107 protein-coding genes and 1 pseudogene (2 of these 108 running past the window's edge) are annotated in these 113767 nt (G+C 73.6%); 60 read left to right on the top strand and 48 right to left on the bottom strand.

Annotated elements, in window-relative coordinates; genetic code table 11:
- Both J421_RS22415 and J421_RS22410 read left to right on the top strand, forming a co-directional pair.
- On the top strand, positions 1 to 1290 hold the 3' portion of the coding sequence (locus J421_RS22415; protein ID WP_025413419.1) for a serine/threonine-protein kinase. 726 nt of this gene lie to the left of the window's left edge; 1290 of the gene's 2016 nt are visible here — the last part of the coding sequence; its start codon lies beyond the left edge, outside the window; the stop codon is at positions 1288 to 1290.
- Positions 1291 to 1381: 91 nt separating this feature from the next.
- Positions 1382 to 3694 carry a serine/threonine-protein kinase gene (locus J421_RS22410; RefSeq protein WP_158508876.1) on the top strand — a complete coding sequence of 771 codons (2313 nt, stop codon included), beginning with the start codon at positions 1382 to 1384 and terminating at the stop codon, positions 3692 to 3694.
- Between the two features lie 8 nt (positions 3695 to 3702).
- On the opposite strand, the gene J421_RS22405 is transcribed toward J421_RS22410, so the two are convergent.
- The 3 genes from J421_RS22405 to J421_RS33000 all read right to left on the bottom strand — a co-directional run bounded on the left by J421_RS22405 (position 3703) and on the right by J421_RS33000 (position 5489).
- A complete protein-coding gene (locus tag J421_RS22405) occupies positions 3703 to 4017 on the bottom strand; it encodes a tetratricopeptide repeat protein (RefSeq protein ID WP_025413417.1) in 315 nt (104 codons plus the stop codon).
- On the bottom strand, positions 4014 to 4838 hold the full coding sequence (locus tag J421_RS22400; RefSeq protein ID WP_025413416.1) for an alpha/beta fold hydrolase: 825 nt from the start codon (positions 4836 to 4838) through the stop codon (positions 4014 to 4016). The genes J421_RS22405 and J421_RS22400 overlap by 4 nt, the downstream gene beginning before the upstream one ends.
- A 150-nt stretch (positions 4839 to 4988) precedes the next feature.
- On the bottom strand, positions 4989 to 5489 hold the full coding sequence (locus tag J421_RS33000) for a Spy/CpxP family protein refolding chaperone (RefSeq protein ID WP_025413415.1): 501 nt from the start codon (positions 5487 to 5489) through the stop codon (positions 4989 to 4991).
- 300 nt (positions 5490 to 5789) lie between these two features.
- On the opposite strand from J421_RS33000, the gene J421_RS32995 reads away from it, so the two are divergent.
- From J421_RS32995 to J421_RS22380, 4 genes are all read left to right on the top strand, one after another.
- Positions 5790 to 6842, top strand: a complete 1053-nt coding sequence (locus J421_RS32995) for a hypothetical protein (protein WP_025413414.1) — start codon at positions 5790 to 5792, stop codon at positions 6840 to 6842.
- Positions 6839 to 7783: an alpha/beta fold hydrolase gene (locus J421_RS22390; RefSeq protein ID WP_158508875.1), complete on the top strand. Its 945-nt coding sequence runs from the start codon at positions 6839 to 6841 to the stop codon at positions 7781 to 7783. The genes J421_RS32995 and J421_RS22390 overlap by 4 nt, the downstream gene beginning before the upstream one ends.
- A gap of 185 nt (positions 7784 to 7968) precedes the next feature.
- Entirely contained in the window at positions 7969 to 9132 is a 1164-nt protein-coding gene (locus tag J421_RS22385) for a DEAD/DEAH box helicase (RefSeq protein WP_025413412.1), read from the top strand.
- Between the two features lie 7 nt (positions 9133 to 9139).
- Positions 9140 to 9973, top strand: a complete 834-nt coding sequence (locus J421_RS22380; RefSeq protein WP_025413411.1) for a YdcF family protein — start codon at positions 9140 to 9142, stop codon at positions 9971 to 9973.
- 57 nt (positions 9974 to 10030) lie between these two features.
- On the opposite strand, the gene aroF is transcribed toward J421_RS22380, so the two are convergent.
- The 4 genes from aroF to J421_RS22360 form a co-directional block, all read right to left on the bottom strand.
- Complete coding sequence (aroF, locus tag J421_RS22375; RefSeq protein ID WP_025413410.1) at positions 10031 to 11095, bottom strand: 3-deoxy-7-phosphoheptulonate synthase; 1065 nt, start codon at positions 11093 to 11095, stop codon at positions 10031 to 10033.
- Positions 11096 to 11328: 233 nt separating this feature from the next.
- Positions 11329 to 13443, bottom strand: coding sequence for a serine/threonine-protein kinase (locus tag J421_RS22370; RefSeq protein WP_025413409.1), 2115 nt, complete (start codon positions 13441 to 13443; stop codon positions 11329 to 11331).
- Positions 13444 to 13447: 4 nt separating this feature from the next.
- Positions 13448 to 14140, bottom strand: a complete 693-nt coding sequence (locus tag J421_RS22365) for a hypothetical protein (protein WP_025413408.1) — start codon at positions 14138 to 14140, stop codon at positions 13448 to 13450.
- 143 nt (positions 14141 to 14283) lie between these two features.
- The gene (locus J421_RS22360; protein ID WP_148306471.1) at positions 14284 to 14724 is read right to left on the bottom strand and encodes a hypothetical protein; all 441 of its coding nucleotides are present in this window, start codon (positions 14722 to 14724) and stop codon (positions 14284 to 14286) included.
- Between the two features lie 158 nt (positions 14725 to 14882).
- On the opposite strand from J421_RS22360, the gene J421_RS22355 reads away from it, so the two are divergent.
- The 4 genes from J421_RS22355 (at position 14883) to J421_RS22340 (ending at position 23819) form a co-directional block, all read left to right on the top strand.
- A complete protein-coding gene (locus J421_RS22355; RefSeq protein ID WP_025413406.1) occupies positions 14883 to 17873 on the top strand; it encodes a M14 family zinc carboxypeptidase in 2991 nt (996 codons plus the stop codon).
- A 120-nt stretch (positions 17874 to 17993) separates the two neighbouring features.
- A complete protein-coding gene (locus tag J421_RS22350; RefSeq protein ID WP_025413405.1) occupies positions 17994 to 19073 on the top strand; it encodes a 6-phosphofructokinase in 1080 nt (359 codons plus the stop codon).
- 444 nt (positions 19074 to 19517) lie between these two features.
- Positions 19518 to 20846, top strand: a complete 1329-nt coding sequence (locus tag J421_RS22345; RefSeq protein WP_025413404.1) for a hypothetical protein — start codon at positions 19518 to 19520, stop codon at positions 20844 to 20846.
- Between the two features lie 207 nt (positions 20847 to 21053).
- Positions 21054 to 23819, top strand: a complete 2766-nt coding sequence (locus J421_RS22340; RefSeq protein ID WP_025413403.1) for a DEAD/DEAH box helicase — start codon at positions 21054 to 21056, stop codon at positions 23817 to 23819.
- Positions 23820 to 23830: 11 nt separating this feature from the next.
- On the opposite strand, the gene J421_RS22335 is transcribed toward J421_RS22340, so the two are convergent.
- Genes J421_RS22335 through J421_RS32990 form a run of 3 tightly spaced genes read right to left on the bottom strand, consistent with a single transcriptional unit; the run spans position 23831 to position 26462 of the window.
- On the bottom strand, positions 23831 to 25147 hold the full coding sequence (locus tag J421_RS22335) for a phospholipase D-like domain-containing protein (protein WP_025413402.1): 1317 nt from the start codon (positions 25145 to 25147) through the stop codon (positions 23831 to 23833).
- A gap of 48 nt (positions 25148 to 25195) precedes the next feature.
- Complete coding sequence (locus J421_RS22330) at positions 25196 to 25741, bottom strand: GNAT family N-acetyltransferase (RefSeq protein WP_025413401.1); 546 nt, start codon at positions 25739 to 25741, stop codon at positions 25196 to 25198.
- Between the two features lie 10 nt (positions 25742 to 25751).
- Positions 25752 to 26462 carry a CGNR zinc finger domain-containing protein gene (locus J421_RS32990; protein WP_025413400.1) on the bottom strand — a complete coding sequence of 237 codons (711 nt, stop codon included), beginning with the start codon at positions 26460 to 26462 and terminating at the stop codon, positions 25752 to 25754.
- Positions 26463 to 26573: 111 nt separating this feature from the next.
- On the opposite strand from J421_RS32990, the gene J421_RS32985 reads away from it, so the two are divergent.
- The 11 genes from J421_RS32985 to J421_RS22275 all read left to right on the top strand — a co-directional run bounded on the left by J421_RS32985 (position 26574) and on the right by J421_RS22275 (position 37448).
- Entirely contained in the window at positions 26574 to 27026 is a 453-nt protein-coding gene (locus tag J421_RS32985) for an acyl-CoA thioesterase (RefSeq protein ID WP_158508874.1), read from the top strand.
- Between the two features lie 41 nt (positions 27027 to 27067).
- Entirely contained in the window at positions 27068 to 28276 is a 1209-nt protein-coding gene (locus J421_RS22320) for a 4-hydroxy-3-methylbut-2-enyl diphosphate reductase (protein ID WP_025413398.1), read from the top strand.
- 9 nt (positions 28277 to 28285) lie between these two features.
- Positions 28286 to 29290 carry an aldose epimerase family protein gene (locus J421_RS22315; protein ID WP_025413397.1) on the top strand — a complete coding sequence of 335 codons (1005 nt, stop codon included), beginning with the start codon at positions 28286 to 28288 and terminating at the stop codon, positions 29288 to 29290.
- A gap of 184 nt (positions 29291 to 29474) precedes the next feature.
- Positions 29475 to 30137 carry a DUF4864 domain-containing protein gene (locus J421_RS22310; protein WP_025413396.1) on the top strand — a complete coding sequence of 221 codons (663 nt, stop codon included), beginning with the start codon at positions 29475 to 29477 and terminating at the stop codon, positions 30135 to 30137.
- 80 nt (positions 30138 to 30217) lie between these two features.
- Entirely contained in the window at positions 30218 to 31465 is a 1248-nt protein-coding gene (locus J421_RS22305) for a serpin family protein (RefSeq protein WP_025413395.1), read from the top strand.
- Between the two features lie 118 nt (positions 31466 to 31583).
- The gene (locus J421_RS32980) at positions 31584 to 33275 is read left to right on the top strand and encodes a CPBP family glutamic-type intramembrane protease (protein WP_025413394.1); all 1692 of its coding nucleotides are present in this window, start codon (positions 31584 to 31586) and stop codon (positions 33273 to 33275) included.
- Positions 33276 to 33619: 344 nt separating this feature from the next.
- On the top strand, positions 33620 to 34174 hold the full coding sequence (locus J421_RS22295; RefSeq protein ID WP_025413393.1) for a hypothetical protein: 555 nt from the start codon (positions 33620 to 33622) through the stop codon (positions 34172 to 34174).
- 102 nt (positions 34175 to 34276) lie between these two features.
- A complete protein-coding gene (locus J421_RS32230; RefSeq protein ID WP_025413392.1) occupies positions 34277 to 35710 on the top strand; it encodes a glycogen-binding domain-containing protein in 1434 nt (477 codons plus the stop codon).
- 49 nt (positions 35711 to 35759) lie between these two features.
- On the top strand, positions 35760 to 36299 hold the full coding sequence (locus tag J421_RS22285) for an RNA polymerase sigma factor (protein ID WP_025413391.1): 540 nt from the start codon (positions 35760 to 35762) through the stop codon (positions 36297 to 36299).
- On the top strand, positions 36289 to 36846 hold the full coding sequence (locus J421_RS33725; RefSeq protein ID WP_025413390.1) for an isoamylase early set domain-containing protein: 558 nt from the start codon (positions 36289 to 36291) through the stop codon (positions 36844 to 36846). Before J421_RS22285 ends, J421_RS33725 begins: the two co-directional genes overlap by 11 nt.
- Positions 36843 to 37448, top strand: coding sequence for a hypothetical protein (locus J421_RS22275; protein ID WP_025413389.1), 606 nt, complete (start codon positions 36843 to 36845; stop codon positions 37446 to 37448). The genes J421_RS33725 and J421_RS22275 overlap by 4 nt, the downstream gene beginning before the upstream one ends.
- A gap of 10 nt (positions 37449 to 37458) precedes the next feature.
- Here the strand turns inward: J421_RS22275 and J421_RS22270 are convergent, their stop codons facing one another.
- Together J421_RS22270 and J421_RS22265 are read right to left on the bottom strand one after the other, a co-directional pair.
- The gene (locus tag J421_RS22270; protein ID WP_025413388.1) at positions 37459 to 38631 is read right to left on the bottom strand and encodes a thiolase family protein; all 1173 of its coding nucleotides are present in this window, start codon (positions 38629 to 38631) and stop codon (positions 37459 to 37461) included.
- 98 nt (positions 38632 to 38729) lie between these two features.
- Positions 38730 to 41141 (bottom strand): 3-hydroxyacyl-CoA dehydrogenase/enoyl-CoA hydratase family protein, encoded by a 2412-nt coding sequence (locus tag J421_RS22265; protein WP_025413387.1) that lies wholly within the window; start codon positions 41139 to 41141, stop codon positions 38730 to 38732.
- Positions 41142 to 41336: 195 nt separating this feature from the next.
- On the opposite strand from J421_RS22265, the gene J421_RS22260 reads away from it, so the two are divergent.
- A complete protein-coding gene (locus J421_RS22260) occupies positions 41337 to 41594 on the top strand; it encodes a GlsB/YeaQ/YmgE family stress response membrane protein (RefSeq protein WP_025413386.1) in 258 nt (85 codons plus the stop codon).
- 329 nt (positions 41595 to 41923) lie between these two features.
- On the opposite strand, the gene J421_RS22255 is transcribed toward J421_RS22260, so the two are convergent.
- The 4 genes from J421_RS22255 to J421_RS22240 are packed head-to-tail and all read right to left on the bottom strand — an operon-like array spanning position 41924 to position 43866.
- Positions 41924 to 42571 (bottom strand): phosphoribosylanthranilate isomerase, encoded by a 648-nt coding sequence (locus J421_RS22255; RefSeq protein ID WP_025413385.1) that lies wholly within the window; start codon positions 42569 to 42571, stop codon positions 41924 to 41926.
- A 5-nt stretch (positions 42572 to 42576) separates the two neighbouring features.
- Positions 42577 to 43125 (bottom strand): DinB family protein, encoded by a 549-nt coding sequence (locus J421_RS22250; RefSeq protein ID WP_025413384.1) that lies wholly within the window; start codon positions 43123 to 43125, stop codon positions 42577 to 42579.
- Between the two features lie 28 nt (positions 43126 to 43153).
- On the bottom strand, positions 43154 to 43399 hold the full coding sequence (locus tag J421_RS22245; RefSeq protein ID WP_025413383.1) for a hypothetical protein: 246 nt from the start codon (positions 43397 to 43399) through the stop codon (positions 43154 to 43156).
- A complete protein-coding gene (locus J421_RS22240; protein WP_025413382.1) occupies positions 43396 to 43866 on the bottom strand; it encodes a MaoC family dehydratase in 471 nt (156 codons plus the stop codon). Before J421_RS22240 ends, J421_RS22245 begins: the two co-directional genes overlap by 4 nt.
- A gap of 169 nt (positions 43867 to 44035) precedes the next feature.
- Here J421_RS22240 and J421_RS22235 point away from each other — a divergent pair, with 169 nt between their 5' ends.
- From J421_RS22235 to J421_RS22185, 12 genes are all read left to right on the top strand, one after another.
- On the top strand, positions 44036 to 44428 hold the full coding sequence (locus J421_RS22235; protein ID WP_104022949.1) for a GspH/FimT family pseudopilin: 393 nt from the start codon (positions 44036 to 44038) through the stop codon (positions 44426 to 44428).
- Positions 44429 to 44434: 6 nt separating this feature from the next.
- Positions 44435 to 44773, top strand: a complete 339-nt coding sequence (locus J421_RS33720; RefSeq protein WP_025413380.1) for a type IV pilus modification PilV family protein — start codon at positions 44435 to 44437, stop codon at positions 44771 to 44773.
- A complete protein-coding gene (locus tag J421_RS22230; protein WP_025413379.1) occupies positions 44770 to 45345 on the top strand; it encodes a prepilin-type N-terminal cleavage/methylation domain-containing protein in 576 nt (191 codons plus the stop codon). The genes J421_RS33720 and J421_RS22230 overlap by 4 nt, the downstream gene beginning before the upstream one ends.
- Complete coding sequence (locus tag J421_RS22225) at positions 45342 to 46148, top strand: PilX N-terminal domain-containing pilus assembly protein (protein ID WP_025413378.1); 807 nt, start codon at positions 45342 to 45344, stop codon at positions 46146 to 46148. The genes J421_RS22230 and J421_RS22225 overlap by 4 nt, the downstream gene beginning before the upstream one ends.
- A complete protein-coding gene (locus J421_RS22220; RefSeq protein ID WP_025413377.1) occupies positions 46145 to 47338 on the top strand; it encodes a PilN domain-containing protein in 1194 nt (397 codons plus the stop codon). The genes J421_RS22225 and J421_RS22220 overlap by 4 nt, the downstream gene beginning before the upstream one ends.
- Complete coding sequence (gene gspM, locus J421_RS22215; protein WP_025413376.1) at positions 47335 to 47919, top strand: type II secretion system protein GspM; 585 nt, start codon at positions 47335 to 47337, stop codon at positions 47917 to 47919. Before J421_RS22220 ends, gspM begins: the two co-directional genes overlap by 4 nt.
- On the top strand, positions 47919 to 48464 hold the full coding sequence (locus tag J421_RS32975) for a hypothetical protein (RefSeq protein ID WP_025413375.1): 546 nt from the start codon (positions 47919 to 47921) through the stop codon (positions 48462 to 48464). The genes gspM and J421_RS32975 overlap by 1 nt, the downstream gene beginning before the upstream one ends.
- 26 nt (positions 48465 to 48490) lie before the next feature.
- Entirely contained in the window at positions 48491 to 50305 is a 1815-nt protein-coding gene (locus J421_RS22205) for a secretin N-terminal domain-containing protein (RefSeq protein WP_025413374.1), read from the top strand.
- Positions 50306 to 50307: 2 nt separating this feature from the next.
- Positions 50308 to 51939, top strand: coding sequence for a GspE/PulE family protein (locus tag J421_RS22200; protein ID WP_104022947.1), 1632 nt, complete (start codon positions 50308 to 50310; stop codon positions 51937 to 51939).
- Positions 51936 to 53138 (top strand): type II secretion system F family protein, encoded by a 1203-nt coding sequence (locus J421_RS22195; RefSeq protein WP_025413372.1) that lies wholly within the window; start codon positions 51936 to 51938, stop codon positions 53136 to 53138. The genes J421_RS22200 and J421_RS22195 overlap by 4 nt, the downstream gene beginning before the upstream one ends.
- Positions 53139 to 53282: 144 nt before the next feature.
- A complete protein-coding gene (locus tag J421_RS22190) occupies positions 53283 to 54833 on the top strand; it encodes a DUF1800 domain-containing protein (protein ID WP_025413371.1) in 1551 nt (516 codons plus the stop codon).
- Between the two features lie 13 nt (positions 54834 to 54846).
- The gene (locus J421_RS22185; RefSeq protein WP_025413370.1) at positions 54847 to 56139 is read left to right on the top strand and encodes a DUF1501 domain-containing protein; all 1293 of its coding nucleotides are present in this window, start codon (positions 54847 to 54849) and stop codon (positions 56137 to 56139) included.
- A gap of 116 nt (positions 56140 to 56255) precedes the next feature.
- Here J421_RS22185 and J421_RS22180 read toward each other — a convergent pair whose 3' ends face one another.
- Positions 56256 to 56609, bottom strand: a complete 354-nt coding sequence (locus tag J421_RS22180) for a cupredoxin domain-containing protein (RefSeq protein ID WP_025413369.1) — start codon at positions 56607 to 56609, stop codon at positions 56256 to 56258.
- 123 nt (positions 56610 to 56732) lie between these two features.
- On the opposite strand from J421_RS22180, the gene J421_RS22175 reads away from it, so the two are divergent.
- Entirely contained in the window at positions 56733 to 57107 is a 375-nt protein-coding gene (locus tag J421_RS22175) for a hypothetical protein (RefSeq protein WP_025413368.1), read from the top strand.
- Position 57108: 1 nt separating this feature from the next.
- On the top strand, positions 57109 to 58077 hold the full coding sequence (locus J421_RS22170) for an MBL fold metallo-hydrolase (protein ID WP_025413367.1): 969 nt from the start codon (positions 57109 to 57111) through the stop codon (positions 58075 to 58077).
- A gap of 78 nt (positions 58078 to 58155) precedes the next feature.
- Here J421_RS22170 and J421_RS22165 read toward each other — a convergent pair whose 3' ends face one another.
- Positions 58156 to 58956, bottom strand: coding sequence for an FRG domain-containing protein (locus tag J421_RS22165; RefSeq protein WP_025413366.1), 801 nt, complete (start codon positions 58954 to 58956; stop codon positions 58156 to 58158).
- Between the two features lie 13 nt (positions 58957 to 58969).
- Positions 58970 to 59401 carry a VOC family protein gene (locus J421_RS22160; protein WP_201773065.1) on the bottom strand — a complete coding sequence of 144 codons (432 nt, stop codon included), beginning with the start codon at positions 59399 to 59401 and terminating at the stop codon, positions 58970 to 58972.
- Between the two features lie 113 nt (positions 59402 to 59514).
- Between J421_RS22160 and J421_RS22155 the strand changes: the two genes are divergently transcribed.
- A complete protein-coding gene (locus J421_RS22155) occupies positions 59515 to 59925 on the top strand; it encodes a hypothetical protein (RefSeq protein WP_148306467.1) in 411 nt (136 codons plus the stop codon).
- A gap of 43 nt (positions 59926 to 59968) precedes the next feature.
- Complete coding sequence (gene hrpB / locus J421_RS22150; RefSeq protein WP_025413363.1) at positions 59969 to 62506, top strand: ATP-dependent helicase HrpB; 2538 nt, start codon at positions 59969 to 59971, stop codon at positions 62504 to 62506.
- Positions 62507 to 62726: 220 nt separating this feature from the next.
- Here the strand turns inward: hrpB and J421_RS22145 are convergent, their stop codons facing one another.
- The 8 genes from J421_RS22145 to J421_RS22105 form a co-directional block, all read right to left on the bottom strand.
- Positions 62727 to 63026: a hypothetical protein gene (locus J421_RS22145; RefSeq protein ID WP_025413362.1), complete on the bottom strand. Its 300-nt coding sequence runs from the start codon at positions 63024 to 63026 to the stop codon at positions 62727 to 62729.
- A gap of 125 nt (positions 63027 to 63151) precedes the next feature.
- Entirely contained in the window at positions 63152 to 63949 is a 798-nt protein-coding gene (locus tag J421_RS32225; RefSeq protein WP_158508873.1) for a L,D-transpeptidase, read from the bottom strand.
- Positions 63950 to 64105: 156 nt separating this feature from the next.
- Complete coding sequence (locus tag J421_RS22135) at positions 64106 to 64978, bottom strand: porin family protein (protein WP_025413360.1); 873 nt, start codon at positions 64976 to 64978, stop codon at positions 64106 to 64108.
- 423 nt (positions 64979 to 65401) lie between these two features.
- Positions 65402 to 66310, bottom strand: a complete 909-nt coding sequence (locus J421_RS22125) for a hypothetical protein (protein ID WP_148306464.1) — start codon at positions 66308 to 66310, stop codon at positions 65402 to 65404.
- Positions 66311 to 66704: 394 nt separating this feature from the next.
- Entirely contained in the window at positions 66705 to 67172 is a 468-nt protein-coding gene (locus J421_RS22120) for a DUF411 domain-containing protein (protein WP_025413358.1), read from the bottom strand.
- 28 nt (positions 67173 to 67200) lie between these two features.
- Positions 67201 to 67524, bottom strand: a complete 324-nt coding sequence (locus tag J421_RS22115) for a hypothetical protein (RefSeq protein ID WP_025413357.1) — start codon at positions 67522 to 67524, stop codon at positions 67201 to 67203.
- 118 nt (positions 67525 to 67642) lie between these two features.
- Positions 67643 to 69382 (bottom strand): M28 family peptidase, encoded by a 1740-nt coding sequence (locus J421_RS22110; protein WP_025413356.1) that lies wholly within the window; start codon positions 69380 to 69382, stop codon positions 67643 to 67645.
- A 226-nt stretch (positions 69383 to 69608) separates the two neighbouring features.
- Positions 69609 to 70877 carry an MFS transporter gene (locus J421_RS22105; RefSeq protein ID WP_025413355.1) on the bottom strand — a complete coding sequence of 423 codons (1269 nt, stop codon included), beginning with the start codon at positions 70875 to 70877 and terminating at the stop codon, positions 69609 to 69611.
- Between the two features lie 155 nt (positions 70878 to 71032).
- On the opposite strand from J421_RS22105, the gene J421_RS22100 reads away from it, so the two are divergent.
- Positions 71033 to 71893: a CbbQ/NirQ/NorQ/GpvN family protein gene (locus tag J421_RS22100; protein ID WP_025413354.1), complete on the top strand. Its 861-nt coding sequence runs from the start codon at positions 71033 to 71035 to the stop codon at positions 71891 to 71893.
- A 3-nt stretch (positions 71894 to 71896) separates the two neighbouring features.
- The gene (locus J421_RS22095; protein WP_025413353.1) at positions 71897 to 73780 is read left to right on the top strand and encodes a nitric oxide reductase activation protein NorD; all 1884 of its coding nucleotides are present in this window, start codon (positions 71897 to 71899) and stop codon (positions 73778 to 73780) included.
- Positions 73781 to 73871: 91 nt separating this feature from the next.
- On the opposite strand, the gene J421_RS22090 is transcribed toward J421_RS22095, so the two are convergent.
- Positions 73872 to 74750, bottom strand: a complete 879-nt coding sequence (locus J421_RS22090) for a PEP-CTERM sorting domain-containing protein (protein ID WP_025413352.1) — start codon at positions 74748 to 74750, stop codon at positions 73872 to 73874.
- 176 nt (positions 74751 to 74926) lie between these two features.
- On the opposite strand from J421_RS22090, the gene J421_RS22085 reads away from it, so the two are divergent.
- Positions 74927 to 75220: a 4a-hydroxytetrahydrobiopterin dehydratase gene (locus J421_RS22085; RefSeq protein WP_025413351.1), complete on the top strand. Its 294-nt coding sequence runs from the start codon at positions 74927 to 74929 to the stop codon at positions 75218 to 75220.
- 117 nt (positions 75221 to 75337) lie between these two features.
- Here J421_RS22085 and J421_RS22080 read toward each other — a convergent pair whose 3' ends face one another.
- The 7 genes from J421_RS22080 to J421_RS22050 all read right to left on the bottom strand — a co-directional run bounded on the left by J421_RS22080 (position 75338) and on the right by J421_RS22050 (position 83599).
- Positions 75338 to 76027: a Bax inhibitor-1/YccA family protein gene (locus tag J421_RS22080; RefSeq protein WP_104022944.1), complete on the bottom strand. Its 690-nt coding sequence runs from the start codon at positions 76025 to 76027 to the stop codon at positions 75338 to 75340.
- Between the two features lie 121 nt (positions 76028 to 76148).
- Positions 76149 to 76928 carry a DUF4097 family beta strand repeat-containing protein gene (locus tag J421_RS22075; RefSeq protein WP_025413349.1) on the bottom strand — a complete coding sequence of 260 codons (780 nt, stop codon included), beginning with the start codon at positions 76926 to 76928 and terminating at the stop codon, positions 76149 to 76151.
- A gap of 44 nt (positions 76929 to 76972) precedes the next feature.
- A complete protein-coding gene (locus tag J421_RS22070; RefSeq protein ID WP_025413348.1) occupies positions 76973 to 77779 on the bottom strand; it encodes a DUF4097 family beta strand repeat-containing protein in 807 nt (268 codons plus the stop codon).
- Positions 77780 to 77809: 30 nt separating this feature from the next.
- The gene (locus J421_RS22065; RefSeq protein WP_025413347.1) at positions 77810 to 78739 is read right to left on the bottom strand and encodes a DUF4097 family beta strand repeat-containing protein; all 930 of its coding nucleotides are present in this window, start codon (positions 78737 to 78739) and stop codon (positions 77810 to 77812) included.
- A 37-nt stretch (positions 78740 to 78776) separates the two neighbouring features.
- Positions 78777 to 79724 (bottom strand): zf-HC2 domain-containing protein, encoded by a 948-nt coding sequence (locus J421_RS22060; protein ID WP_025413346.1) that lies wholly within the window; start codon positions 79722 to 79724, stop codon positions 78777 to 78779.
- Entirely contained in the window at positions 79721 to 80299 is a 579-nt protein-coding gene (locus J421_RS22055) for an RNA polymerase sigma factor (protein WP_025413345.1), read from the bottom strand. Before J421_RS22055 ends, J421_RS22060 begins: the two co-directional genes overlap by 4 nt.
- An 87-nt stretch (positions 80300 to 80386) precedes the next feature.
- Positions 80387 to 83599 (bottom strand): Eco57I restriction-modification methylase domain-containing protein, encoded by a 3213-nt coding sequence (locus J421_RS22050; RefSeq protein WP_148306463.1) that lies wholly within the window; start codon positions 83597 to 83599, stop codon positions 80387 to 80389.
- A 144-nt stretch (positions 83600 to 83743) separates the two neighbouring features.
- On the opposite strand from J421_RS22050, the gene J421_RS32220 reads away from it, so the two are divergent.
- Complete coding sequence (locus tag J421_RS32220) at positions 83744 to 84196, top strand: hypothetical protein (protein ID WP_148306462.1); 453 nt, start codon at positions 83744 to 83746, stop codon at positions 84194 to 84196.
- Here J421_RS32220 and J421_RS34795 read toward each other — a convergent pair.
- From J421_RS34795 to J421_RS22035, 4 genes and pseudogenes are all read right to left on the bottom strand, one after another.
- Positions 84184 to 84537 (bottom strand): annotated as a pseudogene (locus J421_RS34795) (hypothetical protein); the annotation flags it as partial. The gene J421_RS32220 and the pseudogene J421_RS34795 sit on opposite strands and share 13 nt — an antisense overlap.
- Before the next feature lie 58 nt (positions 84538 to 84595).
- Positions 84596 to 85057 (bottom strand): MarR family winged helix-turn-helix transcriptional regulator, encoded by a 462-nt coding sequence (locus tag J421_RS22045; RefSeq protein WP_025413342.1) that lies wholly within the window; start codon positions 85055 to 85057, stop codon positions 84596 to 84598.
- Between the two features lie 366 nt (positions 85058 to 85423).
- Positions 85424 to 86572: a glycosyltransferase family 2 protein gene (locus J421_RS22040; RefSeq protein ID WP_025413341.1), complete on the bottom strand. Its 1149-nt coding sequence runs from the start codon at positions 86570 to 86572 to the stop codon at positions 85424 to 85426.
- 97 nt (positions 86573 to 86669) lie between these two features.
- The gene (locus J421_RS22035; RefSeq protein ID WP_148306461.1) at positions 86670 to 87014 is read right to left on the bottom strand and encodes a hypothetical protein; all 345 of its coding nucleotides are present in this window, start codon (positions 87012 to 87014) and stop codon (positions 86670 to 86672) included.
- Positions 87015 to 87188: 174 nt separating this feature from the next.
- Here J421_RS22035 and J421_RS22030 point away from each other — a divergent pair, with 174 nt between their 5' ends.
- From J421_RS22030 to J421_RS21990, 9 genes are all read left to right on the top strand, one after another.
- Positions 87189 to 88115: a S66 peptidase family protein gene (locus J421_RS22030; RefSeq protein WP_025413339.1), complete on the top strand. Its 927-nt coding sequence runs from the start codon at positions 87189 to 87191 to the stop codon at positions 88113 to 88115.
- Positions 88116 to 88136: 21 nt separating this feature from the next.
- Positions 88137 to 88493, top strand: coding sequence for a rhodanese-like domain-containing protein (locus J421_RS22025; RefSeq protein ID WP_025413338.1), 357 nt, complete (start codon positions 88137 to 88139; stop codon positions 88491 to 88493).
- Positions 88490 to 89089, top strand: coding sequence for an NUDIX hydrolase (locus J421_RS22020; RefSeq protein ID WP_025413337.1), 600 nt, complete (start codon positions 88490 to 88492; stop codon positions 89087 to 89089). The genes J421_RS22025 and J421_RS22020 overlap by 4 nt, the downstream gene beginning before the upstream one ends.
- A 151-nt stretch (positions 89090 to 89240) precedes the next feature.
- The gene (locus tag J421_RS22015; protein WP_025413336.1) at positions 89241 to 92915 is read left to right on the top strand and encodes a TonB-dependent receptor; all 3675 of its coding nucleotides are present in this window, start codon (positions 89241 to 89243) and stop codon (positions 92913 to 92915) included.
- Complete coding sequence (locus tag J421_RS22010; protein WP_025413335.1) at positions 92912 to 94399, top strand: hypothetical protein; 1488 nt, start codon at positions 92912 to 92914, stop codon at positions 94397 to 94399. Before J421_RS22015 ends, J421_RS22010 begins: the two co-directional genes overlap by 4 nt.
- Before the next feature lie 74 nt (positions 94400 to 94473).
- A complete protein-coding gene (locus J421_RS22005) occupies positions 94474 to 95874 on the top strand; it encodes an Nramp family divalent metal transporter (RefSeq protein ID WP_025413334.1) in 1401 nt (466 codons plus the stop codon).
- A 5-nt stretch (positions 95875 to 95879) separates the two neighbouring features.
- The gene (locus tag J421_RS22000; protein WP_025413333.1) at positions 95880 to 96206 is read left to right on the top strand and encodes a hypothetical protein; all 327 of its coding nucleotides are present in this window, start codon (positions 95880 to 95882) and stop codon (positions 96204 to 96206) included.
- A 7-nt stretch (positions 96207 to 96213) separates the two neighbouring features.
- Complete coding sequence (locus J421_RS21995) at positions 96214 to 96666, top strand: universal stress protein (RefSeq protein ID WP_025413332.1); 453 nt, start codon at positions 96214 to 96216, stop codon at positions 96664 to 96666.
- Complete coding sequence (locus tag J421_RS21990; RefSeq protein ID WP_025413331.1) at positions 96659 to 97333, top strand: metal-dependent transcriptional regulator; 675 nt, start codon at positions 96659 to 96661, stop codon at positions 97331 to 97333. Before J421_RS21995 ends, J421_RS21990 begins: the two co-directional genes overlap by 8 nt.
- Before the next feature lie 40 nt (positions 97334 to 97373).
- On the opposite strand, the gene J421_RS21985 is transcribed toward J421_RS21990, so the two are convergent.
- Positions 97374 to 98318 (bottom strand): bifunctional helix-turn-helix transcriptional regulator/GNAT family N-acetyltransferase, encoded by a 945-nt coding sequence (locus tag J421_RS21985; RefSeq protein WP_025413330.1) that lies wholly within the window; start codon positions 98316 to 98318, stop codon positions 97374 to 97376.
- Positions 98319 to 98480: 162 nt separating this feature from the next.
- Between J421_RS21985 and J421_RS21980 the strand changes: the two genes are divergently transcribed.
- The 5 genes from J421_RS21980 (at position 98481) to J421_RS21960 (ending at position 103488) form a co-directional block, all read left to right on the top strand.
- A complete protein-coding gene (locus tag J421_RS21980; protein WP_025413329.1) occupies positions 98481 to 98897 on the top strand; it encodes a phage holin family protein in 417 nt (138 codons plus the stop codon).
- 94 nt (positions 98898 to 98991) lie between these two features.
- Positions 98992 to 99804 carry an ABC transporter permease gene (locus tag J421_RS21975; RefSeq protein ID WP_148306460.1) on the top strand — a complete coding sequence of 271 codons (813 nt, stop codon included), beginning with the start codon at positions 98992 to 98994 and terminating at the stop codon, positions 99802 to 99804.
- Between the two features lie 192 nt (positions 99805 to 99996).
- Entirely contained in the window at positions 99997 to 101208 is a 1212-nt protein-coding gene (locus J421_RS21970) for an ABC transporter permease (protein WP_025413327.1), read from the top strand.
- 13 nt (positions 101209 to 101221) lie between these two features.
- On the top strand, positions 101222 to 101983 hold the full coding sequence (locus J421_RS21965) for an ABC transporter ATP-binding protein (protein ID WP_025413326.1): 762 nt from the start codon (positions 101222 to 101224) through the stop codon (positions 101981 to 101983).
- Entirely contained in the window at positions 101980 to 103488 is a 1509-nt protein-coding gene (locus J421_RS21960; protein ID WP_025413325.1) for an ABC transporter permease, read from the top strand. Before J421_RS21965 ends, J421_RS21960 begins: the two co-directional genes overlap by 4 nt.
- 99 nt (positions 103489 to 103587) lie before the next feature.
- Here the strand turns inward: J421_RS21960 and J421_RS21955 are convergent, their stop codons facing one another.
- Together J421_RS21955 and J421_RS21950 are read right to left on the bottom strand one after the other, a co-directional pair.
- Complete coding sequence (locus J421_RS21955) at positions 103588 to 104736, bottom strand: glycine zipper 2TM domain-containing protein (RefSeq protein ID WP_025413324.1); 1149 nt, start codon at positions 104734 to 104736, stop codon at positions 103588 to 103590.
- Between the two features lie 11 nt (positions 104737 to 104747).
- Positions 104748 to 105506: a hypothetical protein gene (locus J421_RS21950; protein ID WP_025413323.1), complete on the bottom strand. Its 759-nt coding sequence runs from the start codon at positions 105504 to 105506 to the stop codon at positions 104748 to 104750.
- A gap of 108 nt (positions 105507 to 105614) precedes the next feature.
- Here J421_RS21950 and J421_RS21945 point away from each other — a divergent pair, with 108 nt between their 5' ends.
- Positions 105615 to 106442 (top strand): DUF72 domain-containing protein, encoded by an 828-nt coding sequence (locus tag J421_RS21945; RefSeq protein WP_025413322.1) that lies wholly within the window; start codon positions 105615 to 105617, stop codon positions 106440 to 106442.
- Between the two features lie 43 nt (positions 106443 to 106485).
- On the top strand, positions 106486 to 107799 hold the full coding sequence (locus J421_RS21940; RefSeq protein WP_025413321.1) for an APC family permease: 1314 nt from the start codon (positions 106486 to 106488) through the stop codon (positions 107797 to 107799).
- 27 nt (positions 107800 to 107826) lie between these two features.
- Here the strand turns inward: J421_RS21940 and J421_RS21935 are convergent, their stop codons facing one another.
- Positions 107827 to 108156 (bottom strand): hypothetical protein, encoded by a 330-nt coding sequence (locus J421_RS21935; RefSeq protein ID WP_025413320.1) that lies wholly within the window; start codon positions 108154 to 108156, stop codon positions 107827 to 107829.
- A gap of 25 nt (positions 108157 to 108181) precedes the next feature.
- On the opposite strand from J421_RS21935, the gene J421_RS21930 reads away from it, so the two are divergent.
- Positions 108182 to 108883 carry an SURF1 family protein gene (locus tag J421_RS21930; RefSeq protein WP_104022937.1) on the top strand — a complete coding sequence of 234 codons (702 nt, stop codon included), beginning with the start codon at positions 108182 to 108184 and terminating at the stop codon, positions 108881 to 108883.
- A 12-nt stretch (positions 108884 to 108895) separates the two neighbouring features.
- On the opposite strand, the gene J421_RS21925 is transcribed toward J421_RS21930, so the two are convergent.
- From J421_RS21925 to J421_RS21905, 5 genes are all read right to left on the bottom strand, one after another.
- A complete protein-coding gene (locus tag J421_RS21925) occupies positions 108896 to 109678 on the bottom strand; it encodes a hypothetical protein (protein ID WP_025413318.1) in 783 nt (260 codons plus the stop codon).
- Between the two features lie 91 nt (positions 109679 to 109769).
- On the bottom strand, positions 109770 to 110657 hold the full coding sequence (locus J421_RS21920; protein WP_025413317.1) for a DMT family transporter: 888 nt from the start codon (positions 110655 to 110657) through the stop codon (positions 109770 to 109772).
- Complete coding sequence (mgtE, locus tag J421_RS21915) at positions 110654 to 111970, bottom strand: magnesium transporter (protein ID WP_425485844.1); 1317 nt, start codon at positions 111968 to 111970, stop codon at positions 110654 to 110656. Before mgtE ends, J421_RS21920 begins: the two co-directional genes overlap by 4 nt.
- A 348-nt stretch (positions 111971 to 112318) precedes the next feature.
- A complete protein-coding gene (locus J421_RS21910; protein ID WP_158508872.1) occupies positions 112319 to 112543 on the bottom strand; it encodes a PEP-CTERM sorting domain-containing protein in 225 nt (74 codons plus the stop codon).
- 255 nt (positions 112544 to 112798) lie between these two features.
- Entirely contained in the window at positions 112799 to 113389 is a 591-nt protein-coding gene (locus J421_RS21905) for a TetR/AcrR family transcriptional regulator (protein WP_025413314.1), read from the bottom strand.
- A gap of 78 nt (positions 113390 to 113467) precedes the next feature.
- On the opposite strand from J421_RS21905, the gene J421_RS21900 reads away from it, so the two are divergent.
- Positions 113468 to 113767, top strand: partial view of a dihydrofolate reductase family protein gene (locus J421_RS21900; protein ID WP_025413313.1) — the 5' portion only. The gene runs 225 nt beyond the window's last position; the window shows 300 of its 525 coding nt (coding positions 1-300); it begins with the start codon at positions 113468 to 113470; the stop codon falls past the right edge of the window.

Raw genomic sequence — 113767 nt, 5'->3', positions numbered from 1 at the left:
TCGGAGCGCCCGTTGCCGATCGAGCAGCGGCGCCCGGACGTGCCGCCGGACCTGTCCGCGATCGTCATGCGGCTGCTGGAGAAGGACCCCGCGAACCGCTTCTCCGGCGCGGAGGAGCTGGAGGGCATGCTCCGCGGCACCATCGCGCCGCCGCCCCCGACGTACTCCGTGCGCTCCGCCGAGCCGAATCGGCAGGGCGTCACCTCGGACCTCGGCTTCCCGGGCTACGCCGCCGGCCCGTCGGCGCCGACGCGACCGCTCGGCGGCGCTCAGGCAGGGATGCCGCCGGCCGCCGCCGGCTATCCGATGCGCGCCGAGTCCTCCGCGTTCGGCATGGACGTCGCCGTCGGCGGCCAGGATCCACGGTGGGACGCCAAGCCCGTCGTCGCGTTCCGGAAGAAGCTCGGCACCTACGTCATCGTCAACGCCGCCATCCTCATCCTGTCGCTCGTCACGAACGTCGAGCTGACGTGGATCACGGCGTTCTGGACGATCTTCATGGCGTTCAAGTACGCCCAGCTCTGGTCGGACAACTACGACTGGCGCGACGTCCTGAAGCAGCCGCGCGACCGGCTGTTCGTCGACGTCGTGGCCGAGCAGGCCGACTCGGTGGGCGCGCTGTTCGACAAGGAGAAGCGCGCCAACCTCCGGGAGAAGGTCCGCCGCGAGCGCGTCACCCGGGAGTGGCAGCAGCCCGCCGCGTCGCTCCCGCCGACGGAGCCGCTGCCGTCGCCCGCGCGCCCCCGCCTACCGGTGGATGGCGCCTATGGGTCGCACCACGAGATCGTCCGCGGCGCGATGGCCGACCGCGACGAGATCGCGCGCCTGCTCGCCACCATGCCGAAGGGCGACCGCGATCGCATCCCCGACGTCCTCCCGTCCGCCGAGAAGCTCGCGCTGAAGGTGCAGGCGCTGGCTGCCACGGTGGCGGAGCTGGACCGCAACAACAGCGTCGGCGCCGTGGAGCCGCTTGAGCGCGAGATCACGCGTCTGGAAGCGGAGGCGAATCCGCTCGACCGCGTGGCGAGCGAGGAGCGGGTGAAGCGCCTCGCCTACCTGAAGCGCCAGCGCCGCGCGCTCCGCGACATGTCCCGTCGACGCGACGAGGCCGCGTCGAACCTCGAGCAGTGCCGCCTGCTGCTCCAGAACATGCGCCTGGACCTCGTCCGGCTCCGGACCGGCGCCGGCGGCTCCTACGTGCAGATGACGACCGTCGCCGACCGGGCGATGGCGCTCGCGCGCGAGGTGGACGCGGTGGTGCAGGCGGCCGACGAAGTGCGCCGAATCTAGCGCCCAGCGTCGAGCGTAGAGCGGAGCACGTGGAGAAACATCCTCTCTCCACGTCCCGCCCCCGCTCCGCGCCCCCATGGCTTTGCCCCAGATGCCTGATCTCCTCCAGGATCGCGTCGTCGCCGCCATCGGCGACCGGTACGACGTCGAGGGGGAGCTCGGGCGGGGCGGGATGGCGGTGGTCTATCGGGCGCGCGACGTCCGCCTCCGCCGGCCGGTCGCGCTGAAGGTGCTACCGCCGGACCTCGCGTTCCGCGAGGGAGTCCGGGCCCGCTTCCTCCGCGAGGCGGAGACCGCCGCCCAGCTCTCGCACCCGCACGTCGTCCCCATCTACGCGGCGGACGAGACCAACGGCGTCGCCTGGCTGGCGATGGCGCTCGTGGAAGGGGAGACGCTCGGCGCGCGCATGACGCGGGCTCCGCGGCTGCCGGTCGAGGAGACGCGGCGCATCCTCGCCGAGGTGGCCGGCGCGCTCGCCTACGCGCACGCCCGCGGGGTGGTCCACCGCGACATCAAGCCGGACAACATCCTGCTCGACCGCGACTCGGGGCATGCGCTCGTCACCGACTTCGGGATCGCGCGCGCCGCCGAGGCGGATACGCGGCTCACGCTCACCGGGATCGCCGTCGGCACGCCGACCTACATGAGCCCGGAGCAGGCGCTCGGCGAGCGCGAGCTCGACGGGCGGAGCGACCTCTACTCGCTCGCCGTCGTCGGCTACCAGATGCTCGCCGGCGCCCCGCCGTTCACCGCCACGAGCGCGGCGGCGCTGCTGATGAAGCACGTCGGCGAGCGCCCCGTCCCGATCGCGCATCTCCGCCCCGACGTGCCGCTCGGCCTCGCCGCCGCGATCGACCGCGCGCTGGCGAAGAAGCCGGAGGACCGATGGGCCGACGCCGCCGAGTTCCAGCGCGCGCTGCTCGCCGCGGCGCCGATGGCCGCCGTGCCGGCGGTCCCGTCCCGCGCCGTCGCTCCCCCCCAGAGTGTGCCGCGGCCGCCGCGGCCGGCGGCTCCCGAGCCGACCGCGCCGCTCGAGTGGCGCGCGCACCGCGACGCGGCGCAGGAGCAGATCGACAACGCCCGCGAGCAGATCGAGCGTGCGCGCGACCAGCTCCGCGAGCAGCGGCGCGCGTGGCGCGAGCGGCACCGCGACCAGCGGGACGCCGTGCGCGACGCGGTGAAGGGGTACGCGAACGCCAACTGGAGCGTCGCCCGGTCGGCGATGCCCATGCAGCCGCTCCCGCTCCCGGAATCGGCGCTCGCCCAGCCGTGGCAGGGCGGGGTGGAGCGCGGCTATCCGCCCGTGGCGCTGGATCAGCGCGCCGAGTGGTTCCGCCGAAAGGTCATCCGCTCCGTCGCGCTGCTCGCGTTCCTCACGTGCGTGAACCTCGTGACGATCGCCGCGTCGCAGGTGCCGTTTCCGTGGGTGATGTTCCCGGCGATCGGGATCATTCGAGGGCTGCGGCGCCGCTGGCGTCCGCTCGCGCGCGAGGGACTGTCGTTCTCCGAGGTCATGTTCGGCGGCGGCGAGCAGGCGGTCGCCGCATCGGCGCGCGCGCACGACACGGGGCGCGCGGAGCGGCTCGTGCGGCGGCTGCAGCGGCGCGTGACGACGTTCATCATCGGCGTCGTCGGCGCCGTCGTGTCGTTCATCATCGGCGCGTCGCTCCACGCGGAGCCGATGCTCGTGCCGTTCGCCGGCTTCATGATACTGGCCGGGCTGAGCGCGCTGTCGTTCGGCGTGACCGCGATCCGCGTGCGACGCACCGGCATCAGCGTGCGCGACGCGCTCGGGAGCAGCTGGCGCGACGCGCTGGCGGCCGCGGACCGGCGGCCGCGCGAGGTGATCCTCTCCGAGCAGGTCGCGAGGCTCGCGAGCGCCGAGGTGCTTGGCGGACCGTATGCGCGTGCGGTGCGCGGCGCCGTCGACGACCGCCTAACGGTTCGCGAGACGCTCGCGAAGCTCTCGCCGGCCGACCGCGCGCTGCTCCCCGACGTGATGCCGACGATCGACGCGCTCGTGCAGCGCGTCGCCGAGCTCGCGCAGTCGCTGCACCGCCTCGACGGCGACATCTCGCCGTCGCAGCTGCCGCAGATCGAGGCGCGGCTGCGCGCGGTGGAGGCCGAGCCGGCGACCGCTCCCGACCGCGAGCGCAAGCTGCAGCTCCTGCGTCGTCAGCGCGCGTCGATCGTCGAGCTGTCGTCCAAGCGCGAGACGCTGGCCGCGCAGATGGAGAGCGCGCAGCTCGTGCTGCAGAACCTCAAGCTCGACCTCATCAAGCTCCGCTCCAAGGGCGTCGGCGCGGCGATCGGCGAGGTGTCGACGGCGACGCAGGAGGCCCGTGTGCTGTCGCGCGACATCGCGCACGCCCTGGAGGCCGCCGCGGAAGTGCGAGGACTGTGAGCGCTGCGTCAGAGCTCCTCGAGCCGCGCCTCGAACTCGGCCGCCATGCTCGGGTGGCCGAAACGGTGGCTCGACTCGATGCCCTTCCGAAACGCGTCGCGCGCCCCGTCGGTGTCGCCTAACGCGAGCAGCGCGTCGGCGAGGCGTCCCCACCCGTTGCCCTCGTCGTCGTAGCGCGCGAGGTACGCGCGCAGGTGCTCCGCCGCCTCGGCGTGCAGGCCGAGCTTCTGCGCCTCGTTCGCGAGGCCGAAGTGCGCGAGGTGGTTCTCGGGGTTCTTCCGCACCATCTCGCGGAAGGCATCGATGCGCGACGGCGGCGTCATTCGCGGGCCAGGAGCTTCGAGATCACGTCGGAGACCGCTTCCGGCGACTCCTCCGGCAGGAAGTGGCGACTGTCCGGCAGCACGTCGAGCGTCGCCTCCGGAATGTCCTGCTTCAGTCGCTCGGCCACCGGCAGCGCGATGAATGGATCGTGCGCGCCGGCGACGATCGCGCACGGCATCACGAGGTCCTTCAGCCGCGGCGCGAGCGCCGCGGTCTCCGCCGGGTCGAGCGCGAGCAGGTGCGCGACGAGCGCGTCGCGACCTTCCGCGGTGCCGAACGGCTTCACGTACCGCTCGATGGAGTGCGTGCCCAGCTCGCGGTCGGTGTAGCCCGAGAGCATCTCCTTGCGGAGGAAGCCGAGCAGCCACGTCGGCGGCAGATGCCGCGTGAGCGGGAGCATGGCGCGGATCAGCCGCAGCTCGCGTGCGGGCCAGCAGTCGTACGCCACGGACGACACGAGGCAGAGGCGCGACACGCGCTGCGGCCAGCGCACGGCCATCACCTGCGCCACGCCGCCGCCGATGTCGTGGCCGACGACGCACGCGTAGTTGATCCCGAGCACGTCGAGGAGCTCGACGATGCGCTCCGCGTGGGCGCGCACGCCGAGTGGGCGATCGCCCGGGCGGTCGCTCCGGCCGTAGCCGAGCAGGTCGACGACGACCACGCGATGGCCGGCCGGGAGGAGCGGAACGAGCTTGCTCCAGAGGTGCGACGAGGTCGGGAAGCCGTGCAGGAGCACGAGCGGCTCGCCCGCGCCGCGTGTGCCGGCCGCGTAGTAGTACAGCCGCGCGCCGCCGACGTCGACGAACTCGCCGCGCACGCGGCTAGGCGGAGACTGAGGAGGTCGGCCTCGGGATCACGCGCGGAAGATCGTCGGGCGACCGATGAGGGACAAGCCGGGCCCGAACGGCAATGGGGTCAGAGTCGATCGGTTCGATCGGCTCTGACCCATTGCCTCCCCCTGTGCCGATCAAGCGCCGCGACGCACGCCCTTGCCGCGATGCGCCTTCGCGCGGTCGCGGAACGACGCCACGTTCGCGTCGAACGTCTTCTGCTGCTCCGACGTCAGCACGCCACGCACCTCGGCGAGCTGCTTCTCCCTCAGCGACCGCACCTGCGTCTGGAACGCCGCCCGCTGCGCGCTGTCCGGACGAACGCGCTGGCCGGCGGTGGCGCCAGCCGGACGGAGCTGCTCGGCGAGCGTGCGACGCTCACCGGCGTACTTCTGCTGAATCGCCTTCACCTGCTGCTTCTGCGCGTCCGTCAGGCTGACACCGCGCAGGAGCGCGCGGCCGAACCCGCGCCGCGCGTGCTGTCGCGCCGCGCCCACCGCGCCGTCGCGATGGCGCACGCGCGTAGTGTCGTTCGCGGGCGCGCGGTCCGTGCCGCGCATCGGACGCTGCGCCGTCGCCGTCGCGGACACGCCGAACAGGATCGCGGCACCGAGGGCCGCAAGCCGAAGTGCCTTCATCTGCTGAGTCTCCTCTATCCGTCTGGCCGCGCACCACGCGCGACCCGTCGGCACATGAGACGTCCGGGTCGCCGCGCCGTTAAGGTCGGGCACAAACATCTGCCAGGCTGCGACGGCTTCGGGTTTGCACGCGCTAGCGCGGCACGGAAAAGACAGTAAGTTCTGCCCGCCGTCGGGGTCGCCTACCCGGCATGCGCCGCGGCGCGATCCGCCGAGTGCTTCCCGCGCGCCCGATCGCTCGTGACCGTTCCTCTCTCGCCGACAATCCCTCTGGCCGTCGAGCCGCCCACAGCGGTACGCGTGCCGCTCGCGTGGCTCCTGGAGCACGGCAGCCTGCCGGTGCAGGTCCGCGCGCTCACCGAGCTCGTCGGGCCAGCCGACGACACGCGCGCCGCGCTCGGCGGCGCCTATGCGCACCCGCCGGCGGTGCGGCTCGCCCTCCAGCAGAGGCGGGACGGCACGTGGGGCGGGCAGATGCTCTCCGTGGCGCGCGCCGGTGACGCGTCGTTCGAGGGGATCGGCACCATACCCGCCGTCCGCCGACTGCTGGAGTACGGCTGGGAGCAGGACGCCCCGACGTTCCACGCCGCCCGGAAGGTCCTCTTCCGGCTGCTGGCCGAGGACCTCGACCCGTACTACCTGTACGAGCTGCGGGCCGACGCGGGGACGGACGAGTACCTCATCCGCCGCGGTCGCGCGCTGCTGCGCGAGGCCGCCGCCGCGACGCTCGCCCAGCTCGGCTGCGAGGCCGACCCGCGCCTCCGCGGGGCCGCCGTCCGGCTGCTCGACCGCGTGATGGCGTTCGTGCGCGCGACGGCGTCGGCAGCCGGGGCGGAGACCGCGCCGCCACTGCCGGCGAACGCGGCGCCCCCGACGCCGCACTTCCTCGTCATGCTCGCCTACATGCCGCGCTTCCGGAGCGAGCATCAGGACGAGATGACGCGCCTGCTGGCGTTCCTCTCGGCCCCTGCGGCCGGCGACAAGCCGCGCGGCGGCGCCGCGCGCCGGGACCTCGGGCAGCCGCAGGTCGTGCTCGGCGACCCGCTCGCCGGCGTGTCGGAGACGACGGGGCTGCCGTCGATGCTCGCGTGGCTGGAGGTGATGGCGCGACTCGGCTTCCTGCGCCGGAATCCGGCGTGGAGCGCGCTGCTCGATCGCCTGCTGAACGAGCGCGACGCCAAGGGCGTCTGGCAGGGGCGCACGACGGCGCTCGCCCCGCCGGAGCGTGCATGGGACTGGCCGACGTTCCCGCTGGGCGACCCAGCGGCCGCGCGCGAGAGCCTGGTGGCCGACATGACGTTCCGGCTCGCCATGATCGCCCGACTCGCCGGACGTACGCTCGAGCCGGCGTGACGCGGACGCTGGGCGGGCGGCTGCCGCCCGCGGAGATGTTCCCGGCGGGGCGGGCCGGACACGAGGTTCGCTGGCTGACCTTGCCGAGTGGGCTCCGGCTGCGCGCCGTGGCGTGCGAGCCAGAGCCCGGGACGGAGCTGCCGGACGCCCCCCCAGTGGTATTCGTCCACGGGTGGGCGTGCTCCATCTACACGTGGCGCCGCAACCTGCGCGCGGTCGCCGACGCCGGGGCGCGCGTGTTCGCGTTCGATCTCACCGGGCACGGGCTCAGCGACAAGCCGCTCGACTACCGGTGGTACTCGGTGCCCGCGCAGGCGCAGCAGCTTCGCGAGGTGCTGGACGGGCTGGGGCTCGATCGCGTGCTGCTCGTGGGGCACTCGATGGGCGCCGCGATCTCGCTGCGGCTGGCGATCGACACGCCGGAGCGCGTGGCGGGACTCGTGCTCGCCGCGCCGGTCGGCTTCGGCGCGATCAGCCTGATGCGGTACCTCGCGGCGATCACGCCGCCGCCGGTCGAGGCGATCCTGCCGTACATCGCGCAGCGCTGGTGGTTTCGGGTCGGGCTCTGGCGGGCGTACGGGCGGCTCGGCCACGCCTCCGCGCGCGACGTGGACGAGTACTACGCGCCGACGCAGTTCCCGGCGTTCCTGCGCATCCTCTGCCGCCTGTCGCGCGCGTTCACGTGGACGGCCGGCGATCCCGCGGAGCTCGGCCGCGTCCGCTGTCCGACGACGGTGCTGTTCGCGGGGCGCGACCACCTCGTGAAGCACGACTCGTGTCGGCCGTTCGTGCGCTGCCTGCCGCACGCCGAAGTGAAGGTCGAGCCGCAGGCCGGGCACACGCTGGCCGAGGAGGCGCCGGGGCTCGTGAACGAGGCCGTGCTCCGGACCCTCCGCGAGCTCGCGTCGAGTTCGGTAGCGCCAAGCGTGGCAATGGGTTAGGTTCATTCGAGGAGCGCGGCCGGCCCCCTCTGGGCCGGGTGTCCGACGGACACGTCCCGCCGCTCTGATCGCCGCGACGTGCGCGGCGTCCCCTCCTCGATCGCGCCCTCCTGGCGCGTCGACCCGTCTACGCGCCGGCCCGGGCGTCTGCCCGGCACGCAGCCCCGGCGCTCTCAGAGCCATTCATGGAATCGATAGAGAACCCGGCGACGCCCACGTTCGCCGAGCTCGGTCTTGCCGCGCCGATCCTCGCCACGGTCGAGGCGGCCGGGTACGACACCCCCACGCCGATCCAGGCGCAGGCCATCCCGCTTGTGCTGAAGGGGCGCGACGTCATGGGGCTGGCGCAGACGGGCACCGGCAAGACGGCGGCGTTCGCCCTGCCGATCCTCCACCGCCTGCTCGACGGCCCGCGCCGCACGCGCGTGCTCGTGCTCACGCCGACGCGCGAGCTGTGCATGCAGGTGGAGGAGAACTTCCGGCGCTACGCCGCGGTCGCCGGCCTCGACGTCGTCGCGGTGTTCGGCGGCGTGCCGTACGAGCCGCAGGAGGCGGCGCTTCGCGCGGGAGTGGACGTCGTCGTGGCGACGCCAGGACGGCTGCTCGACCATCTCGAGAAGGGGAACGCGGACGTCGAGCTGCTGGAGGCGCTCGTGCTCGACGAGGCGGACCGGATGCTCGACATGGGCTTCGCGCCGCAGATCAATCGCATCGTCGAGCAGATCTGCACGTATCGCCAGACGCTCCTGTTCAGCGCGACGATGCCGCCCGAGGTGGAAGCGCTCGCGCGGAAGTACCTGCGCCGTCCGGTCGTCGTGCAGGTGGGGCGCCGCAACGAGAACACGTCCACGGTGACGCACGCGGTCTACCCGGTGCCGCGCGACCGCAAGAGCTCCCTGCTCGCCGAGCTGCTGCGCAAGCCGGAGATGGACACGGTGCTGGTGTTCACGCGCACGAAGCCGGGCGCCGATCGCGTCGTGAGGCACCTCGAGCGCGAGGGGATCACGGCGGTCGCGATGCACGGCGACAAGACGCAGGCACAGCGCATGGACGCGCTCGAGCAGTTCCGCAGCGGCGCCGTGCGGGTGCTCGTGGCGACCGACATCGCGCAGCGCGGGCTCGACATCAGCGGCATCACGCACGTCATCAACTACGACGTGCCGGAGCAGGCCGAGGACTACGTGCACCGCATCGGGCGCACGGGGCGTGCGGCGGCCACCGGCGACGCGTACACGTTCATGGCGCCCGACGAGATCGCGATGGTGCGGCTCATCGAGCGCGTGACGGGGCAGGAGATCCCGCGCATCTCGGTGCCGGGGTACGACTTCGGGACGCTGGCCGCCGACTGACGACGCCGTGCCGCCGCGACTCGCGCGAGGTCGCGTCGCGTCGGGCGCCGCGCTCGAGGGCGCCGTGCTCGCGGCGCTCGCCTACCTGGCGCTGGAGCTGGTGGGGCTGTGGCACCTCGGCGACCTGTCGTTTGCCCGGTGGCTCGCGCCCGCGGCGCTCCTCGGCGCGGTGCTCGGTGCGTTAGGCGGGCGGATGGGGCGGCGAGTGCTGTGGGGGCTCGCCGGCGGCGCCGTGGCGCTCGTGCTGCTCGTCACGGCGACGCCGATGATGGCGCCGCTCGCGCGCGGGCTCGTGCGGCGCGACCTCGCGGCGAACGCGCCGCTGCCGCCGGACGTCGACGCGGTGGTCGTGCTGTCGGGCGGGCAGCTCGGGAACGGTCTCGTGATCAAGCAGGGTCTCGACCGGCTGCTCGACGGCCTGCGCCTCGCCGGCGCGGCGGGGAAGCCGGTCGTCGTCACGGTGATCCATCCGCGCGGCCGCCCCGACGCGTCGAGCCTTCCCGACCAGCGCGCGCTCGCCACGCTCGCCGGCGTCGCGACGCTGTTCTCCGTGGACAGCGTGCACTCGACGCACGACGAGGCGTTAGGCGTCGCGCGGCTCGTCGCCCGCCAGCGGTGGCGCCGCGTCGCGCTCGTGACGTCGCCGCTCCACTCGCGCCGTGCGTGCGCGACGTTCGAGCATGCGGGCGTGCGCGTCGTCTGCACGCCCGCGCAGCCGCGCGACATGGTGCTCGACGGACCGGATGCGCTGCCCGGCGGCGAGGAGCGCGCGCACGCGTTCGGCGACTGGCTCTACGAGCGCATCGGCGCGTGGACGTACCGGGCGCGGGGGTGGATCTAGCGAGCGTGGAGCGTGGAGCGACATCGGCGCTCCACGCTCCACGCTCCACGCTCACCGTCAGGCGGCCGCCGCGACGGCGCGCGGCGCCGCGAGCGTGCGGCCGGCGGCGGCGACGAACGGGGCGAGACGCGCCATGAGCGACGCGAACGCGTCGGGCGGAAGCGACTGATCCCCGTCGGAGAGCGCGCACGCCGGGTCGGGGTGCACCTCGACGATCAGACCGTCGGCGCCCGCGGCGATCGCGGCGAACGACAGCGGCGCGACGAGATCCTGCGTGCCGCCGGCGTGGCTCGGGTCGACGATCACGGGGAGGTGCGTCTCGCGCTTCAGCACCGGGATCGCGGACACGTCCAGCGTGTTGCGCGTCGCGCGCTCGTAGGTGCGGATGCCGCGCTCGCACAGCACGACGTCGCGGTTGCCGTTCGCCATCACGTACTCGGCGGCCATCAGCAGCTCCTCGACCGTCGCCGACAGGCCGCGCTTCAGCAGCACGGGACGCTTCACGCGTCCGAGCTCGGCGAGCAGCGCGAAGTTCTGCATGTTGCGCGCGCCGACCTGCATCATGTCCGCGTGCTCGGCGATCATGTCGATGTGCCGCACGTCGAGCACCTCGGTGACGACCGGGAGGCCCACCTCGGCGCGCACGTCGGCGAGGATCTCCAGTCCCTCGCGGCCGAGCCCCTGGAAGCTGTACGGCGAGGTGCGCGGCTTGAACGCGCCCCCGCGCAGCGCCACGGCGCCCGACGCGCGCACGATGCGCGCGGTGTCGCGCGTCATCGCCGCGTTCTCCACCGAGCACGGGCCGGCGATCACCGACACGGCCTGGTCGCCGAAGCTCGCCACGACGTCGGCGCCGAGCTGGCCGCCGACGCGCACCACCGTCCGGTCCACCGAGAACTCGCGCGACGCGAGCTTGTACGGCTTCAGCACCGGCGTGACCGATTCGACGCCAGGAAGCGACCGCAGGGGCACCTCCTCGAGCAGGCGCTCGTCGCCGATGCAGCCGATGATCGTGCGAACCTCGCCACGCGAGAGATGCGTGCGCAGTCCCGCGGCCTCCACGCGCTCGCGGATGTGGTCGAGCTCGGAGTCGGTGATGTTTGGGCGAGTCACGATGATCATGGTTGGGACACCGGGGAGGGGAGCGGCGGGGACACCGGGTGAAAAAAAACCGGCCCGCGGCGGGAGCCGCGGGCCGGTGCGTCGTCGTTCGCTTCGCTGTGCGATTCTGCTCGCCTAGTCGCGCGTACGCTTCCGCTCACGGCCCGCGGGGCGGGTCGTAAACCAATAGCGGAAGCCGTAAAAGCGGCGGCGAAGCGTCATGGAGCCACGGTAGCACCGGCCGGGACGACCTGTCAACCCTGGGCCTCCCCGCGCACGGCCCGCGCGAGCAGCTCGTGCAGTGCCGCCGCGCTCGAGAGGCGTTGCGTCGGGTCGCGCGCGAGCGCCCGCGCGATCGCGTCGGAGAGCGGCGCCGGAACCGACGGAAGGATCTCGATCGGCGCGGTGGCGTCGCCGGTGAGGATGCGGCCGATGAGCGCCGCCGGCGTCCCCGCGTCGTACGGCAGCCGGCCCGTGACGGCTTCGTACAGCACCACGCCGACCGACCAGACGTCCGCGCGCGCGTCGACGTGCTCGTCGAGCAGCTGCTCGGGGGCCATGTAGGCGGGGGTGCCGACGACGAGCCCCGTCTGCGTGAGCCCGGACACACGCTCGGCCAGGCGCGCGACGCCGAAGTCGAGCACCTTCAGCGCGCCGTCGGGCTGCACGACGAGATTCGGCGGCTTCACGTCGCGGTGGATGATGCCCTGGCCGTGCGCGGCGGCGAGTGCGCCGCACAGCTGCTTGCCCAACGCGACGACGACGGGCGCCGGGAGCGGGCCGAGTCGGCGCAGCAGCTCCTGCAACGACAGCCCGGGCACGTACTCCATCGTCACGAAGTACGCCCCGTCGGCCTCGCCGAGGTCGTGGATGCGCACCACGCCGGCGTGCGTGATGCGGCGCGCGAGGCGGATCTCCTCCTTCAGCCGGGCGAGCGCGAGCTCGCCACCGACGACGGCCTCCTGTCGCAGCGTCTTGATCGCGACCGTCTCGCCGAGCTCCGAGTCCGACGCGCGGTACACGACGCCGTTTCCGCCGACGCCGAGCACCTTGTCGATGACGTAGCGGCGGGCGAGCACGGTGCCCGGCGCCAGGATGCCGTCGACGGCGCCGCCGCCGCTGCCTAACGTCTCCGGATGCGGCACGGCGCGCGCGCGCTCCACCACCTCGGCGAGCGCGTGTCGATCCTGCACCTGATCGAGCACCGAGCGCACGGCGTCGGCGAGCTCCGCGACCTCGCCGGTGGACCCGACGCCGACGGCGGAGGCCGAGAGGTCGCCCGCGGCCACGCGGCGTGCGGCGTCGCGCAGCGCGAGGATGGGTCGCGTGATCTGCCGCGCCACGAGATACGCGACGCCGAACGTCAGCAGCAGCCCCGCGAGTCCGGCGAGCAGCACGCGGCGTCGCAGCGCGAGGAACGGCGCGAGCTCACGATCGCGCGAGCGCAGCGTGATGACGCCTCCCTCGACGCTGCCGCCGGCCGAGCGCAGCGGCGTCTCCTGCCCGACGAACGTCGTGCCGCCGAGGTGCAGCGCGAGGCCCGAGACCGAGTCGTGCGCGGCGCGGCGCTCCGACACGCGCTGCAGCACGGCGGTGCGCTGCGCGTCCGGGAGCGACGATGCCGAGACGCGGGGACGTCCGGCGCCGTCGAGGTGGTAGATCAGCACCTCGCCATCGGTCGCGTCGTGCAGCTCGCGCACGACGGCGCTGTCGAGCGCGCGCGCCGCGACGAGCACGCCGACGATGCGCCGCGCGCTGTCCGGTCCGACGCTCACCGGCACCGCGACGCCCTCGATGGCGACCGAGTCGCCGGCGACGCCCGCGCCGGTCGTGCTCTGTCCGTCGAGCGCACCGCCGACGAGCGCCGTCGCGCCCAACGACACACGCGGCGCGCTCGGCTCGTCGCTCTTCGCGAGCCGCACGCCGTCGGCGTCGGTGAACTGCACCCACGTCGCGCCCGTGCGACGTGCCGCCTCGCTCGCCTGGTCGAGCAGGTCGGCGCTCGCGCTGTCGTTCAGCAGCAGGGAGCCGATGTGCGAGTCCTGGGCGAACACCTCGGCCGCGCTGGCGAGCGCCCGCGCGCGGCCGTCGAGCAGCGACTCCACGTGGTTGTTCGCGTCGTGCAGCCCGCGCGCGATCGCGGCGTCCGCGGTGCGGCGCGCGAACACCTCGAGCGTGCCGACGACGGTGGCGACGAGCAGGCACACCACCGCGGCCGCCGCGGCGAAGATGCGCCAGACGAGCGCCGACCGTGCGCGCGGGCGCGGCGCGTCGGGCGGCCGCGGCTCGCGTGGCGCGCGCCCGCCGGGCGCCGGCGGGACGTAGCCGGTCGAAGGAGAGGCCGCGCGCGCGGGAAGCGTCTCCGTCACCGCGTCAGTACCGGTCGCGCGTCTCGGGCGGATAGTCCTGCCCGTACTTGTTCTTGTGGGGCACGAAGCGCCAGCCGCGCGCGTCGAGCTGCACGTCGGTCGCGAGGTGGCCCGCGGCGACGGCGATCTCGCGCGTCGCCTCGCCGCCGCGGTCGTGCCACGCGTGGAGCCGGTAGCGCCCGGCCGGCACGTCCGCGATCTGGTAGGCGCCATCGGCCCCGGCCTGCGCGAACCACCGGCTCGGCACGGCGATGAGGTAGGCGACCATGCGGGCGTGGATGTTACAGAACACCGGGTACACGCCCGCCGCGTCCACATTGGCCGAGCGGCTCTGGCCGCGGCCGTAGAGGCCGAGGTCGAAGCGGCCCGGTCCCGCGTCGGAGAACACGTTGTGGCGGAACGGGTCGTAGTTCGCGAACCGCACCTGGCTGCCCGGCGGCACGACGCGCACGGCGGGCCGGAATCGGCGCGCCTCCATGACGATCTCCGTCGCCGTCGGCGCGGCGGCCCGCGGCGCGTCGAGCGGCTCGAGCCACAGGACGGCGTTCTCGAGGTCGTCCGTGCGCGCGCCGGCGCGCTCCAGCACCGTCACGCGCCCGGCGACGGTGGCCTGGGCGAGCACGGGGAGCGGTGTCGTCGCGAGGGCGAGCCCGAGGATCGCCGGCGCGACTCGGAGGAAGCCGTGCGGAGTGGGCATGGGTGTGCGGTTGCCGCGTCCATATTGCGCGGTCGCCCCCTGCTGCGCGACTCCGACCATGGTCGGATGTGGCCCCGTCGCTGGTCGGGGTGGCGCGTCTCACGCGGAGTTCGCAGGGACTGCAACCGTTTGTGAGACGTCGTTCAGCGCACGCGGCCGAGGCGCGACACGGTGACCGTCTCCGCGGCCGAGCCGCGCCGGACGACGAGGCGCGCGTTCGCGGCGCCCCAGCCCAGGCCGTCCGCGGCGTAGGCGAGGGAGTCGCGGGTGGCCGCGAGGCGGACCCCGTACAGCGCCCCGACGTCGCGCACGAGCGCCGTCTCGGCGGCGACACGGACGACGAGCCGGGCGCGGGCGGTGTCCACCGCGAGCGCGGCGCGCGTCGCGCGGAGGACGGCGAGGTGGCGCGTGGTGAGCAGCGCCGCGCGGAGCTCGCGGGCCCCGCCGCGGGCAGCGAGGCGATCGGCGAGGCGCGCCGCGCCGGCGACGGCGAGGGCGGCGACGATCCCGACCAGACCGAGCACCATGACCAGCTCGGGGAGGGTCGCGCCGCGGGGTGGCGGGGCGGGGGCGTGGCGTTGCATGCGACCACGGTGCCGCGTAGCCTCCGCGCGACCGCACCCGCGCGACGCGACAGGCGTCGCACGAACGCATTCCCGCACCATTCGCAGCACCAGCGGCGCGCCGAGGCGATGCGTAACGCTGGCAGCACTTCCGGTCGGACCCCCTCGTCGAGGACCTCATGCGCCGCCTCAGTCGTCTCGTCGCCGTCGCCACGCTCGTCGCTCCGCTCGCGCCCGCCGCGGCGCAACGCGGGAGCCAGGCGATCGACACCGCGTACACCCGGCAGATCCGCGAGCTCACGCCGGTGGACGCGCGCTACCAGTTCACCACGGAGCTGGTGGACTACCTGCCCGCATCGTCCACGGTGCCGACACCGCTGCAGGTGCTCGGCTACGTGCCGGGGACCGTCGGCAAGCTGTCGCACGTGGCCGACATCAACCGGTACTTCCGGGCGCTCGCCGCCGCGTCGCCGAAGCGCACGAAGCTGTTCTCGTTAGGCATGAGCGAGGAGGGGCGCGAGGAGGTGCTGCTCGCGGTGGCCGACGAGGCGACGATCGCGCGGCTCGACGACTACAAGCGCATGGCGGCGCGCCTCGCGGATCCGCGCGGGCTGTCGGCCGAGGAGAAGGCGCGGCTGGTGCGCGAGGCGAAGCCGATCTACTGGGTGCTCGGCAGCATCCACTCGCCGGAGACGGGCAGCCCCGAGATGCTGATGGAGCTCGCCTACCGCCTCGCGGTGGACGAGGGCGAGTCCGCGCGGTCGATCCGCGCCAACGTCGTCACGCTGCTCACGCCCGTGCAGGAGGTGGACGGGCGCGATCGGATGGTGGACGTGTTCAACGAGTCGAAGGCGCTCAAGCTCGGGCCCAACGGGATCAACCTCGTGTACTGGGGCAAGTACACGGCGCACGACAACAACCGCGACGGCATGGTGGCGTCGCAGCGCATCACGCAGAACTACCTGCAGGGCTTCCTCGACTGGCGCCCGACGATCGCGCACGACCTGCACGAGTCGGTGCCGTTCCTCTACATCAGCACCGGCACGGGCCCGTACAACGACGAGATCGACCCGATCACGATCGACGAGTGGCACACGCTCGCGTACAACGAGATGACCGAGCTCACGCGCCGCGGCCTGCCGGGCGTGTGGACGCACGGCTTCTACGACGGGTGGGGCGCGAACTACATGATGTCGATCGTGCAGTTCCACAACTCGTTAGGCAGGTTCTACGAGACGTACACGTCGAGCGGCGCGGGCTGCCAGAACGTGAACCTCCCCGCCGCGCAGCTCACGAAGGAGTGGTACCGGCCGAGCCCCGCGGTGAACGGCGTGCGGTGGTGCATCCGCAACAACGTGAACTACCAGCAGTCGGGCGTGCTCGTCGCGCTGAAGTACGTCGGCGACCACCGGCAGACGTTCCTCGAGAACTTCGCGGCGAAGGGCGAGCGGATGCTGAAGCGCGGCCAGACCACGGCGCCGTACGCGTTCGTGATCCCGCGCGCGCAGCGCCACTCGGCGCAGGCGGCGGAGCTCGTGAACCTCATGCGCCGCATGGCGACCGAGATCCACGTCGCGACGAGCGACTTCACCGTCCGCACCGGGCCGAAGCCGCTCGAGGATCGCGGGCCGGACCCCGTCGGAACGTCCGGGGCTCGGGACTCGGGACTCGGGGCTCGGGCGGCGACCGATTCGACGACGCCGCGTGGCAGCGAGACGATGGACTCCTCGAACGTCAGGCCGCGCCCGACGACGAGTCCCGAGTCCCGAGTCCAGAGTCCCGGTGCGCGCATGATTCAGGTGCACGCAGGAGACTGGGTGGTTCGCATGGACCAGCCCTACACGCAGTACCCGCGCACCATCCTCGCCATCCAGCGCTACAAGCCGGACGACCCCGCGCCGTACGACGACACGGGGTGGACGCTCGACGAGCTGCAGCACGTGACGACGTACGCGATCGCCGACTCGAGCGTGCTCACGAAGCCGATGGAGCCGCTGCGCGCCGACGCCGTGGTCACCGGCACGTCGACGGGCAGCGGACCCGTGCTGCTCGTGAAGCACCTCGGCGACTGGCGCTCGGCGGTGCTGCCGTGGAAGGCGGGTGGTCCGGTGCGCGTGGCCGACAGCGCGTTCACCGCGAACGGCGTGTCGTATCCGGCGGGCACGTACGTGCTCGACGCGGCGAAGGCGCGCGACGCGGCGAAGGCGTTAGGCCTCGACGGCGTCGAGGTGGCCGCGGCGCCGAGCGTGTCGATGAAGACGGTGCAGATCCCGCGCGTGGCGCTCGTGCACACGTGGCAGGAGACGCAGAACGAAGGGTGGGTACGCTTCGCGTTCGACAAGATGGGCGTGCCGTACACGTACATCGCCGACCAGAAGCTGAAGAACCCGGGCGCGCTCGACCGGTTCGACGTCGTCGTGTTCCCGCACGCGGGGCAGGGCGGCATGTCGATCGTCAACGGCCGCCCGATGGTCGGTCCGGCGATCCCGTGGAAGGCGACGAAGGAGACGCCGCACCTCGGCAAGTGGGACGAGACCGACGACATGCGTCCGGGCATGGGCCTCGACGGCGCGGCGGCGCTGCGCCGCTTCGTGGAGCGCGGCGGGCTGCTGCTCGTCGAGGGCGCGACGGCGCGGCTGCCGATCGAGCTCGGGTTCACGCCGCAGGTCACGGAGACGCAGACGCGGACGTTAGGCGCCCGCGGCACCGTGGTGCGCGCGCAGAGCGTGACGACGGCGAGCCCGGTGCTCTACGGCTACGACGACCGCAAGTCGTTCCCGGTGTACTTCAACCAGACGCCGGTGCTGCAGGTCGGCGATGCGGCCGGCGGGCGCGGCGGCGATGCGAGCGCGAACGAGGGCGTCGACACGTCGATCGTGAACCAGCGCCGCCGCATGACGCCGCGCGTCATCCTGCGCTTCCACGAGCGTGCCGACTCGCTCGGCATCTCGGGGATGATGAACAATCCCGCGGAGCTCGCCGGCCGCCCCGCCGTGGTCGACGCGCCGCTCGGCAACGGGCACGTGCTGTCGTTCGCCATCCGGCCCCTGTGGCGCCAGGAGACGCAGGGCACGTTCGCGCTCGCCCTGAACGCGATCGCGCACTGGAACCACCTGACGACCCCGCCGCCGGCGGACTCGACGCGCCGCGCGGTCACGAACGAGCAATGACATAGGGCAGGAGGGCAGGAGGGCAGGCGAGCGTCGGACTCTCCTGCCCTCCTGCCCTCCTGCCCTCCTGCCCTCTTGCCCTCCTGCCCTCTTGCCCTCCTGCCCTTGTACTTTTCGGATATGAGAATCGCTCTATCTACCGGCGGCGGCGACGCGCCCGGGCTGAATGCGGTGATCCGGACGGCGGTGCTGTCGGCGCTGCACCGCGGGTGGGACGTGCTCGGCATCAAGCGCGGCTTCGCGGGGCTGCTCGGCGAGGACGAGGTCATCCCGATGACCCGCGAGACCGTGCGCGGCATCGGCCACCTCGGCGGCACCATCCTCCGCACGACGAATCGCGGCAGCCCGTTCCACTATCCCGTGCTGCAGCCCGACGGGACCTACCAGTACATCGACCGCTCCGACGAGCTGATCGAGAACGCCCGCAACCTCGGCATCGACGCGATCATCTCGATCGGCGGCGACGGGTCGCTGCGCATCGCGCAGCAGCTCGTCGCGCGCGGCATGAAGGTCGTCTGCGTGCCGAAGACGATCGACAACGACGTGCCGTGCACCGTGAACACGTTCGGGTTCGACACCGCCGTGAGCACCGCGATCGACGCCATCGACAAGCTGCACACGACGGCGGAGTCGCATGACCGCGTCATGGTGCTCGAGGTCATGGGGCGCGAGGCGGGGTTCATCGCGCTGTACGCCGGCGTCGCGGCGAGCGCGGACGTCGTGCTCATTCCCGAGATCTCGTTCGACATCGAGAAGGTCTGCGAGAAGATCCGGGCGCGCGATCGCGGCGGCCGGCTGTTCTCCATCGTCGTCGTGGCGGAGGGCGCCGCCGCGGTCGGCGGGGCGGAGTCGATCATCGGCGAGTCGCTGCCGGGGCAGGCGCGGCGGCTCGGCGGCCTCTGCGAGCCGCTGGCGAAGGAGATCCAGCGGCGCACCGGCAAGGAGACCCGGTCGCTCATCCTCGGCCACCTGCAGCGCGGTGGGCAGCCGACCGGCTACGACCGGCTGCTGTCGGCGCGTTTCGGCGGGGCCGCGGTGCGTGCGGTGGAGGAGCAGAAGTGGGGGCACATGCTGGCCCTCCAGTCGCCGCACATCGTGACGGTGCCGATCGAGGACGTGCTGCGGTCGGAGAAGCGCGTCGACCCCGACGGCGACGTCGTGCGGACCGCCCGCGAGTCGGGGATCAGCTTCGGCGACTGAAGGCGAGGCCCCTGGATGCGATACGGGCCCGGCAGCGATCGCTGCCGGGCCCGTATCGTTGGGGGGTATTGCACCGACCGGCGGCGAACCGCGCGGTGGAGACGCGACCCTGCCGAGGAGCCTCGTCGTGGGAGGGACGATCGAGTCGCGGCGGGGTAACAACGGCTCGACGGCGGCGTTGACCGAGGACGCGGCAGCCGCAACCTTGGGTACGGCGGCGGCGGGGCGGCGTGACTGGCCGCCCGCTCGTCCGTCCTGCGGTCGGGACGGCGACGTCACCGGTCGCGGACACTCCAGCCGTCCCGGCCGCCCGCGCCTCCGCAGAACACGTTGTCTTTCAAGCATTTGCAAGGATGAGCCGAGTGCCGGTCGGTGGCACCGGGCGTGCTTTCTCGGAGGGTGCGTCGACGTCTGCCGACGCCCTTCCGTAGTCGAGAGGTCTCGATGATCCGTTCCCTCCTGCTGTTCATGGCCGCGCTCGCGCTGGAGCCGACGTTCTCGTCGGCCACCGCGCAGGTGCGTCTGCCAAAGCAGCCGCCGTATAGGCAGCTCGGTCCCGCGAAGTCGGAGCCGGACAGCCAGTCGATCCCGGCCGCGTACCGACCGCCGCCGGGGATGTGCCGCATCTGGCTCGAGAACGTGCCCCCGTCGCAGCAGCCGGCGTCGACCGACTGCGTGACCGCGGTGCGAAACCGGCCGAACAACGCCCGCGTCATCTTCGGCGACGACTACGTCGAGAAGGGGAGCCGCGGCAAGGACAAGGGCCGCGACAAGAAGCCCGAATCGCACGTGGACGCCGGCGACATGCACCTGGCCGAGCCGATGGACGCGCTGGTGGCCCCGCGGGGCGGGCTGGCGCTCGCCCTTGCGCCGCGGGTGCACGGCCCGCAGGCCGGAGACGCGCTGGACCTCTCCGGCGCGACCGATCCCGCTCTCGACGCCCGGCCGCTCGACGCGCCGGGCGTCGTCGTGTCCGACCAGCCGCCGGCACGGCGTCGCACCGAGCGGCCGACGACCCGCCGGGCGACGCCGCGCGACACGATGGCGCGCCGCGACACGCTCGACGAGCGCGAGCGCGCGTGGCGCGAGCCCGATCTGCGCGGCCGCCGCGACTCGTCGCTCTCCGAGCAGCGCCGCGCGCTGCGCGATCGGCTCCGCGGGCGCGACTCGCGGGACGCGCGCGACGGACGGGACGCGCGTGACGACCGCGACGACGACTGGGACGACGCGCGCGATCGCCGCGGCGCCGACCGTCGCGACGCGCGCGGTGCCGATGCGGGGTACGGCGCCGGCTATGGTCCCGGCTACGGCGCGGGTTACGGCGCGGGCTACGGGCCGGGCTACTATCCGCCCTATCCGCCCCCGGCGCGGTCGAACGGCGTGTGCCTCGACCGGGACCGCGACGGCTGGTGCGACGACGTGCGGACGGGCAGCGGCAGCGGCTACTGCCTGGACCGCGACGGCGACGGCCGGTGCGACGACTACTCGGACCTGGCCGCCGCGCCGTACTCGTCGTCGATGCCGCCGATGCGCGCCGCGATGGACGTGCAGCGCGGCGCCGGCTCGCAGCTCGCGCTCCGCTGGCTCGGCACCGCGGAGGTGATGGTGCGCACGACGGACCTCAAGCGCACCGGGACGCCGTATCGCGCGATGTGGCTCGACGCGAACACGGGCCGGCTGCTGCAGGTCTGGACGGACCGCGACGGTGACGGCATCGCGGACCGCGTGGAGATCTACCGCAACGGGCGGGTCGCGAAGATCCTCGGGCGGTGAGTGAGCGCAGAGCGTAGAGCGTAGAGCGTGGAGCGCAGACCGGACGTCTCTCTGCGCTCCACGCTCCACGCTCCACGCTCCACGCTCCACGCTCCACGCTCCACGCTCCACGCTCCACGCTCCACGCTCCACGCTCCACGCTCTGCGCTCTATGCTCTGCGCTCTGCGCTAGAACTCGTGGCGCGGCGGGTGCATTCTCCGCGCACCATGCGCCAGCCAACCGACCGCTACCTCCCGCCCGACCACGAGGCGTTCGTCGCCGCCGAGCCGCCGACCGGGCGCGTGATCGTGATCGCGCCGACGCGCGCGGCGTGCGAGACGATCGAGATCGCGGTCGGGCTGCACCTCGAGACGTACCTCGAGCGCACGCACGGCGCGCGGGTGCGCGAGCTCGCACGGTCGGGCAAGGGGTTCGGGATCGTCGCCGGCACGGGCACGGGCAAGACGCTCGCGATCCGGCCGATCGCCGAGGAGATCGTGGGGCTGCCGCTGCGCGTCGGCGTCGTGAACCGCGAGCGCGAGGCGACGCCGGAGACGCCGACGTGGAACGTCGTCGTCGTCACCACCGGCATCGCGCGCCGCTGGTTCCAGGACGGCGACATCCTGCCGAGCGACACGCTCGTCGTCGACGAGATCCACCAGACGTCGGCGGAGCTGGAGCTGTGCCTCGCGTTAGGCAAGCGCGTCGGATGCCGCTTCATCTGGCTCTCCGCGACGGTCGATCCGAGCTTCTACCGCGCGTACCTCGACTCCGCCGACGTTCTCGAGGTCTACTCGTACGACCCGAAGAAGGCGGCGAAGGTGCAGGTGATCCGCAAGGCGCCGATCGAGTTCCTCGACGACCGCTTCCTGCAGGGCGTGGTGAAGCAGAAGCGCGGCGTGGGTTTGTTCCTGCCGACGCGCGCCGGCGTGGAGGAGGCCGCGGCGAGCGTGCAGGAGCGCTACCCGCGCGTGAACGCCGCGTATTATCACGGCGGGGAGCCGATCCGCGTCATCAGGCCGTTCCTCGAGGGCGAGGAGCCGAAGCCGTTCTTCCTCGCCATGACCGCGGCCGGCCAGAGCGCGCTGAACGTGCGCGGGCTCGACACGGTGGTGATCGACGACACGCGCTTCACGAACGTCGTCGAGCGCGGACGCAACGTGCTCACGCGGCTGCACCTCGGCGCGAACGAGATCCTGCAGATGGGCGGGCGCGTGCACGGACGCGTGGAAGGGGGACGCGTCTACATCCTCAGCGACCGCGACATCGACTTCTACGCGCTGCGGCCGACCGAGCCGGAGTTCCAGCTCGCGGGGGACTCGGAGCGCGTGGCGCTCACCTGCGCGGACCTCGGCGTGCGCGCCGACGAGCTGGATCTACCGGTGAAGCTGGATCGCGTGGCGTACCGTCGCGCGTTCACGCACCTGCAGCGACGCGGCGTGATCGACGAGAACGGCCGCCTCACGCCGTACGGCAAGTCGGTCGAGGCGCTGCCGGTGGAGCGCGCGTGGGCGGAGCTGCTCGTGAACGGCGACGACGACCTCGTGCCGTTCCTCGCCGTGATGAGCGCGGTGGAGTCGCTGCATCGCATGACGCGCGAGGAGCGCGACCTGGACGGCGTGCTCGTGCCGGGGAGCGATCACCTCACGGCGTACAACCTGTACGCCGAGGCGTGGCGCGAGGCGGGGTACATGGGCGAGGTGTACGGCCTGCCGCGGCACCTGTTCGACGCCGAGCGCATCACGCACTGGGCGGAGCGGCGCGGCGTGCTGGTGAAGGCGGTGGAGGATGCCGCGCTGGCGATGGCGAGCGTGTATCGCTCGTTAGGCGTGCCGCTGCCCGACCACATGCCGTGGGCCGGTGAGCGCGTGCATCGTCGCTTCGCCGACCTGCTCGCGCGCTTCATGCCCTTCGACCTCGTGATCGACGAGGAGACGGCGTGGGGCGAGGAAGCGCGCGTGTCGAAGACGAGCGTGTGCGGCAGCTGGGGCCCGATCGCGGGGACGCTGCGATACTTCGCCGACCGTTTCGGGGTGCCGCGCGCGTCGATCGAGGGGACGCAGATCCCGATCGATCTCGTGCGCAAGTACGCGACGCGCGGCGAGGCGGAGCTGACGTACGAGCCGCGGCGCAAGCACAACCCGCTCGTGCTGCAGCGACGCGTGGAGTACTACGGCTTCGAGCTGGAGCACGAGCTGGAGGACGTGGAGGCGTTCCCGCCGGAGCTCGCGGCGCAGGCGCGGCGCGTGCTCGCCGAGGCGCTCGCCCGCGGCGAGGCGCGGCACGTCGCGGTGAAGCGCAACCGCGACGCGATCGAGGCGGTGCGCGAGGTGTGGCGACGCTCGGGCGGCCGCACGCCGCGGCTCGGGATGCGCGAGCTGGCGGACCTGTACGAGGCGCAGCTCTCGGGCGTGGGCTCGCTGCACGACTTCCGCGCGGCGCCGCTGCGGCTGGACCTCGACGCGATGGTGCCGGAGGAGGAGCGCACGCGCCTGCTCGCGCTCCCCGACTACGTGGAGATCCGCGGCAAGCCGGTGGAGATCCACTACGACGTGGAGGAAGTCGGGACTCGGGACTCGGGACTCGGGACTCGGGAGCCCGCAGCTCCGAGTCCCGAGTCCCGAGTCCCGAGTCCCGAGTCTCCCGAGTCTCCCGAGTCCCGACTGATCGGCGTGGCGCGGCTGCGGCTCCCCGAGAAGCTCGCGCGCACGATCGTGGAGGCGGAGATCCCCGCGCTCGATCGCCCGGTGCGCTTCGTCGTCACGCGCGGGCAGCGCGGCGCGGTGCGCGCGGACACGCTCGACGAGCTGCAGGAGATCCTCGACCGGCCGTGGTCACCGGACGAAGACTACGACGAGCGGCCGCGCCGCGAGCGCGAGCGGTCGGAGCGTCACGTCGTCGGCCGCCACGGGCCACGGGAAGGCGCGCGTCACGGCCCGCGCGGCGGGCCGCCGGGCGGGAACCGCAAGTTCCAGCGACGCCGTCGTCGTTAGGCGCTTCGCCGCTAGAGGATTCGGGACAGCGCCGTGGCGCCGCGCTCGAGGACGCGGTCGAACCACGGCCGCCGCCGGAACAGGTCGAGCGTGATCTCGTCGGCGAACTTCAGGTCCTCACGGAACACCGACTCGAGGCGCGACGCGACGCGCTCGTCGTACGCCATCAGCACGCTCTCGTCGTTGAACGCCATCGAGCGGTTGTCGAAGTTGTTCGATCCGACCGCCGCCCACACGCCGTCGGCGACGAGCGTCTTGGCGTGCATCATCGCCGCCGAGTACTCGAAGATGCGGACGCCCGCGCCGAGCAGTCGCGGGTAGCGGTGGCGGCCGGCGAAGTACGTCGTGCGCACGTCGCTGTGGCGGTCGGGCGTGAGGATGCGCACGTCGACGCCGCGCTTCACCGCGATCGCGAGCAGGTCGCAGAAGTGCTCGTCGGGAACGAAGTACGAGTTGGAGATCCAGAGCCGCTCGCGCGCCCCGGCGATGGAGAGCGCCATGAACCGCTCCGCCGGTGTGCTGCCGAGCGTGGGCGAGCAGTGCAGCAGCCCCGCGCAGACGTCGTCGCCCTCGCGCGTCGGCGCCGGCTCGCCGTCCTCCGCGATGTGGAAGAAGTGGTCGCCCGTGAGCAGCACGCCCGTCGCCTCCGCCCATCCCGAGGCGAACGTCGCCTGCAGCTGCTGCACGGCGGGGCCAGTGAATCGCGCGGTGGAATCGCGCCACTGTCCCACGTGCCGCCCGTCGCCGTACCACTTGTCGTCGAGACCGAAGCCGCCGGTGTAGCCGATGCGCCCATCGACGACGACGACGCGGATGTGGGAGCGGTGCTGCACCTTGTGCAGCTCCCACCAGCGCGTCGGCCGGAACACGGCGACCTTCACGCCGCCCTTCTCCAGCCGTTCGATGTACTCGTCCGGCAGCGGCGCGCTGCCGAACGCGTCGCGCAGGAACAGCACCCGCACCCCGGCGTTCACGCGCTCGAGGATGATCTCCGCGAACTCGTCGGCCATGCGGCCGGGGTTGCAGTAGTAGAGCTGCAGCGTGATGGAGTGGCGCGCGTTGCGCAGATCGTCCCAGAGCCGCGGATAGAGCTCGTCGCCGCACGTCATGATCTCGACCGCGTGTCCGGGATGCAGCTCGGTCTTCGTGAGCAGCTCCACGGTCGCGGGGAAGCGCCCCTCACGGGCACCCGGCGGTCCGTCGTCGTCGCCCGGCGCGCGCACGCGCCGCACCGGCGTGCCGCGTGTGACGTACAGCACACCGATGAGGGCGAAGACGAGCACGACGAACACCAGCACGCCGAGCGCGCCGATCAGGACGTAGGACATGCCAGCGCATTGTGCAGGAGTCGTGCAATTGCCGAGCGTGCCGTGCGCTCACGGCGCCAGGGACGCCGCCGCGGGCGCGGTCGCGGCGTAGGTCTCGGTACGGAACGGCGTGAACCCGCGCGCGAGGTAGTTCGGCAGCGCGGCGGGCGAGTCGAGCGTGCAGGTGTGCAGCCACACGCGCGCGGCGCCCATCGCCCACGCCTCGCGCACGGCGGCGGAGAGGAGCTGCGCGCCGAGCCGTCGCCCGAACAACCGCTCGGCGAGACCGAAGTACGCAATCTCCACCGAGCCGTCGTCGTGGCGCGCGAGCTCGAAGTAGCCGCCCGGCGCCCCCCCGGCGTCCACGACCGCCCACACCGCGACGTCCGGACGCGCGAGGTACTCGGCGAGCCGCGCGTCGCTCCACGCGTCGCGGTCGCGCCACGCCCAGCGCGCGCCCACCATGCCGTAGAGCGCGCGGTACGTGTCGGGCGGGCACGGGTCGAGGCGCGCGAGGCGCACGTCGATGGCCGTCCACGCCTCGTCGCGGTGCGCGGCCGGGTCGCGCATCTCGAGGTAGGTGCGCACCACCTCGCGCGGCGCGCCCGCGCTCATGCCGACACGCTCAGGGCCCGATCGTTAGGCCGCTCGAGCCGTCGCGCGCGCGGCGCCGATGGCGCGCCGCCTTCGCGCGGTTGCCGCACGTCGCCATGTCGCACCACCGACGGCGGCCGTTCTTCGTCGTGTCGATGAACACGTGCGGGCAGCGCGGGTCGGAGCAGCGGCGCACGCGCGCCAGCTCGCCCGCGATGAGCGAGTCGGCGGCGGAGTCCACCACCGGCAGCATGAGCCCAGCGAACGCGTCGCCGACGCTCACGAACGTGCGCGCGTAGGTGCCGTCCGTGCGCTGCTCCACGCGTCGCGTGCCCGCGCTGCGACCGAGGATGCGATTGATCTCCGCGAGCGCGTCGGCACGCGTCTTCGCCGATTGCAGCCCGCGCTCGGCCAGCGCGCGCAGCGCCGCGCGCACGCGTCGCGCGTCGACGAGCGCCGCAGCGGCGCCCGCGGGCTGCTGGAACGCGCGCCGACGAATGCCCGTCGCGCGCTCCGTGTCGAGCACCGACGCCGACTGCAGCCAGTCGATGAACACGTCGAAGTCGCGCAGCGCGTCGGCGCGTCGCGCGGCCGACGACGCGTCGGCACGACGCGCGTCGTCGGTGTTCACGAAGTCGAGCCAGAGGCGATCGCCGAGGAACACGAACGTCGGCGCGTCGAGGTCGACGCCGGCGGTGCGCGACGGAGACGTCACCGACGGCGGCGCGAGCGGCGACGTCACGGATGCGACTGGGGCGAGGCTGCTCGGCTGGAGCATGGGCGTAGCATGGAGCCCGACCCGGTGCTCGGCAAGGCGCCGGGAGCGGCATGGCCGGCGGTTATCTTCCGGGCCATGACCTCGTCCACCACCGCGCCCGCCTCCGCCGTCCCCGCGCACGCGTTCGAGTTCGCCGAGCGCGTACGCTGGGAGGACGTGGACCTCGTGGCGATCGTGCGCTACAGCGCCTACACGCGCCTCCTCGACGTCGTGGAGGCGGAGCTGTTCCGCGCCGCGGGGCTGGCACACCCCGCGATGCTCGACCGGCACGGCATCTGGCTCGTGCGGCGCGTGCTCCATCTCGAGTACCACGCGCCGGCGCACTTCGACGACCTGCTGCGGCTGCGGGCGTGGATCGGGCGCGTGGGCCGCACGTCGCTCACCCTGCACGTGGCGGTGTTCGACGACGCCGGCGAGCGGCTGCACGCGGCGGGGCACCTCGTGCTCGTCGCCGTGGAGGCGGCGGGGATGACGGCCGTCGAGGTGCCGGCCGAGGTCACCCGGGCGCTCGCGCCGTTCCAGGGCTGACGGGCGGGGCCCGGGTCGCCCTGGGCGGTTAGATTCCGTTCATGGAATCGACGTACTTCCGCAAGGGCTTCGGGCTCAAGACCGAGGTGGAGGCCCTTCTCTCCGCCGACTACAGCGGCCGCCTGGTCGACCTGCTCCGAGAGCACGACTACACGCTTGCCGCGGGCGGCGTCACCGTGCGCCTCGCCCACGAGTTCGGGTTCTGCTACGGCGTGGAGCGCGCGGTGGACTACGCGTACCAGACGCGGCGCAAGTTCCCCGACCGTCGCGTGGTGCTGCTGGGCGAGATCATCCACAACCCGCACGTGAACGACAAGCTGCGGCAGATGGGCGTGGACATCCTCGTGGCCGAGGGCGCGGGCTTCGACTACACGCGCATCTCGCCCGACGACGTGGTGATCATCCCCGCGTTCGGCGTCACGATCGGCGACTTCGAGCGCCTGCGGGCCATCGGCTGCGTGCTCGTGGACACCACGTGCGGCTCGGTGCTCAACGTGTGGAAGCGCGTCGAGTCGTACGCGCGCGACGGCTTCACCTCGCTCATCCACGGCAAGCATTACCACGAGGAGACGCGCGCCACCGCGTCGCAGGCGCTGAAGTACCCGGGCGGCGCGTACCTCGTCGTGCGCGACATGGCGGAAGCCCGCATGGTGTGCGACTACATCGAGGGGCGGGGGGATCGCGACGCGTTCGTCGCGCGCTTCGCCGCGACGTCGTCGGACGGGTTCGATCCCGACGTGCATCTCGCGCGCGTCGGTGTCGCGAACCAGACGACGATGCTCGCGCGCGAGTCGCTCGACATCGCCGCGGAGGTCGGTGCCGCGATGGAGCGCGCGCACGGCGCCGAGTACCGCGCGGCGAACTTCCGCTCGTTCGACACGATCTGCTCCGCGACGCAGGACCGTCAGGACGCGGTGAAGGCGCTGCTCGCGGAGCCGCTCGACGTGATGCTCGTCGTCGGCGGCTACAACTCGAGCAACACGATGTCGCTCGCCGCCCTGTGCGCGGAGCACGTGCCCACGTATCACGTCGAGGATCCCGCGGCGATCGACGTCGAGCGTGGCACGGTGCGCTACCGCCCGGTCGGCAAGGTGACCGAGGAGCGCGAGGCCGACGGCTGGCTCCCCGAGGGCCCGGTGCGCGTCGGACTCACCGCCGGCGCCAGCACGCCGAACAACAAGATCGGCGAGACGGTGGCGCGGGTGTTCGCCACGCGCGGCGTCTCCGCGCTCGAGCCCACGGAACGTTAGGCATCCGCCATGAAGACGCCGATCGCCGGTATCGTGCGCCTCGACGGGGGAGGCTCGCGCGTCGTCATCGACCCCGCGCTGGGCGGGAAGATCACCTCGCTGCTGCTCGGCGGGCGCGAGTGGCTGTGGACGAGCGGCGTGCTGCCGCGCCTCCCCGTCGGACCGGCGGTCGCGGCGGACGACGACGCGTCGTACGTGCGCACCGCGGACACGGGCGGCTACGACGAGTGCGTGCCGACCGTCGGCGCGTGCCGCCTGCCGCGCGACGTGCCGGGCCACGGCGGCGTCGCGCTCCCAGATCACGGCGAGCTGTGGTCGCAGCACGCGCGCAGCGAGGTCTTCGACGACGACGTGACCGGCATCGCGGCGATCACGCACTGGACCGGACGGCGCCTGCCGTACGACTTCACGCGTACCGTGCGCGTGGACGAGGACGGCGAGGTGCTGATGGATTACGCGATCAACAACCGCGGCGGCACGCCGCTTCCATTCCTCTGGTCGTCCCACCCGCTGCTGCCGCTCACCGCGGACACACGGCTGGATCTCCCCGCCGGCGCGCGCGTGCGCGTGTGGGCGCAGCACGGCATCGATCTCGGCGGCGCGGGCGCCGAGCACCGCTGGCCGCTGCTGCAGGCCGACGGCGCGTCGGTGGACTTCTCGCGCCCCGGCGACGTGCGCGGGCGCGCGCGCGGCTGGGCGTGCAAGCTGTTCCTCGACCTGCCGACGCACGTGCCGCTCGTGTCGCTCGCGGTGGAGCAGGACGGATCGCGCCTCGAGGTCTCGGTGTCGCCGAAGCACGTGACGCACTTCGGTCTGTGGCTCAACCACGGCGGCTGGACACCGTTCGACGGCGGCACGCCGTACATGAACCTCGCGTTCGAGCCGTGCATCGGCGCGCCCGACCAGCTCGACGAGGCGCTCGGTGCGTGGCAGGGCGCGGCGTGGCTCCGGCCCGGCGCGTCGCGTCGGTGGGCGCTGGAGTGGCGCGCGACGACGGCGCCGCGCCACGTCTGATTCGCGTCCGAGATCGGACCGAGTCGGAACTAATTCGCCCCCGCCGGCCCGCGCGCGCCGGCGGGGCTTCCCGTCTCCGGCCGTCGCCGTGGCCCGTTCCATGTACTAGGGGAAGGGCGGGCGCGCTGCGGCGGGCGAGCCGCCCGGAGCTCGAGCGGCCCGCGGACGCCCAACGAGACGAGTCATGCAGCAGCTGCGCAGCCACTCCACGCCCCGAGTCTCCGCCGCCGCGCGCGTCGCGCGAGCCCAGCTCACGGCGTTCGATGTCTTCCTCCGCATCGCCGCTCTCGCCGCGGCCACGCTCATCTTCCTCGTGGCGACGGCGATGCGCGCGAGCGCGGCCACGCAGCCGAAAGAATCGCAGATGGTGCGGCACGTCGACTCGCTCCCGAGCGTGGGCGACCTGTCGCTGGCGCCGAGCCCGCAGCTGACGCCGGACGAGGTGGTGGGGATCGTGCTCGACGCGCTGGCGCGCAACGACGTGCCGGTGAAGGACCACGGCATCTCGGTCACGTTCGCGTTCTCGTCGCCGGCGAACCGCGCGTTCGTCGGTCCGATCGAGAGCTTCGCCGACCTCGTGCGCGACGACACCTACCGGCCGCTGCTCAATCATCGCCACGCCGCGCGTGGTGTGGCGCACGTCACCGGCGATCGCGCGACGGTGCGCGTGGTGATCACGACGTCGAGCGGCGAGCGGGTGGCGTACCTGTTCGCGCTGTCGCTGCAGAACGACGGGCAGTACAAGGGCTGCTGGATGACCGACGGCGTGACGCGCGAGCCGCCCAGCCCGCTCTCGGGGATGCGCTTCGCGTCACACGACGCGCGGGAGCTCGCCGGCCGGTCGTGACCGACGTGCGGGCGGCCGGGTAACGTCTGAGGGCGCCGCGCAGCTCCGCGTGGCGCCCCCGTCCGCGTCCGGAGGTACGCATGCCCCTGCGTCGTACGTCGCTGCTCGTTCTGCTCGCCGCCGCCTGCTCCAGCGCGCCCGACGCGACCGGTCCCGGCGACGCTCCGGGGCTACCCGGCGCCGGAGATACGCTGCCGGCGCAGCTCTCGGCGGGCGAGCGACTGACGGTCACCGAAAGCAACGCGTTCGGCCTCGGCCTGTTCCAGCGCGTGAGCGCCCGCCGCGCCCGGCAGAACGTGTTCATCTCGCCGTACAGCGCCGCGGTGGCGCTCGGCATGACGCTGAACGGCGCCGCCGGCACGACCGCCGACGCGATGGCCGCGACGCTGGGCTTCGCCGGACAGTCGCTGCCGCAGATCGACGCCGCGTACCGCGCGCTGAACCAGCGGCTCGTGCGCGCCGACACGGCCGTCCGCTTCGAGAGCGCGAACTCGATCTGGTACGAGAAGACGTTCCCGTTCACGCAGGCGTTCTTCGACACGACGGCGCGCTACTTCGGCGCCGAGGTGCAGGCGTTGGACTTCCGCGACGAGCAGGGGTCGCTCGCGCGCATCAACGGCTGGGCGAAGGACCGCACGAACGGCCGCATCGAGAAGGTGCTCGACCAGATCCGCGCCGACGACCAGGTGATGTTCCTGCTGAACGCGGTGTACTTCAAGGGCGACTGGACGACGCCGTTCGACTCGCGGCAGACGGCGTCGGCGGAGTTCACGCGGGCCGACGGCGCGAAGCAGACGGTGGACATGATGACGCACCGCAGCGTCCACCCCGTCTGGCGCGCGAGCGACCTCACCGCGGTCGAGCTGCCGTACGGCACGGGCGCGTTCTCCATGGTGGTGCTCGTGCCCGCGACCGGCCGCTCGGTGGACGATCTCGTCGCGTCGCTCGGCCCCGCGAAGTGGCAGCAGGTGGTCGACTCGCTGAAGCCGCAGGACATGCAGCTCTACCTGCCGCGCTTCACGATGCGCTACGAGGACGAGTGGAAGGACGTGCTCACCGCGATGGGGATGGGCGTCGCGTTCACGCCGGGGCAGGCCGACTTCACGCGCATGTCGACGCGCGGGCGCGAGGTGTACATCGACTTCGTGAAGCAGAACACGTTCGTGGCCGTGAACGAGAAGGGGACCGAGGCGGGCGCCGTGACGACGGTGGGGATCGGGCTCGTGTCGCTGCCGCCGCCGGTGCGCGTCGACCGCGCGTTCGTGGTCGTGATCCGCGAGAAGGTGACGGGGGCCGTGCTGTTCGCCGGGAAGGTGGCGTCGATCTGACTCGTCTGGAACGCATCATTTGCATTGCGTTATCATCATCTCCATGGATTGCTCGCTCCCGTGGGAATGATGGAAACGAGACGGACATGATGCGTCGAACCGTCAGAGCCCTCGCGATGTGACGGCGGGCCGCGACCGCTGGTTGTGGCCGCTCGCCGCCGTCGGCGGGCTGCTGTTCTTCGCGTCGTTAGGCAGGCTCTGGCCGCTCGCCGACACCGACCTCACCGTGCCGCGCGCGACGCTCGACCGGCGCGCGACGGAGGTGCTCGCGCGGCGCGCGCTGCTGCCGTCGGGACGCGCGCTCGGCGACTACGTCCGCGCGTCCCAGCTCGACGTGGACGAGGCCGCGCTCGACTACGCGGAGCGCGCCCTCGGCCGCGACCGCGCGCAGGCGCTCGTGCGACAGGGCGTGCCGCTCGTGACGTACGACGTGCTGCTCAAGCGCGCGGGCGATCCCGACGGCCTGGCGGCGACGTTCGACGGCGTCGGGCGCACGATCGGGTGGAGCCGCGGCGTGCAGGACGACGCCCCCGGGGCCGCGCTTCCCGTCGACAGCGGGCGCGTGCTGGTGCAGCGTGCGCTCTCGCTCGACCTGGGCCTGTCGTTAGGCGACGGCACGCCGGCGCAGTGGCACGAGACGGGCGCCGCGAGCCGAGTGCGTCCGCGGCGCACCGACCACACGTTCACGTACGAGCGGCTGCTGTCGGCGCGGCCCGAGCTGCGCGAGCGCGCCGTGGCCACGGTGAGCGGCGACCTGGTGACGGGCGCGCGCCGATACCTCGTCGTGCCGGCGGCGGGGGAGCGCGCGGCGCGGGCACGCGCGGCGCCGGTGCGCGCGCTGCAGACCGTCGGCTTCGCGCTGCTCGCCGCCGGGGCGCTCGGCGCGCTCGCCGTGTTCCTGCTGCGGCTGCGCGCCGGCACCGCGCGGCTGGCGCGCGCGGCGTACTGGAGCGCGATCGTGTTCGCGTGCGCGTTCCTCACGAACGCGTTCGCCGCGTACGACCTGCTCGCGCACTGGGACCCGCTGTGGCCGCGGTGGATCGCCACGCTCGTGCGGCTCGGCGACCTCGCGGCAGGGCTCACGTGGATGTTCGTCGTGCTGTTCGCGCTCATCGCGGCGGGCGACGCGCTCGACCGCGAGGCGGGGGCAGGGCGGGGCGACACGCTGTGGCGGCTCGGGCGCGGCGGCGTCGCCGACCCGGCGGTGGGGCTCGCGTCGGTGCGCGGGTTCGCGATCGGGCTCGTGTGCGGCGCGGTGCTCACCGCGGCGGTGCTCGCCGTGACGGCGTTAGGCGGCGGCTTCACCGCGCTGCAGCCGCGGGGGTTCTTCTTCTACGCGCTGAACTCGAGCGCGCCGTCGGTCGCCACGCTGCTGTTCTTCGCGAACATCGCGCTGCTCGAGGAGCTCGGCTACCGCTTCTTCGCCGGGCCGTGGCTCCTCGCGGCGACGCGGAGGCGGTGGGTTGCGATCGTGCTGCCGGCGGCGGTGTACGGGCTCACGCACACGGGGCTCGACTTCCTTCCGCCGGCCGAGCCGTTCTGGGGGCGCGCGGTGGTGATGACGGCGGTGGGCTGCGTGTGGGGATGGGCGCTGCTGCGCTACGACGCGCTCACCGTCGTCACGTCGCACCTCACGTCGGACCTGTTCATCTTCAACTGGCCGCGGCTGGCGAGCGCGCATCTCGACGTGCGGCTCGCGGCGCTCGCGACGGTGGCCGCGCCGCTGGTGCCCGCGCTCGTCGCCGGCGTGGCGGCCGTCGTCGGCGGCGCACGGGAACGACGGTTCCGCGTTCCGCAAGAGGTTGAATAAAGCGTTCATTTGCCTATACTTAGTCCCGTTAGTCGGTCGGTCGGGAAGACTCCTGTTTTGACCCGACACTTTTTGAAGCCGGGTGCCGTTCATTTCGCGGACGTCATGCCCCAGTGCGGGGAAGGCGGAAAACGGAAGCGCGGACACCCACCGATTCACCATCGGGGCTTCAAAACAACCTTCCCTCCGGCCAACAACGACCACGCGGCCCGCTCGGCGACAGCTGAGCGGGCCGCGTGGTCTTTTCGCGTGTGACGTGGACGGGAATGCCGGGGGTTGCACGCGTACATCGCTCCAGCCGGCCGGCCACGCGGTGTGAACCGTCACTCTCACCCGACGCTCACATGCCTGCGAGACCGACACCACGCCTAACGGCTCTGCTCGCGATCGCCGTCGCCGCGGCCGCCGTGGCCGCCTGCGACGACGCCACCGTCGAGCCCACCCCGCCGTCCACGGTCCTGGGCAAGAGCGCGTCGCTCGCCGACAGCGCCGCGACGGCGCCGACTCACTCCGACTCCGTCCGCCTCTCCCCGGACTCGGTGCGCCCGGGCCCGGGCACGCTGTGGGCGGTCGCCGTGCAGAACTTCGTGCTTCAGTGGAAGGACGCCGCGGGCGTGGCGCACGACAGCGTCGGCTTCCGCGGCGTCGCGGGAGCGAGCATCGCCATCTACGCCACGACGCGTCCCGACTCGACGAGCGCGACCCGGCCGACGGAGACGCTGCTGGCGACGCTGGCGAGCGACGCGACCGGGCAGATCCACAGCGCGAAGCTCGCCGACGGCTGGTACACGCTGCGCGCGTCGTGGGCGAGCGGCGGGAGCACGAAGACGGCGTCCGCGTCGGCGCAGCTCGTCCGCGGCAACCAGCAGCCGACGATCGTCTACCTGAACCTGCGCTGACGACGATGTGACCGATGGTGTGACGCGGCGCCGCCCAGAGAGGGTAGAGCGCGAGCAGGGACCGTGTCCGGCGGTCCCGCTGCCTCGGGCCCGGGGATCTCCATGCGTCACACCGCCGGTCGTCGACTCCGCCGCGTCGCCGTCGCGCTCGCGTCCGCGCTCGCGTCCGTGCTCGCCTCCGCGCTGGCGAGCGTGTCGGCGCGCGCCCAGCTCACGCCGACGCTCGACGCGTCCGTGGGGCCGGCGCGCGCGGGCGGCGCGGACAGCGTCCCACTGAGCGCGCTGTCGCCGGCGCTGCGCGTGGACCTGTCGCGGCTCGCGATCGGCGCGTCGGGCGACGTCCCGCTCACCGGGGCGCTGCGCGGGGTGGCCGGCCGCGCCGCGCTGCTCGCCGCGGCGCCGGTCGGCGGCGGATGGCGGCTCGCGACGGGCGCCGCGGTGGAGCGGAGCGCGCGGTGGGGCGCGCTCGCGTCGTGGCGCGGCGGCCTCACGTCGCAGCTCGCGTACGTCCACGGCGCGGGCGGCGCGTGGCTCGGCGTCGAAGGGTCGCGCGTCGACGCGGTCGGCGGCGCGCAGCCGTTCCGCGGCGTCGCGGTGCCTAACGGCTCGACCGTTCCGATGACTGACACCTCGGCGCGCGCCTACACGCGCGTCCTCGATCCCGCGGCATACCGCGCGACGGCGCTGTCGCTCGGCGCATGGCGGTCGCTCGGCAGCTGGGTCGGCGCGCTGACCGTCCGCGCGGGGATGCAGCGCGTGCCGGGGCGGCCGCCGTCGCTCCGGGAGCTGCGCGACTCGGTGTTCTTCTGCTGCGACACGCTGCGCATCGCCGACTCGATCGCCGTCCTGTCGCGCTGGGCGCCGCGGACGCAGATGATCGGCGACAGCGGCACGGCGAGCGCCCGCCGCCGGCTGTCCGAGCTGGAGGCGCGGCTCGCGTGGACGCGCGGTCGGGTGGCGGTGCTCGGCGCGGCCGGCGTGCAGCTCGCCGGATGGGCGGGGACGCATCTCTCGCAGGGGCCCAACACCGCGTCGCTCGCCTGGGCGACGGTCGACGGGACCGTTGCGTTAGGCAGGACGGCGGCGGTCACGTTCGGGGCCGGCACGCGTCCGCCGGCGGTGGATCTCGCGGCGCTGCTCTCCGGCGCGCCGTCGCCGGCGGTGGGACGCGCGCGCTACGCGTCGCTCGGCGTGCGGCTCTCGTCGGGCCTGTTCCAGCGGCCGGCGCTCCCGCCGTCGGTGCGGCCCGCGGCGGCGGCGTTCGCGCTCGCGCCGGCGACGGAGCGCGGGCAGTACACGCTGCGCGTGCGCGTGCCCGCGGCGCGCGTCGTGGAGCTGTCGGGCGACTTCACGAAGTGGCGGCCGGTGTCGATGCAGCGCGGCGGCGCCGACGTGTGGGAGGTCGTGCTGCCCATCGCGCCGGGAACGCACCGCGTCAGCATCCGCGTCGACGGCGACGCATGGACGGCGCCGCCCGGGCTCGCGCGCGTCGCCGACGACTTCGACGGCTCCGCCGGCGTGCTGGTGGTGCCGTGAACGGCCCGTGTGACGCGGGCGCGCCGACGCGGGGTTGCACGCGCGGACCATGACCGACGACCTGCTCGTCCGCCGCGCGCTCGACGGCGACTCGCGCGCGTTCACCGCGCTGGTGGACCGACACTCCCCGGCGTGCCTGCGCTTCGCCGCGCGGATGCTCGGCGACACGGCCGACGCGGAGGACGCGGTACAGGAGGCGTTCGTGCGCGCGTATCGTTCGCTCGACCGCTACGAGCCGCGCGAGACGTTCCGCGCGTGGCTGTTCGCGATCCTCGTGAACCGCTGCCGCACCGCCGCGATGCGGCGCGGGCGTCGACGCCGCCGGTTCGTGCACGACGCGGTGGCGATGGACATGGCGTTCGTGGAGCCGGACGCCGGCGCGAGCGAGGCGCGGCTCGAGCTGGAGCTCGCGCTCGAGGCGCTCGAGCCGGCGCAGCGCGAGGCGTTCCTGCTGAAGCACGTGGAGCAACTGAGCTACGACGAGATGGCCGCAGCGACGGGGGTCGGCGTGTCGGCGCTGAAGATGCGCGTGAAGCGGGCGTGCGAGCGGCTGCAACGGTTGCTCCGGGAGGTGTCCGGTGTGGACTGAGCACGACGACGGCGACGAGCTGCCCGCGGCGCTGCGCGCGCACGTGCGCGCCCTGCGCGAGCCGCCGCCTGTGCGCGCGGCGTGGCGCGAGGCGCTGCTGCGCGAGATCGTGGCGACGCGGGCGCCGCGCCGAGCACGCCGGTGGAGCGTGGCGCCGCTCGCGGCGGTCGCGGCGGGGCTCGCATGCATGGCGTTAGGCGCGGGCGCCGCATGGTGGGCGCTGCGCCGCGACGCGGCACCGACCGTGGCGCGCGTACCGGCCGCCGCCGCCGCCGCACCGACGGTGGTGCGCTTCGCGCTGATCGCGCCCGGCGCGACGCGGGTGGCGCTCGTGGGCGACTTCAACCGGTGGGACCCTGCCGCGACGCCGCTGCGCGCGAGCCCCGATGGGCGGACGTGGGAGGTGCGCGTGCCGCTGTCGCCGGGCCGCCACGTCTACGGGTTCGTCGTCGACGGCGGGCTGCGCGCGGATCCGGCGGCGCCGCGCACGGCCGACGACGACTTCGGCGCGCCGAGCTCCGTGGTGCTCGTCGGGGGGTCGTCGTGAGGCGCGCGTTAGGCCTCGCGCTGCTGGTCGCGTGCTCCACCGCCGCGGCGCAGCCCGCACCGTCGAGCGAGTGGCCGGCGCGCGTGCAGCCGGCGGCACGCGCCGCGCTCGCGGCGCTCGGCGACTCGGCGCGCGCCGTCGGGCTCCCGCTCGCGCCGCTCTACGACAAGGCGGCGGAGGGCGTGCTGAAGGGCGCCGACGACGCGCGGATCGTCGCCGCGGTGCGCAAGCTCGTCGGCGAGCTGGGGACGGCGCGCGGGGTGCTCGGCGCCGGCGCGTCGGCCGATGCGCTCGTCGCCGGCGCTGCGGCCCTCAGGCTCGGCGTGGACCGCGACGCGCTGCGCCGGGTCGCCGAGGCCCACGCGGCGCACGGCGGCGCGCAGCCGCTGGCGGTGCCGTTAGGCGCGGTGGCCGACCTCGTGTCGCGCGGCGCGCCGCCCGACGTCGCGGTGGGCGCGGTGCGTCGACTCGCGGCCCGCGGCGTGCCGGCGGCGGACTACGTGGCGCTCACCGCGGCGGTGGACCGGGAGATCCTCGCGGGCGTGGCGCCGGAGGCGGCGGTGACGCGGGCCGCCGACGCGCTCGGTCGCCGGCGGCCGTAGCTCCCGACGGTCAGGCCGGATACACCTCGTAGATCCCGGCGGCGCCCATGCCGCCGCCGACGCACATCGTCACCATCCCCACGCCGCCGCCGCGCCTGCGCAGCTCGTGAATGAGTTGCACCGAGAGCTTCGATCCCGTGGCGCCTAACGGATGGCCGAGCGCGATCGCGCCGCCGTTCACGTTCACGCGGTCCATGTCCATGCCGACGTGCCGCGCGACCGCCACCGCCTGCGCGGCGAACGCCTCGTTGAACTCGATGAGGTCGATGTCGGCGAGCGTCATCCCGGCCTTCTTCAGCGCCTTCGGGATCGCGTTGATCGGGCCCACGCCCATGACGTCGGGGTCGATGCCGGCCACGGCGAACGTCACGAGCCGCGCGAGCGGGCGGGCCCCGAGCTGCTCGGCCTTGGCGCGCGACGTCACGACGAGCGCCGCGGCGCCGTCGGAGTACGGGCTCGCGTTGCCGGCGGTGACGGTGCCGCCGTTCTTGAACGCCGGCTTGAGCTTCGCGAGCCCGTCCAGCGTCGTGTCGGTGCGTGGCAGCTCGTCGCGGTCGAACGTGCTCTCCGTGACCGTCTTCTCCGCGCCGCGCCACGCGACGTGCTTCACCGGCACCGGCACGATCTGGTCGCCGAACGCGTTCGCGGCGAGCGCGCGCGCGGCCTTCTGCTGGCTCTCGTACGCGAAGCGATCCTGGTCCTCGCGGCTCACGCCGTAGCGCTCGGCCACGCGCTCCGCCGTGTAGCCCATGCCGATGTAGCTCTCGGTGAGCTCGGGGTGGAGGCGCGTGTGGTAGCCCGACATCGGCACCTGCGACATCATCTCCACGCCCCCGGCGAGCACGACGTCCTGCATGCCGCTCAGCACCGCCTGCGCGGCCGACGCGACGCTCTGCAGCCCGGAGGAGCAGAAGCGATTGATGGTCGCCGCCGATGCGTCGACGGGGAGGCCGGCCGCGAGCGCGGCGTTGCGTGCCACGTTGAGCCCCTGCGACGCCTCGGGCATCGCGCACCCCCAGATCACGTCGTCCACCGCGGCGACGTCGACGCCGGCGCGCCCGACGGCCTCGCGCATGACGAGCGCCGAGATGTCGATCGGCAGCACGCCCGCCTTTGCCAGCGCCCCATCGGCCTTGCCCTTCGCCACCGCGGTACGCACCGCGGAGAGGATCACTGCGTCCATCGTCGTTCCTCCAAGTGAGCGTGGAGCGGGGAGTGTGGAGCGTGGAACGTGGAGGAATGCGCGCTCCCCGCTCCACGCTCCACGCTCCCCGCTCGATATCAATTGCGAAGGGGCTTCCCGGTCTTGAGCGTGTACATGATCCGCTCCTGCGTCTTCTCGTTGCCGAGCAGCGACAGGAACGCCTCGCGCTCGAGGTCGAGGATGTCCTGCTCGCTCACCACGCGGGGCGGACCGTCGCCGCCGCACAGCACGCGCGCGATGCGCTCCCCGATCACGGCATCGTGCTCCGACGCGTAGCCGCCCTCGCGGAACGAGAACAGCGCGTAGCGGAGATTGCCGAGCCCCTCGGTGCCTAACGCGCGCACCGTGCGCGGCGCCGGCGGCACGTAGCCGGGCGCGAGGTCGAGCACGCGCTGCTTCGCGTCGGCGATCTGATGGTCGCGGTTCATGGAGATGCGGTCGCTCGCGCGCAGCAGGCCGAGCTTCCGGGCCTCGAGCGCGCTCGTCGACGTTTGCGCGGTGGCGATGAGCTTGAACGCGCGCTTGACGGCCTCGAACGGGTCGGCCTCCTCGTACGGCGCGAGGTCGCCCATGAAGCGGAACAGCAGCTCCTTGCACCCGCCGCCGCCCGGCAGCAGCCCGACGCCCGCCTCGACGAGCCCCATGTACAGCTCCGCGTGCGCCTGCACGAGATCGCTGTGCAGCGCGAACTCGCATCCGCCGCCCAGCGTGAGCCCGGCCGGCGCGACGACGACGGGGAACGGCGCGTAGCGAATGGCCTGCGTGCTGTTCTGGAAGCGCGCGATCGCCTGGTCGATGACGTCCCACATGCCCGCGATCACGGCGCCGCTCGACTCGGCGAGGTCGGCGCCGGCGCTGAACGTGCGCGGGTCGTCGTTGCCGATCACGAGGCCCGCCATGCCGTCGCGGTCGATGCGCTCGAGCGACGTCCACAGCAGGTCGAGCACCTTCGACGAGATCGCGTTCGCCTTGCCGCGGAACTCGAGCAGCGCGACGCCGTCGCCGAGGTCGAGCAGCCGCGCGCCGTCGTTCTGCTCGAGGATCGCGTTCGGCCGCGCAGCGACGGCGGCGAGGCGGAGGTTGCCAGCGATCTCCGGCACCGGCGCATATCGGCCGTCGAAGCCGAGCACCTCCTCGCCGTTAGGCGTCTGCCGATAGAAGCTCCCGTGCGCCTGCGTGAGCAGCGCGGGCACCGAGTAGCCGGCCTTGATGAACTCCTGCTTCAGCCAGTCGAGGCCCAGCGCGTCCATGAGCCGGAACGGGCCCGCCTCGTGGCCGTAGCCCCACTCCATCGCGCGGTCCACGCTCGGCACGTCGAACGCGAGCTCGGGCGATCGCTCCAGCGTGTAGTGCGCGCTGTCGACGAGGAGCGTGCGGAGGAAATCGCCGTACTTGCCCGGGAGCTCCTTCAGCGCCGCGCCGCGCTGCGCGAGCGGCGTCTTGCCCGCCGCCTTCAGCTCCGGCGACTCGACCTTCTGCTGCGGCGCGTAGTCGTTCGTCTCGCGGTCGAACGTGAGGATGTCCTTGCCGACCTTCTTGTAGAACCCACCGCCGGTCTTGTCGCCGAGCTTCTTCTCGTCGACCATGCGGTGCACCCACGCGGGCAGCGCGAAGTCCTCGCCAGTGGACTCGGCGAGCCCCGCGCTCACGTGCTTGATGACGTCGACACCGGACAGGTCGGCGGTGCGGAACGTCGCCGACTTCGGGCGGCCGAGCACGGGACCGGTGAGCGCATCCACCTCGTCGATCGTGAGGCCGAAGCGCTCCATGAGCTGGATCGTGTGCACCATGCCGTACACGCCGAGCCGATTCGCGATAAAGCCCGGCACGTCCTTGCACAGCACGATCCCCTTGCCCAACACGCGCTCGCCGAAGGCGCGCACCGCGTCGATCACCGACTGGTCCGTCTCCGGGCCCGGGATGATCTCGAGCAGGTGCATGTAGCGCGGCGGCGCGAAGAAGTGCGTGCCGAGGAACCGCTGCCGGAAGCGCGCGCCGCGTCCCTGCGTCAGCACCGTCATCGGGATCCCCGAGGTGTTCGACGCGACGATGGCGGTCGGCTTCACGATCGCCTCGAGCTTCTCGAACAGCGCCTGCTTCGGCGCCGGCTGCTCGATGATCGCCTCGACGACGAGGTCGCAGTCGGCGAGCAGCGCGAGGTCGTCGTCGATGTTGCCGGTGCGGATGAGCGCCGCGCGGTCGGTGTCCATGAACGGGGCGGGCTTCGCTTTCAGCCCCTTCTGGACGGCGCTCTTCGCGACGGCGCTGCGGTCGGGTCCCTGGGCGGCGACGTCGAGCAGCACGACGGGGATGCCGGCGGACGCGGCGAGCGCGGCGATCCCGCTCCCCATGGTGCCGGCGCCGACGACGCCGAGGGTCCGGACGCGGACCGGCGTGGCGGGCGGGGCCGGGGTGTCGTCCTCGAGTCCGAGATCGAAGCTGCCGAACGACGTTCGGTCACCGGCGACGGAGGTGTCTGCGTGGGTCATGGTGGGTCGGCGCTCCGCGTCGTTCGGGAACGAGCCCCGGCGCGGGTCGTCGGTCTGGCGCCAGGGGGGGACGGCAGAACGTTGGCGCACGGACCGCGCCCGGGGAAGGGGCCGCGCCGAGCGCGGGGCGGGCATGACCGTTGCCTTTCCGACTCCCGACCGCTTTCGACACATGCGACCCGGAGGGCTCTCCATATGACGCTTCTCACCTGGCTCCTCGTCGGCCTCGTCGCCGGGGTGCTCGCCTCGATGATCATGGGCGGCACCGGCTACGGCCTGATCGGCGACATCATCATCGGCATCGTCGGCGCGTTCGTCGGCGGCTGGATCTTCAGCGCGCTCGGCATCGCCAGCCCGCTCGGCGGCATCGCGGGGACGATCCTCGTCGCGTTCATCGGCGCCGTCGTGTTGCTGTTCATCATCCACCTGTTCAGGCGGCGACGGGTCTACTGAGGTCCGGCCGTCTCGCGCGTGGACGCGGAGCACTGCCTCTTGAATTGAACCACAGAGGGCACGGAGGACACGGAGGAGAACCACGTCAATGGGTTTCCTCCGTGTCCTCCGTGCCCTCTGTGGTCAATAGCAGTTGAGGGTGTCGTCGACAGGTTCGAGGTACCAGGCGAGTACTCCGGGGATCCAACGGCGATGAAGAGGATCTCGAGATCTTTTCGATCGCACTTGGATCCCCAGGGTACTCGCCTATCCCCTCGCCCTATCGATGTTCTCTGCGGCCCTCCGCGTCCTCTGCGGTTCAACCCAAAGAGGCAGTTCTCCGCCCGAGCTCACACGGCGTCGATGAACCGTCGCAGCTTCCCCGCGTCGAGCCGACCGTCGGTCCGCACGCCGGAGCACACGTCGACGCCGAACGGCCTGACGGCCCGCACGGCTTCGGCGACGTTCTCCGCGCGCAATCCGCCGGCGAGGAATACCGGCACCGGCGAGCGCTCCACGATCGCGCGGCTCAGCGACCAGTCGTGCACGCGCCCCGTGCCGCCGAGCTCCTTCACGGCGAGACGCGGATTCCCCGAGTCCAGCAGCACCGCGTCGACGTGCGGCGCCGCGGCGAGCGCTTCGTCGATCGACGCCGCGTCGACGACGTGGATCACCTGCACGAGCCGCACGCGGTGGGGGAGCAGCGCGCGCAGCTCCGCGTACGCGGCGGCCGGCACCGCGTCCACGAGCTGCACGACGTCGACGCCGCAGCGCACCACCTGCGCCGCGATCGTCGGCGCGTCGGTGGCGCAGGTGAGCAGGAAGCACGACACCGGCGGCGGCACGCTCGCCACCAGCTCGGCGATGAGCGCCTCGTCGATCGGCCCGGGGCCGCTCGGCATCGCGGAGACGAAGCCTAACGCGTCGACGCCCGCCGAGATCGCGGTGCGCACCTCGTCCGCGCTCGACATGCAGCAGACCTTCACGCGCGTCCGCACGTCGCTCACGACTCGGTGATCTGCGCCGGGTCGCGCCCCGGCTCGGGCGCCGCGCCCTCGGCGGTCGTCGGCCGGCGGCCGCTCGCGGCGCGGCGCACGAGCACGATCTGCCCGCCGTGATACGCGTTGTGCTCGGCGAGGCCGATCACCATCTGCGCGTACGTCAGCGGCTCGCCGATCGCCTGCACCGGTGCGTCGAGACGCTCGGCGGGGAAGTCCGCGAGCTCCGCGAGCAGCGCGTCGCGCGCCTCGTCGAGCGATGCGCGCAGACGCGTCCACTCGGCGTCGAGCGCGTCGGGGTCGGTCGCCGTCGGCGACGCGGGCCAGTCGCCCTCGATCGGCATCGCCGCGAGACCGGTGCGCAGGCGGCGCGTGACCTCCCGCGTCCACGCCATGAGATGGTGCGTCAGCTCCCACACGGAGTGCGCCGTCGGGACCGGCCGCGCGAGCGCCGTGCGCGCGTCCACGTCGCGCAGCGCGTCGGCGACCGAGGGACCATGCCACGCCCCGCCGTCGAACGAGCGGCGGAGCACGAGCTCGAGGGTGGAGCGCATGCGGGATTCCTCGGGTGAGCGACGCGGCTCAGCGACGCCGCGCGGCGCGACTCGCGAGCCGCGCGGTCCGAACGCGGTGCAGGCCGACGAAGACGACGACGAGCGTGATCGCCGTCCAGACCCCGCCGAAGATCCGACCCACGTTCTCGGGCCGCGACGCGACGTGCCCGAGGCGGTAGACCACGATCGCGACGACGTGCACGGCGATCACGGCGCCCATCATCTGCACGAGCGCGCGTCGCGCGGGCGACTGCGGCGCGGGTCGACGGCTCACGCGTACAGCCGCACGATCCAGTCGGCGACGCACGCCGGCTTCTCGGCGCCCTCGCGCTCGATGGTGACGCGCCACGTCACCTGCACGGCGTCGTCCTTCGGCTCCACGGCGCCGACGGCGATGCGCGGCCGCACGCGCGCGCCGGCGGGCACCGCGGCGGGAAAGCGCACGCGGTCGAAGCCGTAGTTCACCGTCATGCGCACGCCGCCGATCGACACGGCACGCTCCACGAACGCGACGATGAGCGAGAGCGTGAGCAGCCCGTGTGCGATGGTGCCACCGTACGGCGACTCCGCGGCCGCGCGCGCGGGATCGAGGTGGATCCACTGGCGATCCTCGGTCGCGTCGGCGAACGCGGCGATGCGGTCCTGATCGATCTCGAACCACTCGCCGACGGCGAGCTCCCGGCCGACGTGGTCGGCGAGCGCGGTGGGGGACGGGACGTGGACGGGCGAGGCGTCGAGCATCGGGCGTTCGCGAGGGGGTGCGCGTGCGGGGTGCGACGTCGCGCGTCGGAATGATACCGTGGCGCGATGCGGGCGGTGGAACCTTGGGCGAAGGGGGGGGAGCCCCCCTGGATACTAGGTACCGCTCGATCGCGTTGACACCCGCGGGACGCGTCCCGAGCTTAGGAACGTGCCCTCCCCCCATTCGGCGCGCCGCGGTGTGACGCTGCTCGAGCTGCTCGTGGTGCTCGTGCTGCTCGGCCTCCTCACCGCGCTGACGACGCCCGCGCTGATCCGCTCCCGCCCCGACGACGCGCCGTCGGATGCGCGCGTGCTCGCGTTCGCGCGCAGCGCCGCGGTGCGCCGCGGCGAGACGCTCGTCCTCGACGTCGACCCCGACGGTCGGTGGCGGCTGCTCGTCGCGCGCGCGGACTCGGCGCCGCTCTCCGATGGCACGCTCGCATCGACGACGATCCCGCGGCGCATCGTGCTCACGCCGGCGGGGCTCTGCCTGCCGGACGACGACACCGACGCGAGCGCGGCGCCGTGGGATGCCGCGGCGTGCCGCCCGGCGGCGCGGTGAGCGACGATGACGCTGCTCGAGGCCGTCGTCGCGCTCGTGATCCTCGGACTCGGTGCGTCCGGCTTCCTCGGCCTGTTCGCGCAGTCCGCGCGCGCGGCGCACGACGCCGCGGAGTGGACGCGGACGGTCGCGTACGCGGAGTCGGGCATGGAGGCCGCGGCACTCGGCGTCGCGGCGCGCGACTCGCTCGCCGGCTGGACGCGCGTCGTCGAGGTGCGGCCGCGCGCCGACGGCCTCGCCGAGATCGACGTCACGGTCACGTCGCCCCGCGGCGCGCGGTTCACGCTGCGCCGCCTCACGGACGGCGCGCGCGCGTCGTTAGGCACCGCGGGAGGCGCGCGGTGACGGCGCGGGGCGGGTTCACGCTGCTCGAGCTGCTCGTCGCGCTCGTCGTCACTGGCGTCGTGGCGAGCGTCGCGCTCGGCGCCGCGCGCGCGGGGCTCGACGTGCGCGAGCGGCTCGAGCGCGAGCGCGTGGAGGAGGGGAGCGCGCTCGCCGTGCGCGAGCTGCTGCACGACGCGCTGCGTCACGTCGAGCCGAGCGGCGGCGCGGACACCACGCTGACGCTCGGCATCGGCGGCGACGTGCTCCGCGTCGTCACGCGCGGCGTGCGGCCGCCGTTGGGCACCGGCGCGCGATGGGCGGTGTCGCTGGCCGAGGAGTCGGGTGCGCTCGTGCTGCGCGCCGCGCCGATGGACGGCGGCGGTGTGCCGCTCCTCCTCGTCGCGCCCACGGTCGCTCGCGCCGAGGTGCGTGTGCTGGAGCACGCCGGCGGCGAGTGGCTCGCGACGTGGGATGCGACCGGCGGGCCGCCGGCCGCGGTGGCGGTGCGCTTCCTCGACGCGCGCGGCCGCGATGTGTTGCCGGCGCTCGTCGCGCGCACGCGGCCCGAGGGCGCCGCGGAGGAGGCACCGTGACGCGCGCCCTGCGCGTGGTGCCTAACGGCGCGCGGCGTGGCGCCGCGCTCGCCGTGGTGCTGTGGCTCGTCGTGCTCCTGTCGACGCTCGGCGCGACGGTGGTCGTGGCGGCACGCGATGCGACGGGCTCGGCGTCGAACCTCCGCGCCCGTGCCGTGGCGCGCTACGCGGCGGAGAGCGGCGTCGTCGCCGCGGTGCACGACGTGGAGACCGCGCTCGCCGGTGTCGCCGCGGATGCGACGGCGCGGCGCGCGCTGCTGAACGGCCTCGAGGCGGCGAGCGCGCGCACCACGGCCCAACCGCTCGGCGAGGCCCGCTATCAGGCGGCGGTCGTCGACGCGAGCGCACGCATCGACGTGAACCTCGCCGACGCCGACGTGCTCGACGCGCTGCTCGCGCGGGTCGGGCCCGCGGCCGACGCGCGCGAGGCGACGGAGGCGATCCGTCGCTGGACCGGCGCGCCCGGGCTCGAGTCGGGCGACCCGTCGCGCTCCGCGATGCGCGCGCGGCGCGCGCTGCGCACGCTCGACGACCTCGCGCGCATCCCCGGCGTGAGCGCGGCGCTCGCGCGCGCCGCGGCCCCGTATCTCACCGTCGACGGCGACGGGCAGGTGAACGTCGCCGCGGCGCCCGAGCCGGTGCGCGCGGCGGCGCGCGGCGCGCTCGTGCAGGAGCCCACGCGGCTCGTCATCGTCAGCCGCGGCTGGCTCGACGGGCACCCGCTCACGCACGAGATCCAGGCGGTGTACGCGGTGCGTGGCGCGCGGCTCGCGTTCGTCCGCTGGCGGGAGCGTGACCTGTGAGCGCCGACCGCGTCGGGCTCGAGCTGCTCGCCGATCGCGTGCGCGCGGTGGCGTTAGGCCGCTTCGGCGACGCACCGCGCGCGACGCTCGAGCTGTCGTGGGATCCGGAGCGCCCCGCAGCCGCCGTCGACGCGCTCGCCGCGCGGCTCGGCCGGCCGCGGCGCGTCGCGTTCGCGGTGGGGCTCGCGTTCGTGCACGTGGCGCGTGTCACGCTGCCGCCGCTGCCGGCACCCGATCGCCGTCGTGCGCTCGCGCTCGACCCGTCGCGCCACTTCCCGGTCGACGAGCCGGTGGCCGTCGCGCTGCTCGGCGACGTGGCGCCGCCTGCTGCGGGCGACGGCGAGCCCGCGTTCGCCGTGAGGCGCGCGCTGCTCGATCGGTGGCTCGACGCGTTCGGCGCGTGGGCGCCGATCGAGTGCGTGGAGGCCGCGCCGACGTCGATCGCGCGCGTGCTCGGGACGTCGGACGACGCGACGTACACGGTCCCGGCCGCCGAGGGCGAGACGGGAGCGATGGAGTGGCGCGGTGGGCGCATGGTGAGCGTGCGCCGCGTGCCCGCCGCGCTCGACGAGGCGGGATCGCGCCGCGACCTGCCTGACGTGCGCGGCGTCGACGGTCCGTGGCTGGCTGCGTGGGGCGCGGCGCGCGGCATCGACGAGCCGGCCGACGTGCAGCTCGTCGGCGGCGAGGCGGCGCGGGCGTTAGGCGCGCGTCGGGTGCGCCGCGTGGCGACGGCGGCGGTCGTGTGCGGGGCGGCGCTGGGGCTCGCGCTCGCGTCGCTGGACCGTGCGCGCGAGCGCCGGCTCGCGTGGGTCGACGCGGAGATCGCCGCCGCCGCGCCGCGTGCCGCGCCCGCCGAGTCGCTGCTGGCGCGCATCGGCGCGCTCGACGCCGCGGCGCGCGGCGCGGACGCGCTCGGCGCGGGCAGCCCGAGCGTCCCCGCGGTGCTCGCCGCGTTAGGCGAGCGGCTTCCCGCGGATGCCGCGGTGCAGGCGCTGCGCGTGCGGAACGACGAGTGGGAGATCAGCGGCACGGCGCGCGCCGCCGCCGCCATCGTCCCCGCGCTCGACGCCGACCCCCGCCTCGTCGACGTGCGCGCGACGGCGCCGAGCAGCCGTACCGACGGCGCGGGGGAAAGCGCGGGGCGCGAGACGTTCGCCGTGTCGTTCCGCGCGCGGGGGACCCGGTGACCGTGCCGCCGCTGCCTAACGCCCGCGTCTCGGCGCGCGAGCGGCGCACGATCGCGATCGCGGCCGCGGTGCTCGCGGCGGCGCTGTTCGTGTCGTACGGCGTGGTGCCGTTCGCGGCGCGGTGGGCGGCGCGCGAGGCGCTGCTCGCGGCGCGCGTCGACCGCCTCGCGCGGCTGCGCGCGCTCGCGCGCGACGAGCCCCGCCTCGCCGCCGCGCTGCACGCGCGCGAGGCATCGCTCGCCGCGCGCCCGCGGCGCGTCGTCGGAGCGCGCACCGCGCCGCTCGCTGCCTCGGCGGTGCAGGCGCTGCTGCAGCAGTACGCGGCGGCGAGCCACGTGCAGGTGAGCCGCGTCGACGTCGCGAGCGCGCCGGACAGCGCAGGCCCGCTCCCCGCCATCCCCGCGACGATCGCCGGCACGGGCGACGTGTACGGCCTGACGGAGCTGCTCGCAAGCATCGAGCGCGGCGCGCGGGTGCTCGCGGTCACGGACCTCGCGGTACAGGCGGTGCGCGGCCCGCGTGGCGAGTCGCTGCTGCAGTTCTCGGTCGGCGTGCGTGCGCCGTACGCGGAGGTGGAGTGATGCGCGTGCGCCGCGTCGACCGCGTGGCGGATGTGCTGTGGGCTGGCGCCGCGCTGTTCGGCGCGGTGGCCGCGGCGGCGCTCGCGTGGCCCGCGTCGGGGCGCGTGCCGGAGCTGCCAGCGGTCGCCGCGCTCGCCGCCCCGCGCGCCGCGCCCGCCGTGCCGCCGACGAGCGACGCGGTCGTGCGCGCCGACGTGTTCGCGATCGGGCACGCGCCGCCGCGCGCACGCTGGGCGCCGCCGCCGGTCGACACGCTGCCGCCGGGGCTCGCGCCGGATCCGTCCGCCGCCTCGGAGGTCGAGACGCCGGTGGTCGAGCCGCCGCGGTTCTACGGCACGGTCACCGATGCCGCTGGACCGGCCGCGCTGCTGCGACCGCCCGGCGCCGCGGAGTCGCGGCTGTTCCGCGCCGGAGATCTCGCCGGCCGGTGGCGCGTGCGCCGTGTGCTCCCCGACCGCGTCACGCTCGCGTCGCCCGACGGCGCGCCGGTGACGCTCCGCCTGCCGGCGCGCGGACGCGCGCAGTCCCCCGACTCCACGCCGTGACGCCGCCTAACGCCTCGACCTCGCCGATGTCCCGCCGCCGCGCGCGACGCCTGCTCGTCCTCGCCGTCGCGCTCGCGGCGCACGCGCCGTCGCCCACACCGTTAGGCGCGCAACAGCCCGTGCGTCCGGCGGCGCCCGTGCGCGTGAACTTCGTCGGTGCCCCGCTCGCCGACGTGATCCGCTCGCTCGCGTCGACGCTCGGCCTCACGGTGATCCTCTCCGAGGTGCCCGATCGGCGCGTGACGTTCTCGACGCCGGGGCCGGTGCGCCCCGACGACGTCGCGGCGATCCTCGAGTCGATCCTCGAGTCCAACGGGCTCGTGCTCGTGCAGCGTGGCGGCGTCGCGCAGGTGACGCCGGCGGACAAGGCGCCCGCGGTCGGCGTGCTCGGCACGGGCTTCGACTTCCCGAGCCCACCGCCGCTCGGCCTCGTCACGCAGCTCGTGCCGCTGCAGGCCATCCGCGCCGACGAGGCGGCCGACGCGCTCCGCCGCATCGCGTCGCCGACCGCGCGCATCGAGCCGGTCGCGCGGTCGAACGCGCTGCTCGTGACCGACCGCGGCGTGAACGTCGCGCGCTACCTCGACCTGCTGCGGCGGCTCGACGCGCGTCCCGAGGGCGAGGCCGGGCTGCGCACGTACGTCGTGCCGCTGCGCTACGCGAGCGCCGAGGACCTCGCGACGGCGCTCGGCTCACTGTTCGGCGTCAGCACCGGCGGCGCGCGCGGCGGCTCGCTCGCCGACCGATCGCTCTCGCGCACGCTCGACGCGTTCCGCGACCGCGAGCTCGACGCGTTCCGCCAGCGGCAGGGGGTCGGCCTCCCTGGCGTCCCGACGTCCGCGACGCCGTCGGTGAGCCCCTCGTCGCCGATCGAGCGGCAGGTGGCGCCCGGCGCGCCGCCCAACGTGCCGCGCGACAGCGCCAGCGCCGCCGCAGCGCTCGCCGCCACCACCACCGTCGTCGCGAGCACGGCGACGAACTCGCTCGTCATCCGCACGCTCCCGCCCAACTTCCCGCTGCTGCGCGAGACGATCGAGGCGCTCGACGTGCGTCCCCCGCAGGTGCTGTTCGAGGTCACGGTGGCCGAGGTGCAGCTCGGCCGCGGCACGGAGTTCGGCATCGATTGGGCGGCCGCGAGCCGCAAGTCGGGTGCGACGTACGTGCAGCAGAACGCGGCGGTCGCCGACACGGTGTCGTCGGTCACGGGGCTCGTCATCCGCAAGGTGTTCACGTTCGACAACCTGGACGTGCGCGCGCTGCTCCGCGCGGTGGCGACGACGACGAACGTGAACGTGCTCTCGACGCCCGAGGTGCTCGCGGTGAACAACCGCGAGGCGCGCATCCTCGTCGGCAGCAAGGTGCCGTTCGTCGCCGCGCAGCGCCTCGCGAACGACGTCGCGCTCGACCGCGCGGTGCAGTACCAGGACGTCGGTACCGCGCTCACCATCGTGCCGACGATCAACGAGGACGGCTACGTGAGCGTGCAGATCCTGCAGGAGGTGAGCGCGCTCACCACGCAGACGCTGCCGTTCGCGTTCGGCGCGCCGGTCATCTCGACGCGCGAGGCGGCGACGCGCGCCGTGGTGCGCGACGGGCAGACGATCGTCATCGGAGGGCTCATCGGCGACACGCGGCAGACGAACGCCGAGGGGATCCCGTTCCTCATGGACATCCCGCTGCTCGGCAACCTGTTCCGCCACACGCGCGTGACGCGCGACCGCACCGAGCTCGCGATCTTCGTCACGCCGTACGTCGTGCGCACCGACGCCGACGCCGACCGGCTGCGCGACCGTGCGCGCGAGCGGCTCGATCGGACGCCGGGCACGATCCGGCGGCCGTGACGATGCCTAACAGTGATCGCGTGTCGGGACTCGGGACTCGGGACTCGGGACTCGGGGGGGGAGCAGTTCCCGAGTGCCGAGTCCCGAGTCCCGAGTCCCGACTTCCGACCCGCGATCTGCGCGCCGCCGCCCAGGGCGACCTCGCCGCGTCGCTCCCCGCGGCGTGGCTCGCCGCGCACCTCGTGCTCCCGTTAGGCATCGCCGACGACGGCGCGTTGCTCGTCGCCGCCGCGGGGACGCCCGACCCCACGGTGCGCGACGAGCTCGCGCGCCGCTTCGGCCGCCGCCTGCGCCTCGTCGACGCGCCGGCCGCGGAGCTGGAGGCGGCGCTGCTCGCCGCGCGTCCCGAGGCGGCGGTGGACGTCGCGGTCGACGGCGACGCGGAGTACGACGACGCGTCCGGCGACCTGCGCGCCCTCGCGAACCAGGCGCCGGTCGTGCGCCTCGTGAACGTGCTGCTGCTCGATGCGCTGCGCCTCGGCGCGAGCGACGTGCACCTGGAGAGCACGGCCGACGGGCTGCGCGTCCGCTACCGGCTCGACGGCGTGCTGCAGGACGTGGAGCGCGTGCCGCCGTCGCTGCGCGCGGGGGTGGTGAGCCGCGTGAAGATCCTCGCCGGGCTCGACGTCGCCGAGCGGCGGCTGCCGCAGGACGGCCGCGCGCGCGTCCGCGTCGGTGATGCGGAAGTCGACCTGCGCGCATCGACGCTCCCCGCGCTCCACGGCGAGAGCGTCGTGCTGCGCGTGCTCGACCACGGCGGCGGCGGCGCACGCGACCTCGCGGCGTTGGGCATGCCGGACGCCGTGCGCGCGCCGTTCGAGCGGCTGCTCGGACGCGCCGGTGGCCTCCTGCTCGTCACCGGCCCGACCGGCTCCGGCAAGACGACGACGCTCTACGCCGCGCTCCGGCGCGTCGCCACGCCGGGCGTGAAGGTCGTGACGGTGGAGGACCCGGTGGAGTACCGGCTGCCGGGCGCGGTGCAGATCCCGACGAACACGCGCGCGGGCCTCGGCTTCGCCGACGCGCTCCGCTCGATCCTGCGTCACGACCCGGACGTCGTCATGGTCGGCGAGACGCGCGACCGCGAGACCGCGGAGATCGCGGTGCAGGCCGCGCTCACCGGCCATCTCGTGTTCACCACGCTGCACACCGTCGACGCGCCGAGCGCGGTGACGCGCCTCGTCGACATGGGCATCGAGCCGTATCTCGTCGCGGCGACGGTGCAGGGGGTGCTCGCCCAACGGCTCGTGCGGCTCGTGTGCGACAGCTGCAGCGAGTCCACTGAAGCCCCACCCGCGCTCCACGCTCTACGCTCCACGCTCGTCGTGCCGACCGGGGAGTCCGAGCGTGGAGCGTGGAGCGTGGAGCGTGGAGGGGCCGAGAGCTGGCGCCGAGGCCGCGGCTGCGACGCGTGCGCCGGCTCCGGCTACCGCGGCCGCACCGGCATCTACGAGCTGCTCGTCGTCGACGAGGCGTTCCGCGCGCTCGTCGTCTCGCACGCGCCACTCGACGCGCTGCGCGAGCGTGCGCGCGCGGCCGGGATGGTGCCGCTGCTGCACGACGGGCTGCGGCTCGCGCGTGCCGGGCTCACGACCGTGGAGGAGGTGCTCCGCGTGGCGGGCGACGCGGCGTGAGTGCTCCAGTCAGCGCCTACCGCTGGCGCGCCGCGACGGCCGACGGCCGCGTCGTCGTCGGCGAGCTGCAGGCCCCCGACCGCGCCGGCGCGGTCGACGAGCTGCGGCGACGCGGCCTCGTGCCGCTCGACGTCGACGCCGCGTCGACCGCGCGTGCCGGTGTTGGACGCGCTCGGCGCGGCGCCGCCACCGTCGCGTTCACGCGCGCGCTCGCCGCGCTGCTCCGCGCCGGCGTGCCGCTCGACCGCGCGCTCCGCTTCGCCGCGGACCAGGCCGCGCATCCGAGCGTCGCCGAGGCCGCGGATGCGGTGCGCCGCGACGTGCAGGCCGGCGCCGGGCTGGCCGAGTCGTTAGGCAGGCACCCCGCCGTGTTCGGCCGGTTGTACGTCGCGACCGTCGCCGCCGGCGAGGAGGCCGGGGCGCTCGCGCCGGCCGCCGAGCGGCTCGCCGACTACCTCGACGAGGACGCCGAGCTGCGCGCGCAGATCCGCGGCGCGCTGCTCTATCCGGCGATCATGGGCGTCGTCGCCGGCGTCGGGGTGCTCGTGCTTATGCTCGCCGTCGTGCCGCGGTTCGTCGCGCTGCTCGGCGAGACGGGCGGCGCGCTGCCGCTCTCCACCCGCGCGCTCGTCGCGGTGAGCCGCGCGCTGATCGGCTGGTGGTGGGTGTGGCTCGCGCTCCTCGTCGGCGGCGCGGCGTGGGCGCGCGCGTGGCTCGCGACGTCCGCGAACCGCGCGCGCTTCGACGCCGCGCGGCTCCGCTGGCCCGTCGTCGGGCCGCTCGAGCGCGCGCTCGCGGCGGCGCGCGTCACCCGCACGCTCGGCCTGCTGCTGCGCGCGGGCACGCGCGTCGTTCCCGCGCTTCGCATCGCCGCCGCCGCGGCGCCGAACCGCGCGCTCGCCACGGGCGTGGAGCGGGCCGCCGTCGACGTCGGGCGCGGCGAGCGCGTGGCCGCGGCGCTCGCGCCGGTGCTGCCTCCACTCGCCGCGCAGCTCGTGGCCGCGGGCGAGGAGAGCGGACGGCTCGACGAGCTCTGTCTCCGCGCCGCCGACACCTACGACGCCGAGGTGCGGCGCGCGCTCCGCACGGCGGTGGGGCTCGTCGAGCCCGCGCTCATCGTGCTGTTCGGGGCCGTCGTCGGCTTCGTCGCGCTCGCGATGCTGCAGGCCGTCTACTCGATTAACGTCGGCGGTCTGTGAGCGTCTCCCCGCCCGCCGGTGACGCCAGTCGCTGGCGCGCGCGCCGGCGCGCGGTATCGTCGTGACGTGGGTGTGTGCCCGCCCGTCCAGGGAGCGCGCCCACCGGAATCCCGGACGCCGCATCACCCTGCACGAGGCCTCGCCATGAGCCAGCCGACCGACGAGACCCCCGCGCTCACGCGGCGCGACTTCCTGCGCGGCGGCGCCGCCGCCGGCGCGCCCGTGCAGCCCCCGGTGCAGCCACCCGCGCAGCCGTCGCCGAAGCGCCTGCAGCCGCGCCGGCTCGCGCGCCGCATCGCCGGCGTGAACGACGCCGCGCAGCCCACCTGGCTGCTCGACCCCACCGACGAGTGGGAGAACTGGTCGCTCCGCCTCGCGCGCCGCGTCACGCTCGGCCTCACGCCGGAGGAGGCGCAGCGGGCGCGCACCCTGGGCTACGCACGCTACCTCGAGTACCAGCTCGATTACACGAGCATCGACGACGCCGCGGTCGATGCGTTCGTCGCCACGAAGTGGCCGGCGCTCGCGCAGACCGGCGCCGCGCTCTCCACGCAGGCGACCGGCACGCTGCAGACGCAGCTGCAGGAGAGCACCGTCTACCGCGCGGCGTTCTCGAAGCGCCAGCTCTACCAGCGCATGGTGGAGTTCTGGAGCGATCACTTCAACATCTCGTTCTCGAAGGTCGGCTACCTGAAGATCCTCGACGACCGCGAGGTGATCCGGAAGCACGCGCTCGGGACGTTCCCCGACCTGCTGAAGGCGAGCGCGCACAGCGCGGCGATGCTCGTCTACCTCGACCAGCAGGTGAGCCGCCGCCAGGCGCCCAACCAGAACTACGCGCGCGAGCTCATGGAGCTCCACACGCTCGGCGTCGACGGCGGCTACACGCAGCAGGACGTCGCCGAGCTGTCGCGCATCCTCACCGGATGGACCGTCGCCGGGCGCGGCGACTTCGCGTTCGCCCCGTCGCAGCACGACTTCGGGGCGAAGACGCTGCTGGGCACCGCGTTCCCCGCGGTGAACGCGATGAACCAGACGAACCCACAGGGCGTGCAGGAGGGTGAGGCGGCGCTCGACCTGCTCGTCAACCATCCGAGCACCGCGAAGTTCATCGCGAGGAAGATGCTCCGCTGGCTGCTCTGGTACGATCCGTCGCCGGAGATGATCGACGCCGTCGCCGCGGAGTACACGCGCACGAAGGGGGACATCAAGGCGATGGTGCGCACGTCGCTCGGCTTCCAGTTCCTGCAGCAGGCGCCGGCGAAGTTCAAGCGGCCGTTCCACTGGCTCGTCTCGGCCATCCGCGCATCGGGCGCGGTGCTGAACGCGGCGGGCGGCGCGAATCGCCTGCTCTCGAGTCTGGGGCACGCGCAGTTCGTGTGGGACACGCCCGACGGCTACCCCGACGTGATGGAGTACTGGGCGGGCAACCTGCTGCCGCGGTGGAACGCGGCGACGACGATCGCGAACTCGAACAACGCGGCGGAGATGCAGGTCGACGTCACCGCGCTCCAGCAGCTCGGCACCGCCGACGCGGTGGCGGCGGCGTTAGGCAAGCGGGTCTTCGGCGGCGAGATGGGCGACCGCACGCGCGCGGAGCTCGTCGCCTACCTCAAGCCCACGCCGACGAACGCCGTCCGCATCCGCGAGGCGCTCGCGCTCGCGCTCGCGTCGTCCAGCTTCCAGTGGTACTGAGAGAATCGACCCCATGAGCGATCACCTCGACTGCGGCTGTCAGGAGTACAACGAGCTGTCGCGCCGGTCGTTCGTCGCCGGCGCGGGCGCCGCGCTCGCCGCGGCGGCGTTTCCCGCGTGGCTCCCGCGCGTCGTGCTCGCCGAGAGCTACGTCAGCACCCGCGACGTCATCGTGAGCGTGTTCATGCGCGGCGGCGCCGACGGCCTGTCGCTCGTCGTGCCGTTCGGCGATCCGGATTACTACACCGCGCGCCCCACGCTCAACATCGCGCCGCCGGACAGCGCGAAGACGAGCAAGGTCACGGCGCTCACGAACTACTTCGGCCTCCCGCCGGCGCTGACGCCGCTCGTGCCGGCGTACAAGGCGGGGCAGCTGCTCGTGGTGCACGCCGCCGGCGTCACGGTCGCGAACCGCTCGCACTTCGACATGCAGCGGTTCATCGAGGTCGGGAAGGCGAACGACCCGAACCTCATCACGGGCTGGCTCGGCCGGCATCTCGCGAGCGTGCCGCCGGTGCGCACGAGCGCGCCGCTCCGCGCGTTGGGCCTCGCCGACGGGCTGCAGCGCACGCTCTACGGCGCGCCGAAGACGCTCCCCATCGCCGACCCGTCGACGTACGGGATCTCCGGCAGCGCGACGACGGCGCAGGCGCGCGCCGACTTCCTGCAGGGCGACTACTTCCTCACGCTGGAGCCGGTGCGGTCCGCGGCGCTCGACGCGACGAACACGCTCGCGCTGCTGCGCAACGTGAACGTGAGCGGCTACCGCCCCGCGAACGGCGCGACGTACCCGAACTCCGCGTTCGGCCGCAGCCTCCGCTCGGCGGCGGCGCTCATCAAGGCGGACGTCGGCATCGAGGCGGTGCAGGTCGACATCGGCGGCTGGGACACGCACCAGCAGCAGGATCCGAACGCCGGCTCCATGTTCCGCACGATGGGCGACTTCGCGGGCGCGTTAGGCGCGTTCTGGTCGGACGTCATGGCGCCAGGCGGCGCGCAGGCGAACGTCACGCTCGTCGCGCTGTCGGAGTTCGGCCGCAACGTGCGCGAGAACGCGAGCCTCGGCACCGACCACGGGCGCGCCGGCGCGATGTTCGTCATGGGCCCCGGCATCGTCGGCGGGCGCGTGCTGACGAACAACTGGCCCGGCCTCGCGCGCGAGAACCTCGAGTCGGGGCAGGACCTCAAGGTCACGCTGGACCACCGCGACATCCTCGCCGAGATCGTGGCAAAGCGGCTCGGCAATCCGAGCGTCGACGTGGTCTTCCCCGAGTACCGCCCGACGTTCCGCGGCGTCGCGAGCTGATGCAACGGCGCCGCGCGCTACGGCGCAGTCGAGCGCTGTGAGCGTCGCTCGCGCTTCATCGCGCCGTATCGTCAGCGCCCCATCGCCCGCGCCGTCGAGAGCGCCGTTAGGCGCCGTCAGGGCACGACGACGACCTCCCCGATCATCCCCGGGTGGATCCGGCAGTCGTACGCGTACGTCCCCTTCGTCGTGAACTTCCGGTCGACGCTCGCGTTGCGCGTGATCTGGATGTCCTGCGGCGCGCCCGTCTGCCGCTCGAAGATCACGTTGTGATCGATCCCCGGCGGGAACTCGAACGTCACCGTCCCGCCGACCGCGATGGTCGTCGAGAACGGGATGAACGCGCTCGGCAGCATGGTGACCGTCGCCGTGCGCGGCGCGCTCGACGGCGGGTCGACGGGGGCGTCCTTGCCGCCACCGCACGCGGCGAGCAGGACCGTCAGGAAGGCGAGCGGGCGGCGGCAGCGCATGCGGGGTGGGGCAGGAGGAGACGACGTCGCCGGGTAGACGCGCGAACTCCGCGATCGTGAACGGCCCGGGCGTGCCGCTTGCCCATTCGTGATCTCTCGACTCACGCCAACGCGGAGGATCCGATGGCCGACTTCACGAGCGGCAACGTCTTCGACAACATGCCCGGCGGCAACCCCGGGATCAACATGGGGACGACGGGCAGCATGCACGAGATCGACTGGGGCACCGAGAGCTGGGGGGAGAACGAGCAGCGGCACTGGCGCGACAGCTACTCCAGCCGCCCCTACGTCCAGGCCGACCGCGGCTTCGACTACTACGAGCCCGCCTACCGCTACGGCACCGCCGCGGCGCGCCACCACGGTGGCCGCGAGTGGAACGAGGTCGAGGGCGATCTGGAGCGCGGGTGGGACAAGGCGCGCGGCACGTCCAAATCGGCGTGGGGCGACGTGAAGGACGCCGTGCGCGACGCGTGGGACCACGTGCGCGGGCACCGCTGACATGGCCGACGTCGCGCTCCGCCCACCGGGCTCGCTGCACGGGGCCCCGATTCCCGTCGTTCCCGACGTCGCGTACCTGCGCACGGCGATCGTGAACGTCGCGTTCGTCGGCGCGCCGGAGTCGGGGCGCTGGGTGCTCGTCGACGCCGGCATCTCCGGCTACGCGGACCACATCGCCGACGCCGCGGCGCGCCGCTTCGGCGACGGCTCGCGCCCCGAGGCGATCGTGCTCACGCACGGCCACTTCGACCACGTCGGCTCGCTGCGGGCGCTGGTCGAGCGATGGGACGTGCCCGTGTACGCGCACCAGCTCGAGCTGCCGTACCTCACGGGCCGCTCCGCGTATCCGCCGCCCGATCCGACGGTCGGTGGTGGCGCGATGGCGCGGCTCGCCGGCCTGTACCCCAAGCGGCCGATCGACCTTGGCGAGCGCGTGCGGCCGCTCGCCGACGACGGCTCGCTGCCCGAGATGCCGGGGTGGCGATGGGTGTTCACGCCGGGGCACACGCCGGGACACGTCTCGCTCTTCCGCGAGGCCGACCGCGTGCTGATCGCCGGCGACGCGTTCGTGACGACGAAGCAGGAGTCGGCGCTCGCCGTGCTCACGCAGCGCGCCGAGATCAACGGCCCGCCGATGTACTTCACGCCCGACTGGGAGCGCGCGTGGTCGTCGGTGAAGGCGCTCGCCGCGCTCGAGCCGTTGGTCGCGCTCACCGGCCACGGCTCGCCGATGCAGGGCCCGCAGCTCGCCGAGGATCTGCACGCGCTGGCCCGCGACTTCGACGTGCGCGCCATGCCGTCGCACGGGCGCTACGTCGGCCGCCCCGCCGTCACCGACGAGCGCGGCGTCGTCTCGCTTCCACCCGCCCCGTCCGACCCCGTCACCGGCCTCGCGTTAGGCATCGGCGCGGCGGTCGCGCTGGGGATGGTGGTCCGTTCGCTACGGGGCGACCAGCGAGGGCGCGCGTAGTGGCTGCGTGGCTGCGTGGCTGCGTGGCTGCGTGGCTGCGTGGGCGCGTGACGGGTACGCAGCCACGCAGCCACGCCGCTACGAGTAGTACCGCCGCATCTGCGCCGCGACGCCGTCGAGATCCGGGAACAGCCGCCGCTCGTCGATCGTCGCGATGTCGAGCTGGTCACGCACGACGTCCACGCGCTCGGCGGGGATCACGTACTTCGTGAGCGCGTCGAGCAGCTCGTGCTTCGCGAGGAACTCGTCGAACGACTGCGTCGTCGTCGACGAGATCGTGAACGCCGCGGCCTGCGTGGCGAGGCGCGCGTCCAGCGTCGGCGGCTCGAACAGCACGGCGAACGGCTTCTGCTTCGCGCCGCTGCGCATGAGGTCCCACGGCGTGAGGCCGCCGGCGTCGGGGTCGTGGTTCAGCGCGGCGAGATCGTCGCTCAGCAGCGCGAGCGGCGGGAAGCCGAAGTGCCGGTGCACGCGCTGCCAGTCCAGGCGCCACACCACGCGGTCGGCGGCGTGCGGCCGCAGCGTCGCGAAGTGCGCCGCGACGAGCGGCGAATAGGTCCAGTCGAGCAGCCGCGTGGGCAGTCCGTGGTGCTGCGCCGCGACGAGCAGCTCCCACTCGTTGCGCGGGGTGGGGAAGTACGGGCGCGAGTAGCGGATGAAGTTGCGGAGGATGTGCTCCTCGAGCGCGCTCTTCGTGTGCGGCGGATGGATGCCGCCGAGCCGGTCGAGGCTCGTGAGCAGCGGCCACTCCGCGTGCCCCGAGCCGCGATACACGCCCGAGTCGCGCCGGCGCCCGGTTACCGGATCCGGCTCGCGCGGCGTCACGTGGTCGAGCAGCTCGCCTAACGTCTTCAGCTCGATCGTCGAGATCTTGGCCATCGTCGGTCGTCGGTCACTCGCTCAGGTTCCAGATCGCTGGCGTCGCCAGCTCCACGGAGTTCCCCGCCGGATCGCGCACGTACAACGAGCGCCCACCGCGCGGCCAGCGCACCTCGGCCTCCACGGGCACGCCGCGTTCCGTTAGGCGCGCGCGCCACGCGTCGAGCTCGCGCTCGGGCGCCGCGAACGCCACGTGCCCGGCGCCGCGCGCGCCGTGCGGCGGCACGTCGCCCGTCGCCGCCGTCGTCGCGTCCGGGTTGAACACGAGGAACACCCCCCCGCCGCAGCGGAAGAACACGTGCCGCCCCGCCACGCGCGCGAACGCCTCCAGCCCGATCACGTCGGCGTAGAACCGCTCCGCCGCGTCGAGGTCGGACGCGTACACGCAGGTCTCGAGCACGCCGCGCACGTTCATCGTGAGGTCCGCCTGCCGGCTCTCGAGCATGCGCCCCGACGCGTCAGGAAGCGTACCGGCGTGGCCGCGAGCGCGCGGGCGTGAAACACGCAGTCGCCCGTGCCGTAGGCCTGGGAGGCCCCCTCACGCCAGGAGATCGCCCGATGTGGCTCGCAATCAAGGCTCTGTTGCTCCGTTGGGTGCTCGCCCGGAGCTTCGGCGGCCTGGTCAGCTTCCTCCTTCTGCTCGCCGTGCCGCTCGCCGGCGTCCTGAAGGTCGTCGGTCTGCCGCTGCTCATCGTCGTGGGGATCGTGGGGCTGCCGATCCTGCTCGTGCTCGCGGTGATCGGGCTTCCCATCCTGCTCGTCGTCGGCACCGTCGGCGTCATCATGGCGGTCGTCGGGACGATGCTCGCCGCCGGTCTCGCGCTGCTGAAGATCGCGCTGCCCGTCATCGTCGTCGTGCTCGTCGCGCGCTGGGTGTGGGGGATGGTCCGCGGCCGCCGCGGCGACACCGGCACGACGTCCGAGAGCACGCCGCCCGCCACGCCTCCGGGTCCCGAAGCCGCTTCCTGACGCCCGGCCGCGCGGCGATGATTCCTCCCGGAATCCCGCCGCCGTGCCGTCGAAGACCCTCCCGCTCCCGCCGCTCCCGATCGACGACGTCCTGCCCGCGCTGCGCGACGCGCTGCGCGGGCGTTCGTCTGTCGTGCTCCAGGCGCCGCCGGGCGCCGGCAAGACGACGCGCGTCCCGCTCGCGCTCCTCGGCGAGCCCTGGGTCGACGGCCGGATCGTGATGCTGGAGCCACGCCGCCTCGCCGCCCGCGCCGCCGCACGCCACATGGCGCGGCTCCTCGACGAGGACGTCGGCGCGACCGTCGGCTACCGCGTGCGGCTCGACACGCGCGTGAGCCGCGCGACGCGCATCGAGGTCGTCACCGAGGGGATCCTCACGCGCATGCTGCAGCGCGATCCGGCGCTCGACGGAACCTCGGCCGTGATCTTCGACGAGTTCCACGAGCGGAGCCTGCACGCCGACCTCGGGCTCGCGCTCGCGCTGCAGACGCAGAGCGTGCTGCGCCCCGAGCTGCGGCTGCTCGTCATGTCCGCCACGCTCGACGGCGAGCGCGTGGCGCGAATGCTCGGCGATGCCCCCGTCGTCACGAGCGCGGGGCGGAGCTGGCCGGTCGAGGTGCGATGGCGCGCCACGCGGCCCGCACCGCGCGAGGTCGAGGCGGCGACGGCGCTGACGGTGCGCGAGGCGATCCGCACGCACGACGGCGACGTGCTCGTGTTCCTCCCCGGCGCCGCGGAGATCCGGCGCGTCGCCAATCTGTTGGGCGGGCTGCCCGACGACGTGTCGGTGCGGCCGCTCCACGGCAGCATGCCGCCCGAGGCGCAGGATGCGGCGATCGCGCCGTCGCCCGTCGGGCGACGCAAGGTGGTGCTCGCGACCAACATCGCCGAGACGAGCCTCACCATCGAGGGGATCCGCGTCGTCGTCGACACGGGGCTCGCGCGCGTGCCGCGGTTCTCGCCGCGCACCGCCATGACGCGCCTCACGCTCGCCCGCGTGTCGCGCGCGTCGGCCACGCAGCGGTGCGGGCGCGCGGGACGACTCGGCCCCGGCGTCTGCCACCGGCTGTGGCCCGAGCACGAGCACCACCACCTGCTCCCGGACACGCCGGCCGAGATCCTCGACGCGGACCTCGCGCCGCTCGCGCTGGAGCTCGCGGCCGCCGGCGTGATCGACCCGGCGGAGCTGACGTGGCTCGACCCGCCCCCCGACGCGACGTACCGGCAGGCGCGCGAGCTGCTCGCGTCGTTGGGCGCGTTGGGCGGGGACGGGCGTGTCACCGCGCACGGGCGGCGCATGGCGGAGCTGCCGCTGCACCCGCGCCTCGCCCACATGGTGCTGCGCGCTCGGGAGCTCTCGTTGGGCGGCCTCGCCTGCGACCTCGCGGCGCTGCTCGAGGAGCGGGACGTGCTGCGCGCCGCTGCGGCGCCCGCGCGTCCCGACGCCGACGTGCGGCTCCGCGTCGAGGTCCTCCGCGGCGCCGGCAGCGGCGACACGATCGCCGCGGCGCACGGCGCGACGGTCGACCACGACGCCCTGCGCCGCGTGCGGCTCGAGGCGCGCGCCCTTCGCGCGTCGTTGGGCCTGGGTCATCCCGAGCGAAGCGGGGGAGACGCGTGCGGGCTGCTGCTCGCGCTCGCGTACCCGGACCGCGTCGCGCAGCGCCGGCCCGGCGCGGGCGGCCGCTACCTGCTCGCGAACGGCCGCGGGGCGACGTTCGACGACGGCCAGCCACTCGCCACGGAGCCGTACGTGGTCGCCGCGGAGCTCGGCGGGACCGGGAGCGAGGCGCGCGTGGAGCTCGCCGCGCCGCTCGCGATCGACGACTGGCTCCGCTCCGGCGATGCGCCGCTCACACGCGACGACGAGCTCGCGTGGGACGCCGACGCGGGCGTCGTGCGCGCGCGCGTCGTGGAGCGACTCGGCGCGATCGTGCTGCGCGAGATCCCGGATCCGAGCCCCGACCCCGAGGCGGTCGCCGCGGCGCTCGTCGACGCCATTCGCGCCGGGGGGCTCGGGATGCTCGCGTGGAGCGAGGACGCGAGCCGGCTGCGCGAGCGCCTCGCGTTCCTGCACGCGCTGGAGCCGTCGGCGTGGCCCGACGTCTCCGACGACGCGCTGCTCGCGACGCTCGACGCGTGGCTCGCGCCGCGGCTGTGGGGCGTACGCCGGCGCGACGAGCTGGCGCGCGTCGACGTCGGCGAGGCGCTGCGCGACCGCCTCACGCGTCAGCAGCGCGCCGCGCTCGACGATCTGGCGCCGTCGCACGTCGTCGTGCCGAGCGGCTCGCGCGTCCGCATCGACTACGCGACCCCCGACGCGCCGGTGCTCGCCGTCCGGCTGCAGGAGCTGTTCGGGGCCGTGGAGACGCCGCGGGTCGGAGGGGGCCGCGTGCCGCTCACGCTGCACCTGCTGTCGCCGGCCTACCGTCCGGTGCAGGTCACGCGCGACCTCGCGGGGTTCTGGCGCACGAGCTACTTCGACGTCCGGCGCGAGCTGCGCGGGCGCTACCCGAAGCACGAGTGGCCCGAGGATCCGCTCGCCGCGCAGCCGACCGCACGCGCGAAGCGGCGGTCCTGACCAATCCTGACGGCGCCTGACGGCGCGACGTGCGCCCGGGCCTGCGCGGGCGATACCGCGCGGACGGTGAAGCGCGATGAGGCGCAAGCGGCGTTCACAACGCTGACAGGGCAGTGCGGCGCCGTGCCGCGGGGCGAGACGATTCGAGCGCCCCATCGCGCCGTATCGCCGGCGAAGTGCCGCCCGCGAAGTGCGCGGCGCAGTTCGCGCCGTCAGGTGATCAGACGAGTTCGCGAACGACCAGGCCTAACGCGATCGCGCCCGCGATGCCGAGGAGGAGCAGGATCAGCCCGCGTCGGTCGGACCGGTACGCCTCGTAGATCGGCTCGTCGAGCCAGTAGCCGCGCTCCGTCTCGCGGACCGCCTGCGCGTTCACCAGGCGGCGCAGCCGTCGCCGCGCGATGTGGCGCAGCTCGGGGAGGGGCACCGCTCGATCGGGGCTCGTGGCGCCGGCGCGGCGGAGATGGTCGACGATCTCGCGCTCCGAGCGCTGCAGCAGGACGATCGCGGGAGCTCCCATGGCGGGGCGGGGGGCTTTCGGAAACGGATGGCGGGCGGGGGGCCATCGGGCGTGCGGTCGCCACCGCGCCGCTCAGGTGATGCGGATCACGGTGGCCCGCGGCCGACCCACTCGGGGATGTCGGCCTAATAGATATAGACCGGCGTGCCGACGGGAACCTGGTCGTACAGCCACTCGACGTCCTCGTCGAGGAGCCGGACGCACCCGTGCGTGGCCGCCGTGCCGATCGATTCGGTATGCGGAGTCCCGTGCAGGAGGTAGCCCTCCCCGAGGCTCAGCTTGTACTTCCCAAGTTCGCCCTCGATGCGCCGATTCGCGGTCCCCGTCGGCGGCACGTAGATCGTGCCGTCGAAGACGATCTCCTCGTCGGACGGGAGCGGCGTGAACGTCGAGCCGTCGAGCGTGCCGACGCGGTCACCGCGGACGACGAGCTTGCGCCCATCGGCCAGCGTCACCGCGCGCCCGCGCTCGAGATGCGCGAGCCGCAGGCCCTGACGCGAGGCGACCTCCGCGTAGTGCCACTCGGGCGGCACCCACACCGGGTTCGACTCCTTCGAGAGGATCTTCCGCTTGCCGCGGGGCGTCTCGAAGCGCCAGGACTTGCCGTTGTAGCTCAGCGTGGTGTCCACCGCGACCGCGACCGGCGCGACGAGCAGCGTGTCGGCGCCGTCGAGCACGTACAGCTCGCGATCGAACATGGACACGATCACCCGGAGCCCGGTCGCGTTCGTCGCGGCGGCCTTCGCAGCCTCGTACTCGAGGCTGTCCGCCGCCGACTTGAACGAGCGGGCGGCCACGGGAACCAGCGCCGCCGGGCTCGTCACGCCCGCCCGATCGCCGGAATCCGTCTCCGACCGCGCTCCGACCAGCTCCGGTCGCCTTCCCGCCCCGGCCTGCGCCGACGCGAGCGACGGAGCGCTCACGCCGACACAAGCGAGGAGGAGCCACGCTGAGACGGCACCGAGACGGGACACGCCCTTCGCCACGACGTGGCCGTTCCGGAGGCCGCCGTCCGGACGGCCGGGCTCATCGCCCGACCGCCCGTGGCGCACCGCGTGGAGGTGCGTACTACGCATCGATTACCAGTTGAAGGTGAGACCGAGCGCCACCGGGATATACGCAGAGTGGCCGCTGTTCATGTTCACCGAGACGTACCGCGACTCGGCGTAGAGCGCCGCGCTGCCGATCCCGAACTGGATGCCACCACCCGCGTTCCAGCCGAGCTTCGTGCTCGACGAGCTGCCGGTGTCGTACAGGTTGTTGAACGTCGTCGTGTACATCGTGCCGTTCGTCGTGGTCGACGATACCGTCGGCGTCCTGCCGTAGTTCCGGAAGTGGTACGCACCACCACCCGCGACCCCGTACAGGCCGCTCAGCAGGCCATGCCCGAACGGAAGGCGCAGCTTCGCGTCGGCGACCGCCTGCCAGATCTGCGGCTCGGCGACCGACACGGGCAGGCCGGACTTCGACTTCAGCGTCGCGTAGCCGAAGTTGGCGCGGATGCCGAGCGGGCCGTTCGGCGAGTCCCAACCGACCGGCACCTCGACGCCCCAACCGGACTTGTAGAACGTGCTGAAGTTCGTCTTCGGGATCTCGCCGGCGCCGGCGACCCCGATGTACCACCCGTTGCGGAGCCGGATCGCCGGCGCCGGCGCGGGCACCTCACCCGTGCTGACCGTCGTCGTCGTGGTCGTCGTGGTCGTCGTCGTGTCCACCGCGACCGGCGCGGGGGTCGGAGTCGGAGCCGGGGCCGGCGCGGGGGCCGGAGCCGGCATCGACGACGTCGTGTCGCGCGGTGCCGGCGTGTCCTTCGTTACCGGCATCGGGGTGGAGCTCGGGCGCGGCGTATCCTTGCGCACGGGCATCTGCTGGGCCCCGGCGGCGCTCACGCTGCCGAGGGTGAGAGCGATCGCCGCTCCGATGGCGCGGCTCGTCGAGAAACGCAGAGTCATGTCTTCCTCCTCTACCTCTTCGTCTTCGTCCTGGAGTTCTTCCCCGAAGTCTGGGGCTGCGAGACCGAAGGTTCCGATCGTTCCCGGGAGACCGTCCTCCTCGTGGAGGCCTCCGTTGGGATCGACCCCTCCGGGTCGTTCCCGGACGCGGCGTCGAACCTCGCTGCCGCGGTCTGCACCCCCTCGGGGGTACCCGGTCCGCCGCGGGATCTCGGGGCGAGGGCCCCGTGGTACGATCCGCTGCGGCAGTCCCCTCTAAGGCAGGCTGCATGCCGCCAGGGAAACGGGCGGTGGACTTTCGGCCCCGCCGACGTGCATTCGCGTTCCTGCTGACGGGTCTTAACGTGAAGCGGCGCCGGGAGATGCCTCCCGGCGCCGCTTCATCTGGTCCGACGGTCGTGCGACGTGATCTCAGACGTGATCTCAGTGGAACGACACGCCGGCCATGATCGGGATGTAGTTCACCGCCTTCCCGGGCGTGTAGACGCGGGTGTAGCGCGCCTCACCGAACAGCTCCGCCGGGCCGACGCCGAGCGACAGACCGAGGCCCGCGTGCGTGCCGAGGCTCGTGTTGCTCGAGGACTGGCTCTGGGCCGCCGCCGCGACCTGCGCGTTGAGGGCGGGGCTCGAGTACTTCGTGTTGTACAGGTTGTTCGTCAGGAAGATCGAGCGGTTGTAGTTCGTGAAGTGGTGCACCGCGCCGCCGCCCACGAGGTACGCGCCGCTGGTCGCCTTCAGGAACCGGCCGAACGGGACGCGGAACTTCAGGTCCCCACCGAGCGACCACTGCGTGGCGTCGGCGACACCGACCGACGACGCCGAGTTGAACTCCGTGTATGCGGCCACGAGGCGCGCGCCGAGCGGGCTGTGCGGCGGATCCCACGTGAGCGGGACGTTGATCCCCCAGCCCGGGTTGTACGACTGCATCGCGTCGCCGACCGGGTGCACCGAGCCGGCCGCGAGGCCGAGCGAGAGCCCGTTGCCGAAGAACCGCTGGATGCGCGCCGGGATCAGCGGCAGCACCTCACCGGTGCTCGCCGACTGCGTCGTGGCGCAGTTGCACATCACGACCGTCGTGTCGCTGCGGCCGACGAGCACCGTATCGCGCGCCGGCATCGTGTACGTGCTGCTGCTCGTGCTGGAGCTGCTGGAGCTGCTCGGCGTCGTCTCGGTCGACGGCGTGGCCGGCTGCTCCTTGCGGATCGGGAGCTGCGACCGGCTGCGGCGCGGCGCCGAGCGGGTGGTGTCCTGCTGGGCCGAGGCGGTGGCGACCGCTCCCAGCGTGAGCGCGACGGCGAACCCCATCGCGCGCGAGGTCGTAAAGCGAAGCATCGTGTATCTCCTCCTCTCCGTCTTCGTCAGCGGCTACGCCCTCAAGCGCCGGCCCCCGCGGGCGAGTAGCGGGCCCTCCGACGGCTCCATCCTCCGTCGGCCACGGGCGACGAACGTCGTCGCGGCGCGAGGCGATAAAGCATGGGCCATGCCGTCGCGCGATCACGAAATCTTCGGTGACGCATGGCGCCGACGGTGGGTCCATGCACCTTTTGCCCTCTGTGCAGGGCCCAAATGCGCGACGCGCCGGCGGTTGCCGGCGCGTCGTGTGTTTTCTCGTGCGACGTATGTTTTTCGGCGTGGGCCGCCCCGTGCGCGGCGGGCGCGTCGGACCGGCGATCGTTAGGCGCGCGGGGCCGTCGGCGAACCGTTAGGCACCCACGCGCGCGCCGCGTCAGTGCCGTGCGAAGACGCTCGTGCGGCCGTCGCGCCCGAACGCGACGACGTCGAACCGGTCGGCGCGGCCGCCCATCTCCATGCCCGGCGAGCCGCTCGGCATCCCGGGCACCGCGACGCCGCGCACGCCCCTCGGCTTCTCGCGGAGCAGCCGCAGCACGTCGGCGGCAGGCACGTGCCCCTCCACGACGTAGCCCTCGACGAGCGCGGTGTGACACGACTGCAGGGCGGTCGGCACCCCTTCGCGGCGCTTGATCGCATCGACGTCGGCGACGTCGTGCACCGTCGTCGCGAAGCCGGCGGCGCGCACGTGGTCCACCCACTTCGCGCAGCAGCCGCACGTGGGGCTCTTGTAGATCGTGATCGCGACCTTCGCGGAGGCGTCGGCGCGGCGGGAGACGAGAAGCGCGAGCGCGCCGGCGGAAGCGGCGACCCACTCGCGGCGGGACAGCGTGTGTGAGGACATGCGACGGGAGAAGGACGACGGACGCCGTTCAGACGAGCCGCAGCGGCGCGCGCCGCGCGAGGCGCTCCGCGCGGCCCGCATCGGCGGCCGACCAGAGCGTGACGGCGAGCAGCGCGCCGATCTGCAGCGAGGACGGCCAGCCGAGGTACGCCGTCACGCCGTACGCGGCGCCGGCGGTGACGAGGTGGCCGGCGGCGGTGCGCCGCCGGCCCTGCAGGAATTGACCGAGCCCGGGGAGCACGAGGCTCGCCGCGGCCGCCCACAGCGGCCCCCCCTGCGGCGACGGGTTGGGAGCTTCGAGGGGCGCGCCGCGCACCACGCGCAGGCGGCCGCGCCGGACCGGACGGGGCATCGTGGAACCTCTGCGTTCGACGACGAGCGTGCGTGGGCGAACGTGCCCGAGAACGACGGCGATGTTAGCACGCGCGCCTCCGACCGGCCAGGGCCGTACGGGAGTGCTGCCGGTGCGGCTACTGCTGGCAGCGGCCGTGTGGATCCGGCTTCGCCTGATCGACGACCGGCCGGTGGTCGAGCGCCGCGACATGCATCGCGATGTCGTCCACGAGGTTCACGACCTTCGCCATGTGGTCGTAGTCGATGTACTGCGGCTCGTCCGTCACCTGGTGATAGTCGGAGTGGCCGCCGGTCGTGAAGAACACGATCGGGATGCCGTAGCGCGCGTACTCGTAGTGGTCGCTGCGGCAGTAGATGTTCATCGGGTGCCCGTTCGCGTCGAGCGAGTAGTCGAACGTGAGCCCGTGCTTGCCGCTCTTGTTCACCGACTCGACGAGGTCGCCGAGCTCCGTCGAGAGCCGGCGCGAGCCGACGAGCTGCAGGTAGTTGTTCGCGCCGTGGATCGACGCGCCCTCCTTCGTCTTGCCGGTCTCGTCCCACGGGTCGCCGCGTCCCTCCATGTCCATGTTCAGCTCCGTGACGATGGAGTCGCGCGGCACGGTCGGGTGGTCGGTGAACCACTCCGAGCCCCACAGCCCCTTCTCCTCGCCGACGTGCCAGATGAACAGGATCGAGCGCTTCGGCGCGGCGGCGCCCTTCCGGCTCGCCATCTTCTCCGCGATCTCGAGCACGCTCACCGAGCCGGAGCCGTCGTCGTCGGCGCCGTTGTAGATCGAGTCGAGGCGCGCCGTGCCGGGGTGCGCGGCGCGGTAGGCGGCGAGGAGCTTGTTCACGTCCGCCTGCTGCTCCGGCGTCGCGCGGTTGCCCGCGTCCTCGGCGCCGCCAGGCCTAACGATGTGGTTGAAGATGCGGATCGAGTCGTGGTCGACCGGGCGGTTGTTGAAGCCGACGTGGTCGTTGTGCGCGCCGATCGCGACGTACTCGCCGGCGAGCTTCGGGTCGCTCCCGGGCAGGATCGCGACGACGTTGCGCGCGGGGCTCGCGATCGGCTCGACGAGGCCGCGCACGTTCAGCGTGACCGGCGAACCGGCGGTGTTCACCGGCGGCACCGCGTTGAGGTTCGGGAAGAGCTTCTGCGCGCCCGCCATGGTGAGGTAGACCACGGGCTTCGGCGCCGGGCCGTTAGGCGCCTGCTCGTTGTCGAGGAACGCCGCCGGCCGACGCACGACGGCCAGCAGCTGGTCGGGGACGACGAGCGCGATGCCGGCCGCGGTGGGCACGACGCGGTTCACCGTGCGCAGCGCGCGGAAGCTCACGCCGCCCGGCAGGTAGAACACGACGAACTTGCCGGCCGCCTGCTCGGGGGTGATCGCGTTCACCGTGTCGCCGACCTGGCCGCCGTAGACGACCGGCACGTCGGTCCCGGCGAGCGTCCCGCTGCCGTTCGCCGCCCACTCCGTGCCGAACGCGAGCGACGCGCCGCCGACGGTCAGCGTCGACGCGGCGTCGATCGCGCGCGTCTTCATCGGGATCGTCTGGAAGTAGGTGCCGTCGTCGCCGGCCGGCTTGAGGCCGAGGCGCTGCACCTCGCGCGCGATGTAGTCGGTGCCCTTCACGTTCCCCGGCGTCCCCGCCTCGCGCCCCATCATGGAGTCGTCGGCGAAGATGTAGAGGCGCGTCATCAGGTCCTTCGCCGTGATGTCGGCGCTCGTGGGCTGCGGGCCGAGCTTGAGCGGGAGCCGGGTGTCGGGCGCCGGCACGACGGCGGCGGGGGCCGCCGCGTCCTTCGTCACGGGCTGCGCGACGAGCACGCCCGGAAGCAGCGCGGCCGCGGTGAGAAGCAGGTGGTGTCGCATGGAGTCGGGTGAGAGTCGAACCGAAGTATACCCACCGTGGAACCCGGAAGCGCGGGCGGTACGGCGCTGTCGATGCGGCGCGATGCTGCGCACGCACCGTTTCACACCGCTGGATCACGCAGTACGGCGCCGTGCCGCGGTGTGAGACGCCGTTTGCGCCTCATCGCGCTTCACCGTCCACGCGTATCGCCGGCGAAGTGCGCAGCGCGGCTCGCGCCGTAGTAGTTCAGCCGGCGTCCGCTTCCGCCGCCGCGATGATGCCGCGCTCGACGTAGATCGGTCGCACCTGCTCGCGGAGCCCCGGGAGCCGGAGCAGGAACGCGAGCGCCGCGGCGATGCAGGCGACGCCGCCGACGAGGATCGTCCCGGTCGTGCCGAACCGGTCGGCCGCCGCGCCGGCGAGCAGGGAGCCGATCGGCGCGGTACCGAGGAACGCCATCGTGTAGAACGACATCACGCGGCCGCGGAGGTCCTCGTCGACGACGGTCTGCAGCACGGTGTTCGTGCTCGCCATCTCCACCATCATCCCGCCGCCGACGATGGGGAGCACGATCAAGGCGACCCACAGCGTGCGCGCGAGCGCGAACGCGACGAGCCCGGCGCCGAACGCCGCCGTCGCGAGCCCCATGACGCGTCCGAGGCCGAGCACCGAGCGCCGCGACGCGAGGTAGAGCGCGCCGCCCACCGCGCCGAGCCCAGACGCGGTCATGAGCCCGCCGAGCGTGTGCGGGCCGCCGTGCAGCACGCGCGACGCGATGTCGGGCATCAGCACCGTGTACGGCATGCCCATGGTGCTGACGAGCGCGAGCAGCAGCAGCGCGGTGCGTACCGGCGGGAAGCCGGCGACGTAGCGGAAGCCGGTGCGCAGCTCGTCGAGCACCGCCCCGTGCCGCCGCGCCGTGACGTCGCGCGGCAACCGCATCGCCAGCAGCGACGCGATCACGGCGACGTACGAGATCGCGTCGATGAGGAAGCACCACCCCTCGCCGACCGCCGCGATGACGATGCCGCCGATCGACGGGCCGATGATGCGGCTGCCGTTCACCATCGTGGAGTTGAGCGCGATCGCGTTAGGCAGGTCGGCGCGGTCCTCCACCATGTGCACGACGAACGCCTGCCGCGCCGGCGTGTCGAACGCGTTGATGGCGCCCTGCACGACCTGCAGCGCGAGGATCCACGGCACGGTGATGGTGCCGGACAGCGCGAGCACGGCGAGCGCGAGCGACTGCAGCATCGACAGCACCTGCGTCCACACGAGGATGCCGTGCCGGTCCCACCGGTCGACGAGCACGCCGGCGACGGGCGCGAGCAGCAGCGACGGGATCTGGCCGCAGAAGCCGACGACGCCCAACAGCAGCGGCGAGTGCGTGAGCCGGTACACGAGCCAGCTCGTCGCGACGCGCGTGATCCACGTGCCGACGAGCGACACGCTCTGACCGCCGAAGAACAGTCGGAAGTTGCGGTGGCCGAGCGCGCGGGTGATGCGCGGGCTCATGCGCGGGAGCGCGGAATTTCTGGCACGCGGATGGTCGGTCGTCGGGGCGGGTCGCGTCAGAGCGACGTCAGAAAGCGGGCCGCGTCATGCGCGAGCCCGGTCCGCCGTGCATGCTACCGAGAGGCCGCACCCACGTCACCCGCCCGGATCGCCGCATGTCCATCGTCTCCCGCGAGCCCCGCGAGCCCCGCGACCAGGTCGCACACATCGCCCCGCACCACGACGGCGTGCGCTACCCCGACGCCGAGGCGCCGTACTACCTGGCGACGGGGAACGAGTGCGACGTGTTCGCGGCGTGCCACGCGCGCGGGCTGCCGGTGATGCTCAAGGGCCCCACGGGGTGCGGCAAGACGCGGTTCGTCGAGCACATGGCGTGGCGGCTGAAGCGCCCGCTCGTCACCGTGGCCTGCCACGACGACCTCTCGGCGAGCGACCTCACGGGACGCTACCTCATTCGCGGCGGCGAGACGGCGTGGATCGACGGGCCGATCACCGTCGCCGCGCGGCTCGGTGCGATCTGCTATCTCGACGAGGTGGTGGAGGCGCGGCAGGACACGACCGTGGTGCTGCATCCGCTCACGGACGACCGCCGCTTCCTGCCGATCGAGAAGACGGGCGAGCTGCTGGAGGCGGCGCCGGGGTTCCAGCTCGTCGTGTCGTACAACCCCGGCTACCAGCACGCGCTGAAGGATCTCAAGCCGAGCACGCGGCAGCGGTTCGTCGCGCTGCAGTTCGACCATCCCGCGCCGGCGCGCGAGGCGGAGATCGTCGCGCACGAGGGCGGCGTGAAGCCGTCGGTGGCCTCGGCGCTCGTGGAGCTCGCGCGGCGCGCGCGACGGCTGCGTGACCAGGGGCTCGCCGAGGGACCGGGGACGCGGCTCGTCGTGGCGACGGCGCGGCTCATCGCGGGCGGCATCCCGCCGATGGACGCGTGCCGCGTGGCGCTGGCCGCCCCGCTCACCGACGACCCCGACCTGCTCGCCGCGATCGGCGACCTGGTGGACGCGACGCTCTGACGCGTGCCTAACGCCGTGCGCGCATCGATGAGTCGGTATCTGCGGCGGCTCGTGGCGCGCGGTCGGCGCGCACTGCCGGCGCGCCCGTCGCCGCCGAGGCCGGTCGAGCTGGCGTCGGTGCGCCGGCGGCTCGAGCTGCTCGCGACGGCGCTGCACGACCGGCCGATCGCGATCGAGGCCGTGCGCGCGCGGCGCGCGGCGGGGCTCATGTGGGTGCTCGACCGGCTCCGACGGCGCCCCGACCCGGCGCTCCCGTCGACGGACGGCGTCGTGGTACGGCTGCCGCCGCGCCTCGCGATCACCGATCCCGACGCGGGCCTCGCGCGCTACCGGCTGCTCGCGCTGGAGCAGGCCGAGCGCATGGCGCGCGGCACGGTCGCGCACCTGCCGACGGAGCAGCTCGAGCGCGACCTGTTCCTGGTGGCGGAGGGCGCCGCGGTGGACCGCGCGCTCGCTCGCGGCCGCACGCGCGCCGCGCTGGCCGAGGCGCGGGCGAGCGCGCTCGCGGAGCGGCCGCCGCTCGAGCTGATGCCGCCGATGGAGCGGCGCGTCGAGGCGCTGCTGCGCGACGCGCTCGCCGACGCGTCGGCGCCTAACGGGCCGCCGCCGTGCCCCACGGCCGCCGAGTCGGCGCGGTGGGCGCGCGAGACCGCGGCGCGCATGGCCGCGGCCGACCGCGACGGCGCGCTGTCGTACACCGGTCTGCCGCCCGTGCCGCTGTGGGGCGAGCCCCGCCTCCCCGAGCACGACGTCGTGCGCCCGCTGGTGGAGCTGTCCGCGCGCGAGGCGGATGCCGATCGCGGCGACAGCGGCGACGAGACGGCGGTCGGGGACGAGCCGGTCGAGACGGCCACGGCGGCACCCGACGATCCCGGCGACGACGACGGAACGAAGCAGGGTCCGAACGTCGACCGGCCGAGCGAGCGATCGCTCCAGCGGGGGCCCGCGCTCGCACCGGTCGGCGGGCTCCCGAGGTCCGCGACGGCCGATGCGCGCGCGGTGGCGGAGTACCCGGAGTGGGACGCATCGGCGGGACGCTACCGGCCACTCGCGACGACGGTGATCCAGTGGCGCCCGGCCGAAGGCGAGGGTGCGTGGGCGCAGGAGGAGCTGGCGCGGCACGCGGCGGTCGTGCGGCGCGTGCGCGAGCGGTTCGCGCGGCTGCGCGCGCAGCGGATGCGACTGCACGCGCAGCGCTCGGGCGACGAGCTGGATCTCGAGGCGTGCGTCCGCGCGGCGGTCGACCGGCGCATGGGTCGTCCGATCGACGACCGACTCTACGTCGCGGTGCGCCCCGCGCGGCGCGCGCTCGCCATCGCGCTGCTCGTCGACGTCAGCGGGTCCACGGACGTCGAGGTGTCGAAGGGACGCCGCGTGATCGACGTGGAGAAGACGGCGGTGCTGCTCGCCGGCGAGGCGCTCGACGCGTTAGGCGACCCGTACGCCGTGCTCGCGTTCTCGAGCCGCACCGCGGCGTCGGTGCACGTGCGCGTGGTGAAGGACTTCGGCGAGCGGAGCGCCGACGCGGTGCGGCGCCGCCTCGCGGGGCTCGCGCCGGAGGCGAACACGCGGCTCGGCGCCGCGGTGCGCCACACGACGGCGCTGCTGTCGCGTCAGCCCGCGGGCCACCGGCTGATGCTGCTCCTCTCCGACGGGCAGCCTAACGACGTCGATCACTACCAGGAGCAGTACGCGATCGAGGACGCACGGCAGGCGATCCTGGAGGCGCGCGCGGCGGGCGTGTACCCGTTCTGCCTGACGGTCGACCGCGAGGCGCCCGACTACCTCGCGCGGATCTTCGGCGCGGCCGGGTACACGATCATGCGGCACCCGGAGCAGCTGCCGGGCGCGCTGCTGGAAGGGGTGAGTCAGTTGCTGCGGGGGTGAGGCGCATCCTGTCCATTGCGCTGCCATCGGACCCATGGGGCTCGAGGCTCATGGGTCTGATGGCAGCGCAATGAAAGTGATGCGTCCTGCGCTACGTGCGCCGCCGCCGCGCGCCGATGCCCGCGACGAGCGTCAGGCCGCCGGCGAGCAGCGCGAGCGTCGACGGCTCCGGAACGGCGGCGCCGCTGAGCGTGAACGCGGCGTTGAACGTCGGCGGGGGGCCGCCGGTGCTCGGCGCGCCGATGACGTCGGTGCCGACGCGCAGCCAGTCCGGGTCGAGGTTCGCGTTGCGGATCCACGTCTGCAGGTCGGGCAGGAACGGCGTGCCGCCGACGATCGGCTTCGCCGCCGACAGCCAGAGGAACGTGCCGTTCGTGAGCCCCACCGTCGGCACGATGAAGTAGTGCCCCGCCTGGAGGATGAACGGGTCCGTGAACGTCACGTCGATGCGGACCTCGTCGCCGCTCACCGGGCCCTCGCCGCCGGTGAGGTTGCCCGGCGTGGGATTGATGCCGTTCACCACGGAGTTCGCGACGTTGAACGGACCGAGGAGCGTCGCGCTGAACGTGAGTCCCGACCCGATGCTGCGGCCGACGAGGTCGACGTCGCTCGGCGAGTTCACGCGCGTCGGCACCAGTGGGGTCGAGAACAGCGGCGGGCCCGAGGTGCGCCCGACGTTCGAGGCGACCGGGAACACGCCGTAGATCTCGACGCTGAGCGCGGTGATGTCGCTCGGGGTGAGCCCCCTCGGCAGCAGCCCGTAGAACGACGCCGAGGTGAGGCTGCTGACGTGCGTGAGGAGGAAGTCGTCGGCGGTCTCGCGCTCGATTTGGCCGCCACCGGCGGTGTTCGAGGCGGTGCCGAGCCGGCCGTCGGGCAGGCCGGTGCTGATGAAGACGGGCTGGGCGGGCGTGACGGCGGCGGACAGCAGGACGGCGGCTGCGAGGGTCGCGTGGGCGAATGTCCTCATGGCAGAGGCCTCCAGTGAGGGAACGGGGCTTGAACGTGGTCCCCCATGGCCGGCGCCACAGGACCTCGGTGCGTTAAGAAGCGTTAACGCAAGTCGCCCCGCCGGAATTGTCGGCGCGCCCGGCAACCGTTATTCTGGCCGCCGACGCCGCGACCCGCCCTCTCTCCCAGCACGTCATGCCGCCTGCGCAACGCCTCTCCGACATCGACATCCAGCGGGAGCTCGGCCGCCTCGCCGGCTGGAGCCGCCGCGGCGACGTGCTCGTGAAGACGTTCCAGTTCCCGACCTTCCGCGCCGGGATCGACTTCGTGAGCCGCGTCGCCGACGCCGCCGACGCCGTCGATCACCACCCCGACGTCGACATCCGGTACACGAAGATCACCTGCACCCTCAGCACCCACAGCGCCGGCGGCATCACCGCGAAGGATCTGGCGCTGGCGGCGGACATCGATCGAGCCGCCATGACGTAGCGGCGTGGTTGCGTGGCTGCGTGGCTGCGCAGCCTGAGTGCCTAACGGGCCGGCATCCTCGACGAGGAGCCGGCCCGTTCGACGTGTACGCAGCCACGCAGCCACGCAGCCACGCAGCTAGCTTCTCCGGTTCCCCATCAGCAGCCGCAGGATGAACAGGAAGAGGTTCAGCAGGTCGAGGTAGATGTTCACCGCGGCGAGCACGTAGTCGTTCGGCCCGTAGACGTTGCGCAGCCGCCAGGTGTCGAACACCAGCAGCCCGCTGAACAGGAACGTCCCGACGCCCGCCAGCCACAGGTCGGCCGCCGCGCTGTGGAAGAACAGGTTGAGCAGCGACGTCGCGATCAGCACCCACAGGCCGACCGTGAGGAACCCGCCCCACGCGCTGAAGTCGCGCCGGCTCAGGAACGCGTAGAGCGTCAGGACGCCGAACGTGCTCCCCGTCAGCAGCGCCGTCTGCCCGATGATGCCCGGCGACTGCTGCTGCGCGAAGTACATCAGCGGCGACAGCCAGACGCCTTCGGCGAACGTGAACGCGAGCGTCAGCCCGATGTTCGCCGGGAACCGGTCGCGCAGCGACTGCGCCGCCATCAGCGGCACGAACGTCACGAGGAACGACAGGAACGGGTGCCGCCACACCGCCTGCATGATCGCCGGCTGCGTGAACCCGAACGCGCAGCCGAGCATCGTGACGAGGATGCCGGCGAACACCAGCAGATACGTGCGCCGCACCAGCGTCGCCCGCTCGGCACCGGTGCGCACCGCGACCCCGGCGCCCACGGCGTAGGGGCGATAGGAAGCGCCCATCGTGAATGACTCCTGAGGAAGGATTGACGCCTGAAATATACACCAGGGCAGGAGGGCAGGAGCGCGGGAGGGCAGGAGAGTCCGATGCTCTCTTGCCCTCCCGCCCTCCTGCCCTCCTGCCCTATCTCGACGGCTCCGCGCGCACGCTCCCGTTCACCGTACGAAGCGACACGGCGCGCCCGCCGGCGCCGAGTGTCGCGTGGAGCGATCGCGCGCCGCGCGGGATCGTCACGCCGGGGAAGGGCGCCGTGAGGCTGCCGTTCACCGTCGACAGGTCGAGCGACGCGTCGAGGGCGCTCGGCAGCAGCGCGGTCACCGCGCCGTTCACGCTCTCGAGCGACACGCGCGTCCCCGGCGCCAGCGCGTCGAGCTGCGCCTCCACGCTGCCGTTCACCGTCTTCGCGCGCACCGGGCCGCCCGTCGCGCCGAGCACGATCGAGCCGTTCACCGAGCTCGCCACCACCTCGCTGGCGGCGTCGGCGACCGTCACGCGCCCATTCACCGTCGACGCGTCGAGCCGGACGCCCGGCGGCAGGGCGACGACGAACGACATCTCCGTCGGCGCGTAGTGGCGCAGCATGCGCAGCCAGAACGGCTGCCGGCCGCCCCGGCTGCCGCACCGGTTCGAGTCGCCCCACGTCACGCAGGCGACGGCGTCCGCGCCCTCGCGCTCGACGACCATCCGCACCGGCTCCGGGCGACGCCCGCGGTACGACCGCGTGGCCGAGATCACCACCTCGTCGCCGCTCGCGCGCGCGACGCGGATCGGTCCGTTCGTGTTGCGCACGCGCAGCCACGCGCCGGGCCGCACGGCGCCGTGCCACGTGGACCGGTCGGGCCCGTGCGCGCGACCGCACGCGGCGAGGACCGGCAGCAGGGTCAGAACGAGAAGAGGGCGCATGCCGGATCTACGGCCTGCGCCCCCGCCTCGTTTCGTCCTCGCCGTCACGGAACCTTGCGCAGCTCCACGTTCCCGTTCGTGGAGTGCAGCCGCAGCCGCCGCGAGCCGTCGCCGATCGTCGCGTGCAGCCGCCGCGGATCGATGCGTCCGCTCAGCGTCATCGGGAAGTCCGACGCCACGTGCCCGTTCGTCGTCGACATGTCGATCTCGGCGCCCAACGACGCGGGCACCTCGACGATCACCGACCCGTTCGTCGTCGAGAAGTCGAGGTCGCGCGACGACCCGAGGTCGCGCATGCTCGCCGTGACGTTGCCGTTCGTCGTGCTCGCGTTCACGGGGCCGCCCGTGCTCTCCGCGCGCACGTCGCCGTTCGTCGTGTGCGCGATGACCTCCGACGTCGCGCCGGTGACCGAGAGGTCGCCGTTCGTCGTGCTCGCGTCGACGCGCACGCCGGCCGGCACCCGCACGACGAACTCCACGTTCACGTCGTTGTCGTCGTTTCCCGAGTAGTGGCGGCGTCCGCGGCTGGAGTAGCCGTTCTCGTCGCACGTCGCGTCCGGGTTGTACAGCGCGCACACCACGACGCTCTCGCCGTCGTCGGCCTTCTCCGTCGTGATGCGCACGTCGTCCGGGTTGCCGCGGCGCCAGCGCTTCGTGGCGGTCACCTGCACCTTGTCGCCGGTGCCGCGCTCGACGCGCACCTCGCCGTTCACGTTGCGGAGGTAGATCCACTTCCCGCTCGGCACGCGTCCTTCCCAGTTGAACGTGTCGGAGCGGCGCTGTGCCTCGGCGGGACGCGCCAGCGCGAGGGCGGTGCCGAGGGTGGCGAGGGCGATCGTCAGGCGGATCATGGCGGGTCTGGGTCCGGGGGTGTTAGGCACTCACGGGCGCCGCGAGGCGCGCTCCGCGGTCTCGATCACGATGTCGCCGCTGAACGTCGACGCCGTCACGCGCGCGCCGCCGCCGTTGATGGCGAGCTCCATGCGCCCACCGCGGCGCACGCCGCCGGTCTGCGTCGTCGGGCCGAGCGTCGCCGGCAGCCGACTGTTCACGGAGCCGCTGAACGTCGACGCGGTGAGCGAGATCCCGGCGTCGGCGGGGACCACGAGGCGCACCGTGCCGGAGTGCGACGTGAGGTCGTAGCGCCCATCGCGCGAGATCGTCCCCTCGTACGTCACCTCGCCGCTCAGCGTCTGCGCGCGCACCCGGTCGGAGCGTGCCGCGTGCACCTCCACCTCGCCGCTCACCGTCTCCAGGTCGACGAGCCCGTTCACGCGGTCGACCGTGATGTCGCCGCTCGTCGACCGCGCGCGCACGTCGCCGTCGACGTCGCGCACCCGGACCGAGCCGCTCACGCTCGTCGCCGAGGCGCGCCGCACCGCGTCCTCCACCGTCACGTCGCCGCTCGTGCTCGACGCTTCGACCTCGGCGTGCGCACCGCGCACCGAGACGCTGCCCGAGATGCTCGACGCGCTCACCCGCGTGCCCGTCGGCACGACGACCTCCATGCGCTGGTCGCCGCCGCGGCGGTAGCGGCCGTTCTCGGTGAGCACGCGCACGGTGTTGCCGATGTGCTCGAAGCGCAGCGGGATCACGTCGCTGTACGCCTTCACGCGCACCGCGCTGCCGCTCGACGCCGTGACGATCACGTCGCCGTTGATGAGGCCGAGGTCGACCGACGCGCCGCTGCCGACCGTCACGGTCGTGTCGATGCGGTACGCGTCGCGGTCCTGCGCCCGCGCGCGTCCGGCGACCGCCGGCAGCGCCAGCGCCGCGGCGACGAGCGGGAAGATCAGAGGGTGCTGCTGCATGACACGCATGGTGATGTACCCAAAGAACCGCGCACCGTCAGGAGCGCGAAGGAAGAAGCACGGCGGTGCGCAGCAGCTCGACCTTCAGGTCGAGCGCGTGCGTGAGCTGATCGCCGACGACGCGGCTGTGCGGGTCGCGCGCGAGCGCGGCGCGGCTCTGCGCGATCGCGTCGTCGATGAGGCGGAGATTCTTCTCCAGCACCGCGACGGTGCTCGAGTCGAGGTCCTTGCGCTGCCGCAGCGCGGTGCGCAGGGCGGCGATCTCCTTGTCGTACGTCTGCATGACCGGCGCGTAGGCATCGCCCCCGTCGGTCGAGCGGACGAAGCGGCGCGACTCGGCCGCCACGCGCGCCTCCGCGCGACGGCGCGCCTCCTCGGCGGCCGGCGAACGCGTGTCCGACGCCTGCGCGACGTTCGTCGGCGTCGGCTGGACGGCGGCCGTGTCGCGGTCGGGCGGCGTCACCGGCGTCGTCACCGGCGTCGTCACCGGCGTCGTCACCGGCGCGGGTGTCGTCGTGGCCACCACCGTCGACGGCGCGCGGCCCGCGGCGCGCATCACGACGTACGTCGACCCCACCGAGACGGCGACGAGCACGCCCGCCGCCGCGGCCAGCCACCGCTTCGACTGGAAGAAGCGGTCGGAGAGCCGCGGCGCGGTCGTCGTGCGCTCCACGCGGAGCGTCGGAAGCGCCTGCTCGCCGGTACGGCCGAGCGGGACCACCGGCGCCTCGATGCGTTCGGCGATGCCGGCCCACAGGTCGCGCGCCGGCTGCAGCGGCGGGAGGGCCGCCGCCTGCCGGGTGATCGCCACGAGATCGTCGGCGAGCGCCCGGCACCGGTCGCACGCCGCCACGTGTCCCTCGGCCCACGTGCGGGCCTCGGGCGGCAGGGCGCTCTCCAGGTAATCGGGGAGCAGCGTGTCGAACCGGTCGCAATCGGCCGGCGCCGCGACTCCGCGCTCGGAAGACAGGATGCGGTCGGTCATGCGTTCAATGCCTCGCGAAGGAGGAGCCGCGCACGGTGCAGCTGCGCCTTGCTCCCACCGCTGGTGATGCCGAGCTGCTCGGCGATTTCTTCGTGTCGGAAGCCTTCCACGTCATGGAGCACGAACACCCGCCGGGCACCCGGGGGGAGCGCCGCGATCGCGCGCTCGAGGTCCATCCGATCACCCGGCGCCGTGGGGCGCGCGGGAAGCGCCGCGATCCCGTCGTCCTCGTCGTCACTCGACGCGCTCCGCTTCCGGTCGCGTTTCTCGGCCTGGAGGCGGTTGAGGACGACGTTCACCGCCACGCGGTGGATCCAGGTGCCGAAGCTGCTCTCGCCGCGGAACGAGGCGAGCTTCTCCCAGACCCGCACGAAGACGTCCTGCGTCAGCTCCTCGGCGAGCGCCCGGTCGGCCGCCATGCGCGCACAGAGCGCGTAGACGCGGCCGACGTGCGCCCGGTAGAGCCGCTCGAACGCGCGACGGTCGCCGCCGGCGGCGAGGGCCGCGTCGGTCGGTTCGGTCGGCGTCTGCTGGACGTCGTACGGCGGAAGGGAGTCCTGGATGGCCACCATCATTGGATCGGGTCGTCGGGGCTCGCGTGATCAGATGGAGCAGGACGCCCGAAGGTTTGAACCCGTGACGGGACTCGAAGATACGCCCCGTCAGTCGGGATGCACGGCGAGCGGCGCGAGCGTCTCGGCCGCCAGGCCGTACGCCGCCGCGACCGCCGCCATCGACCCGTCGCGGGCGAGCAGCCGGCGGGCGGCGGTCCAGTCCCGCGGCACAGGGAGCAGCGCCACGGTCCACGCGAGGTGTCGTCTGTACCCGCCTCTCGCGGGCTCGGCCAAAGCGGCGCACCACCCGGCGGCGACGGGCGACCCCAGGAGCGTGGTAAGTGGCGCCGCGTCGGTCGGGGTGCACTGCAGCACGTAGCAGGAGTTGAGCGGCACGGTGGGATCGCCGGCCCGCAGCAGGCGCGGCCGGAGCGTGCGCGCCACGTCCGCCCACACCACGCGCGGCATGGCGCCGACGGCCGCGGCGGTGCGGAACAGCGCCCACCACGGCCCGCGGCCGGACCGCGCGTCGCTTCGCGCGGCGAGCGCGGCCCGCCACGGCGCGAGCCAACGGGCCGCGTGCGGCGGCAGCGCGCCGAGCGGCCGGCCGGTCGCATCGTGGGGCCAGAGCAGCCGCTCGCGCGCGGCGTCCGCCGCGTCGTGGAGCGTCTCGCCGCGCGCGGCGGGTCGGAGCAGGGCACGCTCCACGACGCCGTGGCGCGCCCGCCCGTCCGGCCACACCCCGTCGACGTGCGCGACGTCGCCGTCCTCGTCGACCACGCGCACGAGAAACGCGTCGTTGCACCCGCACTTCACGCCGAGCCGCACGCGTCCCAGTCCCGCCTCGCCCAACGGCACGCCGGCCGCGCGCAGCCGCGCGATCGCGTCGCGCACGGCGGGCGGCACGAGCAGCCACGGACTGCCGGGCGTGTCGTCGAGCGGCAGCCTTGTCGCGTCGACAGGCCACTCGCGCGCGCTGGACGCGTCGTGCACGCGGACGGTGAGCGTGGAGCGTGGCGCGTGGAGCGTGGAGCGGCTCTGTTCACTCTTCGCTCCACGCTCCACGCTCCACGCTCGCTCGGCCACCACGAGGGACGGATACACCGCCGCGTCGAACGCGGCCGGCGCGTCGGACCAGTCCTCGACGACGCGCACGCGCGCCTCGCGCGCGAGCAGGCGCCGCACGCCGCCGCCGGCGAGCGCGCGCCAGAGCTTCGCGGGCACGAGCAGCGCGACGATGCCTCCGGGGCGCACGAGGGCGAGCGAGCGCTCGAGGAACGGCGCCGCGAGGTCGGCCTGGCCGCCGAACCCGCGCCCGGCGCCGGCGGCGGACGCGCCGGGCGACCATGCGGCGTCGCGGCACGTGTCGTACGCGGCGCGGAGCGCGCGCCGCTCGCCGGCGCCTAACGCGTGCGGCCGCACCCATGGCGGATTCCCGAGCACGACGCCGCAGCCGCGCGACGCAGCGAGGTCGGGGAAGTGCCACGCGAAGCCGAACGGCAGCGCACCGCCGCGGGCGACCGCGCGCCGGCGAGCCGCGAGCTCGCGGCACTCGGCGCGCAGCGCGTCGAGCCGTCGCCGCTCGGCGGCGTCGCTGCCGCGGCGCGCGCCGAACAGGTCGCGTCCACGCGCGGCGACGAGCAGCGCGCCTCGCTCGGCGCGGCGCGCGCCGAGCACGCGATCGAGCGCGTCGACGGCGGCCTCGCGCTCGACGCGCTCGAGCGCCGCGCCCAACGTGACCTTGCGGCGCCCCGACGCGCGCACGTAGCGCGCGCGGAGCGACTGCGCGGTGCTCCGCTCGCCGCGCCGGGTCGCGCGCTCCACGCGCGCCCACGGGTCGCCGCCCCATCCGCGCGCCCACGACGGCGCGGCGAGCGAGTCGCCGAGGCGCACGTGACGATCGAGGTTCGGCAGCGGCGCGACGCACATCGGGTCCGGCTCGTCGCTCTCCACGACGACCGAGAGCCACAGCCGCAGCTCGCACAGCCACACCGCGGTCGGGTTCACGTCGACGCCGAACACGGAGCGCGCGAGCACGTCGCGGCGGCGCACCGCCGTGGGACGCGCGTCGCCGCATCGCCCCACGAGATCGGCGAGACGCTCCATCGCATGGACGAGGAACGCGCCACTTCCGCACGCCGGGTCGAGCACGCGCAGCGCCGCGATCCGATCGCGCACCGCGTCCGCCGCCGCGCCCTCGAGCCGTCCGCCGGCGAGCAGCCGATCGACGGCCGGGTCGTCGCGGCCGAGCGCAGCGCCTAACGCTTCGGCCGTCACGTGCTCGACGAGCGGCTGCGGCGTGTAGAACGCGCCCGTCGCGCGGCGCGCGTCCGCGCCCATGAGCGACTCGAACGCGCGGCCGAGCATCTCCGGATCGACCGCGGCCTCGGAGTACGCGCCGCTCTCCTCGCGTGCCGTGAAGCGGTGGCGGCCGAGCAGGCCCACGACCACGGTGCCCAACGCGTCGTCGTCGAGGCGCAGCGCGCGATGGCGACGCTCCGTCGGCGTGGGCGCGAACAGGCCGCCGTTCAGGAACGGGATGCGGCCGAACGCTCGTGCCGCGCCGGCGCGCCGGCGCGGCGGTGTGTTCAGCGTGCCGAAGAACAGCGGCCGCAGGACGCGCTCGTGGTAGCGCCCTCCCGTCGCGCGGCACGCGTCGTACGTGCGCCGCAGGAAGCCGTGATCACCGTCGAGCCATCCCTTCGCCTCGACGAACGCGAGGAAGAGCAGGCGCGACACGTACAGCAGCGCGATCTCCGCACGCGCCGCTCCGTCGTCGAGGCCCGACGCGGTGTCGGCGAGCGCGCGCACCGCGGTCTCGAGCTGCCGATAGAAGCGCCGCGACAGCGCCTCGCGTCCGAGCAGCTCGTGCCACCTGTCCGGTGCACCAGTGGCGAGCGCGCACAACGTCTCGGCGTCGCTCGTGAGCACGCGACGCGGGTCGGCGACGAGCGCCGCGATGCGCGGTACGCGCTCGGAGCGCTCGACGCGGCAGACGGCGAGCGCCACTTCGCTCCCGTCCTCGCGCGCGAGCGCGACGAGCCATCGCTGCGCCGGCGCCACGGCCGCGAGGTGGCGCGCGACGGCGGCGAGCGTCTCGCGCACCGGCCGCGCGTCGGTCGCCTCGCCGAGCAGCGCGCGCGGCGGACCGCGGCCTTCGAGCACGCGCGCGCCGCGCACGCCGTACCGCGCGAGCGACGCGGCGGCGTCCCGCCCCACGGCGATCGGCGCGTCCGCGAAGCCGAGCGCCTGCACGAGCGCGACGAGCGCACCCGCGTCGTGGGCGGCGGCGAGCAGGCGGGCGGCGTCGGCGAGTCGCACGCGCCGACGGTGCGCTGGCGCCCGCAGTGTGACGGTACCCTGGCGACGCGAGTCCGGTCGTTTCGTCGCGTCGCCCTTGACGCGGACCGCTCCAAGCGGATACTTGGCTTCCAAAGCAACCGGGCCGGCAGCGGGGCCGGCGCGGTGCGACGCCTGCGCAAGGTGAGCGCGATGGAGCACGAGCCCACGGACGGGATCGGTGAGGCCGCGCTGGGAGCGGAGCGGGTACCGACGACGGGACGCCCCGCCCCCATCTCGTCGGCGCATCTCCACGACACCCTCGCGCGGTTCGCGGCCACCATGGCGGCGACGGCGACCCCGCCGCGCGGCACCGATCTGCGCGGCCGCGCGCGCACGTTCATCGACGCGGCGGCGGGACGGCGGGTGCCGACGCCGACCACGCGGCGCGAGGCACGCGACGTCGTGGCGGCCTACGCCGCGCAGCTGCGCGCGGACGGGACGCCGCCGGAGCGGATGCTCATCGTCCTGAAGGCCGCGGTGCGCGACGCGACCCCCGGCGTGCTCGATCAGGCCCAGCTCCACGCACTCACGGCGGACGTGGTGCGGTGGAGCATCGAGGGGTTCTACTCGCCGTAGCGCGCCGTAGCGCGCCGTAGCGCGCCGTAGCGCGCCGTAGCGCGCCGTAGCGCGCCGTAGCGCGCCGTAGCGCGCCGTAGCGCGCCGTAGCGCGCCGTAGCGCGCCGTAGCGCGCCGTAGCGCGCCGTAGCGCGCCGTAGCGCGCCGTAGCGCGCCGTAGCGCGCCGTAGCGCGCCGTAGCGCGCCGTAGCGCGCCGTAGCGCGCCGTAGCGCGCCGTAGCGCGCCGTAGCGCGCCGTAGCGCGCCGTAGCGCGCCGTAGCGCGCCGTAGCGCGCCGTAGCGCGCCGTAGCGCGCCGTAGCGCGCCGTAGCGCGCCGTAGCGCGCCGTAGCGCGCCGTAGCGCGCCGTAGCGCGCCGTAGCGTGGGTCGCGCGGCCCCGCCTAACGCGGGGCCGATTGCCTAACGGCGGCCGTCGGACGCGTCGCCCGTGCGCAGTCCCTTGGCGAGCGCCGCGAGCGTGCGCGCCAGCGCCGCCGTGTCGCGCTCCCCCATCGACGAGAGGGCGCGCTCCACGCGTCGCGTCGTGGACTCGGGGGCACGCCGCACCAGCGAGCGGCCAGCCGTGGTCGCCGACAGCTCCGTGCGCCGCCGGTCGTCGGCCGCCGGAGTGCGCACCACGAGCCCGCGCTCCACGAGCCGCTGCACGACGACCGAGACGGAGCTCGGATCCGTGTGCGTGCGCTCGGCCAGCTCGGCGAGCGAGCGCGCGGGGCGCTCCGCGAGCTGCTGCAGCGCGTGCAGCTGCGCGGGATGCAACCCGAGACGTTGCTCGGAGGTGCGGCCCGAGACGCGCAGCTCACGCGCCACGGCTCGGAGCGCGTCGAGCACCTCGGTCGACGGCTCCGCCGCGGCGCGCGTCATACCGCGGCGGGTAGCCACTCGAGCTTCCTCGGCGATGTCGGCCGCACTCGCCTCACGAACGGCGGGGCCGTACGAAGCGGAGCGGTGCGTTCGGGGCGCGGGCATTGTGGAGTCGGGATCATGGGCTCACGAGTGGAGTCGGCACGCCACGCCGGCGCCGCCTCTTCGGGTCGTGCGTCGGACCATGCTTGCGACTGTACCCAGACCGCGTCCACATGATCCGGCACGTCTGCGCGCATCGGTACGAATCCGTACAATCGCGTCGCAGGTGCACACTAGCGCCTGAGTGCACACCGACGCCAGACCCCACGCAGCCTCGTTTCCCATGCACGCTATGAGCGTGCCGCGGTGCGAGTGCCGCGACCGCTACGCGGACACGTACTCGCGGCCCCGCCACTCGACGCGGCGCCCGCGCGCGATGGCCTGCACGACGATGGCGAGCAGCACCGCGGCGCCCACCGGCGCGAGCAGCGCGTACGCCGCGGGCACGCCGCCACGCCGGTAGGCGCCAAGCCAGAACGCGAGCGAGGCAGCCTGTGCGACGATCGCCGCGCGCGCGACGTCGGGTGGGATCCCTGCCATGGGGATCAGGAGCAACGCGACCGCCGGCGCGAGGCTCATCAGCGGCGGCAGCAGGAGGAGGAGCGGGAACACGGCACGCCCCACGCGGCCGAGCGGCATCGCGTCGCGGCCGCCGGCGTAGACGTTCTTGCGCCAGCCGCGGACGAGCTCCCCGAGCGACGTGTACATGCGCGTCGCGAGCTGCCGCTCGCCGAGGACGAGATGCACCGGAAAGCCGCGCGCGAACACGTGCTGCGCGAGCCGGAGGTCCTCGGCCACCGCGCCGCGCACCGCGCCGTGGCCCCCGGTCGCGTCGTACGTCGCGCGGTCGACGAGCAGGCACTGCCCGTTCGCGATCTTGTCGACGACGCGGCGCGAGCGGTTCACGCGCTCGGTGCCGCCGTAGCGGCCGAGCAGCACGGCGAGCACCTGGGGCTGTACGAGCCGCTCCCAGAACGTGCCGAGCTCCTGCCGGCCGACGACCGAGAGCAGGCCACCGCCGCGCCGACGCAGGGCATGCACGGCGCGCGTCACGAGGTCGGGGGCGTGCGTCGTGTCGGCGTCGGCGAACAGCAGGATCTCCCCGCGCGCCGCCTCGGCGCCGGTCGTGCACGCCCACGGCTTGCCGAACCAGCCGGCGGGGAGCGGCGGCGTCGCGATCACGCGCCCACGCGGCTCGCCGCCGATCGCCGCGCGCGCGAGAGCGGCCGTGTCGTCCGTGGACTGGTCGTCGACGACGACGAGCTCGAGGCGCGCGTACGTCGTGTCGAGGACGGAGCGCACGCACCGCGCGATGTTAGGCGCCTCGTTCCGCGCGGGGACGATCACCGAGACGAGCGGCGCGTCGGCGCCGGCGGTGCCAGGCTCCTCGTCGAGGGTGCGCGACCCGCGCGCGCGCCACCACACGAGGGCGGGCGCGGCGAGCCAGGGCCACGCCGCGCCCGCCGCGCGCATCCACGCGCTCGCACTACCGGACGGTATCATGCACGAAGGCTATCGCACGGCGGGCGGAAGAGCTCCAGGTAAGCCGCCCGCCGAACGACGCCCCTCGTCAGCGCATCCCGCCCTCGTCGGAGCGCCCGGTGTTGCGGCCGCGCATGCCGATGCGCGAGCGATCGGTGCGCGAGTCGTGCTGCGGCAGGACGTCCTCGTCGGACGACGCCTGCAGCCCCTCGTCGCGTGAGCTGCCGCTGCGGCTGCTGCTGCTGTCGCGGTCGAGGTCCCCGCCGTCGCGCGAGCTCGACGAGTCGCTCAGCGAGTCGCTCCCCGAGCGGCTGCCGCCGGAGAAGCCGGACGACGCACCGTAGCCGCCCGAGCCGCTGCGATCGCTCACGCTGCCGCTGTCCTGCATGCCCTCGCTGCGGTCGCTGCTATCACTGCTGGAACGGCCGGACATTCGATTGCGATCTGCCATCATTGCCTCCGAGTGTGGTTCAGGCCGCCCGCGCCCCGTCGTTCCTGGTCGCCGGCGGCCCACACCGAGGGGGCAACGCATGTGCCATATGTTTTCAGATCGTACGATCGCCCGGCGTTGCTGCCCGCGCGCGCGTCCTCTTACGTTCCGCCTCCCATGACGCATCCCGACCCGATCTGGCCTCCCGCGCTCGCGCCGGGTGCGCGCGTCGCGCTCGTGGCGCCGGCCGGTCCGCTCGGCGACCCGGTCGAGCTCGCGCGCGCGGAGGCCAACGCGCGCGCGTTCGGGTGGGAGCCCGTCGTGGCGCCGAACGCGATGGCGCGCGCGGGCTACCTCGCCGGAGACGACGCCGCGCGGCTCGGCGACCTGAACGCGGCGCTCGCCGACGACGTCGACGGCGTGTGGTGCCTGCGCGGCGGCTACGGCGCGATGCGGCTGCTCGACGGCGTCGACTGGGACGCGCTGGTGCGTCGGCCGCGCGCGCTCATCGGCTTCTCCGACATCACGGCGCTGCATCTCGCCGCGGCCGTGCGCGCGCCGGGGCTCGTGTCCTTCCATGGCCCGACGGCGCGCGGCACGCTCACGCCGTTCTCGCACGAATCGCTCGGCCGCGCCGTCGTGGCGCGCGTCGACCCGTGCGGCGCCGCGCCCGACGCGGCGACGGTCCGCGGTGGCCGGGCCGAGGGGCGCCTCGCCGGCGGCAACCTCGCGCTGCTCGCCGCGCTCGCCGGCACGCCGTACGCGCCGCGCCTCGCCGACGCGATCGTCGTGCTGGAGGACGTCGGCGAGCCGATGTACCGCGTGGATCGCATGCTGCGCCAGCTCCTGCTCGCCGACGCGCTCACGGGATGCCGCGCGCTCGTCTTCGGGCACTGCACCGACTGCGCGGACGCCGCGGGCGGCGACGGGCGCCACTCGCTCGCCGACCTCGTGGGCGAGGCCGCGGAGCTGCTCGGCGTTCCGGCCGTCGTCGGCGTGCCCGTGGGCCACATCACCGACCAGTGGACGCTGCCGTTAGGCGCGCGCGCGGAGCTGGACGCCGACGCGCGCACGCTGCACGTGCACGGCGCGACCGCCGCCTAACGCATCACTCGGGAACCGATCATGAAGACCGCCGCCGAGCTCTTCGCCGAGGCGAAGGCGCGCATCACGCAGGTCACGCCGCAGGAGGTGCGCGACGCCGTGGCCCGCGGGGACGACCTCGCGCTCATCGACGTGCGCGAGCCGAACGAGTGGAACCTCGGGCACCTGCCCGGCGCGGTGCTCATCCCGCGCGGCGTGCTGGAGTCCGCGGTCGACGCGCGCGTGCCGCGCGACAAGCGCGTGGTGCTCTACTGCGCGAGCGGCAACCGCTCCGCGCTCGCCGCCGAATCGCTCGGCCAGATGGGATACACGAACGTCGCGTCGATGGCGGGCGGCTTCCGCGGGTGGGCCGAGATGGGGGGCGACGTCGAGGGGTGACGTTCGACGCCCTCGCGCACGCCGACGTCGCCGCGCTCGCCGCGTCGCTCGCCGAGCGACCCGGGGCGGACGACGTACCGCGCCCGGGCGAGCCCGTGCCGCGCCGCGCCGCCGTGGCGCTCGTGCTCCGCGTGAGGCACCGCGTGCTGGAGCTGCTGTTCGTGAAGCGCGCCGAGTACGCGGGCGACCCGTGGAGCGGCCACGTCGCGTTTCCCGGCGGGCGCCGCGAGCCCGAGGACGCGACGCTGTGGGACACCGCGGTGCGCGAGACGCGCGAGGAGACGGCGCTCGACCTGGCGCGCGACGGCATGCTGCTCGGCCGACTCGACGAGCTGCACCCGCGCTCGCAGGCGCTGCCGGCGATCGTCGTGACGCCGTTCGTCGCCGTCGCGCCGCCGGACGTGCAGCTCGCGCTGAGCCCCGAGCTGTCGCAGGCGTTCTGGGTGCCGCTCGAGCAGCTGCGGCGCGACGCGCACGTGACGTCGATCGTGCGGCCGCGCGGCGTGGAGATGCGCGTGCCCAGCGTTCTGCACGACGGGCACGTCATCTGGGGGATGACGTATCGGATCCTGGAGGACTTCCTCGGGCGGCTCTGATGCGATCCGCCGATCCGCCATCCTAGACACGAGGGGCTTCGTTTTTCTCGGGTGGGAGTGGTGAGATGGCGCGCCGACGCGTGCCAACCGTTGCTCGCGGTCCACTGTCCAACCCCGCGTTCGATCTCCACGCCACCCCAACAGCTCTCCCGTGATCCTCCTGCGGCTCGCCCTCCTGCTGCTCGCGATCGCCTCTCCCGCGATCGTCGCCGCGCAGACGGACGTCATCCGCGGCCGGGTGACGAGCGCCGACGGCACCGCGCTCGCGAACGTGCGCGTGACCGCGACGTCGATCCCCGGGAGCGTCACGCGCGAGACCCGCACGAACGCGCGCGGCCAGTTCCAGATCGCGTTCCCCGGCGGGCAGGGCGACTACATCATGGGCTTCGCGCTGGTGGGCTACAACTTCCGCCAGTTCGAGATCAAGCGCACCGCGGACCAGGACGTGCTCGTCGCCGACGCGCGGCTGTCGGTGGTGCAGATGGACACCGTGACGGTCACGGAGCACGTGCAGCAGCGCGTCGGCCGCAACAGCCGCACGCCCGACGTCGGCGGCACGGAGAAGCCGGTGAACGCGGCCGACGTGCCGCCGGAGGTTCAGGGCGACCTCGCGGCGATGGCGGCGTCGCTCCCCGGCGTGCTGCTCGTGCCGGGACTCGACGGCGCGGCGGACGGCTTCTCGGTGTTGGGCCTCGGCGCCGATCAGAACGCGACGACGCTGAACGGCTCGCCGTTCTCGGGGGCGAACCTGCCGCGCGACGCGGCGATCTCCGCCACGCTCACGACGTCGCCGTACGACGTGTCGCGCGGAGGGTTCAGCGGCGGGCAGCTCGCCATCCGCACCGGGTCGGGGTCGAACTATCGCACGCGCGGCATGAGCCTCGTGGTGAACGCGCCGCAGCTCATGTGGACCGACCGCGCCTCGTCGGCCGTCGGCAACGAGTTCACGAACCTGTCGCTCGGCGGCGTCGCGTCGGGGCCGATCGTGCGCAACAAGGCGTTCTACAACGTCTCCTACCAGCTCGGGCGGCGGTCGAGCGACAACGCGTCGCTGCTCAGCGCGGGCGCGCTGGGGCTGCAGACGGCGGGCGTGGCCCCGGACTCGGCGGCGCGCTTCCTCGACATCCTCGCGGCGGGCGGTGTGCCGACGGCGGGGGGCGTACGCGCGAATCGCGTGAGCGACAACGGCTCGCTGTTCGGCCAGCTCGACTTCAGCCCCCCCAACTCGACGACGGGGAGCGCGTACAAGCTCTCGGGCAACGCGAGCTGGGGACGGCAGAGCCCCGTGGGCGGCGGCGTGACGCAGCTGCCCAACGCGAGCGGTGAGCGCACGAACTGGAGCGGCGGCGTGCAGCTCGGCCACACGCGCTACCTCGGGCTGCTGCTCAGCGAGAGCAACGCGAGCATGAACGTGTCGCGCAACTACGGGTCGCCGTTTCTCGTGCTGCCGTCGGGACGCGTGCGCGTGAACTCGGTGCTGCCGGACGCGAGCGCGGTGCAGAGCCTCGTGTTCGGCGGCAACCAGGGGCTCAGCGCGGAGTCGCGCGCCGCGAACGCGTCGTTCCAGAACACGCTCTCGTGGTTCGACGACGCGAACAAGCACCGGCTGAAGCTCGGCACGGAGCTGACCTATGCGCACAACGCGCAGGAGCAGTCGTCCAACCTCCTCGGCTCGTTCACGTTCAACTCGCTCGCCGACCTCGAGGCGGGGCGGCCGGCGTCGTTCACGCGACAGCTCACGGCGCGGCTCCGCTCCACCGGACAGATGACCGGCTCGGTATCGTTAGGCGACACGTACCGACGCACGGCCGATCTGCAGATCCAGTACGGCGTGCGACTCGACGCGAGCCGCTTCAGCGCCTCGCCGGCGTACAACGCGGAGGTGCAGCAGACGTTCGACCGCCGCAACGACCACGTGCCGACGCCGCTGTCGGTGAGCCCGCGCGTCGGCTTCTCGTGGACGGTGGGGAAGGCGCGGGAGATCGAGAGCTTCGCCGGGGCGGTGCGCGGGCCGCGCGCGGTGATCCAGGGCGGGCTCGGCCTGTTCACGAACGGCACGAACGCGGGCGTGCTCGGGAGCGCGCTCGACAACACCGGGCTGCCGAGCGGCGTGCAGCAGCTCACGTGCGTGGGCGACGCCGCGCCGGTGCCTGACTGGGCCGACTGGGCCGCACATCCTGCCGACATCCCCGATCGGTGCGCCGACGGATCCACGGCGACGGTGTTCGCGAACGCGGCGCCGAACGTGGTGCTCGTGTCGCCCGACTGGCGGCCGGCGCAGACGATGCGCTCCAACCTGTCGTGGAACGGCAGCGTCCTCGATGCGCGGTTCCGGCTGCGCGTGGACGGCTCGTACTCGCTGAACCTGCGGCAGCAGCAGTCGGTGGATCTCAACTTCCGCCCCGACGTGCGCTTCACGCTCGCCGACGAGGGCGACCGGCCGGTGTTCGTGCAGCCGACGAGCATCGTGCAGGAGACGGGCGCCATCGCGTCGCGCGACGCGCGCGTGTCGCAGAGCTTCTCGCGGGTCACCGAGATCCGCTCGAACCTCCGCTCGCGCACGGCGCAGCTCTCCGCCACGGTGTCGCCGATCACGCGCGGGCCGTCGACGCTCGGGTGGAGCCTCTCGTACACGTACACGAACGTGCGCGATCAGATCTCGGGGTTCAGCAGCACGGCGGGGAACCCACTCGTCGCGACGTGGGGGCCGTCGGGGCAGGGGGCGCACGGCGTGACCTACTCGCTGCGCTACAACCTGCTGAACTACGCGCAGATCAGCTGGACGGGGCAGTTCCGCTCGGGCTTCCGCTACACGCCGATGATCGCCGGCGACGTGAACGGCGACGGCTACGGCAACGACCGCGCATTCGTCGTGGATCCCGCGTCGCCGCTCGCGGCGGCGGACCCCGCGCTCGCGGCGGGGATGCGCGACCTGCTCGCGAACACGTCGGGCGACGCGCGCGACTGCCTGCTGCGGCAGGCCGGGCACATCGCGGCGCGCAACAGCTGCCGCGGCCCGTGGAGCTCCAGCGCGTCGCTCGGCGTCACGCTCGACCGCGCGCGGTTCCGCATGCCGCAACGCGCGTCGGTGCAGTTCTCGCTCAGCAATCCGTTAGGCGCAGCCGACCTCGCGCTGCACGGCTCGGGGCACCTGAGGGGTTGGGGGCAGACGGCGTCGCCCGACGCGTCGCTCCTCTACGTGCGCGGCTTCGATCCGGTGGCCAGGCGCTACAAGTACGAGGTGAACCAGCGGTTCGGCGCGACGCGGCCGCAGTTCCTCACGCTGCGCTCGCCGGTGTCGCTCACCGTGACGATGAAGGTCGACCTGGGCCCCACACGCGAGCGGCAGTCGCTGCTCCAGAACCTGAACTACGGGCGCGTCGAGCGGGGGACGCGGCTGAGCGACGCGAGCTTCCGCGACATGGGACGGGGCAGCCTGCCGAACCCGATGTCGCAGGTGCTCCGCCAGCAGGACTCGCTCGCGCTCACGTCGGTGCAGGCGGACAGCATCGCGTCGATGAACCGGCGCTACACGTACCGCACCGACTCGCTGTGGACGCCGGTGGCGCGGTGGCTCGCCGCGCTTCCGGAGCACTACCGCAGCGACGAGGCGTACGACCGCTACCTCGCGGCGCGCCGCGCGCAGATGGATCTGCTGTCGCAGTCGATGCGGCTGCTCCGCGATCTGCTGACGCCGGAGCAGCGGCGAAAGCTTCCCCAGTCGGTGACGAACTACCTCGACCCGCGCTACCTGAGGTTCATCCGCGACGGCAACGGGATGTACCTGAACGCCGGGTCGTCCGGCTACTTCGAGTTCAGCCGATGACGCGCCGCGCCCCGGCCGGCGCCGCCGCCGCGCTCCTTGCCGCGACGTCGTTAGGCGCCCAGCCGTCCGTCTCCGCCCCCGCCGCGCTCGGCCCGCCGGTGCGCCGCATCGAGACCGCCGCCGCCGTCTCCACCGAGCCCCTGGGCGCCGTCACGGGCGTGCGCGTGCTCGGCGACGGCCGAGTGCTCGTGAACGACGGCGCGCGGCGGCGGCTGCTGCTGCTCGACACGACGCTCGCGGTGACGGCGGTGGTGCTCGACTCGCTCACCGAAGTGGAGAACGCATACGGCACGCGCAACGGGACGCTGCTCGCGTACCGCGGCGACTCCACGCTGTTCGTCGACCCGGCGACGTACGCGATGCTCGTGCTCGATCCGACGGGGCGCATCGCGCGCGTGCGCGCGGTGCCGCGCACGCAGGACGTGCCGTGGCTGACGAACGCGAACGCGTTCGGCGTACCGGGGGTCGACGCGGCGGGACGGCTCGTGTTCCGCGTGCCCGCTCGCGCCGCGCCGCCGGCCGTGCCGCCGCCCGCGGGCGTGCCGTACATCCCGTCGCCGCCCGATTCCGCGTTCCTCGTCGGCATCCACCTCGACACGCGCAAGCTCGACACGCTGGCGTCGGTGCGCATCCCGAAGACGTCGATCTTCGTGCGGCAGACGTCGGAGGGGTTCAACTTCAACTCGACGACGAATCCGCTGCCGCTCGTCGACGACTGGGCGGTGCTGCCCGACGGCATGGTGGCGATCGTGCGCGGGCGCGACTACCGCGTGGAGTGGCTGCAGCCCGACGGCACGCACGCCTCGTCGGAGAAGCTACCGTTCCCGTGGGTGCGGCTCGATCAGGACGCGAAGGAGAAGTTCGTCGACTCGCTGCGCACGCAGCAGACGCGCAACGCGCAGAACAACTACACGACGCAGACGATCGTGTGGTCGAACCTGCTGAACAAGCCGTACCCGAAAGGATTCACGCCCGCGCCGAACTACACGCCGCCGCCGGGGATGCCGCGCGACTGGATCCTGCCGGACGGCGTGCGCTTTCCGGCGAACTACCAGTACGGGTGCCCGCCGGGGGCGCCTAACGGCGGGACGAACACCGGCGCGACGAACACCGGCGGGACGCCCAACGCCGGGTGCGTGCCGAACCCGTGGACGGACAACTACACCGGCGGGTACACGCCGCCGGCGCCGACGTACCGGCCGCCGATGGTGGTGCGCGCGGACGAGCTGCCCGACTACCGGCCGCCGTTCGGGCCGGGGGCGGTGCGGGCGGACGCCGACGGCAACCTGTGGGTGCGCACGCTTCCCATGAAGCCGACGCCGGGCGGCCCGGTCTACGACGTGGTGAGCCGTGCCGGCGCGCTCGTGGACCGGATCCAGCTGCCGAGCGGGTACACGCTCGTCGGGTTCGGGGCGGGAAAGGTGGTCTTCCTCTCCATGCGCGACGCGAAGGGGCTGCATCTGGCCCGGGTGCGGCTCCGCTGACGGGCCTTGCGGAAAGTTAGGGACAACTAAATATTGTGTTCGCGTAGGCGAACCTGTCCCCGACTCCCGTCCTGATGGCCAGCCCGCTCCACCAGCCGACCGATCCGACCGGCGTGCGCGCCCACGTCGGCATCGACGGCGCGCGCCCGGACGCCGGATGGCGCCGCGCCCGCGAGACGCCGAGCCTCGCCGAGGCCTATCGCACCGTCGAGGTGGTGCGCGGCTCGTGGTTCCGGAAGCTCCTCGCGTTCGCGGGGCCCGGCTACCTCGTCGCCGTCGGCTACATGGACCCGGGCAACTGGGCCACCGACCTCGCCGGCGGCTCCCGCTTCGGCTACACGCTGCTGTCCGTCATCCTGCTGTCGAACCTGATGGCGGTGCTGCTGCAGGGGCTCGCGTCGAAGCTCGGCATCGTCACCGGTCGCGATCTCGCGCAGGCGTGCCGCGACCACTACTCGAAGCCGGTCGGCGTCGTTCTCTGGCTGCTGTGCGAGATCGCGATCGCCGCATGCGACCTGGCCGAGGTGATCGGCAGCGCGATCGCGCTCAACCTGCTGTTCGGGCTTCCGCTGACGTGGGGCATCGTCGTCACGTCGCTCGACGTGCTGCTCGTGCTCATGCTGCAGCACAAGGGCTTTCGGCTGCTCGAGGCGCTCGTCATCGCGCTCATCGCCACGGTGGGGCTCTGCTTCCTGTTCGAGCTGATCATCTCGCGCCCCGACCTGCTCGGCGTCGCGCGCGGCTTCGTGCCGACGCCGCAGATCCTCGCGAACCCCGAGATGCTCTACATCGCGATCAGCATCCTCGGGGCGACGGTGATGCCGCACAACCTCTACCTGCACTCGTCCGTCGTGCAGACGCGGAGGTACGAGCTCTCCGCGGAAGGGAAGCGCGAGGCGGTGCGGTTCGCGTTCCTCGACTCGACGATCGCGCTCTCGTTCGCGCTGTTCATCAACGCCGCGATCCTCATCGTCGCCGCGGCCACGTTCCACCGCTCGGGCAACACGGGGGTCGCGGAGATCCAGGACGCGCACAAGCTGCTCACGCCGCTCCTCGGCGTCGGCGGGGCGAGCACCGTGTTCGCGCTCGCGCTGCTCGCGTCGGGGCAGAACTCCACGCTCACCGGGACGCTCGCCGGCCAGATCGTGATGGAAGGCTTCCTCGACATCCGACTGCGCCCGTGGGTGCGGCGTCTCATCACCCGCGCGATCGCGATCGTGCCGGCGGCGATCGTGTCGATCGTCTACGGCGAGAGCGGCACGGCGAAGCTGCTCGTGCTGAGCCAGGTGATCCTGAGCCTCCAGCTGTCGTTCGCCGTGTACCCGCTCGTGCTGTTCACCTCCGACCGCGTGAAGATGGGGCAGTTCGCGAACGCCGCGTGGCTGAAGGCGCTCGCATGGCTCGTCGCCATCGTCATCGCATCGCTCAACGCGTGGCTCCTGCTGCAGACCGCGCGCGCCTTCTTCGCGGAGTGACCTCCATGTGGCGCACCGATACGTACTGGTTCGACGTCGCGCTCGTCACGACGATCTTCGCGTTCGGCAACGTGCTGTTCGGCCGCTTCGAGGAGCACAAGCCGCGCGGGCTGCGGGTGCTGAAGGTCGCGCTCGTCCTGCTCGCGTCGGTGGCGCTCTCGGCGACGATGGGGCGCGCGTGGATGTTCGGCCTCATCGGCACGATGGGGCTCGTCGCGCTCGTGGTGCACGGGTGGTGGCTGCCGAAGCACGGCGTGAGCGGTTGGACGGCGGAGCCTCGCGAGCGATACTACGCGCTGCTCGGCCTCGGCCCCGACGGACGCCCCCGCTGATCGTGCGATGACCGTCTACGCTCGCATCCTCGTTCCACTCGAGCACTCGCCGTACGACGCGGCGATCCTCGAGCACATTCGCCCGCTCGCGCGGCTGTGCGGGTCGGCGCTCGTCCTCATCCACGTCGCCGACGGCTGGGCCGCGCGGAACCTCAAGCAGCTCGACCTGCGCGAGTCGGAGGAGATGCAGAAGGACCGCGCCTATCTGGACCAGGTGTGCGCCGACCTGTCGCGCGACGGCTTCGACACCGACGCCCTGCTCGCGACCGGCGACCCGGCGAACGAGATCCTCGCCGCCGTGGAGCGCGAGCGCTGCGACTTGATCGCGATGGCGACGCACGGGCACCGCCTGGTCGGCGACATCGTCTACGGCAGCGTGGCGAACACCGTCCGGCACCGCGCCTCAGTCCCGGTGCTGCTCGTGCGCGGCCACGCGGGCGCCGGGGTGCACCGTGCCTAACGAAGCGGCCCTCACCGCCCCGGTCGAGGACTACCTGAAGGCGGTGTACGAGCTGGAGCGCCGCTTCGGCGGCGCGGCGGCCACGAACGCGCTCGCCGAACGGCTCGGCGTCGCACCGGCGTCGGTGACGGGGATGGTGCGGCGGCTCGCCGACCAGGGGCTGCTCGAGTACGAGCGCTATCGCGGCGTGCGCCTCACCGACGCCGGCCGCCTCGCCGCGCTCCGCACGCTGCGGCGCCACCGCATCATCGAGAGCTACCTCGCGACGGTGCTCGGCTACCCGTGGGACCGCGTGCACGGGGAGGCGGAGCGGCTGGAGCACGCGGCGTCGGACGAGCTGATCGACCGCATGGCGGCCGCGTTAGGCGATCCGGCGTTCGACCCGCACGGTGCGCCGATCCCGACGCGCGACGGCGCGGTGGACGAGCGGCGGCTCACCGCGCTGTGCGACGTCGGCGCGGGCCAGCGCGCGCGCGTGGTGCGGGTGAGCGACGACGACGACGGCATGCTGCGCTACCTCGCCGAGCTCGGGCTGCTCCCGGGCGCGGCGGTCACGGTGGTCGAGCGCGCGCCGTACGACGGGCCGGTGACGGTGGACGTGAGCGGGCGAGCGGTCGCCGTCGGTACGGCGGTGGCGGAGGCGGTGCTGGTGGAGGTCGACGGATGAGGCGGCGCCGCAACCTCGGCGCCGAAGCATCAGCGCGGCCTCATCGGAGTGTCAGCTCCCACGTCTGCCCCACCAGCTCGTGCCCGAACATCCGGTTCGGCGTCTCCTCGACGAGCTGGAACCCCGCCGCCTGGTAGATCCGCCGCGCCGAGGCGAGCACGCTGTTCGTCCACAGCGTCATCGTGTGATAGCCGGCCGACCGCGCGAACGCGATGCACTCGCGCACGAGTCGCGCACCGAGCCCCGCGCCGCGCGCCGACGGCTCGACGAGCAGGAGCCGCAGCTTCGCGACGCCGGGACGCTCCGGGTGCCTGACGCAGAAGATGCACCCCACGTTCTCGCCGTCGCGCTCCGCGATCCAGCAGCGCTCCACACGTGGATCGAAGCCCGCGGCGAAGTCGGCGACGATGCGCGCCACGAGCGCCTCGTACGTGACGTCCCAGCCGTACTCCCGGGCGTAGAGCGCGCCGTTGCGCGCGATGACCCACCCGTAGTCGCCCGGCCGCGGATCGCGGAGCACGATCGCCGTCTGGTCGGCGCGGCCGAGCAGCGATTCGATCGTGCGCATCGCGGCGAGCAGGCGCGGGTGGTCGGGGGCGGGCAGCGCCGCGACGTGCGACGCGACGTCGTGGTGGGCACGCGCCTCGAGGTCGACGGCGGCGGCGCGTCCCGCCTCGGTGAGTCGGAGATGGCGCCGGCGCGCGTCGTCGGTCGACGCGGCGCGGGTGACGAGCCCCGCACGCTCGAGTCGGCGCACGATGCGGCTCAGATAGCCGGCGTCGAGGCGGAGATCGCGGCCGACCTCCGTCGCCGTCGGCGCGTCGCGATGCGCCAGCTCGTAGAGCACCCGCGCCTCGGCCAGCGAGTGCTCGGTGGCGAGATGTCCCTCGTCGAGCGCCCCGACGAGCCGCGTGTAGAACCGATTGAAGCGCCGCACGGCGGCGACCGCGTCGGCCGGGACCGGATCGGTGGGGACGGTGGACATGTCGAGCCTCGTCGTGATAGTTGACGGAGTCAAGTTTCAGCGAGCCGAGACGCGCGTCAAGGCGTCGGCGGCCGTCGATCGGAACGCTCCTTGCCCGGGAGCACGGGTGGCGCCGGAGGTTCCGGCGCGCCGCCCGCACGCGCAGACCCCGAGGAGGACGCAGTGGCCGCCCGTCCCGCTCCGCACGTCGACCCCGACGCCGCGATCCCGGACCTCGTCCGGCGACTCACCGACGATTCCAAGCGCCTCGTGCGCGACGAGGTGCGGCTCGCGAAGCTCGAGACCGCGGACAGCCTCCGCCGCAGCGCCCGCGGCGCGCTGTGGCTCGGCCTCGCGTTCGGCGCCGGCGTCGTCGCGCTCACCGCGCTCACCGTGATGCTCGTATCGCTCGTCGGACGGCTCGCCGGGCGGCACTATTGGGTCGGCGCGCTCGTCGTCGGCGTGCTGGAGCTCGTCGTGGCGCTGCTGCTCGTGAAGCGCGGGCTCCGCACGCTGAGCGCGCCGTCGTACACGTTCGAGGAGTCGCGCGAGGAGCTGCGCGGCACGGTCAGCTGGGCGAAGAGCGTACAGGCGCACTGAACGCAACGAATCATCTTCATTGCGTTACCATCATTTCCGTAGGCGCTAGCACCGAGCTCCACGGCCCTATGGACGTGATGACAACGCGATGGAAATGATGCGTTCATTGCTCGTCCTCGCTCTCGCGTCGCTGGTCCAGCCCTCCGCCGTTCGCACGATCGCGATCGACGAGCGCCTCGCCGCGGACGCCGGATTGCACGTGGGCGACCGCGTGGTGGTGGCCGGCAAGGCGGGCATCCCCGGCGACACGGTGGTGGTCGCGGCGATCACCGGTCCGCCGCCCGATCCGGCCGACGTCGCGCGCGGCGAGTATCACGTGCGGCTGCACCTCGACCACCTGCAGCGGCTCGTCGGCTACGAGAACCGCGTCGACCGCTTCGCCGTCGGCACGCGCGGCCCCGCGGCGACGACGCGCGCGCTCGCCGCGATCGACCGCGCGGCGTTCGGCTTCCGCGCCTACCGCTCGGCCGACGTCGCGGCGGGGACGTCGCGCACGTTCGAGGTGGTGCGCCGCTTCCATCGCGCCATCGGCGTCATCACCATCGTCGCGAGCGCGATCTTCCTGCTCTGCATCCTGCTGCTGAAGGTGGACGAGCGTCGGCGCGACGTCGCCGCGCTGCGTCTCATCGGGCTGTCGCGGCGTACGGTGGTGCTCGCGCTCGTTCTCGAGGCGGCGCTCGTCTCGCTGTTAGGCACCGCGCTCGGCGTGGGTGTCGGGTGGCTCGGCACGCTGTTCATCAACGTGCACTACCGCGCGGTCTACCGCACGCCGCTCACGTTCGCCGCGCTCACGCCCGACGTCATCGCCCTCTCCGCCGCCCTCGCGTTGGGCCTCGGCGTCGTGGCCGGCTTCCTCGCCGCCCGCCGACTCGCGCGCACGCCGCCGTTGTCGCTGTTCGGTCGATGACGAGGACCGTCTCGTCGCAGGCGCAGACGTGGAGGGCGCGGAGACCCTTCTGCTGTGCAATCGAACCGCAGAGGACGCAGAGGGCCGCAGAGGACTGCAATTGTTGTCCTCTGCGGCCTCTGCGTCCTCTGCGGTTCAATGGCTTTCTCCGCGTTCTCCGCGTCTCCGCGTGAGCACGCCGAGCAACCAGCCATGACCTGGACGCTCGCCTGGGCCACGCTCGTGCGACACCGCGCGCGCACGATCCTCGCCGTGCTCGGCGTCGCCGTGTCGGCCGCGCTGCTGCTCGACATGGTGATGCTCGCGACCGGGATGACCGAGTCGTTCCGCGGGCTGCTGCTGACGAGCGGCTTCCAGCTCCGCATCACGCCGAAGGGGACGCTGCCGTTCGACACGGAGGCGACGATCGATCGCGCGTCGGAGGTGCTCGCGACGCTGCGCGCCGATCCGCGCATCGAGCGCGTGAGCGCCGTCGCCGGCGCGCCGCTGCACGTGCTCGCGACGGGCGACCGCCGAGGTCCCGATGGCGCGCCGCTGCTCACCGCGTTCGCGCTCGGCGACGATCCCGCGGTGCAGGGCGACTACGAGCTGCTGCGGGGCGCGGACATCACCGCGCCCGATCGTCTCGCGGCGAGCGAGGCGTTCCTGGAGGCGGCCCGCGCGCGCGTCGGCGACACGCTCGACGTCGCGGCGCGCTTCGATCCGCAGCTCCGCACCTACGGCGGACGACGGCGGCTCGTGGTGAGCGGCGTGGCGCGCTTCTACTTCGCGTCGGCCGCGGCGCCGCTCGTCGCCGTGCCGATCGGGGAGCTGCAGGCGATGCGCGGCGACGAGGGCGCGGACCGTGTGTCGGCGTTCATGGCGCGCGTGCGCGACGACCGGCTCGTGGACGCCGTGAAGCGCGACGTCGAGCGGCGCGTGCCGCGCGTGAGCGTCGTGACGACGGCGTCGGCGACGGCGGCGGTCGAGCGGCGACTCAGCTACTTCCGACAGCTCGCGCTCATCCTCGGCGCGATCAGCCTCGCGATCGGCTTCCTGCTCGTCACCACGCTCGTCACCGTGTCGGTGAACGAGCGCGTCGGCGAGATCGCCGTGCTGCGCGCGATCGGCGTGAGCCGCGGGCACGTCGTGGGGCAGATCGTGGCGGAGGGGCTCGCGCTCAGCGTCGCGGGCGCGGTGCTGGGCCTCGTGCTCGGCATCGCGACGGCGCGATGGCTCAACGTGATCCTCGCCGACTTCCCGGGGCTGCCGGCGGCATTCGAGTTCTTCGTGTTCCGCGCCGACGCGGCGTGGCGGTCGCTCGCGCTGCTCGTGGCGGCCGGGGTGGGGGCGGGGGCGTATCCGGCGTGGCGTGCGGGATCGCTGCCGATCGCGACGACGCTGCGAGAGGAGGCGGTGGGGTGATCACGAGGACACGATGCTGATCCGGATGCTCGGCGTGCGGCGCGCGTTCCCGTTAGGCGGCCGCACGGTGGAGGCGCTGCGCGGCGTCACGCTCGACGTCGACGCCGGCGAGTACGTCGCCGTGGTGGGTCCGTCGGGGTGCGGCAAGTCGACGATGCTGAACGTGCTCGGTGCGGTCGACCGCCCGACGAGCGGCACCGTCACCGTCGACGGGCGCGACCTCGGCGCGCTGCGCGATCGTGACGCGACCGAGTTCCGTCTGCGACGCGTGGGCTTCGTGTTCCAGCGCTTCTACCTCATGCCGACGCTCACCGCGCGGGAGAACGTGGAGCTGCCGATGGCCGAGGCGCGCGTGGCGCGCACCGAGCGTCGAGCGCGCGCGCTGGAGCTGCTGGCGTACGTCGGTCTCGGCGAGCGCGCGGACCACCGGCCGGCGCAACTGTCGGGCGGCGAGCAGCAGCGCGTCGCCATCGCGCGGGCCCTCGCCAACCGTCCTGCGCTCGTCCTCGCCGACGAGCCGACGGGGGAGCTGGACGCGCGCACCGGCACCGAGATCATCGACCTGTTCCATCGCCTCAACGACGACGGCACGACGCTCGTCGTCGTGACGCACGACGAGAAGCTCGCGGACGCGGCGCGCCGCGTGGTGCACATGCGCGACGGCGTCGTGGTCGACGACACACGGGAGTCGGGAGTCGGGACTCGGGACTCGGGACTCGGGACTCGTGGGGGAGCAGTTCCCGAGTCCCAAGTCCCGAGTCCCGAGTCCCGATGATCCCCCTGCTCGCGTTCCGCAACCTGCTGCAGCGACCGTGGCGTTCCGCGCTGCTGCTGCTCGGCTTCGCGATGGGCGTCTCGGTCATGATCGTGCTGCTCTCGGTGGGCGAGGCGCTCGTCGCCCAGGCGCGCGACCGACGGCTCGTCGGCGGTGGCGAGATCACGGTGCTCCCCGAGGGGCTCGACCTCGAGATGCTGAAGGTGGGCGGCCTGGGCGGGATCTACTTCTCGATTCCGAACGCGCGCTTCGTGCAGCTGCAATTGCTCGATGCGCCGCGGCTCGCCGCGGACGTGCGCGCCGTCGCGCCGCAGATCGAGGGGAAGCTCGTGTACCTGCGGCTGCCCGACGGACGCGAGATGCCGGTGCAGGCGGCGGGCGACGTACCAGGCGCGACGACGGCGGTGGGAGCCGCGCCGCGCATCGTCGCGGGCGCGTGGCGCGACGACGACGGCGACCGCCGCTGGTCCCGTCCCACGCCGGCGGAGCTGCGGCACGACATCGATCACTTCCATCTGCCGCCCGCGGGCGTCGCGCGCCCGGAGAGCTGGGCGGAGTGGCACTACTTCAACGTGCTCTCCCCCGACGGGAAGCGGTGGGCGTTCGTGTCGCTCATCGTCGCGGGCGACGTCACGCACCGAGCGAGCGGGCTGTGGGGCGGTCAGGTGCTCGTCACGACGCACGCCCAGGGCGAGACCGACGGCGGCCGGCGCTACAGCGCGATCGCCGGGCCCGACGCCGTGCGCTTCTCGACGACCGACGCGGATCTCACGATCGGCGCGAGCTCCGTGCGCGTGCTCCCCGACGGCCGCTACGCCGTGCACGCCGAGGCACCGGCGGAGCGGGGCGGCGGGCGGGCGACGGTGGACCTCGTGGTGACGCCGCAGCCGCGCGCGTACTTCCCGGGCGCGACGCTGGAGAGCGGCGACTTCGCGTCGGGCTACGCGGTGGCCGCGCTGCGCGCCGACGCGAGCGGCACGCTGTGCGCCGCCGGCGCGTGCGAGCGCCTGACGTCGGTGCAGGCGTACCACGATCACAACTGGGGCACGTGGCAGGGCGTGACGTGGGAGTGGGGCGCCGGCCGCGCGGGCGACCTCACGCTGCTCTACGGCCGCGTGCAGCCCCCGGACTCGTTAGGCACCCGCTCGTCGCTGTTCCTCTACGTCGTCGACTCGCTCGGCTTCCGCGCGCTGTTCCGGCCGCGCGACATCGCCTACGTCGACGACCGCGTGGTGACCGTGGGGGGGCGCACCATCCGCGTCCCGTCGCGCGGCATCATGCTCGATGCGCGCGGCGCCGACACGATCCGCGTGGAGCTCGACGTGGAGCACGCCTCGGCGACCGACACGCGGCTCGGTCTCGTGGAGCGCGGCGACGCCGATGCGGCGCGGCATCTCGCGCGTCCGTACTTCGTGCAGATGAAGGGCCGCCTGCGCATCAGCGGCCGCGTCGGCGGGCAGATCGTGGGCGGGGAAGGGGCGGGGTTCTTCGAGACCTACCGCTGAGCGCATCTCACGCGGAGGCGCGGAGCACGCGGAGAACGACCAAGACACGTTGGTGTTCTCCGCGTGCTCCGCGCCTCCGCGTGAGCGACGCGAAGCAGATCAGGTCAGTCGCTCTGGCCGATCCGTCGCGTCCGGGCCCGGCTTCGACGCCGGGTTGCCGTCGATGCGGTCCTTCGTGTCGTCGATCGCGTCCGCCGCGCGCTCGCCGAGGCGCTCGGCGGCGTTGCGCGTGCTGCCCAACGCGTCGGCGGCGCGGTCGCGCAGGTGCTCGCCGACGTCGCGCTTGCGGTCGAACGCGGCCGTGCCGGTCGGCGTGCCGGCGGGCGTGGCACGGTCGGCCGGATTCTCGTTAGGCGCGCCGGCCGTGGTGGAGCCGTCGGGCCACGTGTCCGCAGTCGACGCGCCGCGCAGATCCGCCGGAGAGCTCGTGCGCATCGTGGAGTCCGGCGCCGAGGCGCCGCCGGCGAGCGCGGAGGTGTCGTGCGCCGGCCCGCCGAGCGCCGCGCCGCCCGTCGCCGCACCGCTCACGGCCGGCCCGCCGGATGGGCTGCTCGCGTTAGGCGCCGTGGGACCACCCGCCGACGCGCCGTAGCCCACGCCGCCCGCCGACGAATCCGCGACGCGGTCGAACTCGCGCGAGCTGGTCGTCGCCGAGCCCGCGACGGCGCCGGTGCCGAAGCCGCGGCGGCCGCGGTCGAAGCCGTGCCGCGCGTAGTCGCGTACCTGCTCCCACGCGCCGTGCCGCGTGCTCACGTCGCTCGACCAGCCGCGCTGCAGCTCGGGCTCCACTTCCTCGAAGCCGCGCCCCGCGTAGTCCGGGTTGCGGCCGGCGAGATGGCCGATCTGGTACGCGGGGCGCACCTCCTCGTACGAGCGGTCGGCGAGTCGGCCGCTCGAGCGCTCGTAGTGCGTGCGGTAGTAGTCCTCGTCGTCGGTCGAGACGTGGCTCGCCGCCTCGGCGATCGCGCGACCGGCCCACCAGCCGCTCACCGCGCCCGCGATGCCACCGATGATCGTGCCGAGCGGGCCGCCTAACGATCCGAGCGCCGCCCCGGTGAGCACGCCAGAGATTCCACCCACCGCCTCCCCGATCTCGTCCGCGGCGTCGTCCTCTCGGCGGTCGTCGACGCGCAGGTCGTCCGTGCGTCGCGCCTCGGCGCGCTGCGCCTCGTCGCGGAGCGTCTCGCGCGGCACCGGGGGCGGGGCCGCGTTGGTGTCCGGCGCGTTCGTGCGATTCAGGTCGTCCATTCGAGCTCCTCCTAGATGAAATCCGTTCTCTCCGGGTGCGTCCGGTTCGCCGGGACCTCGTCGCGCTCGCCGAGCCGCCCGGCCGTGGGTGCGTCGGCCGCGGTACCCGTCGTCGCGCCGAGGTCGGTCGGGAACAGCGGCTCGTCGCCCTCGGGCGTGTCGGCGCGGCTCGCGAGCCCGGCACGCGCGCGCGCCAGCTCCACCGGATCGACCGCGCTGCCGCCGGTGCCGATCACGCTCGTGTCGCGGCGGACGCCGAACCCTTCGCCGCGCGCGTGGCCGTAGCCGTCGCACACGTAGTGGCGCGCCGCCTCCCAGCTCCCGTGGCGCGCGGCGAAATCGCGCTCCCAGATGCGCCGGAGATCGCCCTCGACGTCGTGGAAGTCGCGCCCCGCGTACTCGGGCCGCGACGCGGCGACATGACCGAGCTGGTACGCCGGCCGCGCCGTGTCGAACGACGCATCGGCGGCGCGCCCCGGCGTCGCCTCCCACAGCGCGCGGTAGTGGTCCTCGTGCTCGGACGTGTAGATCGATTCCTCGGTGCCCACGCCGCCCGCGGCGCCGATCGCCGCGCCCGCGAACGCGCCGAAGATCGCGCCGAGCGGTCCGGCCGCGATGGTCCCGAGCCCGGCCGCGACGCCCGCCACGGCCCCCGCCGCGGCGCCCGTCGCCGTTCCTGCCGCCGTCCCCGCGGCCGCGTCCCGCTCGTCGTTCGTCCTCGGCCGCTCCGCGTCACGCTCGTCGGGGCCGCGGAAGGTCGGATCGCTCATGCGCTCCTCCGGGTGTTGAAGTCGTGTCGACCACACCTGCGGCAAGTCGAGGGCCGCGTCGGCGAACCCTGCCTTGACACCCGTCGACCCGGGGTGCGAATTGCGCCCATGAACGCACCGGACAGCCCGGCCGTGATCCGCATCGGCACGCAGGGGTGGAACTACGACGCCTGGGTGGGGCCGTTCTACCCGTCCGGCACGCGCGCCGCGGACTTCCTCGCCACCTATGCGCGCGCGTTCGACACGGTGGAGGTCGACTCGACGTTCTACGCCGTGCCGGCGGTGAAGACGGTGCGCGGGTGGGCCGATCGCGTGCCGCCGCATTTCCGCTTCGCGCTGAAGATGCCGCAGGAGATCACCCACGAGGCGCGGCTGCGCGGCCCCGCGCTCGAGACGATGCGTCACTTCTTCGACCGCGCGCGCGAGCTCGAGGACAAGCTCGGGGCCGTGCTCGTGCAGCTCTCGCCCGACTTCCTGCCTAACGAGCTGCCGGCGCTGGCCCACTTCCTCCCCGAGCTGCCGTCCGACGTGCCGGTCGCGATCGAGTTCCGGCACCGCGGCTGGGTGACCGACGGCGTGCTCGCGCTGCTCGCCGAGCACGGCGTGGCGCTCGCGCTCACCGACGCGCGGTGGATCCCGCGGCGGCAGATGATCGCGCTCGCCGAGCGTCCGACGGCCGACTTCGCGTACCTGCGGTGGATGGGGCCCAACCGCGACATCGTCGACTACTCGCGCATCCAGGTCGACCGCACGCGCGAGCTGGAGTTATGGGCGCAGGCGCTCCGCGCGCTCGCGCCACGCGTACGCACCGCGTACGGCTTCGTGAACAACCACTTCGCCGGCCACAGCCCCGCGAGCGGTCGCGACCTGCAGCGGCTGCTCGGACAGACGCCGGTCATGCCGGATCAGCTGGGCGAGCAGTTCTCGCTCTTCTAGTGCACGCTCGGCAGGAGGACAGCCGCCCTATTCACGCCTCCGCGTGAGCGAGAACGAGCCGCCCGGCGCGCTGCGTCGGGTGCTGGGCGTCGGCTTCGGCGTCGCGGTCGGCATCGGGTCCATGATCGGCGCGGGGATCCTGCGCGCCCCCGCCGACGTCGCGGCGCGGCTGCCGACACCGGCGCTGTTCCTCGGCGTGTGGGTCGTCGGCGGGCTGTACGCGCTGCTGGGCGGCAACGCGCTCTCCGAGCTCGGCGTCGCCGTGCCGCGCTCGGGTGGGCAGTACGTCTATGCGCGGCGCGCGTTCGGCCCGTACATCGGCTTCGTCGTCGGCTGGAACGACTGGCTGTCGTCCGCCGGATCCGTCGCGGCGGTGGCGATCGCGCTCTCCGAGTCGGCGGCCGCGCTGCTCGGTGCGGGCGCGCGCGCGGTGCCGGTGATCGCGGTGCTCGCCGTGGCCGTCGCGTACGCGGTGCTCTCGCGCGGCGTCCGCGTGGGCGACCGCGCCCAGCGCGCGACGAGCGCGGTGAAGGCCGTCGCGCTGCTCGCGCTCGTCGCGGCGTGCGTGTTCGCCGCGCGCCCGCACGCCGCCCCCGCGCCGAACGCGCACGCCGGGGCGGCGGCGTTCGTGCTCGCGCTGCAGGGCGTCATCTACGCGTACGACGGGTGGACGGGGCCCATCTACTTCAGCGGCGAGCTGCGCGATCCCGGGCGCGAGGTGCCGCGCGCGGTGTTCGGCGGCGTGCTCTCCGGCATGGCCCTCTACCTCGCCGTGAACGCGGCGTTCCTCGTCGTCCTGTCCATCGACGCGATGTCACGCTCGACGCTCGTCGCCGCCGACGTGGCGCGCGCGATCGCCGGCGCGCGCGGCGCGTCGCTCGTGCACTGGCTGGTGCTGCTCGCGCTGCCGAGCGCCGTGGTGGCCAACCTGCTGCTCGCCTCGCGCGTGGCCTACGCGATGGGGCGCGACGGCGCGGCGCCGCGCCGGCTCGGCGACGTGAGCGCGGCGGGCGTGCCGGGCGTGGGGCTCGCGGTGTCCGGCGTGGTGGCGGCGCTGTTCGCGGCGACCGGCGCGTTCGAGCGCGTGATCGCGGTGTGCGCGTTCCTGTTCGTCGCGAGCTACGTCGTGTCGTTCGCCGCGGTGTTCGTGCTGCGCCGCCGCGAGCCCGCGCTGCCGCGCGCGTACCGCGCGTGGGGGCATCCGTGGACGACGGGCCTCGCCGTCGTCGCGTCGTCGGTGTTCCTCGCCGGCGTGGTGGCGGCCGACCCGCGCGGCGCCGCCGTGTCGGTGGCGAGCGTCGCCGTCACGCTGCCGCTCTACGCGCTGCTCCGGCGCGCCCGGCCGGTCGCCGGGTGAGCGGCGCGCGTTAGGCGCCGCGGGCGCTCAGCCCGCGCGCCGCACCGCGTCGCCCACGCGGTCCGTGCGTGCCCCGATCCCGGCGTGCGACCGCAGCGGCGTCACCATGAGCGCCAGCTCGAGCGCGGCCGGCGACACGGACTCGTCGGGATACCAGCGTGGCGCCGGCTCGGTGTCGCGGTCGAGATCGAGTCCCACCGCGCGGAACGCGCCGAGCACGAGCGACGACAGCGCCGCGCCGGCGCCGCACAGGCCGAGGAACACCGGCGTCAGCAGGCGCCGCCGCATCGGCGCGGGTCGGAGCGGCGGCGTGGGCCGCTCGTGGGCGGATACCTCGAGGGAGACCGTGTTGCCCATCGTCGTCAGTCAGTAGAGTGCCTGCATGTCCCGTCGAATGGTGCTCTATCTCGTCCTCGCGTTCGTCGTCGCGGCGGTGTGCGTCCGCCTCGGCATATGGCAACTATCTCGCCTGCGCGGCCGGCGCGCCCGCAATGCCGTGGTCGCCACGCGTCTGGCCGAGCCGCCGGAGCCGCTGCGCGCCGTCCCCGTCGACACCGGCGCCGCGCACTACCGCCGCGTGCGCGTGGAGGGCCGGCCGGAGTACGGGCGCGAGGTCGTGCTGGTGAATCGGACGCGCCAGGGCTCGCCGGGCGTCAACATCCTCACCCCCGTGCGCGTCGCCGGAACCGACACGCTCGTGCTCGTGAATCGCGGGTGGGTGTACTCGCCTAACGCCAGCGACGTCGACCTGTCCCGGTGGCGCGAGGGGGACACGCTGTCGGCCGACGGCTGGGTCGAGATCCCGACGCGGCTGCGCGGCGCGGCGGCGCTCGCGTCGTCGCCGCGCGCGTTCCGGTGGCTCGACGGCGGCGCCGTCGCGCGAGCGGTCGGCGCGCCGGTGACGCCGTACTACGTCGTGCTCGACCCGCCGGCCGGGGATCCGCCGAAGGACCGGCCCGTGCGCCTGCCGCGTCCCGCGCTCGACGAGGGACCGCACCGCAGCTACGCCATCCAGTGGTTCTTCTTCGCGGCGCTCGCGGTGGTCGGCGCGCTCGCGTTCGCGCGGAGCGAGCGGCGCGCCTGAGCGGCGCTCGCGTCAGGGCACGACCGACGCCGTCAGCTCCGCGCTCGCGAACGTGTTGAACTGCTGCAGGATGGGGAATCCCGCGCTCGGCCCCAGCAGCGCCGCGAGGGCGCCGTCGGCGGGCGTCGTGAGCGCGAGGCTCGCGCCGCCGATCGCGATCGACGGGATCGACGTCGTCATCTTCACGACCCCGGCGGGGCCGACGGTCCACCAGTTCGCGACGAACGCTCCGGCCGACGCGACGCTCTCGGCCACCGTGCCGGCCACGTCGAGCGTCGGGCTGCCCGGCTTCCGCACCGCGACGTGATACGCGCGCGCGGAGCCCGGCGCGCCGGCCGCGAGATCGAGGCCGATCGTCGGCACGTGCTGCGCGTCGACGCCGAGCGCGCCGAGCGCGTGCGCGAGCTTCGCGTCCGACGTGTAGTACCACAGCAGCGCCGAGCTCACGTCGCCCGTGCCGTCCGGCGGGACGATGATCGCGCCGATCTGCACGATCTCGCCCCGCTGCGTGCGCGCCCCGTCGACCGAGACGTCGCACTGCGACGTGCGGACGACGAGCGGCGTCACCGGCTGTCCGTCGCCGACGAGGAGGAATTGCACGGGCACGAGCGCGCGGACGCTCGCCGTCGGCGCGAGCGCGACGCCGATGGTCTCCAGGCAGTCGCCGAGCGCGACGGAGACCTTGCCGCCCGGGGCGCGGTCGAGCGTCGCGGAGGGGCGGGGCGCCAGCGGCGCGGACGGATCCCCGCACGCGGCGAGGACGAGGAGCGCGGCGAGGGAGCGGATCGTGGGCATGTGGCCTCCGGCTGGAAGGGGACGACGCGCGGGACCGGATCTATGCGCGAGATCGACCTCCAGGACGCCACGGACCTGCGCCGTGTCGTCGTCAGAGCCGTGTGGACGGGGCCACGTGCAGGAGCAGCACCGCCGCCGCGATGAGCGCGCCGCCCGCCACCGTCGTCGCGGTGAGCGGCTGGCCGAGCGCCGCAGCGCCTAACAGCGCCGTCCAGAACGGCTCCACGGTCGACACGATCGCCGCGCGGACCGGTCCGAGCGTCGCGAGCCCCCGCAGGAACGCGACGAAGCCGCCCACCGTGCACACGAGCGCGAGCGTCGCCGCGGCGCCCCACGCCGTCGGCCCGAGATGCACGGAGAGCGTGCCGTCCATCGCCGCCACGACGAGGAACACGAGCGCCGCGCCCGCCGTGACGTACGTCGATGCGAGCGCGGGCGACGTGCCCGCCTCCAGCCGGTGCAGGAACGGCACGTAGAGCGCGTACGACACCGCGCCCGAGAGCGCGAGCGCCACGCCGGGCCACGCCGCATCGCGCGGCGCGCCGACCATGAGCGCGATGCCGCCGAACGACAGCGCGAGCGACACCGCGCGCCGCCGGTCCACGTGCTCGGTGCCGCGCGCCACGGCGAACAGCGCCACCCACGACGGATACGTGTAGAACAGGAAGCCGACCGTCGCCGCGCTGATCCACCGCAGCGCCGAGAGCGTCAGCAGGCCGACGAGCGCCTGCCCGCCACCGCCCACCGCGATCGCGTACACGACGCCGCGTCGATCGGCGCGCGCCGTCGCCCCACTCGGCCAGCGCCGCGCGATGACGGAGAGCACCACCGCCGCCGGCAGGTACCGCCACAGCAGCAGGTTCGTGAGCGACGTTCCCGCGCGCGTCCCCACCACGGTGAGGATGGAGATCGACCCGAAGCAGCACGCGCTCAGCGCGACGAGCGCCGTGGCGCGGCCGAGCGAGCCGCCGCGCGTCACAGCAGCGTGCCGCGCAGGAACAGGAGCGCCACGTTGAAGTAGATGATGAGCCCCGTCACGTCCACCAGCGTCGCGACGAACGGCGCCGACGCGCTCGCCGGGTCGAAGCCGAGGCGGCGGAGGAGGAACGGGAGCATCGAGCCGGTCATCGAGCCGAACGTCACGATCCCGACGAGCGCGCAGGCGATCGTGCCCGCGACGTACCCGATCGGCGTGCGGCCCTGCATGGTGTAGTCGTAGAACCCGAAGTGCTGCCAGAGCAGGATCCGGACGATCGCGATCACGCCGAGGATCGCGCCTAACGTCATCCCCGACGGCAGCTCGCGCACGGCGACGCGCCACCAGTCCCTGAGCCGCACCTCGTCGAGCGCCATCGCGCGCGTGATGAGCGACGTGGACTGCGATCCGGAGTTGCCGCCGGAGCTCATGACCAGCGGCACGAACAACGTCAGCACGGCGGCCCGCTCCAGCTCCTTGTCGTAGTGCTGCAGCGCGCTCGTCGTGAACATCTCGCTCACCATGAGGATGCTGAGCCATCCGGCGCGCTTCTTCAACATCGCGAGGAAGCCGATCTGCATGTACGGCTCGTCGAGCGCCTCCATGCCGCCGAGCTTCTGCACGTCCTCGGTCTGCTCCTCCTCGATGGCGTCGATGACGTCGTCCACCGTCACGACGCCGAGCAGGCGACGGTCGTCGTCGACGACCGGCACGGCCACGAGGTCGTAGTCCGACGCGAGGCGCACCACGTCGCCCTGCGGCGCGGTCGGGAGCACGGTGTGCACCTCGGTCCATGCGACGTCGGACAGGTGCGCGCCTTCCGGCGCCGCGAGCAGCTCGCGCAGCGACAGCACGCCTAACAGTCGCCCCTTCGCGTCGGTCGTGTAGACCGTGTACAGCGCCTCGCGCCGCTCGGTGCGCGCCATCGCCCGCACGGAGCGCAGCGCCTCCTCCACCGTGAGCGTCTCCGCGGCGGCGACGAACTCCGTCGTCATGCGGCCGCCGGCGGAGTCGGGCTCGTACTGGAGCAGCGCCTCCGTCTCCGCGCGCGCGGCGGCGGGGATCTCCTGCAGGATCTCCTCGGCGCGCTCCTCCTCCAGCTCCTCGAGGACGTCGGCGCGGTCGTCCGGCGTCATCTCGGTGACGAGCGCCGCGGCCTGCCGCGTGCTCATCGCCTCGAGCGCCAGCGAGCGGAGATCCTCGCTCAGGTACTCCAGCACGTCCGCCGCGCGCGCCGTCGGCAGCGCGGAGAGGAACGCGACGAGCCGGTCCTCGGGCAGCGCCTCGGCGACGTCCGCGAGGTCGGCCGGGTGCATCTCCTCCGTCTCGAGCGCGACGCTCGACGGATCCTCCTCGAGCAGATCGAGGATGTCGGGCGCGAGCAGCGCGGCTACCGGGCGCTCGGCGTCGTCTCGCTGGGGTGGCGTCATGGTCGGAGGAGAAACGAGGGGGCCGGCGACGGGCGCCGAGGGTGCCGCTGGGAGCTCCGGGTGATGGCGGTCGTGCGCGCGACGGATGGCGCGGGGCCGGCTGCGGATCGCCGGGAGACGCGCGCCGCAGGCCAAGTTAGTCGGGCGGGGAAGGGCTGCACGGCGCGCCCCGCACGACGACGAAAGGGGACCCCTCGCGGAGTCCCCTTGTTCCATTCGCGTGCGGCGCGCGACTCAGTCCGCGATCGCCCTGCGCCGCCGATAGAGCGCGCCGCCGAGCGCCACCAGCCCGATGGCCATGAGCGTGAGCGACGCGGGCTCCGGAGTCTTGATCGGCGTGGCGCGCTCGATCTGCCCGACGCGGTCGTCGGCGTTCGCGACACGCTGGGCCAGCGTGCTCGCGGGCAGCGCGAGCGCGGCCACGAAGAGACGAGCGGCGGAATGCGAGCGAAGGGGCATCGCGATGGGAAGGAAGGTCGACGTCGGCATCGGCATCGGCATCGGCCGCGACAACGGGAGCCAGCATACCGAGCCCGTCCGGACGGTGCAACGTGGCGCGGATGCCACACCCGCGCGGTGACGCAGGTCCCGAAATGGCGAAGGGCTCCGCGTGCGCGGAGCCCCCGGCGACCCCCATCGTCGTCGGCTGGGGCAGCGGCGCGGCAACGTTAGGCAGGGGCCGCACGCCGGGCACGCCGTCAGGGCTTCATCGCTTCACGATTTCAGGTGCGGCGCCAGCACCGCGTCCACGTCGGCGCGCAGCCACGCCGCCGCCGTCCCGTCCTGATACGTCGCCCACGTGATGAGCGACCCGCCGAGCACCGTCTCCACCGTGCGCGCGAGCCGCGCCACGTCCGTGTTAGGCACCAGCTCACCCGCCGCCACCGCGTCGGCGAGCAGCGACGTCAGCCCGTCGCGGGTCGCGCGCGACTGCGCCAGCAGGTTCTCGCGGAAGTCGGGGTCGGTGAGATCGATCTGCAGATACGCGAGGCTGCGCGCGAGCGCCCCCGGCGACTCCGCGAGATGCGCGAAGCACTCGGCGTACTCGCGCAGCGCGGCGAGCGGCGACGCGTGCTGTGCCCGCAGCCCGGCGAGGTAGTCGCCACTCCCCTCGGCGGCGAGTCGCGACAGGGCGAGCAGCAGCTCGCGCTTCGACCCGAACCGCTGCACGAGCGCGCCCGCCGTCACCCCGGCCTCGCCGGCGATCTCGGCGAGCGTCAGCTCGCCGGGGCCGAGGCGCGACATGGCGCGCATGGTCGCCATGAAGATCTGCTCGTCGCTGACCTTGCGCGGGCGCGGGGTCATGAAGGGGGGTTGACGTTTCTAAACGACCATGTAGAATGATTCTGAACGACGGTTTAGTATAGCCTCCCGAGGTGCTCCATGCGAACCGTGACGTACGGCGCCGCCGTCAGTCTGGACGGCTTCATCGCGGGACCGAACGGCGAGATCGACTGGCTCCGCTGGAGCGACGACGTCGACGAGGTGATGCGCGCGTTCTGGAAGGACGTCGACGCGGTGCTCATGGGGCGCAAGACGTGGGACTTCGCCGCGACCCAGTCGGGCGAGAAGCACTCCAGCCGCGTGCGCACCTACGTGTTCTCGCGCACGCTGTCGGCGATCGACGCGCGCGGCGTGACGTTGGTGCGCGACGACGCGGCCGATTTCGTTAGGCGGCTGAAG

It is taken from the genome of Gemmatirosa kalamazoonensis (genome assembly GCF_000522985.1).
In the GTDB taxonomy this organism is placed as follows: domain Bacteria; phylum Gemmatimonadota; class Gemmatimonadetes; order Gemmatimonadales; family Gemmatimonadaceae; genus Gemmatirosa; species Gemmatirosa kalamazoonensis.
Note: the sequence above shows the minus strand (reverse complement) of the source record. Positions and strands in the feature narration are given on the sequence as shown.

Excerpts from the sequence above, each read along its gene's own strand:
- J421_RS22410 (WP_158508876.1), top strand. The coding sequence starts at position 1,382 with ATGCCTGATCTCCTCCAGGATCGCGTCGTCGCCGCCATCGGCGACCGG.
- J421_RS22405 (WP_025413417.1), bottom strand. The coding sequence starts at position 4,017 with ATGACGCCGCCGTCGCGCATCGATGCCTTCCGCGAGATGGTGCGGAAG.
- J421_RS33000 (WP_025413415.1), bottom strand. The coding sequence starts at position 5,489 with ATGAAGGCACTTCGGCTTGCGGCCCTCGGTGCCGCGATCCTGTTCGGC.
- J421_RS22385 (WP_025413412.1), top strand. The coding sequence starts at position 7,969 with ATGGAATCGATAGAGAACCCGGCGACGCCCACGTTCGCCGAGCTCGGT.
- aroF (WP_025413410.1), bottom strand. The coding sequence starts at position 11,095 with ATGATCATCGTGACTCGCCCAAACATCACCGACTCCGAGCTCGACCAC.
- J421_RS22365 (WP_025413408.1), bottom strand. The coding sequence starts at position 14,140 with ATGCCCACTCCGCACGGCTTCCTCCGAGTCGCGCCGGCGATCCTCGGG.
- J421_RS22360 (WP_148306471.1), bottom strand. The coding sequence starts at position 14,724 with ATGCAACGCCACGCCCCCGCCCCGCCACCCCGCGGCGCGACCCTCCCC.
- J421_RS22355 (WP_025413406.1), top strand. The coding sequence starts at position 14,883 with ATGCGCCGCCTCAGTCGTCTCGTCGCCGTCGCCACGCTCGTCGCTCCG.
- J421_RS22350 (WP_025413405.1), top strand. The coding sequence starts at position 17,994 with ATGAGAATCGCTCTATCTACCGGCGGCGGCGACGCGCCCGGGCTGAAT.
- J421_RS22345 (WP_025413404.1), top strand. The coding sequence starts at position 19,518 with ATGATCCGTTCCCTCCTGCTGTTCATGGCCGCGCTCGCGCTGGAGCCG.
- J421_RS22340 (WP_025413403.1), top strand. The coding sequence starts at position 21,054 with ATGCGCCAGCCAACCGACCGCTACCTCCCGCCCGACCACGAGGCGTTC.
- J421_RS22335 (WP_025413402.1), bottom strand. The coding sequence starts at position 25,147 with ATGTCCTACGTCCTGATCGGCGCGCTCGGCGTGCTGGTGTTCGTCGTG.
- J421_RS22330 (WP_025413401.1), bottom strand. The coding sequence starts at position 25,741 with ATGAGCGCGGGCGCGCCGCGCGAGGTGGTGCGCACCTACCTCGAGATG.
- J421_RS32985 (WP_158508874.1), top strand. The coding sequence starts at position 26,574 with ATGACCTCGTCCACCACCGCGCCCGCCTCCGCCGTCCCCGCGCACGCG.
- J421_RS22320 (WP_025413398.1), top strand. The coding sequence starts at position 27,068 with ATGGAATCGACGTACTTCCGCAAGGGCTTCGGGCTCAAGACCGAGGTG.
- J421_RS22315 (WP_025413397.1), top strand. The coding sequence starts at position 28,286 with ATGAAGACGCCGATCGCCGGTATCGTGCGCCTCGACGGGGGAGGCTCG.
- J421_RS22310 (WP_025413396.1), top strand. The coding sequence starts at position 29,475 with ATGCAGCAGCTGCGCAGCCACTCCACGCCCCGAGTCTCCGCCGCCGCG.
- J421_RS22305 (WP_025413395.1), top strand. The coding sequence starts at position 30,218 with ATGCCCCTGCGTCGTACGTCGCTGCTCGTTCTGCTCGCCGCCGCCTGC.
- J421_RS22295 (WP_025413393.1), top strand. The coding sequence starts at position 33,620 with ATGCCTGCGAGACCGACACCACGCCTAACGGCTCTGCTCGCGATCGCC.
- J421_RS32230 (WP_025413392.1), top strand. The coding sequence starts at position 34,277 with ATGCGTCACACCGCCGGTCGTCGACTCCGCCGCGTCGCCGTCGCGCTC.
- J421_RS22285 (WP_025413391.1), top strand. The coding sequence starts at position 35,760 with ATGACCGACGACCTGCTCGTCCGCCGCGCGCTCGACGGCGACTCGCGC.
- J421_RS22270 (WP_025413388.1), bottom strand. The coding sequence starts at position 38,631 with ATGGACGCAGTGATCCTCTCCGCGGTGCGTACCGCGGTGGCGAAGGGC.
- J421_RS22265 (WP_025413387.1), bottom strand. The coding sequence starts at position 41,141 with ATGACCCACGCAGACACCTCCGTCGCCGGTGACCGAACGTCGTTCGGC.
- J421_RS22260 (WP_025413386.1), top strand. The coding sequence starts at position 41,337 with ATGACGCTTCTCACCTGGCTCCTCGTCGGCCTCGTCGCCGGGGTGCTC.
- J421_RS22250 (WP_025413384.1), bottom strand. The coding sequence starts at position 43,125 with ATGCGCTCCACCCTCGAGCTCGTGCTCCGCCGCTCGTTCGACGGCGGG.
- J421_RS22240 (WP_025413382.1), bottom strand. The coding sequence starts at position 43,866 with ATGCTCGACGCCTCGCCCGTCCACGTCCCGTCCCCCACCGCGCTCGCC.
- J421_RS33720 (WP_025413380.1), top strand. The coding sequence starts at position 44,435 with ATGACGCTGCTCGAGGCCGTCGTCGCGCTCGTGATCCTCGGACTCGGT.
- J421_RS32975 (WP_025413375.1), top strand. The coding sequence starts at position 47,919 with ATGCGCGTGCGCCGCGTCGACCGCGTGGCGGATGTGCTGTGGGCTGGC.
- J421_RS22205 (WP_025413374.1), top strand. The coding sequence starts at position 48,491 with ATGTCCCGCCGCCGCGCGCGACGCCTGCTCGTCCTCGCCGTCGCGCTC.
- J421_RS22200 (WP_104022947.1), top strand. The coding sequence starts at position 50,308 with ATGCCTAACAGTGATCGCGTGTCGGGACTCGGGACTCGGGACTCGGGA.
- J421_RS22190 (WP_025413371.1), top strand. The coding sequence starts at position 53,283 with ATGAGCCAGCCGACCGACGAGACCCCCGCGCTCACGCGGCGCGACTTC.
- J421_RS22185 (WP_025413370.1), top strand. The coding sequence starts at position 54,847 with ATGAGCGATCACCTCGACTGCGGCTGTCAGGAGTACAACGAGCTGTCG.
- J421_RS22180 (WP_025413369.1), bottom strand. The coding sequence starts at position 56,609 with ATGCGCTGCCGCCGCCCGCTCGCCTTCCTGACGGTCCTGCTCGCCGCG.
- J421_RS22175 (WP_025413368.1), top strand. The coding sequence starts at position 56,733 with ATGGCCGACTTCACGAGCGGCAACGTCTTCGACAACATGCCCGGCGGC.
- J421_RS22170 (WP_025413367.1), top strand. The coding sequence starts at position 57,109 with ATGGCCGACGTCGCGCTCCGCCCACCGGGCTCGCTGCACGGGGCCCCG.
- J421_RS22165 (WP_025413366.1), bottom strand. The coding sequence starts at position 58,956 with ATGGCCAAGATCTCGACGATCGAGCTGAAGACGTTAGGCGAGCTGCTC.
- J421_RS22160 (WP_201773065.1), bottom strand. The coding sequence starts at position 59,401 with ATGCTCGAGAGCCGGCAGGCGGACCTCACGATGAACGTGCGCGGCGTG.
- J421_RS22155 (WP_148306467.1), top strand. The coding sequence starts at position 59,515 with ATGTGGCTCGCAATCAAGGCTCTGTTGCTCCGTTGGGTGCTCGCCCGG.
- J421_RS22145 (WP_025413362.1), bottom strand. The coding sequence starts at position 63,026 with ATGGGAGCTCCCGCGATCGTCCTGCTGCAGCGCTCGGAGCGCGAGATC.
- J421_RS22135 (WP_025413360.1), bottom strand. The coding sequence starts at position 64,978 with ATGACTCTGCGTTTCTCGACGAGCCGCGCCATCGGAGCGGCGATCGCT.
- J421_RS22125 (WP_148306464.1), bottom strand. The coding sequence starts at position 66,310 with ATGCTTCGCTTTACGACCTCGCGCGCGATGGGGTTCGCCGTCGCGCTC.
- J421_RS22120 (WP_025413358.1), bottom strand. The coding sequence starts at position 67,172 with ATGTCCTCACACACGCTGTCCCGCCGCGAGTGGGTCGCCGCTTCCGCC.
- J421_RS22115 (WP_025413357.1), bottom strand. The coding sequence starts at position 67,524 with ATGCCCCGTCCGGTCCGGCGCGGCCGCCTGCGCGTGGTGCGCGGCGCG.
- J421_RS22110 (WP_025413356.1), bottom strand. The coding sequence starts at position 69,382 with ATGCGACACCACCTGCTTCTCACCGCGGCCGCGCTGCTTCCGGGCGTG.
- J421_RS22105 (WP_025413355.1), bottom strand. The coding sequence starts at position 70,877 with ATGAGCCCGCGCATCACCCGCGCGCTCGGCCACCGCAACTTCCGACTG.
- J421_RS22100 (WP_025413354.1), top strand. The coding sequence starts at position 71,033 with ATGTCCATCGTCTCCCGCGAGCCCCGCGAGCCCCGCGACCAGGTCGCA.
- J421_RS22090 (WP_025413352.1), bottom strand. The coding sequence starts at position 74,750 with ATGAGGACATTCGCCCACGCGACCCTCGCAGCCGCCGTCCTGCTGTCC.
- J421_RS22085 (WP_025413351.1), top strand. The coding sequence starts at position 74,927 with ATGCCGCCTGCGCAACGCCTCTCCGACATCGACATCCAGCGGGAGCTC.
- J421_RS22080 (WP_104022944.1), bottom strand. The coding sequence starts at position 76,027 with ATGGGCGCTTCCTATCGCCCCTACGCCGTGGGCGCCGGGGTCGCGGTG.
- J421_RS22075 (WP_025413349.1), bottom strand. The coding sequence starts at position 76,928 with ATGCGCCCTCTTCTCGTTCTGACCCTGCTGCCGGTCCTCGCCGCGTGC.
- J421_RS22070 (WP_025413348.1), bottom strand. The coding sequence starts at position 77,779 with ATGATCCGCCTGACGATCGCCCTCGCCACCCTCGGCACCGCCCTCGCG.
- J421_RS22065 (WP_025413347.1), bottom strand. The coding sequence starts at position 78,739 with ATGCAGCAGCACCCTCTGATCTTCCCGCTCGTCGCCGCGGCGCTGGCG.
- J421_RS22060 (WP_025413346.1), bottom strand. The coding sequence starts at position 79,724 with ATGACCGACCGCATCCTGTCTTCCGAGCGCGGAGTCGCGGCGCCGGCC.
- J421_RS22055 (WP_025413345.1), bottom strand. The coding sequence starts at position 80,299 with ATGATGGTGGCCATCCAGGACTCCCTTCCGCCGTACGACGTCCAGCAG.
- J421_RS22045 (WP_025413342.1), bottom strand. The coding sequence starts at position 85,057 with ATGACGCGCGCCGCGGCGGAGCCGTCGACCGAGGTGCTCGACGCGCTC.
- J421_RS22040 (WP_025413341.1), bottom strand. The coding sequence starts at position 86,572 with ATGCGCGCGGCGGGCGCGGCGTGGCCCTGGCTCGCCGCGCCCGCCCTC.
- J421_RS22035 (WP_148306461.1), bottom strand. The coding sequence starts at position 87,014 with ATGTCCGGCCGTTCCAGCAGTGATAGCAGCGACCGCAGCGAGGGCATG.
- J421_RS22030 (WP_025413339.1), top strand. The coding sequence starts at position 87,189 with ATGACGCATCCCGACCCGATCTGGCCTCCCGCGCTCGCGCCGGGTGCG.
- J421_RS22025 (WP_025413338.1), top strand. The coding sequence starts at position 88,137 with ATGAAGACCGCCGCCGAGCTCTTCGCCGAGGCGAAGGCGCGCATCACG.
- J421_RS22010 (WP_025413335.1), top strand. The coding sequence starts at position 92,912 with ATGACGCGCCGCGCCCCGGCCGGCGCCGCCGCCGCGCTCCTTGCCGCG.
- J421_RS22005 (WP_025413334.1), top strand. The coding sequence starts at position 94,474 with ATGGCCAGCCCGCTCCACCAGCCGACCGATCCGACCGGCGTGCGCGCC.
- J421_RS22000 (WP_025413333.1), top strand. The coding sequence starts at position 95,880 with ATGTGGCGCACCGATACGTACTGGTTCGACGTCGCGCTCGTCACGACG.
- J421_RS21995 (WP_025413332.1), top strand. The coding sequence starts at position 96,214 with ATGACCGTCTACGCTCGCATCCTCGTTCCACTCGAGCACTCGCCGTAC.
- J421_RS21985 (WP_025413330.1), bottom strand. The coding sequence starts at position 98,318 with ATGTCCACCGTCCCCACCGATCCGGTCCCGGCCGACGCGGTCGCCGCC.
- J421_RS21975 (WP_148306460.1), top strand. The coding sequence starts at position 98,992 with ATGATGCGTTCATTGCTCGTCCTCGCTCTCGCGTCGCTGGTCCAGCCC.
- J421_RS21970 (WP_025413327.1), top strand. The coding sequence starts at position 99,997 with ATGACCTGGACGCTCGCCTGGGCCACGCTCGTGCGACACCGCGCGCGC.
- J421_RS21965 (WP_025413326.1), top strand. The coding sequence starts at position 101,222 with ATGCTGATCCGGATGCTCGGCGTGCGGCGCGCGTTCCCGTTAGGCGGC.
- J421_RS21960 (WP_025413325.1), top strand. The coding sequence starts at position 101,980 with ATGATCCCCCTGCTCGCGTTCCGCAACCTGCTGCAGCGACCGTGGCGT.
- J421_RS21955 (WP_025413324.1), bottom strand. The coding sequence starts at position 104,736 with ATGGACGACCTGAATCGCACGAACGCGCCGGACACCAACGCGGCCCCG.
- J421_RS21950 (WP_025413323.1), bottom strand. The coding sequence starts at position 105,506 with ATGAGCGATCCGACCTTCCGCGGCCCCGACGAGCGTGACGCGGAGCGG.
- J421_RS21945 (WP_025413322.1), top strand. The coding sequence starts at position 105,615 with ATGAACGCACCGGACAGCCCGGCCGTGATCCGCATCGGCACGCAGGGG.
- J421_RS21935 (WP_025413320.1), bottom strand. The coding sequence starts at position 108,156 with ATGGGCAACACGGTCTCCCTCGAGGTATCCGCCCACGAGCGGCCCACG.
- J421_RS21930 (WP_104022937.1), top strand. The coding sequence starts at position 108,182 with ATGTCCCGTCGAATGGTGCTCTATCTCGTCCTCGCGTTCGTCGTCGCG.
- J421_RS21925 (WP_025413318.1), bottom strand. The coding sequence starts at position 109,678 with ATGCCCACGATCCGCTCCCTCGCCGCGCTCCTCGTCCTCGCCGCGTGC.
- mgtE (WP_425485844.1), bottom strand. The coding sequence starts at position 111,970 with ATGCACCCGGCCGACCTCGCGGACGTCGCCGAGGCGCTGCCCGAGGAC.
- J421_RS21910 (WP_158508872.1), bottom strand. The coding sequence starts at position 112,543 with ATGCCCCTTCGCTCGCATTCCGCCGCTCGTCTCTTCGTGGCCGCGCTC.
- J421_RS21905 (WP_025413314.1), bottom strand. The coding sequence starts at position 113,389 with ATGACCCCGCGCCCGCGCAAGGTCAGCGACGAGCAGATCTTCATGGCG.